We start from the raw sequence: 115343 nt of genomic DNA, 5'->3' as shown, positions 1-115343 counted from the left end.
CTTTAGAAACTATCGAGAAAGTTAAAGAAGGTTTTAATGACGATTACACTCGAGTAAAAGGTAAAACTCAAATTACAGATAGTGAATTGGATCAATGGAAAGCCGTTGCAGATAACATGTATTTTCCATTTTCCGAAGAAAAAAATGTTTACCTACAACAAGATGGTTTCTTAGATAAAGAGTTAATTACGGTTGCAGATTTACCTAAGGCTAGCAGGCCAATTAATCAAAAATGGTCTTGGGATCGTATTTTGCGTTCGCCATACATCAAGCAAGCCGATATTTTACAAGGCATGTACTTTTTTGAAGATGATTTTTCTACGGAAGAGTTAGAGCGTCATTTTGATTTTTACGAACCATTTACAGTTCATGAAAGCTCATTGTCACCTTGTGTACATAGTATTCAAGCTGCAAAATTAGGTCGTATGGAACAAGCCTATGAGTTTTACTTACGTACCTCTAGATTAGATTTAGATGATTATAATCATGAAGTAGAAGAAGGATTACATATCACATCTATGGCAGGAACTTGGATGAGTATTGTAGAAGGTTTTGGTGGTATGCGTGTTACAAATGATATGCTGTCTTTTGAACCCAAAATTCCTAACGAATGGGATTCTTACTCTTTTAAAATCAATTTTAGAAATCAAATTTTGAAAGTTAATGTCACTAAAAACGGAACAAAATTCCAATTAGATGGAGACCATCAAATCGATATTATGGTTAAAGGTGAAAAAGTGACTATTAGTCCAAATAATCTTGTAACCGTTTAATACATATTAATAGCCAACAGGGTTTATTAACCTTGTTGGTGTTCTTAAATTTTAAACTGTTCTAGCCTAAACTATTTAAGAGCTAGACAACTAAAAAACTATTATAATGAAAGGCCTCAGTTATATATTTTTCTCATTTATACTAGTTTTAAGTGTGTCTTGTAATCACAAAACACCAAACAAAACTGCAGAGCAACCCACAACAGCTAAGTTGTTAGATCAAAACGATATAGATCGTATTGAGCCACCAAATTGGTGGACAGGTTTAAAAAACGACCAACTCCAATTATTGGTACATCATAAAAACATTGGCAATTACGAAGCCACTATCAATTATCAAGGAGTGAAAATTGATACAGTCACCAAAGCCGATAAAAGTAATAACTACCTATTTATAGATCTTATTATTTCAAAACAGGCACAAGCAGGTCAATTTAATATCACCTTTAAAAATAGTGAAGGTGATGAGCTTATTGATGTGTATGAGCTTAAAAATCGAATTAAACCAGCTGAAGATTACATAGGTTTTAACAGTAGCGATGCTATATATTTAATCACACCAGATCGTTTTGCTAATGCAAATCCTGATAATGATACCTTCAAAAATTTAAATGAGAAAACAATTGATCGCTCTAACAATTACGCACGTCATGGAGGCGATATTCAAGGAATGACCAATCATTTAGATTATATTCATGATCTAGGTTTTACGGCAATTTGGCCACAACCTTTATTAACTAATAATATGAATCGAGGCTCATATCACGGTTATGCTATTACAGATTTGTATCAAATAGATCCACGTTTTGGGACTCTAGAACAATACAAAGAATTGTCTCAAAAAGCCAAAGATAAAAACATGAAACTTATCATGGATCAAGTGGCTAATCATTGCGGTTTAGAGCATTGGTGGATGCAAGATTTACCTTTTAACGATTGGGTAAATTACCAAGAAAACTATGAAAAAAATATAGAAAATTGGAGTAATGAGTTTACAATAAACTCAAATCACAGGCGAACATCAAATCAAGATATCTATGCATCACAACATGATAAAGATGGTCACGGTCAAGGTTGGTTTGTAGCATCCATGCCAGATTTAAATCAACGTAATCCATTTATGGCGAAATATATTATCCAAAATAGTATTTGGTGGATAGAGACTGCGCAGTTAGATGGTATACGTCAAGACACATATCCTTATCCAGATAAAGATTTTATGAGTGATTGGGCAGGAGCGATTATGACCGAGTATCCAAATTTTAATATTGTAGGTGAGGAGTGGAGTTATAACCCGCTGTTAATAGGCTATTGGCAAGATGGCGCAAATAATAAAGATGGTTACGATTCTAATTTAAAATCTACTATGGATTTTGCTATGCAAGCCAATGTTGTTAATGCACTAAATGAAGAAGAATCTTGGGACAAAGGCCTCGTGAAAATCTATGAAGGGTTGGCAAATGATTTTTATTATGCAAACCCAAAAAGCATTTTGATTTTTGAAGGCAATCATGATATGAGTCGTATTTTTACACAACTTAAAGGAGATATCGATAACACAAAAATGGCAGTGGCAACGTATGCAATGATGCCTAGAATTTTACAAATGTATTATGGTACAGAAATTTTAATGAACGACTTTGATAAGCCAGGAGATCACGGCTTAGTACGAACAGATTATCCAGGAGGATGGAGTGGAGATACCAAAAATGCATTTACAGGTGATGGATTGTCTTCTAATGAGAAAGACATGCAAACCTTTATAAGCAAACTATTAAATTATAGAAAAAATAGTAAAGCTATTCACGATGGTAAAACCATTCATTTTGCACCTTTTATGGGGACCTATTTTATGTTTAGAGAATTTGAAGATGAAACTGTGGTTATGATTTTGAATAAAAATGATGAACCTATCACTCTAGATCTAAAACGTTATGCCGAAATTGGACTTAATGGGAAATCATTGACAAACATTATAACTGGTGAGAATTTACTGTGGAATGATTCCATTAAATTGAATAGAAAAGGAGTTATAATATTAAGCACTAAAATATAATAGCACGTCATTCTAAACTTGTTCCAGAATCACACAACAAACAAAAATGAAATATAATTTATCATACATAGTACTGTTTTTAACAATTTCGCTAACTGCTCAAAATGCAGATAGAGCATACGTTAGTGCCCAAAAAACAGATAACGGAATAGAAATTAAGGTGAGCGATGGTTTATATAATATCAAATTTTTTACTTCGGAAATCGTCGAGACCACATTTATTCCAACTGGAGAAACAGCATTAAGTGATTCTCATGCAGTCATTTTAGAACCAAATTTTTCAAGTTTTAAAATTTCCGAAGAAGAGCAAAGTATAAAACTAAAATCTAATGGTTTAGATGTTCAAATTACTAAAGTTCCATTTCAAATCTCATACCATTATAAAAGTAAGCCTATAATCTCAGAAAAAGCAGGCTACATCAAAAACGATAGTTTAGAAACCATCCAATTTAATCTCGATAAAGACGAGGTTTTATATGGAGGAGGTGCAAGAGCACTAGGAATGAATCGTCGTGGCAACCGTTTGCAGCTGTACAATAGAGCACATTATGGTTATGAGACACGAGCTGAGCTAATGAACTTTACATTACCAATCGTTATGTCGTCAAATCAATACATGGTTCATTTTGATAATGCGCCAATTGGGTTTTTAGATTTAGACAGTCAAGGCGATAATACCTTAAAATATGAAACCATTTCTGGTCGCAAAACCTACCAAGTTATTGTTGGTGATTCATGGTATGATATTGTAGATAATTATACAGATTTAACAGGTAAACAACCACTATTACCACGATGGGCTTTGGGGAATTTTTCGAGTCGTTTTGGTTATCATTCTCAAAAGGAAGTTATTCAAACTATTGACAAATTTAGAGAAGAAGAGATTCCTGTAGATGCTATAATTCTAGATTTATATTGGTTTGGAAAAGAGGTAAAAGGCACGATGGGAAATCTGGAATTTGATCGTGATTCGTTCCCAAATCCTGAGCAAATGATCAAGGGTTTAAAATCTAGAAATGTAGAGACTATATTAATCACAGAGCCTTTTATGTTAACAACTTCAAACCGATGGGATGAGGCTGTACGAGAAAATATTTTAGCAAAAGACTCGTTAGGTAACCCTTTTGTTTATGATTTTTACTTCGGAAATACGGGTTTAATTGACATTTATAGTAATGATGGAAACCTTTGGTTTAAAAACGTATATAAAGACTTATCAAAATTAGGTGTCAATGGGTTTTGGGGAGATTTAGGAGAACCAGAAGTGCATCCAAGTGAATTAATTCATGCTACAGGTACAGCCGACGAAGTTCATAACATTTACGGTCACGATTGGGCAAAATTAGTGTACGACACAAGTTTAGAAACTCATCCTAATAAGCGTCCATTTATTCTCATGAGAGCAGGATATTCTGGGTCGCAGCGTTATGGTTTAGTGCCTTGGTCTGGAGATGTTAATAGAACTTGGGGAGGACTACAAAGCCAACCAGAAATTGCACTTCAAATGGGTATGCAAGGTTTAGGGTATATGCACAGTGATCTTGGTGGTTTTGCAGGAGATAATCTCGATGATGAGTTATATGCAAGATGGTTACAATATGGCGTGTTTCAGCCAATATATCGTCCGCATGCTCAAGAAGGAGTAGCGAGCGAACCCGTTTATAGAAGTGATAAAGCAAAAGCATTGGCAAAAGAAGCCATTGAATTACGTTATAGGTTGTTACCATATAATTATAATTTAATGTTTGAGAACAACCAAACAGGTACACCTTTAATGAGACCATTATTTTTTGAGGAACCAGATAATCCCTATTTATTTAATTACTCTGAAGCTTACCTCTGGGGAAATGATTTCTTAGTAGCACCAGTTTTAAAAGCAGGACAAATTACTAAGGAAGTCTATTTTCCGAAGCACTCCAACTGGTTTGATTTTTATTCTACTAAATCCTTCAAAGGAGGTAGTACAATTAGCTATGAGCTAGAAAAAAATAGCATACCAACTTTTGTAAGAGGTGGTGCTTTTATAACGATGTCAAAGACGGTTAACTCTACTAAAATTTATAATAGTCAAGATTTGGTGCTACATTATATCTATGATGCCTCTGTCAAAGAGAGTCATCAAGAACTTTATAACGATGATGGTGATTCCGTTGATGCTTTTGTAAATGGTAACTATGAGATTTTAGTGTTTGATGCGGAGCTTAAAAAGAGACAAATTGAGATAGAAATAAGTGCTCAAATTGGTGCTAATTATGGTAGTAATACAAAATCAATGATGTTAGTAATTCATAATATGGTAAGTAAACCAAAGCAAATTAAAGTAGATGGAAAAAAGGTAGAAGGCGATTACAGTAGTAAAAAAGAAACTATGAAATTGATGTTAGATTGGAGTACAACCAATAGCAAAACGATTAAAATAAAACTAGAAAAATAATCACTTGTCAGTTCGATTTAGTGACGTATGAGCGACGAGACATCTCATAATATTAAGAACCAATGAAAATAAAATATTACTTTTTAATAGCGCTAGTATTACTAAGCTTCACTGCTTGTAAAAACGATAAAAAAGAAATGGAAGATTCGCTTAAACCTACAATAGAATTAAAGAAAAAAGAAGTCGTATATCAAGTATTTACGAGACTTTTTGGAAATACCAACACCAACAACAAACCTTGGGGAACTTTAGACGACAATGGAGTTGGAAAATTTAGTGATTTCAATGATAAAGCACTTAGAGAAATTAAAGATTTAGGCGTAACACATATTTGGTATACAGGTGTGCCACACCATGATGTAATTACAGATTATACCAAATACGGGATTTCAAATGATGATCCAGATATTGTAAAAGGTCGCGCAGGTTCACCTTACGCTGTAAAAGATTATTATAATGTTAATCCAGATTTGGCAGATAATGTTACGAATCGTTTACAAGAGTTTGAAGCGTTGATTGAACGTTCTCACAACGCAGGACTAAAAGTGATCATTGATATAGTACCAAATCACGTTGCTAGAAATTATCAAAGTTTATCTAACCCTGAAGGTGCTTCAGATTTTGGTGCAGAAGATAATAAAACTGTAGTTTACGATGTGAATAATAACTTCTATTACAATCCAGGTGAGGCCTTCAAAGTTCCACAATGGAAACATGACTACCAACCTTTAGGTGGTGAAAAAAATCCATTAGCAGATAGTAAATTTGAGGAAAATCCAGCAAAATGGACAGGAAATGGATCACGAGCTTCTCAACCAGATATGAATGATTGGTACGAAACTGTAAAAGTAAATTATGGAGTGTCTCCAGATGGTAGAAAAGATTTTAATGAACTACCAGAAGGTTTTGAGAATGAAGATTACAAAAAACACTTTGAGTTTTGGAGTGATAAAAGCGTCCCAAGTTCATGGATAAAATTTAAAGATATCGCTTTGTATTGGACCAAAAAAGGTGTTGATGGTTTTAGATATGACATGGCAGAAATGGTGCCAGTAGAGTTTTGGAGTTACATGAATTCTCATGTTAAAATGCAAAATCCAGACGCCTTTTTGTTAGCTGAGGTATATAACCCTAGCCTATACAGAGCGTATATTAAAAAAGGAAAAATGGACTATCTCTATGATAAAGTTCAACTATATGATACCATTAAAAACGTGATGCAAGGTCGTGGGAGTACAAATCATATTCCGCCAATTCAAGACGATTTGAGAGATATTGAACATCACATGCTTCACTTTTTAGAAAATCATGATGAGCAAAGAATAGCAAGTCCAGATTTTGCAGGGAATGCTCAAAAAGGCAAACCAGCAATGGTCGTATCTACAACAATTAGTACAGCACCTACGATGGTGTATTTCGGGCAAGAATTTGGTGAACCAGGAGCAGAAGATTTAGGCTTTGGAGACCCAACACGAACCTCTATTTTTGACTATGGTAGTGTACCAAGTGTTGTACGATGGGTAAACGACAAGAAATTTGATGGAGGCCAGTCTACTCAAGAAGAAAAAGAACTCAGAGATTTCTATAAGCGTTTATTAAACTTTACAATTAATAGCGCTGCTCTAGGTGGAAATTATGCCGATATTCATGCGTTTAATCATCAACATACAGAGTGGTACAACGATAAAGTATTATCATTTGTGCGTTGGAGTGATGACGAAAAATTAATAATCATATCTAACTTTGATGCCAATGATTCGTTTGGTTTCGAGTTACAATTACCTTCAGAAATCATTAAAACTTGGAGCCTTGAGTCTGGAGCATATCAATTTGAAGATCAGCTTTATAATAATTACAAGGCTACGTTAAAAGTTGATGGAGATAAAGCAGCTATTCGTATTGATATAAAACCTTTAGAGTCTTTTATTTTAAAACTTAAAAACTAGGATGAAACATACTATTTTCATATTGCTCTTAGCCAGTTGTATTTTTTCTTGTGGACAACAACAAAATGATGGCACTAAAACAGCGCAACCAGAAACACCTTTTGTTTGGGAAGGTGCAAACTTTTACTTTTTATTAACCGACCGTTTTAATAATGGCGATACCTCAAATGATATCAATTTCAATCGTATAAAGAAACCAGGAAAATTAAGAGGTTTTCAAGGAGGCGATTTAAAAGGAGTAACTCAAAAAATTGAAGAAGGTTATTTTACAGATCTTGGTGTAAATGCCATTTGGATGACTCCAATTGTAGAGCAAATTCATGATGGTACAGATGAAGGTACAGGATTAAGCTATGCCTTTCACGGTTACTGGGCAAAAGATTGGACAACATTAGACCCAAATTTTGGTACAAAAGCCGATTTAAAAAACTTAGTAGAAGCAGCGCATAAAAAAAACATAAGAGTATTATTAGATGCAGTGGTAAATCATACAGGACCTGTTACAGATGAGGATCCTGTTTGGCCAGAAAGCTGGGTAAGAACAGAGCCACAATGTTCGTATGATACTTATGAAAACACAGTTTCATGTACGCTTGTTGAAAATCTTCCTGATATTAAAACAGAAAGTGATGCTGCTGTAGAATTGCCACCAGCACTCGTTTCGAAATGGAAAGCCGAAGGTCGTTATGACGATGAGGTGGCTGAGTTAGACGTGTTTTTTGAAAAAACAGGATACCCAAGAGCACCACGTTTTTACATCATGAAATGGTTGTCAGACTATATTACAGATTATGGCATAGATGGCTATAGAGTAGATACCGTAAAACATACAGAGGAATATGTATGGCAAGAATTTAAAACCATTTGCGATGATGCCTTTTCAAATTTTAAAACACAAAACCCAGATAAAGTGTTAGATGACAACGACTTTTACCTTGTTGGAGAAGTATATAACTATGGTATAAGTGCAGGGAAAGCATTTGATTTTGGAGATAAAAAAGTTAATTATTTTGATAAAGCTTTTAATAGCCTTATTAATTTTGAACTCAAGTGGAATGTTGCTCAACAAACCAAAGAAGAAGTGTTTAGTCGTTATTCAGATACTTTGAGTACCAACATGAAAGGTTATGGTGTGCTCAATTATTTAAGTTCTCATGATGATGGCCAACCGTTTGATCCAACTCGTCAAAAACCTTATGAAACTGCTAACATGTTATTGTTATCACCTGGAGCCTCTCAAATTTATTATGGTGATGAATCGGCTAGAAGTCTCGTTATAGATGGTACAAAAGGAGATGCAACTTTACGCTCAAACATGAATTGGGATGCCATAAAAAATAATGATAGTACTCAGCGAATTTTGGCGCACTGGCAAAAATTAGGTCAGTTTAGAAACAACCATCCAGCAGTTGGAGCAGGTACGCATCACATGATCACCGAAACTCCATATGTGTTTTCTAGATCTTATACCCACGGAAATTTTAAAGACTTGGTCGTTGTTGCTATGGATTTAAAGGAATATATAAAGACCTTAAGCGTAAAAAACGTTTTTGAAGATGGCACAGTGCTTCATGACGCGTATTCTAATCAAGATGTTACGGTTAAAAATGGTAACATAGAATTAGAATCTGAATTCGATATTGTCCTATTAGAAAAAAAATAAATTATAAATCACTACACGCGTCGTTATGACGTTTTAATAACCCATTTTATGAAAACATACCTATTATTTTTATCTGTATTACTCTTAGTTTCCTGTAGCTCCTCTGAAGAGAAAAGAGTGTTTAATGCAGTATCTCCAAACGGAACAATTGTCGTTGATTTTAATGTTTCCGAAGAAGGGAAACCTTATTATCTCGTTATGAATAATAAAAATGTGATTATTGACACATCGTATCTAGGATTTGAATTGAAAGATGCACCCAATTTTGATAAAAATTTTATTATTAAAAAATCACTCACAGAAACGCATATCGAAACTTGGCATATGCCTTGGGGAGAACAAGATTCGGTTAAAAATAATTATAAAGAGTTAAAGGTGTTTCTTCAAGAAAAGGAAACGCCAAAACGGTTTTTAAATATTGTTTTTAGAGTATATGATGATGGTGTTGGATTTAGATATGAATTTCCAAAACAAGCACGTTTATCTACTGTAGAAATTTTAGAAGAACATACCCAATTTAACCTTACACAAGATTATAATACATTTTGGATTCCTGGTGATTGGGATATTTATGAGCACTTATATTTAACCACTAAAGTTTCAGAAATTGATGCTTTAAAATATGCACGTCATGTAGATTTGGCACAAACTCATATTCCTGAAAATGCAGTAAATACTCCTGTAACTATGGTTGGGAACGATGGTACGCATCTAAGTTTTCATGAAGCTGCTCTTGTGGATTACTCTGGAATGACCTTAAAAGTAGATACAGAAAATTTAAACCTAGAAAGTCACCTTGTAGGATCTAGAAATACAGATTATAAGGTGAAACGAAGTGTGCCTTTTAATACACCTTGGCGAACCATACAAATTGCTAATAATGCGCCAGATTTAATTGCTTCTAATTTGATAGTAAACCTAAACGAGCCTAATAAATTAGGAGATGTATCGTGGTTTAAACCTATGAAATATACAGGTGTTTGGTGGGAAATGCATTTAGGAAAATCATCTTGGGATTATGGTATGGAAATGAAAGATGGTGTATGGACTGATACTGGAAAAGCGCATGGACGACATGGAGCTACAACTGAGAATGTGAAAAACTTTATTGATTTTTCTGCAAAAAACAATATTGGTGGTGTTTTAGTTGAAGGTTGGAATACAGGTTGGGAACGTTGGATTGGTTTTGAAGATCGAGAAGGTGTTTTTGATTTTGTAACCACATATCCTGATTATGATATAGATGAAGTGGTGCGCTACGGAAAAGAGAAGGGTGTTGACATAATTATGCATCATGAAACATCGGCTGCCACAGAAACCTATGAAAAACAGCAAGATACTGCGTATGCATTAATGCAGAAATATGGAATGCATGCCGTGAAATCGGGTTATGTTGGTAAAATCCTTCCTAAGGGAGAATATCACCATGGGCAATATATGGTAAATCAATATAACAATGCCGCTATTAAAGCTGCTACATATGAGGTTGCTGTAAATGCGCATGAACCTATTAAAGCAACTGGATTACGACGCACATATCCAAACATTATTTCTAGAGAAGGTCTTCGCGGACAAGAGTTTAATGCTTGGGCTGCAGATGGAGGGAATCCTCCAGAGCATTTGCCAATTGTAGCATTTACTAGGATGCTTGCAGGACCAATAGATTATACACCTGGAATTTTCAATATAAAATTTGATGAGTATAAAAAGAATAACCAAGTAAATACAACTTTGGCTCAGCAGTTAGCTTTATATGTTGTGATTTATAGCCCAGTGCAAATGGCTGCAGATCTAGTAGAACATTATGAGGCAAATCCAGAACCATTACAGTTTATAAAAGATGTTGGTGTAGATTGGGAACAAACTAAAGTGTTAAATGGAGAAGTTGGTGATTATGTGACTATTGCGAGAAAAGAACGTCAAACAGGGAACTGGTTTTTAGGAAGTATTACAGATGAAAATGCTAGAGAGTTACCAATTAGTTTTGATTTTCTTGATGATAACCAAGCTTATGAAGCTATCATTTATAAAGATGGTGAAAATGCCCACTGGAATGATAATCCGTTAGACTTAGTTAAAGAAAAAATAACAATAACTAAAAATACGAATTTAACTTTAAACCTTGCAGAAGGTGGAGGTTGTGCAATTAGTATAATTAAAAAGTAATGTTATGAAAACCCTCATTTTATTTGTGTTGATGTTGATTTCTGCAGTGTCGTTCTCTCAGGTTGGAATTGGAACCACGACACCACAGAGTACATTAGATATTAATGGAAGCCTATCTGTAAAACATATAGAGCTTCCTGTGCCTCCATCAACATCTACAGCTGCACAAAATATCACTGATGGAGTTTATTTTTCATTAAACCCTAGAGTTCAAGATCAAATATTTAATTTGCCAGATCCAACCATGTATCCAGGTCGAATTTACATTCTTAGAAATATCAATAACACATTAACTGCAAGATTAACGACAACCTCAGGATTATTATTTCCTAAAGGAACCACCTCAGGTGTAACCGATGTTTATATGTATGAAAATAATAGTAGAACAATGCTTATCATTAGTGATGGATCGAACTGGAATTTTATAGATTAGTTACAGCTAATTGATGTAACATTTTACACGTAAGAAAGTCTTATTAGTAACGACTAAGTTATTAATTCGTATTTTTGCATGTTACAAAATAATTCAATGACCGATATTAATGAAAATATTGAGTCACCATTTAAATTAATGGTGAGTTTCGATAAACTTCTCAAGCACTATGAAGAGTTATCTCATAGTGACGATGAGTTTATTGCTGCAAAAGCACGTCGTGTTTTAAAAACAGCTGAAGGATACCCAATCCTTAGAGAGGGTATCACAAATCCGCAGGATTTAGTTACTAGAGAAAAAGAAATAAGCATTATTCTGCAAGATTCTTTTAGTAAAATTTTGACTACAAATGAGATAAAAACAGCTTCGGTACCATTGCATAATCTCATTTTTAATTCATCAGAACGTTTTAAATCTATCATTAAAGCGGCTGGAGATGATTTTGAATTAGAAATTAAGAACATACCAAAAGATGATACGTATATTGTAGCATGTACTATTGTATTAGCTTTTTGTTACGGTTACAACATTAATTTTAAAAGACCATTTTATTACGAAATTCCCGATGCCGATGGTATCATTCAATATTACAAAATCTTGTATAATGCAGATTTTACTGAAATTACTCCAAATAAAGATGCGCCTAAAATAACGCAAGACGACGTTGATGAGTTATTAGATAATTTTGAGAATATAGACCTGTGGAAAAAGAAATTTCCGCCAGGTAGCTATACGTTCAAAGGGTTTGTTATTTCAAATATTTTTAATGTAACTGATGATCAATCTATTTCTAATATAAAATCCAGTTTAATAGGAGAAGAAAAGCGTAAAGATGAAGGTTTTATGAATAATTTTCATGAAATTTTTCAATCTCTTTTAGGTTTAAAAGATATTAAAGTTGGATTTTCTATTTATAATCAAGAGGACGATACTTTTGAGCGTGTTTATGGTGTTGGTATGAATAGTTACCTTCTCAATAATTTAGATTCTAAATCATGCTCTGGTGCTTTATGTGATGTGTCTTATAATACATTATTGAAAGAAAAAAAGTTTTATACGATATCGGATGTCGATAAATTTTATGAGCTCTGTAAAGGGAAGTCACCTCAGTATAAAACACTAAAAGAACAGCATATTAAAAGTGCCATTCTAGCGCCAATAGCTAACGATGAAGGTTTAATGGGAATTCTAGAAATAGTTTCTGAAAAACCTAAAGTATTAAACAGTATCAATGCCAATAAATTGGTAGATGTGATGCCGTTCATCATATCTGCTGTTGAGCGTTCTAAGAGTGAGGAAGAAAATTTAATTGAAGCCGTCATACAACAGGAATGTACATCAATACATCCAAGTGTGAACTGGAGATTTGTAAAAGAGGCTAGAAATTTTATTAAAGATCAATTAAACGGTAATGAGCCTAGTTTTAATAAAATAGCTTTTGATAATATCTATCCTTTATTTGGTCAAATTGACATCAAAGGATCATCAGAGGCGAGAAACGCTGCTACGCAAAAAGATTTGTCTATTCAATTACAATCTATTAAAGCTATTATTGAGCATGCGATAGAACTCGAGAATTTGCCTATTTACGGGCAATTTTTATATCAAATTAATGAATTTTTGGAAGGATTAGATGCTCACTTCCAGGTTGATAGTGAACAGCAAATTTCAGCATTTATAAATCAAGATATTACTCCTTTATTAGACCATTTTAAGGCAGTAGATGAATTACGTGATGAGATCTCGTCTTATTTTGAAAGTATTGATGATAAGGTAGATGTGCTTTACCATCATCGTAAAGATTATGATGATACCATTGCTTTGATTAATAAAGAAATGGCTGCGCTTTTAGATAAAAAGCAAATTGAAGCTCAAGCGATGTATCCTCATTATTTTGAGCGTTTTAAAACCGATGGTGTAGAACACAATATGTACATAGGAGAATCAATCACTAAAGAAGATTCTTTTAATCCAATCTATTTATATAATTTAAGGTTATGGCAACTGCAAGTTATGTGCGAAATGGAAAATTCATTTTATAGTATGCAATCTAGTTTTCCTGTAAAGCTTGATGTAGCTTCTATGATTTTAGTGTTTAATCAGCCATTATCGATTAGTTTTAGAATGGATGAAAAACAATTTGATGTTGATGGTACTTATAATGCAAGATACGAAATTGTAAAAAAGAGAGTTGATAAAGCGTACATTAAAGGTACCACAGAGCGTGTGACTCAAAAAGGAAAAATAAGTATTGTTTACTCTCAGAAGCAAGACGAAATAGAGTACTTAAGATATATCAAATTCTTACAGTCTAAAAAATATTTAGATGATGATGTTGAGATTGTAGAACTTCAAGATTTACAAGCTGTAACTGGTTTAAAAGCAATACGTGTAAGTGTATTGTATCACAAAGATCAAGACGATAAATCGTTTTATACTTATGATGACTTAATGAAAGAAATTAAGGCTTAAACAGTGTAACTTGTCTTGTCACTTTCGTGTTGTTGTATATAGTGTGACTGTGTTTCTTGATCAAAAACTTCTTGTATATTTTCACCTGGATTATTTTTTACAGCAATGCCAAAAGCAATTAGTGATATAATGATACCTATCATGAATACGGTATAGGTAATTCGAAGTAACCTGTATTTGCGTTCTAGAACTTTTCCTAGAAAGTATAAATCTTTGGTTAAGGCTTTGTAAATGTATTCTTTATCGTTTACTAACTCTTTAATTGCCCATTCAAACTCTTCAAGTTTCATTTGGTGGAAATTTCCGAAGAAACTTAAATTCACATTTTGATTTTCTACGTCTTCTTTGGTAAATTGTCCGCTCGTGACATTTGGTCGTGTAGCTATGATAGACATAATCATAGAAATAACACTAAATAAAGTAAAAATGACTGTTGGCCAAGTTAAATAAGGGTTGGTATCAAGTTTAGAAATTAGATTAGCTAATACTACTGAGATGATAATAGCATTTACAGATAATAATATATTGGCTTTAGTATCTGCTATATCACTTAGTTTGATATGATTTCTAAGTGCTGTTCTAAAAAACGTTTGCACACCTCGTTCTGGGCTTTCATTTTTATATTGAGCCTTATACTTGGCTTTCATTTCTTCTTTCTTGAGCTTACTTTTTTGCTTTTTCTTAGCTTTCATAAGTTTCGAAAGATTTTTATCTTTTACAGATTGCCAGTTTTTCAAGGCATAGTCTGTATAGTATTGATGCCTTTTAGAAAGCACTTTAATGTTTTCATTTCTCCATCCGGTTGGAGAGTAGGTTTTTATATCGCGTAATTCTAATTCTTTTCTTAAAAATTCGCTAGCTTCTTCAAAGTAGTCTTTTCCAAAATGAGAAGCATCAGCATCTCTTATAATCTTACCTAATTTTGTTGTTGGAATTTCCTTAAATTTGGTTTCCATAATGCATTGGTTTACTGCATTAATTAGTGATTTATCAGCGTTTTGTTCAGTTAAAAATTTTGTTGCAATTTTTACACTTTTTTCTTCATGATCATCAGCGCCTTGTGTATAACCAGTATCATGAAGTAAAGCGGCTATTTCTAATATTTGTGCTTCTTCTGTTGAAACATTAGTGTTTTCTATAATCTCTCGAGTGCTTTTTAATACACGCTTAGTATGTTTAAAATTGTGATATAAAAAATTTTGATCAAGATCTGTTTTTAGTAAATCAAATACAAATTTTTCAGTTTTTTCAACAAGTTCAGTAGCCATAAATATCAAATATATATTAAAGTAAAATTACAAAAATCATAATTAAAACAATCTGTAATTTACAAACTACAAATTCGACTAAAAATTTTGTACATTCTATCTTTAAATAGAAAAATTGTAATGGAATCCATTAAATAAGTTAAATGCAACTAAAAATCAATCATAATTTTACTGAAAGTTTACCAGCAGATGAGATCATAGAGAATTATAGACGTCAAGTTAAAGCGGCTTGTTTTTCATATGTAACACCAAAACGGACTAAAAATCCTGAAATACTTCACATTTCCGAAGATATGGTGAACACCTTAGGTTTAACGTCTAGCGACTCGCAATCGCAACTGTTTAAAAACGTCTTTACAGGGAATCAAGTGTTAGAAAATACAACACCGTATTCTATGTGTTATGGTGGACATCAATTTGGAAATTGGGCAGGACAATTAGGTGATGGTAGAGCCATTAATTTATTTGAAGTAGAACACCATAATAAACAGTGGCAAGTACAACTTAAAGGTGCAGGAGAAACGCCTTATTCTAGAACTGCAGACGGTTTAGCAGTGTTGCGCTCATCCATTAGAGAATACTTATGTAGCGAAGCTATGTTTTACTTAGGAGTGCCAACAACTAGAGCTTTGTCATTGTCTCTATCTGGTGATGAGGTGATGAGAGATATGCTGTATGATGGAAATCAAGCTTATGAAAAAGGAGCCATTGTGGCTCGTGTAGCGCCTTCTTTTTTACGCTTCGGAAATTTTGAAATCTTCGCAGCTAGGCAAGATCATAATACGCTTAAAACTTTGGTAGACTATACCATTTTGAATCATTTTTCGCATTTAGGATCACCTTCTAAAGATAACTACATCGCCTTTTTTGCTGAAGTATCTCAACGCACACTCGACATGATTATACATTGGCAACGCGTTGGGTTTGTGCATGGTGTTATGAATACAGATAATATGTCAATTCTTGGTTTAACAATAGATTATGGTCCTTATGGTTGGTTAGAAGGGTTTGATTTTGGGTGGACGCCAAATACTACCGATCGTGAGCATAAGCGTTATCGCTTCGGAAATCAGCCCAATATTGGGCTTTGGAATTTATACCAATTAGCTAACGCTTTGTATCCATTAATTGAAGAAACCCAACCTTTAGAAACCATATTAGAAAACTATAAAATTGATTTTGAAAAAAAGTCATTAAACATGATGAAATCAAAATTAGGTTTAGAGCAATTTAATGATGAGGATGCTCAACTCATTCAGAATTTAGAGGATACCTTATTGTTAACAGAAACCGATATGACCATCTTTTTTAGAGCGCTAAGCAACTTCAAAAAAGGAGAGGCTTCAAAAGGATTGGAGCGTGTTAGTGCAGCTTTCTATACACCAAATGAAGTGTCTGATGTTGTAGCGCAACAATGGAGAAATTGGTTTAAAAATTATGACGAACGATTAAAAAAGGAGATGCTTACAGATGCACAACGTAAGTTGAAAATGGATGCTGTAAATCCTAAATACGTACTTAGAAATTACATGGCTCAACTAGCCATTGATGATGCTAATAAAGGAGACTACAAACTTATTGACGAGTTATTTCAATTGTTGAAAAACCCTTATGATGAGCAGCCAAAACAACAAAAATGGTTTGCAAAACGACCAGATTGGGCACGACATAAAGTAGGCTGCTCAATGTTGTCATGTAGTTCTTAAGCAAAATTTTATAAAATAATGACGCGATGTCTTAAATAGTTACATTTCAGAAGATATCATAGCGCAATTTAAAAACCGATTTTACAATATAGTAATTATGAATAATAAGAGATTAAAAATAGAAAACAAAAAAGGTCATAAATTACAAGCGTATTTAGAGCTGCCTGCAAATCAAAAACCAAATAAGTTTGCCATTTTCGCACATTGTTTTACTTGCAGCAGTTCATTATCTGCAGTGAGACATATTAGCAGAGCACTCACAAATCATGGATTTGGTGTTGTGAGATTTGATTTCACAGGTTTAGGACGAAGTGAAGGTGAGTTTTCTGAAAGTTATTTTTCGGCTAATGTTGATGATCTTATTGCAGTAAGTGATTATTTAAAATCGCATTATGAAGCACCTTCTTTAATGGTAGGTCATTCTCTTGGTGGTGCAGCTGTTTTAGTGGCTGCTTCAAAATTAGAACTTGTAAAAGCAGTGGCAACTGTTGGAGCGCCTTCAACTGTTAGCCATGTGAAACACTTGTTTTCTCATGGTATTGACGATATAAAACAAAAAGGAAAAGTAGAAGTTAATATTGGTGGTCGACCTTTTAAAATTGATGAGGAGTTTGTGGCCGATTTTGATAAAACCAATTTACCAGAGATTGTAAAATCATTAAGAAAGCCTCTGCTAATATTGCATTCTCCAATAGATACTATAGTTGGAATTAAAAATGCAGAGCAACTGTACCATAGCGCACATCATCCTAAAAGTTTTGTGAGTCTAGATGCTGCAGATCATCTTTTAAGTAATGCTCAAGACAGTTTGTATGTTGGAGATATGATTGGTAGTTGGGTGAAACGCTATTTTCCGGAACAGAAAAATAAGATGTTAGATACAACTGGCGAACAGTTAGTAGCGCATTTAAATTTAAAAGAGGATAATTTTACTACTACGGTACAAACGGCTAAACATAGTTTTATTGCAGATGAGCCAAACGCAGTGGGAGGAGATGATTTTGGTCCTTCACCTTACGATTTTTTAAGTGCTGGATTAGCAGCTTGTACAGTAATGACTTTAAAAATGTATGCCGAACGCAAACAATGGGATTTACAAGAAGTGTATACTCATATCACCTATTCTAAAAAACATAGTGACGATTTGATGTTAGATTTAGAGAAGCCAACTCGTCTAGATCATTTGTCAAAAAAGCTAACCTTAGTTGGTAATTTAGATGATAAACAACGGCAACGCTTAAAAGAGATTGCAGCAAAATGTCCAGTTCATAAAACCTTACAAAGTGATGTGATTATTGATACAGAGCTTGTATAAATTAAACCGGTATTTGTAACGATTAAAAGTGTAATTGTAATGCACTCAAATTAGGGTAAACATCAATATATTTAGTGATAAAGGCAAAGAGATTTGCAGTTTTTACTTTATTTTGTAAATCTAACAATCTATAAATGACTAAAAATTATAACTATTTTTCAATTCTTATTGTGTTCCTACTTTTTAATGCGTGTGCAACACACAAGGCACAATATAAAGAAGAGGCTTCAAAATTAGCAGAACGACCTAATAAAGAGATTGAGAAGGTCTTTTATTTATTAGGTGATGCAGGGAAATCTCCTCAAGGAGGTATGTCTAAAGCATTAACTGCTTTTAATAATCACATTAAAGATAGAGATACTAAAAATGACTATGCTATTTTTCTTGGGGACAATATTTATCCTTCTGGTTTGCCAGCAAAAGACGAAGAAGGAAGAGCTGAAGCAGAAAATGCACTTGAAGGTCAAATTAAATCGGTAAAAGATTTTAAAGGTGAGGTTTTATTTATTCCAGGTAATCATGATTGGTACACAGATGGTATTAATGGATTAAAACGTCAGGAAAAATATATTGAAGAGGCGCTTGGTAAAAATACATTTCAGCCTGAAAATGGTTGTCCATTAGAAAGTATTGATGTAAGTGAAACCATACAATTAATTGCTATAGATACACAGTGGTATTTAGAAAATTGGAATGAAAATCCAGCTATAAACGATAAATGTGAGATTAAAACAAGAGAACGTTTTTTTGAAGAACTAGAAGGAGAGCTGAAGAAAGCTCAAAATAAAACTATTGTTTTAGCCATGCATCATCCTATGTTTACAAATGGTATTCATGGTGGTTTTTATGCAGCAAGAAAACATTTATATCCAACACAAAGTAAAATTCCTGTACCTGTTTTTGCGTCACTTTTAGCGCAAATTAGAACTCAAGGTGGTGTGTCTATTCAAGATCGTTATAATGAACGTTATAATAAGCTCATGAATCGATTAGAAACACTGGCTTTTGAGTCTGAAAATTTAGTGTTTGTTTCAGGCCATGAACATTCATTACAATATATTGAGCAGGAGCGTATAAAGCAAATTGTATCAGGTTCTGGTGCTAAAGAGTCTGCAGCGCAATTGAGCGATAATGGATTGTTCTCTTACGGTAAACAAGGTTTTGCAGAGCTAACTGTTTATAAAGATGGTAGCAGTTGGGTCACTATTTATGGAGAAGATGATGGGCAACCTATACGTGTTTTTGCTCAAGAGGTCTATGAGCCAACAAAAGATTATGATGTTTCTAATTTGCCAGATACATTTCCGCAGGAAATAGAAACCTCAGTATATACAAAAGAAGAAACCGATAAAACTGGTTTTTTTGAATCGGTTTGGGGTAGTCATTATAGAGATATTTACAGTACTAAAATAACAGCAAAAGTGGCAACACTAGATACGCTTTACGGTGGATTAGAAGTTGTAAGAGCAGGAGGTGGTCACCAAACAAAATCACTACGTTTAAAAACAAAAGATGGTAGGGAGTTAAATATGAGAGCCTTGCGAAAAAGTGCTACACAATATTTACAAGCCGTATTATTTAAAAATACGTATATACAAGATGAGTTTGAAAAAACTGCAGTAGAGGGTTTAATTCAAGATTTTTATACGGCTGCGCATCCTTATGCATTTGCTGTGGTGCCAGACCTGTCTGATGCTGCAAAAATTTATCACACCAATCCCAAGATTTATTACATTCCGAAGCATAAACACTTAGGAAAATATAATAATGATTATGGTGATGAACTATATATGATTGAAGAGCGTCCTGAAGACAATTACACAGGAGAACGTAATTTTGGTTTTGCCGATGATATAGAAAGTACTCATGATATTATTGAAAAAGTTAGAGAAGACGAAAAGTATAAAATTGATGAAAATGCTTACGTAAGAGCACGTTTATTTGATATGCTAATAGGAGATTGGGATAGACACCAAGATCAATGGCGTTGGGCACAATTTGATCAAGACAATGGCGATAAATTGTACCGACCAATTCCTAGGGATAGAGATCAAGTGTTTTCTAATTTTGATGGAGCTTTGCTAGATGTGATGCGCGTAATTTCAGGATCTACTAAACAATTGCAAGTGTATGATGAAAAGTTAGAAGATATTGAATGGATGAATGCTGCAGGTGTTAAATTAGACCGCGTAATGGTGCAGCAAGCGACTAAAGAAAAATGGTTAGAACATGCTAAATTTCTTCAAGATAATATTACAGATGACGTTATAGAATTAGCGTTTTCTAAAGTGCCAAAAGCTGTTCAAGATGAAACATTAGAAGAGATAAAACAAAAATTAAAAGGCAGACGATCAAATCTGCTTGATATAGCCTCTCGCTACTATGAATATTTAAATGAGTTAGTAATACTTACAGGTACCGATAAAGACGATTATATTGAGGTTATACGCATTGGCGATAACCAAACACAAGTAAAGATTTCAAGAATTAAAGATGGCGAAAAAGGCGAGGTTCTTGTAGATAAAGTTTTTAATAAAGAGGTGACTAAAGAACTTTGGATTTATGGATTAGATGATGAAGATGTGTTTGAGGTAACTGGTAAAGCTAATAACTTAATATTTACGAGATTAATTGGTGGCCAAGAAAATGATACCTATATCATAAAATCGGGACGTAGAATTAAAGTGTACGATCATGAGAGTAAACCTAATACCATTAAAGAGAATAATGGTGCGACTATTCGATTAACTGATGTTTACACCCATAATCTTTTTGATTTTCAAAAACACATTGTAAACAATAGCGTAATCACTCCAGCCATTGGTTTTAATCCCGATGATGGCGTGTCTTTAGGTTTGCAATATGTAAGGACTAAAAACGGATTTCAACGTAATCCATTTTCAAATCAACACCGATTTAAAGGAGGATTCTTTTTTGCTACTAGTGGTTTTTCTATAGAGTATGATGGAGAGTTTGCCAATATCATGAACGATTGGAATTTACACGTTGGAGGACGTTTTACCTCTGAAAATTTTACAAATAACTTTTTTGGCTACGGAAATGAAACGGTTAATAATGATGACGAGTTAGATTTAGACTATAACCGTGTTAAAACAAGCATCTACATGGCTAAAGCTGGTATTCTTAAAAAAGGAAATTTTGGTAGTGATTATGGCTTTAGAGTGATTTTAGAAGCCATTGAAGTCGACGATACTGCAGATCGATTTATAACAGATTTTGCTTCAGAATTTACAAGAAGTTTTTATGATAGACGTTATTTTGGAGCTATAGAGGCAGAATTTAAATATGAGAGTTTTGATAGTAAATTAAACCCATCACGTGGAATGAATTTTTTAATTACTGCAGGTGGAAAAACTGAATTTGAAGAGACTAAAAACACATATGGTTATTTAAATTCTAATTTAGGATTTTATAATACGCTAAGTAAAAACCGAAAATTAGTTTTAAAAACAGATGCTAAACTGCAAGTTAGAGTTGGCGATGATCTCATCTTTTATCAAGCTTCTAATATTGGTGGTCAAAATGGTTTAAGAGGTTATAGAACAGAACGTTTTACAGGTAAAAACTCGTTTGTAGGAAGTGCAGATGTTAGATATAGTTTCGATTCATTTAAAACAAAAACATTGCCATTGCAAATAGGCGTCTTTGGAGGTTTTGATGTTGGTCGTGTTTGGTTAGAAGGTGATTATTCTAACAAATGGCATAATGATTATGGTGGCGGATTTTGGGTCACTGCAGCCGAAAGTCTTTCAGGAACATTCAATCTCTTTAATAGTACCGAAGGTTTACGATTCTCATTTGGTTTTGGTTTGAACTTTTAAAAATTAAATGATAGCGTATTTAAGCAACTTCATAAAAAATATTTATCAATTAGAAAGTAAAATTGCTTTCTACCCGTCGCTTTTAAGTGTTTTAGGTCTCGCATTTGCTTTCACAATGTATTATTTTGAAAGCATTGGGATTTCTAAATATTTACTTGAAAATGCTCCTGTGTTGGTCGTTAATGATACCGAAACTGCTAGAAATCTACTTACAACATTCATAGCAGGTTTAATATCAATTATGGTGTTTAGTTTTTCTATGGTAATGATATTGCTTAATCAAGCGTCAAGTAATTTTTCTCCTAGAATATTACCAGGTTTAATTTCTAATAGAAGACATCAAATCATACTTGGTATCTATAATTTTACATTGCTTTATTGCATATTTACATTAGTATCTATTGAGCCAGAAGGAAATAAATACCAACTTCCAGGGTTTTCAGTATTGCTTGCTATTTTTGCAATGACCGTTTGTTTAGGTGCATTTATATATTTTATTCATTCTATATCTCAAGAAATCCAGGTTAATAATATCATGGATCGCATTTTTTATTCAGCTAAAGCAAGACTTCAAAAACTTATTGATTTAGAAAATGATGATGATGTAAACGTTCCACAAACATCAAAATGGTGTCCAATCACATCACATAGGTCTGGTTATTTTCAAGATTTAAATTTAAAAGCTTTAAAAGAAATTGCCCAAGAAAATAATATTCAATTAGAAATAATACCCACAAAAGGCACCTATATATTACCAAAACAACTACTATTTAAATCTAATGTTAAATTAGACGATAAAATTATTGATGAAGTCAATGGTGCATTTCGGTTTTCTAAAAGTGAGCTTATTGAAGATAATTACTTATTAGCCTTTAAGCAAATTACCGAAATCGCAGTAAAAGCCATGTCGCCAGGAATTAACGATCCTGGTACAGCAATTAATGCCATTGATTATTTAACAGAGTTGTTTTCTCTAAGATTGTATAAAAACGATGTCAACATTGTTTATAGCGATAAAAACGAACCAATGTTAAAAATAAATACTATTGATTTTCAAGAGGTTTTATTTCAAGTGATGGCAGCGTTAAGAACCTATTGTAGTCATGATATCATTATAGTTCAAAAATTATTTTATATGTTAAATTATCTAAAAGATAAAGACCATATAAAATTAGAAATATATCATAAAGCCATAAGTTTAGAAATAGAGAATCTCCATGAAGATGCTACCAATAGTTTAAAAAATAAAGCAGATTTAGCAATTGTATCACAACTGTATTCTAACACTTAAAGCTTATTTTAGCTAAAAATAAAAGTATTATGCCTTCCTACCCAACATTAATTTGCATACCAGATATAAGTGGTTTTACTCGTTTTATGAGTGATACTAATATAGAGCTTAGTGCTAAAGTAATACCAGCATTGCTAAACGAAATTATATATACCAACGAAATTGGTTTAAGAGTTTCAGAAATTGAAGGAGATGCTGTGTTGTTTTTTAAAACTGGAGAATTACCGCCTTTTAGTGATCTCATTAATCAATGTAAATTGTTTTTTACTCAGTTTTACAAGCAACTAGATGCGCTAGCAACACAATATACTCAAGAAAAAGGAATTGATAAAATACCGCAACTAGGTTTAAAAATCATTCTACATTATGGAGAATATGTAGAGTCTGTGCAAATAGGTAATCACATTAAACTTATGGGTGAAGATGTGATTATTGCTCACCGACTTTTAAAAAACGATATTAATGAAGATGAATATTTATTAATTTCAGAGCAATTACTAAACCAATATCACGATAAAATCATAGAGTTTAATTTTGGTTGGGGAGAATTACAAGTAGACGAAAAACGATATAAACACATAGGGAATATCAATTATAGCTATATAAAAATGAATAAATTATTAGAGGATTAATAAACACTACTTATGTTAATTAAGGTTCATTGTATACAATTTACCACCCTCGTGTTTTGTCTTTTCATCAGTAATTAATACCATATTATTATCGGTAATATTAATGCCTTCTTTTTGAGAATCGTGATCAAATTCAACAGCTTTAATAGTGCCACTTAAAAAATCATCAGCATCAAAATTAGTGAGTTTCCAAAGCCTGTCATGATTTAATAAAACTACCGTAGAGCCATCACTATTAATATCTGCCGAGGTCACTTTGGTGTTTTTTCCTTTAAGCTCTACTTCGGAAATGTAACGCGCTTCATGATCGCCTATGTCATTTGGAACCCAGTATAACTTTACATGTTTATTGCTTTTACTAAACACATAAAACTTGTTATTATATAAAAAGAATGATTCAAAATCTTGTGACTTTTCTCCCTTTGGCATCGTAAAACTAATCACTTCTGCAGTAGTATTAGAAGACGCTTTTTCAGGAGCGGTTACTTTATAAATTGCAAAACTTTTACGCTTTTTACTATTGTTGCCAAAATCGCCAATATAGATATTTCCGAAGGTATCAGACGTTAAATCTTCCCAATCAATATTTTGAATATTATTAATACTAATATCTTTAAGAACATCTCCTTTGGCATTAAGACCATATAAATTATTTGTGTTTCCAGCATCTTCAATAACCCACAACATGTTAGACGTTGAAGTTTTTTCAATGGCCGAAATTTCTTTTAAGCTAGAAGGTAAATCTGCAGTAGCTGTAAGTTTTCCAGAATCACAAGCGCTAGCAAGCATCAAACTTAGAAAAACAAAATTGAAGTAAATAGGCATATGGTATAGATTTATATGTAAAATAATGAGTTTTTCTTCGGAAACTAAAATCAAAAATCATAAAGCTATTATAAAAAATGAATTGCTGCTTTTTCTTACTTGAAATTAATACTTTTATCTCCTTAGATAAAACATTGAAAATAGAGAATGAAAGCATATGATGTCATCATAGTTGGAGGAGGAGCTGCAGGTTTTTTTGCAGCAATTAACTGCGCTGAGCAAAACCCAAAGTTAAAAATTGCACTTTTAGAACGAGGAAAACAAGGTTTGCAAAAAGTGAAAATTTCGGGAGGAGGACGTTGCAACGTCACACATGCAGAGTTTATTCCTCAAGAATTAGTGCTCAATTATCCAAGAGGTGAAAAAGAATTATTAGGACCTTTTCATCAATTTATGACAGGAGATACCATACAATGGTTTGAAGAACGAGGTGTTGAATTAAAGATTGAAGATGATGGTAGAATGTTTCCAATTACAAATAGCTCGCAAACCATTATAGATTGTTTTCTAAGTGAAGCACAAAAATATAACGTTGATGTGTTGTATAATCATGCTTTGAAATCTGTTATTCATACCGAAACAAATTGGGAATTAGAAACATCGCAAGGTCAATTTTCTTCAAATAAATTATTAATAGCAACAGGTAGCAATCCTAAAATATGGACGCTATTAGAAGGTTTAGGTCATACAATTTCTCAACCTGTACCGTCATTATTTACATTTGATATTAAAGATGAGCGTATTAAAGATATTCCTGGTGTTGTAGCTTTAAACGTAGAGGTTAAAGTGGTAGATACAGAGTTATGGAGTGAGGGTCCATTATTAATCACACACGTTGGGATGAGTGCGCCAGCCATTTTAAAACTCTCTGCTTTTGGAGCTATTGAGTTGGCAAAACGCAACTATGATTTTGAAATTGAAGTCAATTTTATTAAACAATCTTTTAATGATTGTCTAGAACAATTAAAAAATTTAAAACAAGATTTTGCTAAAAAAACAGTCTTTAAGTTAGCTCAATTTGAACTGCCAAAACGATTATGGCATAAATTGGTTTTAGCATCTCAAATTACACAAGAAACCCGTTGGGCAGATCTTAATAAATCGCAATTAGAGGCCTTAACGGCTCAGCTTACGCAAGCCGTTTTTAATGTAACAGGAAAAAGTACATTTAAAGAAGAGTTTGTCACAGCTGGAGGCGTAAATTTAAAAGAAGTAAATTTTAAAACCTTTGAAAGTAGGCTACATGAAAACCTATATTTTGCAGGAGAAATTTTAAATATTGATGCTATTACTGGCGGATTTAATTTTCAAAACGCTTGGTCTGGAGCTTTTATTGCAGCTAAAAACATGTCTCAATGATGAACACATTTATAGTTTTATTAAGAGGTATCAATGTTGGCGGACATAGAAAAGTCCCAATGGCTGAGTTGCGAGAATTACTCACAAAAACAGGCTTTGAAGCGGTAAAAACCTACATACAGAGTGGTAATATTGTTTTAAATGCTGCTCAAGAAAAATCAACGATAGAAACTAATGTAAAGCAAGCTATTGCATCTCATTTTGGATTTGACGTTCCGGTAATTGCAAAAACGAGAGCTGAGTTAAAGCAAATTTTTGATGCTTGTCCGTTTTCCGAAGAAAAAAAAGAAAACAGTTATTTTGTGTTGTTAAGTAAAATTCCTGAATCAGAATTAGTAGATGAGGTGATGCACATCACATATGATAATGAGATATTCCAAATTATTAATGATTGCCTTTATTTTTATTCATCTGTTGGATATGGACGTACGAAATTTAATATGAATGCGTTTGAGAAAAAACTAAACGTAAAAGCGACATCACGAAACTTTAAAACAATGGTAAAACTATTATCTTTGTCTCAGAATTAATACACATGACTGAACAAAATTTCATTCCAAAACCTTTTGCGAAAACTGTAGAGAACGGCAGCTATACGTGGTCGTCGCCTAGCAATATTGCTTTAGTAAAATATTGGGGAAAAAAAGAAGATCAAATTCCTGAAAACCCATCTATAAGTTTCACACTAAATAATTGTAAAACAACCACAACACTCAGTTTTGTAAAAAAGAAGACTACAAATGATTTTTCATTTGATGTGTTTTTAGATGGAGAAAAAAAGGACGATTTTAAACCTAAAATTGCAACATTTTTTAAGCGAATTGAAATCTATTTACCGTTTTTAAAAGATTATCATTTTAAAATTGAAACGTCTAATACGTTTCCGCATAGTTCTGGTATTGCGTCATCGGCTTCTGGTATGAGTGCTTTAGCTTTGTGTTTAATGAGTGTTGAGAAAGAGTTTTTAGAAGATATTTCTGAAGACTATTTTAATCAAAAAGCATCATTTTTAGCACGATTAGGATCTGGGAGCGCTTGCCGAAGTATTGAAGGAGACTTAATTGTTTGGGGAACTCATAAGGAGATTAATAAGAGTTCTAATCTCTTCGGAATTAAATACCCATTCTCAGTTCATGAAAATTTTAAGCATTATCAAGACACAATTTTACTGGTTGATAAAGGAGAAAAACAAGTAAGCAGTACGGTTGGTCATAATTTGATGCATAAGCATCCCTTTGCAGAACGACGTTTTGAACAAGCCCATGAAAACATGTCTAAACTTATTTCAATTTTTGAAACAGGAGATTTAGATGCGTTTATTAAAATTGTTGAAAGTGAAGCATTGACGCTACATGCCATGATGATGACAAGTATGCCATACTTTATTTTAATGAAGCCAAACACTTTAGAGATTATAAATAAAATTTGGACGTATAGAGCTCAAACCAACTCTAAAATTTGTTTTACCTTAGATGCAGGAGCAAATGTTCATGTGTTATATCCAGAAAATGAAAAGGAAAGTGTTGTGGAATTCATTAAAAATGAATTAGTTGCCTTTTGTCAAAATGAACATTATATTAGCGATCAAATTGGCTTTGGCGCAAACCAAATACAATTATAATACGTATATTTGTTAAAGGAATTGCCCAAACTTATGAAAGGACCACTATTTTACTCTAAAATTTTACTCTTTGGTGAATACGGAATCATTAAAGATTCTAAAGGTTTATCTATCCCTTATAATTTTTATAATGGCGCTTTAAAGACAGACGAAAACCCATCACAAGACGCTATTAAATCAAACGAATGTTTAAGTGCGTATGTGTCGTATCTAAAAGATATGGATGCTCAAACTGTGTCATTTGATATTGATGCGTTAGAGCAAGATGTAGAAGGTGGTATGTATTTTGACTCTTCAATTCCTCAAGGTTATGGTGTTGGAAGTAGTGGTGCTTTAGTTGCTGCTATTTATGATAAATATGCACAAGATAAAATCACAGTTTTAGAAAATTTAACCAGAGAGAAATTATTAAAACTCAAAGTTATTTTTTCTGAAATGGAATCCTTTTTCCATGGCAAATCTTCTGGATTAGATCCTTTAAATAGTTATTTAAGTATTCCAATTTTAATCAATTCTAAAGATAATATCGAAACAGCTGGTATTCCTGCACAACAAACCGAAGGTAAAGGTGCTGTGTTTTTATTAGACTCTGGTATTATTGGAGAAACGGCTCCTATGGTTCGCATCTTCATGGAAAACATGAAGCAAGAAGGATTTAGAAGCATGCTTAAAGATCAATTTATAAAACATACAGATGCTTGTGTTGATGATTTCTTAAAAGGAGACGTAAAGTCACTATTTAAAAATACCAAACAATTATCAAAAGTCGTATTGAATCACTTTAAACCTATGATTCCTCATCAATTTCATGAACTTTGGAAAAAAGGTATCGATACTAATGAATACTATCTAAAGCTTTGTGGCTCTGGTGGTGGAGGTTATATTTTAGGGTTTACTGAAGATATAGAAACTGCTAAGCAATCTCTTAAAGATTATAAGTTAGAAGTGGTTTATAACTTCTAAACCTTCACGTATGTTTTCACGTAGACAAAAACATATCTTGCTAAAGTTTTTTAGCATGTTTTCTGTCGTTCGCGGTTACAATATTCTTGTCATTGTAATTGCTCAATACCTAACTTCAATTTATATTTTAGCTCATGATAAGCCTTTAAAAGCAGTACTTTTTGATTTAAATTTATTAGTGCTTGTACTTGCATCTGCTTCAACAATAGCTGCAGGCTACATTATTAATAATTTTTACGATTCTGAAAAAGATTTAATCAACCGTCCAAATAAGTCTAAATTAGATAAATTGATAAGTCAAAATACCAAGTTGTCTTTTTATTTTGTGCTAAATTTCACAGCAGTTGTGATGGCGAGTTACGTGTCGTTTAACGCTGTAGTATTTTTTTCAATTTATATCTTCTTAATTTGGTTTTATTCACATAAACTCAAAAAACTTCCTTTTGTAGGGAATTTAACTTCAGCCATATTAGCCATTTTACCATTTTTTGTCATATTTCTCTATTACAAAAACGTTGAACACGTTATTTTTATACATGCTTTTTTCTTGTTTTTAATAGTTTCAATGCGTGAACTAACTAAAGATTTAGAAAATATAAAAGGCGATTTACTACTTAATTATAAAACCATTCCAATTATATATGGTGAAAAAGCATCAAAAATTATGCTTTCAGTTTTAATTGGTTTAACCAGTATCCCTTTGTATTTGTTACTGTTTCATTATGATGTAGGACACATGTATTTGTTTTTCTACCTATCTGTAATGTTATTAATTGTTTTTCTACTATTACTTTGGAAATCGAAAACTAAAACCCATTATTTAATTCTGCATAATATTTTGAAATTTATCATTGTAGCAGGTGTGTTTAGTATTGTTCTTATTAATATAAATGTAGTGTTAAATCGTATTTAAATGACTGAAAAACTCAAAGTAGCATTAGCTCAAATTTCGCCGGTTTGGTTGAATAAAACTGAAACGTTAAAGAAAGTAGAGCAGTCTATTATAGAAGCTTCCGAAGAAAAAGCAGAACTCATCGTTTTTGGTGAGGGTTTAGTGCCTGGTTATCCATTTTGGTTGGCATTAACAGGAGGAGCAGAATGGAATACTAATGTAAATAAAGAGTTACATGCGCATTACGTTAAAAATGCAATTACCATTGAGAAAGGTGATTTAGATTCCATTTGTAAATTGTCAAAACACTATAAAATGGCAATTTATTTAGGGATTATTGAGCGTCCTTTAGATCGAGGTGGTCACAGTGTTTATGCATCATTAGTGTATATTAATCAAGAAGGTGTAATACAGTCTGTTCATAGAAAACTTCAGCCAACTTATGATGAACGTTTAACATGGTCACCAGGTGATGGTCATGGTTTACAGGTGCATTCTCTTAAAGATTTTACTGTTGGCGGACTTAATTGTTGGGAGAATTGGATGCCATTACCCAGAGCGGCACTTTATGGTTTAGGCGAAAATTTACATATTGCTGTGTGGCCAGGAAGTGATCATAATACAAAAGATATTACACGGTTTATTGCTAGAGAATCTCGCTCTTATGTCATATCGGTTTCTAGTTTGATGTCTGCGGAAGATTTTCCGAAGACCACACCACACTTAGATAAAATACTAGATAAAGCGCCTAAAGTCTTAGCCAATGGTGGTAGCTGTATTGCTGGACCAGATGGAGAGTGGGTTGTAGCACCTGTATTACATAAAGAAGGACTTATTTATCATACCATAGATTTTAATCGAGTACTTGAAGAACGTCAAAATTTTGATCCTGTAGGACACTATTCTAGACCAGACGTAACACTATTATCGGTTAATCGAGAACGTCAATCTACGATCAAAATTGTAGATTAATTCAACTAATAGACTACCTTTGCGCAAAATTCATACATCATGAGCAGACAAGGACGAAACGGAAAATCAAGTAGCAAGCCTAAAAATAAAAGGTCAGGTAAAAGACGCGATGAAGCAAAAAGAGAAAATGTTGTTCGTCAAAAAACTCCTGCTAAGAAAAAAGCTGCTACACCTTCGGCACCAAAAAAAACATCTAATACTGATGATATTAGACTAAACAAATATATAGCAAATTCTGGTGTGTGCTCTCGAAGAGATGCAGATATGCATATTGCTGTTGGTAGTGTCACTGTTAACGGAAAAGTTATCAATGAAATGGGTTACAAAGTAAAACTTGATGATGAAGTTCGTTTTGATGGTGCTCGTATCAACCCAGAGAAAAAAACATATGTGTTGCTAAATAAGCCTAAAGGTTTTGCCACGACTACCAGTGAGAGTAAAGGGAAAACAGTGATGGATTTAGTTGCAAACTCTACAACTGCTCGTATTAAACCCATTGGAAGATTAGGACGAGGATCAACAGGTTTACTACTATTTACTAATGATGATGTGATTGCAAAAAAATTCACGAATTCTAAAACAGGTGTGTCTCGATTATTTGAAATCGAATTGGATAGAGATTTAAAATATGAAGATTTTAAAAAGATCCAAGAAGGAATCAAACCAATGGGTAAGCTAATTGCTGTAGAAGAAGTGAGTTATATTGATGGTGCTCCTAAAACACTAATCGGACTTAAAATTAAAAATACAGGTAATTCTATTTTACATACTATTTTTGATCATCTTAATTATGAGATTGTACGTGTTGATTGCGTGCAAATAGGTCAATTAACCAAAAAAGATTTACCACGAGGTCATTGGAAACATTTGACAACTCAAGAAGTGAATACATTACAAATGTTGTAATTCAATATTCTTATCCTTTAACTTTAAACGTGTAGGTAGATATTAAATCATTTCCTATATAAAGATGCACATCATAGAAACCATTAGATTCAAATTGGTGTTCTATAATGAGTGATTTGTTTTCTATGTTTACAGAATTTGGAGTCGTTTTTTTATTGGTATATCCATTGTCAATTAAAAAACGAACACTTTCTACATCTATATCGTTTTGAAGCTTATATTGAAATTGCACCATTTCATTTTTATGTAATGATTGATGCATAAGTTTTGGATAATCATGCGTTGATAAATAAGTGTAGGCTTGGCCATAAAGTATTGGTGCAGCTAGAAACTCATCAAATGTATGAGATTCGTTTGGCATAAGTGTCCAATGTTCCTCCTGCGGAAAGTGATTAATTATAAACAATTGAGGGTTAGATAAAAAATAACCATTGTTGTAATCAAATTTAAAAATTTTGGTTTCAGGATCAGGAATTCCACTTGCCCAAGTAGGATCACACAGGTACCATTTTTCATTCAATTTTATAGCATTCCAAGAGTGGTTTGGAGGATCAAGTTCATCAATATTTGTCATGCTCGTTCTCCCATAGCCATGAACAATTTCACATTCTAAATTAGCTAATTTAGCAAGCTCTTTTACGATATAAGCGTAACCAGTACAAATGGTTTTATTCTGTTTTAAAAGTTTACGAAAAACATCCTTTTTAAAACGATTATTCCAAGATTTGAGCTTAACACTGTCATTTTGATACTTACTTCGTTTGCGCTTGTTTTTTAAATATAGCGTGTAATCATTAGCAATATTGTGGCAAACCCACATGTAGATGGCTCTAAAACGCTCTACATCTGTATCTAAATTTGATGTGAGATTATAAACCAGATTAGGCATATTATCAAGCCCTTCATTTTTGCAAATAGATGCGTTTAAATCTGCTTTCGAAAAATTAATGTGATCAAAATCAGATATTTGAGCATGAGACTGAAATGCAACTATGAAGAGCAATAAATATCTCATTTTATATAATAACACTTAATATAAACGCTTATTTAGAGCGCTTAGATTTAAAAGGAGTATTGCTATTTGGCGCACCCATTATTTCAACAAGGTCAGATGACATTAACAGGTTTATATAAGTTGATTTAGCATCAATTTTGATGTCTTGTTTTTCATAACCTAAGTAACTAAATACTAATATATCTCCTGAGCTTAATGACTGCGGAAATGTGAATTCTCCATTCTCATCTGTAATAACACCAATTTTACTGTTTTTAAGCACAACGTTGACACCTAATAATGGTCCGTTTTCATCGGTCACCTTTCCTTTAACCGTTAATTCTTGATCTGCAACAGCAGTAGTAGTCGCAATTTTACTTTGTGCATGCATTTTATTTGAAAATAATGCAGTACACATTATTAAACCAAATAGCAGTGTGATTTTTTTAATAGTTTGAGTTTTCATAATTATATGTGTTTGTTTAAATCAAAATTATACACGCTTAAAAGGTTTAACAAGTCATAATGAGGCAACACTGATATTCATCTCGTGAAAACACCTTTTGAATGAGTGTATTATAAAATTAAAGATTAAAAAATAAATAGACTTAAAATTATAGTTAAAAAAATAATTCAAAAAAAATACAAAAATGTGTTGCGTGTCAAAAAATAAATTACATTTGCGTCGCTTTTAGAGAAATTAAATTCTCAAAAGCCAAGCACATAGCTGAACAAATTGAACCATGTTTATACGTTTGGGTTTTTGAACATCAGGAAGTCATATTCAAAAGCAGCTTATAGATTAAGCAACCAAATTTTAGAGCTAACTTCCGCTTACTACATATTTATGAGCCAACATTTGTTTGGGTTCATTCCTACAACTCATCCTCAACTGCAGGTATGATTTTATTATTCTTTTGATTTTTGTTCAAGATTTATCTGGTGTACAATCCTGATCTTGATAATAATATTTTGTTGGTTTAACCTAGCGTTAACCTTCACTATCTATATTTAACTTTTTTAAAAATTACAATGAATACTAAATATATTGATTTGGTAAATCAAACCTTTGATTTTCCTCAAGACGAATTTAAACTTAAAAATAAAACATTAGAATTCCACGATGTCAACCTAATGAAACTGGTTGAAGATTATGGAACACCTTTAAAATTTACGTATTTACCTCAAATATCTAACAATATTAATCGGGCAAAACAATGGTTTGCAGATGCTATTGAAAAATATGATTATAAAGGAAAATATAACTATTGCTACTGTACAAAAAGCTCACATTTTAAACATGTTTTAGATGAAGCGTTATCTAATGATATTCATATTGAAACGTCATCAGCTTTTGATATTGATATTGTTGAACGATTAAAGGCTGAAGGTAAAATTACAAATGAAACATTTGTTATTAGTAATGGGTTCAAACGCGCGCAATACATTACTAATATTGCGAGATTAATTAATAATGGACATAAAAATGCAATTCCCATAATTGATAATTACGAAGAGATTGAGTTGCTTTCCGAAGATATAAAAGGAAAATTTAATGTTGGTATTAGAATCGCTTCGGAAGAAGAACCAAAATTTGAATTCTATACGTCGAGATTAGGTATTGGCTACAAGAATATTGTGCCTTTTTATAAAAATCAAATTCAAAAGAATAAAAAAGTAGAATTAAAAATGCTTCACTTTTTTATCAATACTGGCATTCGTGATAATGCGTATTACTGGAACGAGCTTAACAAATGTTTAAAGGTGTACACAAGTTTAAAAAAGATTTGTCCAACATTAGATAGTTTAAATATAGGAGGAGGTTTTCCTATAAAAAACTCTTTGGCTTTCGATTTTGACTATGCATATATGGTTGATGAAATTGTAAATCAAATTAAATTAGTTTGTGAAGAAGAAGATGTTGATGTACCAAACATTTTTACCGAATTTGGAAGCTTTACAGTTGGAGAAAGTGGAGGAGCAATATATGAGATATTGTATCAAAAGCAACAAAATGATCGTGAGAAATGGAATATGATTAACTCCTCGTTTATCACAACGTTGCCAGATACTTGGGCAATTAATAAACGTTTTATCATGTTGCCAATTAACCGTTGGAATGATAGTTACGAACGTGTGCTTTTAGGAGGTTTAACTTGTGATAGTGATGATTATTATAACAGTGAACAACATATGAATGCCATATATCTTCCAAAATATAATAAAGACAAACCATTATATATAGGCTTTTTTAATACAGGAGCTTATCAAGAAACTATTGGTGGATTTGGGGGTTTACAACACTGTTTAATCCCATCACCAAAACATATTTTAATCCAAAAAGATGCTGATGGAAACCTCACCACAAAATTATTTCGCGAACAACAAAAAAGTGAAGACTTACTTAAAATATTAGGTTACAATGGACAATAAAACTTACGCAGGAATAGAAGAGCAATATGCTAAATTAGACAGTTCTAAAATTGTCTTAATCCCTGTGCCTTATGATGGTACAAGTACGTGGCAAAAAGGATCAGATAAAGGGCCAGAAGCTTTTTTAAATGCTTCGGAAAACATGGAGCTTTACGATATTGAAACTGAAACAGAAGTATATAAGCAAGGCATCTATTTGGCTGATGCAATTACAGAAAATACATCACCAGAAACCATGGTCAATGCGGTTCATCAAATTACAAAAAAGTATATTAAACGTAATAAGTTTGTAACGACTTTTGGAGGCGAACATTCTATTTCAATTGGGACCATTAGAGCATTTAATGAGTGTTTTGACGACTTAACAGTTTTGCAAATTGATGCACATGCAGATTTGCGTAAAGACTATCAAGGCTCAACTTGTAACCATGCTTGTGCTGTTTACGAGGCGAGTCAAACAACTAATTTAATTCAAGTAGGAATTCGTAGTATGGATGTTATGGAAACTACAGTCATGGATAAAGAGAAAACGTATTTTGCTCATGATATGGCTTTAGATGACTCTTGGATGGATGCTGTAATTGATCAAATGACAGATAACGTATATATCACTTTTGATTTAGATGCTTTTGATCCTTCAATTATGCCATCTACAGGAACTCCAGAACCTGGAGGATTGTTATGGTATGAAACTATTGAGTTTTTACGTCAAGTGTTTGAAGAGAAAAATGTGGTAGGTTTTGATATTGTTGAATTATGTCCTAATTCTAAAGAAAAATCATCAGATTTTCTTGCAGCAAAATTATACTATAAAATGCTGACTTATAAATTTTTAAACGAAAACGCAGACGACGAATTCGAAAACACAAACAATGAATCTAAAGGGAACTCAAATAGAGTTTCAAAATTTAACAACGACGATGACAACTAATAAAGGAGAAATTTCAAAATTTTTAGAAACGTATTATTTACACTTTAATGCAGCTGCTTTAGTTGATGCAGCCAAAGGGTATGAAGATCAATTAAACGCTGGTTCAAAAATGTTAGTATCACTAGCTGGTGCTATGAGTACTGCGGAATTAGGTAAGATATTTGCAGAAATGATTCGTCAAGATAAAGTTCATGTCATCTCTTGTACAGGTGCAAACCTTGAAGAAGATATTATGAATTTAGTGGCACATTCGCATTATATACGTGTACCTAATTATCGTGATTTGACTCCTCAAGATGAATGGGATTTACTAGAAAAAGGCTTAAATCGTGTTACAGATACGTGTATTCCTGAAGAGGAAGCTTTTAGAAGAATACAAGAGCATATCGTTAAAATTTGGATGGATGCTGAAGCTAAAGGTGAACGCTATTTGCCACATGAATATATGTATAAATTACTATTGTCTGGAGTTTTAGAAGAGCATTATGAAATCGATTTAAAAGATTCGTGGATGTATGCGGCTGCCGAAAAAAACCTACCTATTGTTTGTCCAGGATGGGAAGATAGTACAATGGGTAATATTTTTGCAAGCTATGTGCTTAAAGGCGAATTGCAAGCTAGTACAATGAAATCTGGTATAGAATATATGACGTTTTTAGCCAATTGGTATACAGATAATTCTAAAAAAGGAATAGGCTTCTTTCAAATTGGAGGAGGTATTGCTGGAGATTTTCCAATTTGCGTAGTGCCAATGTTGTACCAAGATATGGAGCGTACTGATACACCATTTTGGAGTTATTTTTGCCAAATAAGTGATTCTACAACGAGTTATGGTTCATATTCTGGAGCTGTACCAAATGAAAAAATTACATGGGGAAAATTAGATATTAACACACCAAAATTTATTATCGAAAGTGATGCAACCATCGTAGCACCATTAATTTTTGCTTATCTCTTAGATATGTAATGGAAGATCATAAAATTGAAAATATAGAATTAAAGTATCTAACGGTTGACGATTTTGAGGAATTAAAATCGGCAACCTTAGAGTCTTATGGTGGTGTTTTAGATTCATATTGGAAAAAACACCATATTGAACGCTTAACCACAATGTTTCCCGAAGGGCAAGTGGTGATCAAAATTGATGGTAATATTGCAGGTTGCGCATTGTCGCTTATTGTAGATTATGATAATATTGATGATCATCATACCTATGCCGATATTATTACAGGAGATTCGTTTAAAATTCATGATCCTCAAGGTGATGTTCTCTACGGTATTGATGTATTTATAAAACCTGAATATAGAGGGTTGAGATTGGGACGACGTTTATATGATTATAGAAAAGAAGTTTGCGAAAATTTAAACTTAAAAGGTATTGTTTTTGGAGGCAGAATGCCTAATTATCATAAACATAAAGGGCTAATGCCTAAAGAGTATATTGAAAAAGTAAAGCGTAAAGAAATTCATGATCCTGTATTAAATTTTCAAATATCTAACGATTTTCATCCAGTTCGTGTTTTAAAAGGTTATTTAGAAGGTGATACGGCTTCAAATGAATATGCCGTTTTAATGGAGTGGGATAATATTTATTATACCAAAAAAAGCAGAAAAGCAAGTACAGTAAAAACTGTTGTGAGATTAGGGTTGATTCAATGGCAAATGCGTACTTATAATAGCTTAGAAGAATTGATGCAACAAGTTGAGTATTTTGTAGATAGTGTTGCTGCATACAGATCTGATTTTGCCCTGTTTCCAGAGTTTTTTAATGCACCATTAATGGCAAAGTATAACCATATGCACGAGCCAGATGCTATTAGAGAATTAGCCAAATATACTAAGGTTATTGTTGAAAAAATGCAGCAATTATCTATCTCATATAATATCAATATTATTACAGGTAGTATGCCAGAGTTAATTGATGACAAACTATTTAATGTTGGTTATTTATGCCGTAGAGATGGTAGTTTAGAACGTTATGAAAAAATTCATGTTACACCAGATGAAGCTAAGGTTTGGGGAATGCAAAGAGGTCATAAATTACAAACGTTTGAAACCGATGCTGGCAAAATAGGTATTTTAATTTGTTATGATTCTGAATTTCCTGAGTTGTCTAGATTGCTAGCAGATGAAGGTATGGATATTTTATTTATCCCATTTTTAACAGATACTCAAAATGGCTATTCGCGTGTACGTTTATGTGCGCAAGCAAGAGCAATAGAAAACGAATGTTATGTTGCTATTGCAGGTAGCGTTGGTAATTTGCCAAATGTAAATAATATGGATATTCAATACGCTCAATCTGCGGTGTTTACACCATGCGATTTTTCTTTTCCTAGTAATGGTATAAAAGCAGAAGCCACTACAAATACAGAAATGATATTAGTAGCAGATGTAGATATTAGTTTGTTAAGAGAATTACATTCGTTTGGAGCTGTTAAAAATTTGAAAGATCGTAGAAAAGATGTTTACGATGTTATTCGTGTCGAAAAATAAATAGTATATTTACCTTAATTAGTTCCAATTCTTATATTAAAATAATGAGACGTAACGATCAAAACTTAAAACGTGTAATTGTTGACTTCAAAAAGTTAACACCCGAAATTTTAGCCCTTTTAGTGCAAAAGTATCCCGATGGATATGATGATGATAATGTGATCTCATTCAAAAATGCTAAAAATGAAACTGTAGAAGCAGTAGAAGTGATAACGGAAGACACGAAGTATTTAGTCAAAGTGAGTACCAAACTCGAAATGACCATGGAGAATTATGACGAAGATGATTATGAAGATTTTGAAGATGATGATCCAGATGCGGTTACAGACCCTAATCTAGAACCTGGACAAGAAGATCCAGATTTTGATGAGGTGTAAACAGTTTTCAATTTTATACATAACTCAATAAAACTATCTTTTTTTAAACATATTTGATCTAAATAGCTGTATATAACGTATATATGATATTCCACGTGTAATTCATTAAATGAAATTACTAAAAGCGCTCTCGGACTTGTAGTGGCAAATTTCCGAAGAAAATAAATTAATTTTCAACGCTTAAATTTTATTACAATGACAACAAAATCCGTTTTAATTACAGGCTTTTTGAGTATATTTTTATTTGTTTTAACATCTGCAAATACAGATCAAGACACAACAACTTTTATTGGTATTTATGATGGTTATGAAGATTATGGATACAATTTCATTGAAACTAGTGATGATGGAGATGACTATACAATGACACTTCAACACCTAGATAAATCCTTATTAAAATCTTTTGATTTAAATTCTGAAAAATTAATAGGCACTAAATTCTCGGTGACTTATACAACAGAAACAGAAATTGAAAAAGATGAGGATGGCTACGAAGATGAAGTAGAAGTTTACACCATTATAGCCCTAAAAAAACTATAATTTTAGTACCAATTTATGATGAAGCCAGCTCGTTTGAGCTGGTTTTTTTATGCTTCGGAAATCGTCTAGATAAAAACACTTCCCAAATAAATACACCATAAACAATCACATACTCTAACGCGATAATCCATAGGTTTTCAGACTTGTCTGCCTTATTAAGATTGATGTAAGCCAAGTAGCTCAAAATAATTACAAAACTCCAAACCAACGGAAACTTATAATGAGTAAATACACTTAATATTAAAAGCGTTGCAATATACCATGGATGAACCGTTGTGCTTAAAAACAAGTAGATAGTAAAAGCAAAAAGCATATGTGTAATTAGAGTTTTTGTGTCTATTTTTCTTCGGAAAACGGACAATCCAAAAACCGAAAGAAACACCAAAATAGGCAAGATTTTACCAATTACAGCAATTTCATTATAACCAGTAAACCAATAGCCAATTTCGCGAGAAACATAATATACACTTGCATTAAATTCAAAATTATTAAACCATAACGCAACAGTTTGAGAATAGTTGTTTATAAATTCTGAAGAGAAAAAAGGAGCAAACAGTAACAGTGTTGTGACACCTATAATGACATAAAAAGAAATTAACTTTTTAACGTCTAGTCTTGTTGTGTCCTCATTTTGAACTTCTTTTATTATCATATTAGAAGTCTGTTTTAACGGCTCATTAGCAGGAGGTTTCTCAATTGCGCTAAAACTAACGTTGGGCTTTTTAAAATAGAAAAATAACAAAGGCAAAAACAAAAGCGGTATCAACTTTACAGAAATTGACAAAGCAAATACAACTGCAGCCCATTTAAATTTACCAGAATGTAAGAGATATAAACTCCACACTAAAAAGAAAATCATGACACCTTCAAAATGAAGATTGCCAGTTAATTCTATAATTATAAATGGGTTAAGAATGTACCAAAATATGTTATGTTCTGGTAAGTTTAGTTGTTTGAGTAACTTTTTTCCGAAGAAAAAAGTTCCAAAATCGGCTACGATAATCAATAAACGAAACACGATTGCCGAACCTAAAATACTAGCATTAGAAAACAATGCAGCTATTAAAAAACAAAGTTGGTTAATTGGTGGATAGTTGGTGTAATGACTACCGTTTAGTGTTCCCATACCATTATAAAGCGCTTCAGCTTCAGGAATAGGGTAATGTGTGCCAGCTTGTATAAAAGATTCTGGCGTGTAGAGATATGGGTTTAATCCTTCTAGAATCATACGTCCATCCCAAATAAACCTATAAAAGTCCTGAGATAAATTAGGGATTGCTAAAATGAAAATCGCTCTAGATAGAAATGCAATGGTTGATAAAAGCTTGAGGTTGTTTTTGGCGTATTTAAGCAGTAAAATAAACACCAACCAAGCTGCAACATATAGTGTGATGAGTTTAGTATAATCGGTTCGTATTAAATCGTAAGCAAATAGCCAATAGAGTAAAAAGCTAACGCATGCAAGCAGAATAGGAATCTTGTTAAGTTTCCAAAAGGGAATCAAACCTTAGACTTTAAAGATTTAAAAAACACATAGCCAAAACCAATAAATAGCATCAAATGAAAAGGAAATAATCCAAAATCTCCACCTTGATCTCCTACAATAAACGCGCTATATAAACCAAATGCGAAATAGAGCATGAGTATACCTTCAATAACAACATGAGGTGATAGTTTTTTCTTTAAATATTTGTTGCCTTTCCAAGAATCTTTAAGAGTACTAATATTAAATTTTGGTGTACGTACAAATTCACTACGTTTACCTGCATGACCTTCTAAAACAGCAATTGAGTTGTGTAACGAAAAGCCCATAGCAATTGAGAAAAACGTAAAAAACATACCAATATAACCAAAGAATTTTTTAAAACCACTACCGTAAATTTCTTTATACATAAACCAATAGCACACAAAGAAAATGATTGTACTCATTACAAAAAACGACATAAAATAGAAGTAAAATCTCAAGTGCTCATATTCATTTTTGATATAAAGCATTGGGATACTCAACACAGCCACAATAAATACATTTAAAAACATGGTACTATTAAGTAAATGCAGTAAGCCATGAACTTTAGTTTTAGCAGATATGTTTTTAGATTTAATAACTCTAGAACACATTTTTCTAAAGTTCTCTGCGCCACCTTTATTCCATCTAAATTGTTGTGAACGTGCAGCACTAATTACAACGGGTAATTCTGCAGGTGTTTCGACATCTTCTAAATATTTAAACTTCCAATTTTTAAGTTGTGCTCTGTAGCTTAAATCTAGATCTTCAGTAAGTGTATCACCTTCCCAATTTCCTGCGTCAAAAATGCATTCTTTTCGCCATACTCCAGCAGTGCCATTAAAATTTATAAAATGACCTTTACTATTGCGTCCAACTTGTTCTAAAGTAAAGTGTGCGTCTAATGCGAAAGCTTGGATTTTAGTGAGTATAGAGTAGTTTCTATTAATATGTCCCCAACGAGTTTGTACAACACCAATTTGAGGATCTTTAAAATAAAGCACAGTGCGTTTTAACCAGTTTTTCTGCGGAAGAAAATCGGCATCAAATATTGCTATAAACTCGCCTTTAGCTGTTTTAAGTCCTTCTTTAAGCGCTCCAGCTTTAAAACCACTACGATCTGTTCTAGTAATATGTTTTATGTCTAAACCTGTATTTTTGAGTTTTTCTATTTGTAAACGGGTTGTATTTACCGTTTCATCTGTAGAGTCATCTAGTACCTGGATCTCCAATTTATCTTTAGGGTAATCAATAAGCGCGATATTCTCTAATAAGCGCTCCATCACATACATTTCATTAAAAACAGGAAGTTGTATGGTTACTAAAGGGATTTCATCGCTATTAGAAAAATCAAATGTATCACACTCTTTAGTCGCTTTTTTTGACGATAAATAATTAAAGAGTAAATTTAATTGCGCTAATGAATATAAGAATATAAGCACTATAGCAATAGTGTAAATGATGATTATGGTGTATTGTAGATAGATCACTTAAAACTGTATTTAAAAATCCAACCTAAGATTTTTACGCCTGCAAATATAGCACCTTTTACTGTACCTGAAACTTTTGAGACACCTATTCTGTTTCTATAGTTTACAGGCACTTCAGTATAGCTTAGTTTTTTTCGTAATGCCTTGAGCTGCATTTCAACCGTCCAACCATAAGTTTTATCTTCCATTTTTAGGTCTAAAAGCGTCTTGTATTTAATGGCTCTAAAAGGGCCTAAATCGGTAAATTTTGCTCTAAATAAGAGGGTCATTAATGATGTTGAAAGCCAATTTCCAAAAATTTGAGGTATTGTCATAGACCCTTTTTCTCTCAATTCTTTAACGCGAGATCCAATCACAAAATCAATATTGTCATTAATAATTGGAGCTACAATTTTGGTTAATTCTTCTGGATAATCGCTGTAATCACCATCTAAAAACACAATAATATCTGGTTGGTCTTGCTGTTTAGCTATATAACTCATGCCTTTTAAACAGGCATAACCATAACCTCTGTTAGTTTCTTTAAGTACAGTGGCACCAGCTTTTTTTGCATTGATTTCGGTATCATCATTAGAGTTGTTACTTACAACGATAATTTCATCAACTATGTTTGGGATATCCTTAATAACAAGCGCTATAGAATCTGCTTCGTTATAAGCAGGTATGATGACTTTTATTTTGGTCATTTAAACGTTTTAATCTTTTTTTATTGCTCAAAAATCTAAGTTAGCAATATGCATTTTTATATTATGTTACAAGTATGATATCTCAATATTTTTTCTTCGGAAATAGTAATACGGATCATTTTATCTTTTTTAGACTATTTTGAATCGAGCACATTTCCGAAGTAAAACAATATATTAAATGAATTATTTAATTTTGAGTAGGGCTCATATGTGCATACTCTATTTTATTTTTGATTTACCAAATCCATTAAATCCACATCATTACCTAATAGTATGTCAGTTGGATTAATTCGTCCAGTCATACTATCGTTTTCTAATTTTAAAACACCTCTTGGGCAAACAGCAGAGCAAATACCGCAACCTACACAACTTGAGCGCACAATATTTTCTCCTTTTTGAGCATAATGTCTTACATCAATTCCCATTTCGCAACTGTTAGAACAGTTTCCACAAGAAATACACTGACCACCGTTTGTAGTAATTCTAAATTTAGAAAATAAACGTTGTTGAAAACCAAGAATTGCTGCCATTGGGCATCCAAAACGACACCAAGAACGACTACCAAGTATGGGATAAAATCCTGTGCCAATAACACCAGAGAAAATTGAGCCAATATAAATACCGTATGCAGATCGTAGTGCTCCTGCTTTTACATAGAATACATGATCGGTAGTTCCTGTGAAATGCATGGTAACTAATATGAGTATTACTGCAAAAAGACCAATAGCTCCATATTTGGCATCTTTACCAAGTTCATGTCTTTTAAACAACATTACTACTGTAAATACCAAGCTTAAAAAACCAATAACTAAAGCAATAAAAACACCTCTTGTTAACCAGAAATCATTACTGTCATAACCTAAGTAGGTGTAAACCATTGCAGTTGTCATCACAACAGAGAAAACTAATACTAAGTGAATTAACCAGCGTTCAAACTTCCAAGCCGACATTTTTTTAGATGATAAGTGTCTAAATGGATCTCCTGCAGTTTCAGCCAAGCCGCCACAACCACAAACCCAAGAACAATACCAGCGTTTACCGTATTTATAGGTGAGTATTGGTGTAATAACAAAAATGGATATAATCCCAAATAGGAGTAACGCTAAACCAATATTTCCATTAGATAGAAAGCCTTTTACAGACCATTCATCAAAAATATAATAGTTAAGTGGCCAAATACTTTTTAAATCGTAGTACGGTAGATCATTATTCATAACGTACATGAACTCTGGAATTAAAAAGGCGAATCCCAATTGAAAGAACATTACAGATATAGTTCGTATTTGTTGATAGCGATTGTGTCTATATTTGAGTATGAATTTGTAACCAAACGCTAAAATAGCAACTGTATACAATGTACCGTAAACAAACCATTGGCTTGCAGGTCTACCACTTAAAAGTTTGCTTAATGGATCAAATAAACTAATTAAACCTGTGTTTTCTGAGCCATCTGTACCTAAGCCTAAATACTTAGGAAAGAAATATAATACAATATAAAATGTTGTGAGAATAACACCAACAATCCAACCCCAAACACCACGTGATGAAATAGATTTAAACCAGGCTCCATCATTTTTAATGCCTTCTAATTTTGATAAATAAGCATCTCTAGAATACACAATTATACCAGTAATTATCAACCCTAAAGCCAATGTTAAAAAGATGGCTTTATTAGGGAAGTTTGTATTAAACAGTGCTAATGCTAAAATAAGTAAGCCAATAACACCTCCTGCTAATGCTATTTTTTGTGTTGTTGAAATGCCTAAAGCATCAGGTTTTGCAAGAGACATGCTGTGATTTATTTTATTACTCATGATTAAGCGGTTTGTAGTTGGTTATTATAGGCTGTTACTATTTCAGCTTCAAAGTGTTTGTAAAATTCTGGATCAAAATTAGCTTCAGAGAGATGATTTATAACATAGTCTATCGTTCGTTTTTCGGTGAGCCATGTATCAAATGTTTCATGACGCATTCGTATTCCGAAGGTATTTATGCCCAAAAACTCATTTGTATTTTTATGATAAGCGACTGTAATACATTTGGTATCGTCTTCATGTTTCCAATGAAAATGTTGTTCATAATCTGGTCGTCCTTTTCTGCGAAATACCCAACCATAGGTTTGATATTCAATGTCTAAAAACTTAGCTGAGTTAAACCAATGGCCTGGTTTATAGGCGAGACGATTTCCGCAGATTGTTTGCGCCAAAGTTTCTCCCATCATACGTCCTGTATACCAAACTGCTTCAATAGGTCTTCGATTTCCTATGGCTTCATGTTGCTCTGCACAATCACCAATAGCATATACATCTGGAATATTTGTTTCTAAAAAGCGGTTCACTTTTACACCACGACCCAGCTCTATTTTTGAGGATTTAATGAAATCAATATTAGGTGTGACACCTGCTGTTAATCCAACAACATTACAAGGGATTTCTTCACCAGTTTCTTCAATAATAACTGATTTTACGCGACCATTGTCATCACTTTTTATCTCTTTTAAATTAGTTGAAAGTCGTAAATCTATATGGTGATTTTTAATATGATTATTAATCATTTGGCTTTCGCCTTCAGGTAAAACTCCGTTCCAAAAACTATTTTCTCTAACTAAAAAAGTGACAGGAATACTTCTAGAGTTTAACATTTCGGCTAATTCAATACCAATGAGTCCACCTCCAACTATGACAGCACGATTGCAAACTTCTTTATTGGGCGCATAGGTTTCGAGTTTCTCTAAATCTTGCTTGTGATACATGCCCATTACGCCTTCTAAATCCTGTCCTGGCCATCCAAATTTGTTGGGTTTACTTCCTGTTGCGATAACGAGTTTGTCGTAATTGAGGTTGCCACCATCTTCAAAATGGAGTTGTTTAGCGTCGGTATCAATATTTTTAACATAGGCTTTAAGCAGCTCTATTCTATTTTTTTTCCAAAACCAATTTTCATAAGGTTGGGTGTGTTCAAACTTCATGTGACCCATATAAATGTACATGAGAGCTGTTCTTGAAAAGAAATATTCTGTTTCAGCAGATATGATTGTAATTTTTTTGTCTGATAGTTTTCTAATATGTCTTGCGAGCGTAACTCCAGAAATTCCGTTTCCGATAATAACGATATGTTCCATAAATTTTGGTTTGGTATTTTTACTCAGTCGAAGGTTTTGTTAAAACCTTAACCAACTATTGACTTTTTGTTTAAATTTAAACATTAAATCTTAAGTATGAGATTATTTTTTGTTGTGTGTATAGGGATATTGCTTCATAATTGTGCAATGTCAAAAAAACCATTAGAAAAAGTTAATGGTGTAAGTTTTGTTGCGTCTCGTGATATTGTTAACGAAACGCATACAAATCCCGTAGTTGATGTTGGTGCAAATTATGCTGCTATCATGCCTTTTGGGTTTCTTAAAAGCGCAGATCATCCAGAAATTATTCATAATACAGATCGACAATGGTTTGGAGAAACAAGAGCAGGAGGTAAACAGTACATAGATGAATTGAGAAAAAAGAACATTAAAATCATGATAAAACCTCAAATTTGGGTTCGTCATGGGACATTTACGGGCCATATAAAAATGAGTGATGAAAAACAATGGAAAGCTCTTGAGACATCCTATGCTAGTTTTATTTTAGAATATGCCGAATTAGCCCAAGAAACCAACGCCGAAATTTTATGTATTGGCACAGAGTTAGAAAATTTTGTAAACGAGCGTCCTGAGTATTGGCATGATTTAATTGCGAAAATAAAATCGGTTTATACAGGAAAACTGACCTATGCAGCCAATTGGGATGAATTTAAACGAACACCTTTTTGGGATGAGTTAGATTTTATAGGTATTGATGCTTATTTTCCTGTGAGTGATATGCAAACACCTACTATTGAAGACTGTATAGCAGGTTGGCAGAAACACAAACCAATCATTCAAACTTTATCAGAAACCTATAATAGACCTGTTTTATTCACAGAATTTGGGTATCGTAGTATGGATTATACAGGGTTAGAACCTTGGAATAGCGATCATACATTAAAATCGCTAAACTTTGAAGGTCAATCTAATGCCATGCAAGCTTTATTTGAAACCTTTTGGAACGAAGATTGGTTTGCTGGTGGCTTTGTTTGGAAATGGTTTCATGCACATGATAGAGTAGGAGGCGATGAATGCAACCAATTTACACCACAAAATAAACCTGTAGAAACTGTGATTCAATCTTTTTACACAGTTAATTAAATTTTATAGTAACGTAAGGCTTAGTGATGTGTACGACCAAAGAGTCAAATATCCATCTCATGAAAATCCTTATCACATGTTTTTTTCTAATAACCAGTTTTGCTATTGCTCAACAGGCAACTGTAGCAGAATTTAATATTATTGGGCATAAAAAGTTAAGAGCTTCTTTTGTAAAAAAAATATCTAATATAAAAGCAGGAGTCGTACTAGATTCTACAATGATTAAAGCAGATATTAAACTTTTAAAACGTTTACCATCTATTGCAAATGCTAGTTATGAGGTTTTGTCTTCAGGGAATAATACCTATACTGTCATTTATACTGTTGAAGAGAATTTTACTATCATACCATCTGCCAATGTATATACTACAAATGACGACGAATTTGCGTATCGGTTGGGATTGTTTGAGTTTAATCTCTTCGGAAGAAATATGACCTTTGGAGGTTTTTATCAACAAGATATTTATAGGTCATATGCCTTGAATTTTAGAGCACCTTACTTGTTCTCTAAACAATTTGGTTTGGCCATTAATTACCAAGATTTAACCACCCAAGAACCTGTTTTTTTTGATAATACCACATCAAATTATAAGTATAATAATGAATCTTTTGAAGTCTTAGGCTTATATCAATTAAACTATAATAATCGTTTTGAATTAGGTATCAATGTCTTTACAGAAGATTATGAGTATAAATTTGGAGCAACAAATCCAAATGTGCCACAAGACTTACAAGTGAACAAGCTCCTTTATAAATTAATTTATGAGTACAATAATTTAGATTTTAATTTTCAATATGTAGAAGGGTTTAGTAGTGTTTTAAATGTTCAGCATGTGACTTCAAAAAGTGAAGACTTACTGCCAACTTTTACAATTGGGTGGAATGATTTTTTATACTTTAAGCGCTATGGTAGTAAAGGTAATTGGGCTAGTAGATTACGATTAGGACTGTCTACAAATAACGATACACCTTTTGCACCTTTTTCGGTAGATAATAATTTAAACATTAGAGGTGTTGGTAATTCTATTGATCGTGGGACTGCAGCAGTAGTTCTGAATACCGAATATCGTCACACCCTCTACGAAAAAGGATGGTTTGCGTTACAAGGTAATGCATTTGTAGATGCAGGTAGCTGGAGGCAACCTGGAGGTCATTTAGATGAGATTACAAAATTTAATAGTCTTAGAGTTTATCCTGGTGTTGGTTTGCGGTTCATTCACAAAAAAATATTCAATGCTATTTTTAGAATCGATTATGGCATTGGCGTCTCAAATAATTCTACTCAAGGGTTAGTATTTGGAATAGGTCAATATTTTTAACCTAAATTTATTTTTCTATTTAAGGGTTGCTAAAGGAATACATTAGATTTATAAAAAAAACTATATAATGCGAACACTAGCTATTGGAGATATTCACGGTGCATTTAAAGCTTTAAAACAATTGGTTCAAAAACTTCAAATTAAAACCGATGATCAGCTTATATTTTTAGGTGATTATGTTGATGGATGGAGTGAATCTGCTCAAGTGATACAGTATGTCATGGCATTATCCAAAACCAATAATTGCGTAATTATTAAAGGCAATCATGATGTTTGGTGTGAGCAATGGTTAAGAACTGGAAATATAAATAGTGTGTGGTTTAAGCATGGTGGTAAAGAGACTATAGAAAGTTACAAGACGTTTTCCGAAGAAGATAAAAAGCAACATTTATATTTTTTTGAAAGCATGCAACTTTATCATATTGATGAGCTTAATAGGCTGTTTTTGCATGCAGGTTTTACATCTATGCATGGTGTAGAACGTGAGTTGCATAAAGAAAATTTTTATTTTGATCGTACGCTTTTAGAAATGGCTATAACTATGGATAAACGTATAGAAAAAGATTCTAGACTATACCCAAACCGTCTCAAATTATACCATGAAATTTATATTGGTCATACACCAACAACTAATTTTAATCAAGACCAACCCTTACAGGCTATTAACGTTTGGGACGTAGATACAGGAGCAGCTTTTAAAGGGAAACTATCAGCTATAGATTTAGATACAAAAGAGGTATTTCAAAGTGATCCTGTGTACCAATTATATCCAAATGAGATTGGTAGAAACAAAACATAATTAACAAATATGTTTTTTATAATACGTAAGCATGTCATTGGCAGAAGCTCCAAACCATTTTTTAATATAAATGATACAAAAATGATATTGTAATGTCCAAACACCATGCTTTTGGTAGCGACGAGCAGAGGTCTTTAATTTTTTATTAATAACAACAAATTCGTTTCTCGCGTAGAGTTCATTAATTAACATATTGTCTTCATAGATGATATAATTTTCATCATAACCACCAATATCATCAAATAGAGCACGAGTAATAAACTGACTTTGATCACCACCACGACTAGCTCTCCAAGAAAATTGAGTGAACCAACTCATTAAACGTAACCACCAATGATTGCTTTCAAATTGCATTCTAAAGCAACCAGCATTATTGCCTTTTTTTACTTCGGAAATGATCAAATCATCAAAATGTAACGGTGGAAAAGAATCTGCATGCAAGAAATACAAAATACTACCTGTCGCATGTTTTGCGCCAAGATTCATTTGCTTAGCTCTTCCCTTTGGTGATGAAACAAGCTTGATTTTTAAATCTAATCGTTTAATAATATCTAGAGAGCCATCTGTACTGCCACCATCAACAATTATAATTTCTGAAATGTGCTCCAACGACGAATGGTCTATTAAATGAAAAAGGAGCTTTTCAATAGTTTTAGCTTCGTTTAAAATAGGGATGATGATACTGATCATATAACTACTTACGCAAAAATATGATGTCTAGTTTTGTTCATTTAAATTCCAATTATAATCGATGTAATTGACCTTTGCATTTGCTGAAATCTTAATAGTTGCATATTGATTAATATAGTCAATCACTGAGCCATTGTCTTTAAAATCACCTTTATACCATTTGAATATTTCAGATAATTTCGGGTTGTTTGCCGACAGGTTATTTTTTTCCGTATTATTAATAAATTCTTTGGTTGCACGTTCCATTAAATCTTGAACATTATCTGCAGTATACGCTGTATTTAATAATTTAGGACAAGAGAAAGAGGCACAATTGATCGCAAAATGTATTCTTGGCTCGTTCATTTTTCGAAGAATACCATTTTCAATATCTGCTAATGAATAGTCTTTATCTCCAATTTTTAATCGATTTTTTCCCCAAGGATTTTTAATGTCTTTAATACTTTTTGTAGGATAATTATCGATAATTAGCTTAATTGTATTTGCATTATAAACATTGATAAAGTAAGCGAGTTGTTCGTTTATACTCCAGTTTTTGGCAGGAACTTTAGATGATAAATAATTAATATAGTCATTAAGTTTTTGACTGTCATTTTTAAAACCTTTATAATCTACATCACCATTATTTGCCACATATTTTTTTAATAAATCATCCCATGGTTTGTGATTAAGGATGGGATTTAAAGTGACATAATCAGTTTGTACATCATCATTAATATTAGAGTTTGTATCTAATGTAGCATCTGGCTTTTCTTGTTTTGTTGATATATTAGTATTTTCTTTAGCCATTTTTATAGGAAGACCTTTAGCCGAGAAACAGCTAAATAAAAATGCAGATACGACAATAACTATGATAACATTTAATTTTTTCATTTTTAAGGGTTTTATGTCATAAACACTTGAACTAATTTTTAGTTTTAAGTGGATATAACTCTTGGTGTAAAAAATCTTTTGGAAACCGTTCATCACCATCAAAACCTAATTCTATATCTCTTCCATCGTGCGGAATATAGTTGGTTTTAAAGATGTAATCCCAAATACTTAATGTTAGTCCGTAATTAACACCAAACCTAACACCTTCAGGTAATTCTTTTGCGTGATGCCAAATGTGCATCTTCGGATTATTTAGTATATATTTTAATTTTCCGTAGTCCCAACCCAAATTAGCATGATTGAGGTGACCAATAGCAATAGCGAAAAAATAAACAATAGCAACATCTTGAGAACTGTAATTTGCAATGATGGCTAACGGAATATATCTAATAGAATTATAAACTACAGGCTCCATCCAATGGTAGCGTAAATGTGCTGCAAATCCCATTTCTTTCACGCTGTGATGTACTTTATGGAAATTCCATAAAAACGGAAACCGATGTAATAAACGATGAGTGTTCCACTGTACAAAGTCATTAACTAAAAAGAAAATAAATAGACCTAACCATTTTGGCAAGTCGGTAGAATCAAAAAGTTGAAAACTTGAGAGTGAAAGTCCAACCCATGCTAAGCCATCATTTAAAAACTCTGCAACCGTATTTGATAATGCGATAAGTACAATTAAATTGAGAAGAAAAAAATTAAAGAACATATAAAAGGTGTCTAACCAAAAATCTTTTCTAAACAAACCTTGTTGTTTTCGCCAAGGAAATAGGGCTTCTAGCAACCAAACCACTAGAGATATAGCGATGAGTCCATAAAAATAGTTATCCCAATTATTTTGAAGTAGAATTTCGTTCTTTAGATAATTCCAGTAACCAGAATACGAGTTTTTTATGAGGTCTAAATATTTTTCCAAACTATAAATTAGTTATCAATTCTTTAAAAAGTGTAATCATATGCGGTTCTGCTTTTCCTGCCATTGCTATGATTTCACTAATATCTACAGGTTTTAGATTGTTTGGGTCGCATTCATCAGTTAAAACTGACACTGCTGCTACTTTTAAATTTAAGTGATTAGCCACTATAATTTCAGGAACAGTGCTCATACCTACAGCATCTGCACCAATAATTTTAAGCATTCTGTATTCTGCACGAGTTTCTAATTGCGGACCAACAACACTCGCATACACACCTTCGTGTAATTTAATATCATGCGCTTTTGCAATAGCTTTAAACTTAGTATTTAAGTCTAAGTTGTAAGGTGCGCTCATATCTGTAAACCGTTCGCCTAATTCTTCAACACCTCTAAAAGCTAGAGGAGAACTTCCTTGGAGATTAATATGATCATCTATCAACATTAATTCTCCTTTTTTGAAATCTAAATTTATGGCACCAGAAGCATTTGACACCAACAAAGTTTCAATACCTAATTGTTTCATTACACGAACAGGATAGGTGACATCTTGTAAAGAATAACCTTCATACACATGAAAGCGTCCTTGCATAACAATAACTTTTTTGCCAGATAAAAGTCCATAAATTAATTTGCCTTTGTGGAACTCAACCGTAGCTGTTGGGAAGTTTGGAATATGATTATAGCTAACTTCTGAAAGAATTTCGACCTCGTCAATTAATTTGCCTAAACCTGTACCTAAAATGATACCAATTTCTGGTTTGTCGAAACCTTTGGTTTTTAAATAGTCTGCCGTTTCTGTTATAAATTTAATCATGTGTGTCGTAAAATTGTTTGAGTTGGTTATAATGTTTCATATCGTCAAACGTATCGATATCGTTTAGCGGTTGTAACAAAGATACATCCTTGTTTTTTAAATCTGCAATGGTATCTTCTCTAACAGTTTCGGTTCCCCAAGCTTTATTGATAAAAATGGCTGGATGTAATTCTTTCATTCCTAAAAGATAATAACCACCATCTTCAGCAGGACCAATAACAACATCGTTTTTATGTAATCTATCTATGGCATTTTCGATAATGTCCTTATTTAAATCTAGCAAATCACTACCCAAAATAATAACTTTTTCATAACCCAAATGAAACAAGTCATCAAAGGCATTATGCATACGTTCTCCTAAATTTTTTCCTTTTTGTAGTTTTTTTCTGAAATGTGCTGCACCCCAAATATCATCAATTATTAAGGCTTCAGAATAAAACACAAAACGATCTGCATTGACTTTTTTAGCAACGTTAGCAGTATGTTGTAATAGATATTTATAAATATCTAAAGCAGCTTGGTCTCCTATCGTTTTTGCTAAACGGGTTTTGCATTTACCCAATTCTGGATTTCTCGTAAAAATTATTAATGCGGTTTTCAATTCTAGTTATTTTTTTTGTTTCGGGATATACTTTGATGCCTTTTAAAAGCCATTTACTCCAAGCTTTTGAAAAGACATGAACACTATCAGTTTTTATGTTTTTAGCCTTATAAACTTCAAAATCATTATTTCGCCATTCAAATATACCACCATACAAGTTTCTCACATTTGTATAACCCGCTTTTTTTAATTGATTTGCGATGGTTTCAGATCTAATTCCTAATGAACAATACACAACGATAGCTTGATCTTTAGTTTTAATATTTTGTAAAGTATGATTCAGGTTAAAATCATTATATCCAACATATAGAGCGTCTTTAAGATGACTCACATTATATTCCGATAGTTCTCTAGCATCAAATAGGGTAACATCAGTTTTTGGCATTGCTAACTCTTGAACCGAAATATAAGGAATATTGTTCGTGTTATGCTTGCTCAATAATCGCGACAGTGTTTCTTGGCTATTTACCGAAAAACCTGAGCATACTATTACTAAAAAAAAGAGTTTATGCATACGTGTTTGGTCTTTATAATAAGGTCGAACTTACAGTTGTATAGGTTGCCCTTGTTGTTTCTTTTCTGTTTCTGGTAATATGTCCATGTTGTCCCAAATGCCAGAAAGTATCGTTTTGGCGTAAGCTTCGGGTAATGGCGCATTAATCATTAATGTGTGTGTTAATTTATGATTATAATCTAATTTACGAAATTGAATATCAATAGGTTTTATAGAGTCGTCTATGACAGTAAACCAAACCTTAGAATTTCCATCATTAGCAGGCATACCAATTACTCCTGGATTTATCCAATAGTTGTTGTCTACCTTATTATAAAAAGGAAGCCCAGAATGACCAGCTATAATAATATCACTTTGAGTTATTTCAAAATTTGGACGCTTTTTCTCCCATGGTGTTGATTTAAATATAAATTCGGAAATATTAAAATACGAGCCATGTAAAACTGTTACCTTTTGCTGTCCTAAGGTGAATGTGATATAATCAGGAATAGAGTTTAGGTAACTAAGTGAATCTTTAGAAAGTTTGCTTTTCGCATAAGGATACCATTGTTGTGATAAATTATCACATTGTGAACCTGCTTTGAAATCACAGCCACAATGGTCTTGGTCATCTCGTAATTGTATTTCTACATTGCCAAGAATACTTTTAGCATTCCAATTTTTAAAAGTTTGAATGGTTTCTTCTGGTTGTGCGCAATACCCAACAATATCACCTGTACAAATACAGTTTTCTGGAGGAATGCCTTCTTTTACAGCATATGCGATTAATGCTTCTAAGGCTTGAAGATTACTGTAAACACCACCAAATAGTAGTACTTTGCCTGTTATGGAGCCTAAGTTTAAAGCTTTTATTTTTTTATCCATTTCGGTATGAAGTATATAAGATTACAAGTTAATATTCCCCAAACATTAACCCAAAGCAAGTCTGCATATTTACCATTGGTAAATATTAAAGCTTTAGGAAATACATTAAAAAGCAAAACAAAGCCAAACAATAATCCAGTAATCACACTAAGATAAAAACTGATTTTTGGTACTTTAATTTGCCAAAAAAGAAATAAAGGAGTTAGTCCAATCACCATGGTTCCAGATATTGTGGTAGCCGATAATATTTCGGCATCTAGAAATACAGGTAAAGTTCCAAGAATAGCAATGACTGCCATTGAAACTCTACCAAAAGTGATATCTTTTACAACGCCTAAATCTATAGAAAGCAATTTTGAAAACGATGAAAATGTAGAGTCTAGAGTAGACGCTGCAGAAGTTATCATTATAAAATTTATAACCAATAAAATGATAACGCCAAAGGCCTTGCCAACCTCAACTGCAGCTTGACCTTTCATTCCTTGGGTTTGAGCATAAACACCAATTATACTAAAAAGTATAATGCAAATAGCACCTAATACACTTGCCCATAAAAAACTTTGCCGTGTAACTTTTGGAGAACTTATAAATGCTCTATCGGTTAACACAGGATCATGAAAAGGATAACTAAACGATTGAATAATGGCTGCAAAAAAGAGGTTTAAACCCAGTTCAAAACTCCATGTTCCTGAGGTTGCAATTTCTATGGTCGAGACATTTTCCGAAGAAAAAATAGTGCCTAAAATAACCACTAATAATACAGAGAATAATACCATTTGTATCACATCTGTAAAAATAGAACTACTCAATCCGCCTTTTATAGCATAGGCTAGCGTTAATAACGTAAATACAATGATGGCTAAATAATAAGGTTGACTTCCTGCGCTACCAAAGTAACTACCAATAACCATAGTATTACTCCATACCTCATTAAAAAGTCTAATAGCAATTAAAACAGAAAATAGGAGCATGGCACCTTTTCCAAATTTAGAGGTTAAAAATTGATGTATACTTTTAAAACCACCTTTGGTACGCATTTGGTAAATTAAAACACCAGCAACTGCAAATGATACATAATAACCAGCATATGCAACACCTCCAACAATACCAAAGTTTAAGCCTAAATTAGCAGCGTTGGTAATGCTTTTAGCAAAAATCCATGAGATAATTAAGCTACCAGTTAGGACCAAAGTATTTGGAGCCTTACGTTTACTCACCGCTTTAAAAAATTGATCTTTTGTTTTTGCTATAGGTGACAAGAAAAATAGTATCAAACTTGATACGATAATTAATGTCCATTGCCATTGTATTGTTTCCATATTATTTACTCATTCCACCACACAGGAACATTAATACTATTATCATTAGTTGTTGCGGCAGCAGCTGTATAATTTTCATTATTTAAGGCTTCTTCTTCTGCAGGATAAGGCATACGAACAGGAATGATATCATTATTAAAACTTGCCGAAATAGTTTGAAATTCTGGAAATCCAGTTCTTCTAAATTCTACCCAACCTTCGTAACCATTAATGACATTGGCAATCCATTTTTGTGTAATTATTTGTTGTGTTGGTGTGGTTCCTGGAGCATTATATGCTGCGTTTCCAGAGAGGTAATTTGCCGGTAAATCTGTATTCCAATACTCAAAAGCTAATGTGATTCCTGTTTCATACAAGTTTTGAGCGTCGGCTGTGATGAGGTTATTTGCTGCAGCTTCGGCTAGTGCAAAATGAACTTCCCAAGCAGTTATAAAATTAGCATCTAGGGTAGAGGTGTCTTCTCTAAAAGCCGTTCCTGCCAAGGAGTAATCGGCCAATGCAACAGATGTTTCCGAAGGGTCAATACCATTTATTAACCCATTGAATTCTCCAGTAGTTGAGTTTGAAAATGGCCTAAATAAAGTTTCGATTCTCGTATCATTTAAATTGGTTAGAATGTCATCCATCGTTTCAGACATGACAAAATTATTAAAATCACCAACACGCAATTGTGCGAGTCTAAAACTGTTTGGATCTGTGTTTGTAAAATTAAAAACAGCATTTTGAGCATTAAAGCTAATATAATTCCCTTCATTAAATATGTTTTGTAATGCTGCGGAAACATCAACTTGACCAGAAATGCGGAGCAAATGTTTAATTTTCAGGGAATTTGCAAAACGTACCCAAGCGTCTAGATCGCCATTAAATAAGATGTCTCCTTCTAAGGGAATGACATCACTATATGCATTAATAGCAGCAATGCCTTTATCAAGGTTGTCTAAAATTCCGTTTTCATTTAAGTAAATGTCTTCTTGTAAATCGTAACCAGGTGTTACTGTGCCGTTGACACCATTAAAAGCCTCAAAATAAGGCACGTCTCCAAACAAATCGGTTAAACCTGCAGCCATATATGCTTTTAAAATTAGTGCAGGACCTTCGTAAACTCTAAATGTCTCTATGGTTTTTGATTGGTTTAAAATAATTTCATTATCCCTTAGGTTGGTGTAAAAAATTGGCCAAGGATTTCCTCCTAATTGTGGTGATTTTAACGCATGACGATCAAAAAGATTAAAGTCTAAAGCAGTTCTATGTTGTGATAATAGATCTCCAGCCACAAAACCTTCGTAACTCATGTTCTCTCCAAAATCGTAAATAACTTGGCGTAATAATAAACTAGGTTGAACGCTACTTGGTGCATTAGGGTTAGTGTTGATCTCTTCAAAATCTTTAGTGCAACTTACCGTTGCTAAAAGACCAACTATTGTAAATATGTATATAATGTTTTTCATTGTTTTTATTTTATCCTGCAAGGTTTCTAAACCTTGTAGGTATGTAAATTTTCCTACTCGTTGTTTTAAAACCTGCAAGGAACCCTCATTCTTTGCAGGTTAAGCTAGAAATTAAATCCAGCTTTAAAGCCAATACTACGTGTTGTAGCATAGCTCATGTCTTCAATACCACTTACAAAACCATTGCCTTGCACTGCGAGTTGTTCTGGATCAAAATGCGGATTTTCGGTAATTACAAATAAGTTGTTTCCTATTATGGATAGACTTAAATCGGCACCTTCCTTTAAGCCAAGAAACCCATTTTTTAATTGAAAATCATAACCAATAGAAAATTGACGAAGTTTTAAAAATGATGCATCATAAATATTATTCTCTTCATGGTTTCTATCATAGAATTGTCTGTAATAGCTTTCTGCAGAAACAGCTACCGTATTTGGTAAGCCTGTATTTACATTTACACCTTGAGCAACGATACCGTCTTCTGGTCTGTATCCAGTTTCTGCTAATTGACCACCAACATTACCTAGAGCTCTGGTTCTTGATACAACTTCACCACCTTGTCTCCAGTCAAATAAGAAACTTAAATTCCAGTTTTTGTAGCTAAAATTATTGTTCCAGCCTAAGGTGAAATCTGGGTTGTAATTTCCTAGTTTTTGGAGTGTATTATTTGCAATAAATCTACCGTTGTCATCAATAAGAAATTCTCCGTCAGGACTGCGAGAATATCCTGTACCATAAATATCACCAATGCGTCCACCTTCTTCTACTTGAAACCAAACTGTTTGGTTGGCGCTGTCATAAATTCTACTGTAGGCTAGAGTTAATCTGCCATCTGCTTGAGGTAATTCTTTAATTGTTGAACGACTTGATGCAAAATTAAAAAGTGTATTCCATCTAAAATCTTGTGTTTTAATTGGTGTTATACCTAATATAAGCTCTACGCCTTGCGTATTTACTTTACCACCATTTACAACTTGCTGGTTGTAACCAGATGATACTGCAATGGGTAAAGAAATAATTTGATCTTTGGTAGTTGCGTTATAATAAGTGGCATCAATTTTTAAACGGTCTTTAAAGAAACGTAAATCTGTACCAACTTCAAAAGAGGTGGTTTGCTCTGGTTTTAAATTTGAGTTTGGTATAAAATTTTGATCGCTAAATGTTGGCTGACCATTAAATGGTGTTTGAGATACAAATGCGCCAGAGGTTTGGTAGGCTCCAGTATCATTACCAACCTGAGCAACACTTGCTCGTAGTTTAGCAAATGAAAAAACCTCTGGCAACTCCGTTACATTAGATAGTATAAAACTTGTAGAAACCGATGGGTAGAAAAACGAAGTCCCATTAACAGAAAAAGGTGTCGCTAATGCGCTAGACCAATCGTTACGACCTGTGATATCTAAATAGAGATAATTTTTGTACCCAAATTTTGCAATACCGTAGAGCGAATTAATTCGTTTTCTGCTTTCAAATTGAAATGCCTCAATTGGCGATGCTGCATTGTTTAAGTTAAAAATACCAGGCTGCGCAAGGTTAACGGTTTGCAATTGTTTGGTTGCTGCATTTTGATCTAGACGATTTCCGCCGAGAGACACATCAAAAGAGAATTCTCCAAATTGATTATTGTAATTTACTAAAAAATCGGTGTTCACTTCTCTAAAACTAACATCATGCTCTGCATAACCTCCATTTTGAAAACGATTGCTGCTAAAATTTCTACGTAGTTCTCTAGTTTCACTGCTATAATCCATTCCTGTTCTAAAAGCAATGCTTAGATTATCTGTGATATGGTGTTGTACTCTAATGTTTCCGAAGATACGATCGCGCTCAAATGAGTTTCTGTTTTCTTCAAGAATAAAAAATGGGTTGTCAAAAAATGTGTAGTTAAAAGAGTATTGCTGTAGACCTTCTAATCCTGGTTGCCAATAATTTCTTAAACTATTAATGTTTAAGGATCGTGGTCCCCAAGCTACAAGTGAATAATTAGCGTTTTCACTGCCATAACCATTAGATGGTCTATTATCACTGCTAGAATTAATATAGCTTATTGAGGTGTTAATTTCAGTCTTGTCACTTGGGTTGAAATTCAATTTTGTAGCAATGGTTTGCCTATCGAGATTAACACCTGGTATAATTGATTCGCTTCGTAAATCTGTAAATGACAGGCGATAATTGCCTGTATCAAAACCGTTAGAAATAGATAAATTATTAATTGTGGTTACACCTGTTTCATAAAAATCCTTAAGATTGTTTGGGTTAGACCTAAACTCTGTAGCTGTAATAGGTATTCCTGAATACAATGAGGTATCACCACCTCTTACAAATACGCCATTCCCTAAATCGACAGGGCTATCAAATTGCGGAATTAAAATCCCTGCATCTAAACGTGGTCCCCAAGAATACGTGATATTATCGCTAATACCACCTCCAAGACCGTCAACATACTCAAATAATCCAGCTTGACCTTGACCATATTGATTTTGAAAATCTGGTAAACGAAAAGCAGAATCGACAAATAAAGAGGTATTAAAACTAATGCCTAATCCTTTTTTGTTACGACCATCTTTTGTTTTTATCACAATAACACCATTAGAGGCGCGAGTTCCATAAAGTGCAGCAGCATTGGCTCCTTTTAATACAGTGACAGATTCAATATCATCTGGATTAACCTCCATGGCACCATTACCAAAGTCTATTTCTTGAAAACCTGCAGCAGCTTCATTTGTGAAATTAAAAACAGTTTCATTATTAATAGGCGTGCCATCAACAATAAATAAAGGGTTGTTGTTAGAAAACGAAGACTCACCACGAATCGTGATTTTTGATGATGAACCAACACCAGTTGCCCCTTGAGATATGGTTACACCAGCTAGTTTACCAGAGATGTTATCTAGAAAGTTTACCGTTTTAACTTCGGTTAAGTTTTTTGAGTTAAGTTCTTGTACAACATAACCCAATTCTTTAGTTTCTCTTTCTAAACCTAAGGCGGTAATGACTACTTCATTTAGAGAAGAGGTGTCTTCAGTTAATTTAATATTAATAACGGTTTGGTTTCCAACACTAATAATAGAGGTGTTGTAGCCCAAATAAGAAAATCGTAGTTGATCTTGGGTAGAGGTTACATCTATGGAGTATATTCCATTTTCGTTAGTAATTGTTCCGTTGCCAGAAGTCGATGTAATATTAACGTAGGCTAATGGTTGGTTGTCTATATCACTAGTAACTGTACCTGTAATTGTAATTTGTGCATAGCTGTAGCTAGATAGCAACAACATAATGCAAATGTAAATTTGCTTCATTTAATTGAATTAGTAACGTGAAATTGATTATCTGATTATTATCAGAATTTTAAGAGCTCTATAAATGAAGATGTAAAGGAGAGCCCTTATTAAATGAAAGCTTTAGTAAAAAAGAATCTATAGCATTAATTTGAGATGTGAGAATTTCTTTTTCTACGGAAATGTAACCTTGTAGGTGTTTTTTTAACGTTGTAGAAATAGATTTAAAACTATCAATAATAGCATTAACATCTGAAATAGTATCAATATCTGATAAGATCTCTAAAAATGATAATTTGATATTTTTGGACCTCAATATATTAGAAATACTTCTACTTAAAATTGAAGTTTGCCAAGGTAATTTTATAAATGTTTCTGGATTAAAATGAGCCTTTTTTAATCCCATTAAATAAAAGCCACCATCCTTTGAAGGTCCTAAGACCACATTTTGTTCTTGTAATTGAGTGACTGCTTTTAAAATGTGCTTAGTTTGTAGATGAGGTGTGTCGTTACCAATAGTTACAACATTTTCAAAACCTTTATCATAAATAGATTGTATGGCATTGGTAAAACGTGTACCAAAGGTAGATCCTGTTTGGTTTTTTTCCGAACATAAAAAATACGGCAGTCCAGTTTTTGAAACAACTTTTATGGTTTGCTTATTTAATGCGTCAAACAATGGCTTAGACGATTGAAACGGTTTTTGAGACGCTTCAAACTCTGCTGAGTTTGCAAATATTAGTATGGCCGTTTTGTTGTTCATCTTAAACCTCCACAAGAGTGGAAATCACATTTTTTATTATTTGTTACAAAGTTTAAAGCTTTGCAAGTGTTATTATTTTTTATTAAAAAGGATATGAGCTATGCAGGCTATTACGCAACAACACCTTGACAACTACTTCCTGCTCCAGCAGTACAACCATAGCAATGTTGTGAAATGACAATATTTCGTCCTTCTAAAAGTTCTTCGTTAAATTTTGATATATGCTTAGACTTACTATTTACTGGTAATTCTAGCATTTGATTAAAATCACAATCAAACAAGTATCCATCCCAACTAATAGACAATGTGTTGGTACACATAACATTTGTTACCGCAGACGGGTTATAGGCTTCTACCAATTGATACATGTAGTCTTCATAATTTTCTGAAGCGATTAAAAAATCTAAAAAACGTGCAATTGGTAAATTGGTAATCGCAAATAAATTGTGAAATTCGATACCAAAATCTTCCATTAGTGCTTTTTTGAAATCTTTCTCCATAGCAGCCTGATCTCCTGGTAAAAAAGCACCAGATGGATTATAAACCAAATCTAATTTTAAAGCACTACCTGGCATTCCGTAGCCAACTGCGTTAAGTTCTTGTAGCGCTTTTATAGATTTAGCAAAAACACCATCACCTCTTTGTTTATCAGTTTTTCCTTTTGTCCAGTGTGGCATTGAGCTCACGACATGCACATTGTGTTTTTTGAAAAATTCGGGTAAATCGTAATATTTTTTGTTGGCACGAATAATTGTTAAGTTAGAACGAACAATAAAATCTTTAATCCCAACTTTGGCAGCTTCTTCAACAAACCATCTAAAATCTGGATTCATCTCAGGAGCGCCTCCTGTTAAATCTAAAGTATGCGCACCAGAATTTTTAATAACGTCTAAACATTGTCTCATGGTTTCACGCGTCATGATTTCTTTTCGGTCTGGACCTGCATCTACATGACAATGATCACACACTTGGTTACACATGTAACCCACGTTTATTTGAAGTATTTCAAGTTTTTTTGCTTTAAGCGGAAATTGGCTAGTCTCCGAAATTTTATCTTTAAAAGTAGGTAATTCTCCGCTTTTGAAAATTCCGTTTGATAAGATTTCTAGCTGTCTATTGCTTTGTGCTAAATCGCTTCCTTTTTTTTGTAGGGATTGTGTCTTTACTTTCGTCATATTCATTTTTAAGACTGAGGTTTCTTTTTAAGGCTAACTGCGTTAGGGATGGAGGCTTTGTTGGAGCTCCTCAAAGAGAGCGACTGCCGAGAGCCTGACCCTTGTGGTAACGCCAAAATTTTAACCGTCTAATTTATTTACTTTATTCATCATTTGTACACCATGAACCAAGGTTGCACCACTTTTTATTGCAGCACCAACATGAATGGCTTCCATCATTTCTTCTTTAGTAACGCCTTTTTGTAAACCATCTTTTGTATAAGCATCAATGCAGTAAGGACATTGCTCTGTATGAGCAACAGCTAAGGCTATGAGTGATTTTTCGCGAGCTGTGAGTGCGCCTTCTTCAAAAACTTTCCCGTAATATTCAAAGAATTTATTTCCTAATTCTTCATTCCATTCTGTGATGTTTCCAAACTTTCTAAGGTCTGCTGGATCATAATATGTTTTTGACATGTTTAAAGTTTTCTATGGTTGCATTATCTACGTAAAAAGTAGATGTTAAGTTTTAAGTCGGTATCAAGTATCAAACTTAACAGAAAATTTAGCCGAATGCTAATTTATTTTATATCACTTAAATGAAATATGGTTTACACTAAAAAAGCCTTACATTTAAATTCTCTTTTTGGAAAGAATGATGAATTGGATTGAAGTATTATCAAATTTTAAAATCAAGCAACAACCTGTAGCACTCGTTACAGTGACAAAATGCTTTGGGTCAACACCTTGTGTGCTTGGCTCTAGAATGGTTATAACTGAAGCTAAAGAGCTCTTTGGGACTATTGGAGGAGGTAAGTTAGAGTTTTTAGCGATTGAGCAAGCTATGATTGCTTTAAATGAAAACAGAATTATTGAATCTGGATATACTCTAGGACCTGAGTTTGAACAATGCTGTGGAGGAAAAGTAGAATTTATTATAGAACCTATGAATCAATCACCAGAATTATTTTTATTTGGAGCAGGCCACATCGGACAAGAAATCGTGAAGCTACTCATCGATACACCATTTAAAGTCAATCTTATAGACTCTAGACCACAATGGTTTGATGAAAAAAATGTAGATGAAAGTGTTAACCAATGTGAGGTGAGTGAAATAGATTTTAAAACCTTTAGAGATGCTGTGCGTTGGGGACGACAGTGTTATGTTTTGGTTATGACTCATAATCATGCCATAGATTTTGATATCATTTCAATGGCACTAAAAGAAGAGACTAAATTTTTAGGTTTAATAGGAAGTAAAACTAAAAAGGTGCGTTTTAACAATATGCTCATTAATGAGATGAATATTGAAGAAGGTATGACTAATGTAGTGTGCCCAATTGGATTGCCTATTGGAGGCGATACACCAAAAGAAATTGCAATAAGCGTGGTTGCACAATTGCTACAGGTTCATTATAATAAATAAAGTTATCATTCAGAGTGAAGCGAACAATCTCTTTCAAATAAAATTATAAATAAGTTTCCTATTTTCACGGGAAATACTATGAAAAATAATAAATCCATAATAGATAAATTAACGGCACTTTGGGCTTTAAATGAGTCTGGTCTTGGTGGTTTTTTACATGTTTTTAATACGCCTTTTACAGGTTTGATTGTTGGCGGAATTTCTATTTTACTCATTAGCTTAATTGCTTTTTATGCCGAAAACAAATGGCAAGCTATATTAAAAGCTTTACTCATTGTTTTAATTATAAAAATGGCTGTGAGTCCATACTCTCCTTTTGGAGCTTATGTTGCAGTGAGTTTTCAAGCACTTTTTGGAGCTTTATTGTTTTCTAATTTCTCTTGGAAAGGTGCCACATTAATGATGTTAGGTATGGTTACCTTTCTAGAGTCTGCATTGCAAAAATTATTAATTCTTACCATTGTTTACGGCACCGAACTATGGGAAGCTATTAATATTTATGGTGCTTGGGTGCAAAAAAAATTAGAGTTTGTTTCAGAGACATCAACATCATCACTTTTGGTGACCATTTACCTCTTAGTTTATGGAGTGTGCGGTATTTTGGCAGGTTTTTTTATTAAAAGCTTAATTAAAATAATTTCAAGTAGCCCAAAAGCAGATTTCTATCTAGAGCCAGATGATATAGCGGTGAAAATCAAAACCTCAAAAGTATCTATTAAAACAAAAATTATATGGGTTTGGTTAATCACTGTTGCCATCATTGTTTTGGCATTTACGGTATTTGGAGGCCATTTATTTGGATGGCAAAAAGGTATTTATATCATGTTGCGTAGCTTTTTAATTTTAATGCTTTGGTATTTGGTTATTGGACCCTTGCTTTTAAAACTCGTAAAAAAATACTTGCATAAAAAAGAATCTCAATACAAGGACGATATTACAAATGCAATGGACTTGTTTCCGTATTTCAGGCAGATAATTTCATATACTTGGAAAGAGACAAAGCACTTAAAAGGCTATACAAGATTTAAACATTTTATGGCAAATAGTATCTCAAATTGCATTCATTTTAAAATGCCTACTTGATGATTTATATACTCACAGGACCTATTCGATCAGGTAAAACTACAACTTTGTTAAAATGGGCTAAATCCAAAACAATGGCAGACGGATTGCTATGTCCCGATGGAGAGGATGGAACACGTTTTTTTCTGAAAGTTGAATCTCAAGAACCATTTGAACTTGAAGTTGAAATGGAATCTGAAGAAACCCTATCAATTGGACCTTTTAAATTCTTAAAATCTGCATTTAAAAAAGCCAATGATTTTTTAATGTCTTTTGCTTCGGAAAACGAAAAGCGATACCTCATTATAGATGAATTAGGAAAATTAGAACTTAAAAGCCAAGGTTTGCATCAATCTGCTGAAATTTTAATTCCTCAATATATATCACATGTGAATGCACATTTAATCTTGGTGGTTCGTGATTATTTATTAGATGACATTGTTATGCATTATAATATTTCAGATTATAAACTATTAAGTAAAGAGAATTTGAGGGTACTTATGTAGGGATAAACGGTAGCATTTTGCTGAATATGTTGATGTAACGATAAGATCTTTTCTCATTGAGATTCCTCCTCATACTTCGTTCGGAATGAAAAAAAACGATTAATCAACTAAAAATGGTCTCACTCAACGCGTAATAAATTGCCATCAAGGCCGAAAAAACAGCACTTCCCAAAAAGCGCCATTTAAGTTTAAATCTATTTTGTATGATATAATTGGCAATAAATGATATTGGTATATTAACTAAAAATGACCAAAAAGCTATTTCGATCAAATTGAATCCAATCGCTTCAAACTGCCCTGAAAAGAGTTTGATAAATAGTAAATGTCTGGCAATCCACAACGGATTGAAATACCCAATCGCTAAAACAGTTTTAGTTAATGTGGCTTTGATACCTTTTAAAAACTGAGTTTTTTTTACAATCCAATCAAAATAATTAGGGATTTCAAAAGCATAAAATGTAGCACCAATGAGCATCATGCCTAATAAGCGATACCACGAAAATTCATGGAGTAAAATTGCAGCAATAGTATCACCAGCACTGTAAATGAGTGCGCCTTTTAAAATGTTTGATTTTGTATAATGTAGTGCGATGGTACTCTTTTTATACTGCAAGTTTTTTAGAACGTTGCAGGTGCTTGATTGATGTTAGTTGATACCTAAAAGTTTTAAAAACCTTGTATGATAATTTAACAGTTTGAACTTTGTTTAAACCTGTATTTCGACGTCTCTCAATGTTACAGGCAGCAATAATAAATGTTTTAGTTAGTTTTCATACAATCCCATTAAAACTTTTTCTGGAGTCATTGGTGCATGAAATTTCATGTCATATTTTGAGTTAAAGGCTTTAATTGCATTTTGGAGTGCAAAATAAGCACCAATACCATACATTAAAGGTGGTTCTCCAACGGCTTTAGATTTTAAAATTGCCATTTCATTACCATCTGTTTCAACAGGAATAACTTCTACACGTTTTGGAACCGAAAATATATCAGGAACCTTATAAGTTGATAACGCGTTAGATAATAGTCGTCCATCTTTATTGTAGGCAATCTCTTCCATAGTCATCCAACCAATACCTTGAATTAATGCACCTTCTACTTGGCCTAAATCAATACCCTTACTCATGCTTTTTCCGTAGTCATGAACAATTTTAACGCTATCAAATTCATAAGTACCACGCGTACAATCTACAGTTGTAGTTGTAATTGCAGTTCCATAAACATGGTATGCAAAAGGATGTCCTTTTTCTTTGGTTTTATCAAAGTGAATTTCTGGTGTCGCATAATGAGCATTTTCGGTAAGCGCAACGCGTCTTAACATGGCTGCACTAATAAGTTCTGTCCAAGTTAAATCTGATTTTTTATCATTAATGTAAACAGATTCATCTTTTAATTTTAGATCATTTTCTTGAGCATTTAAAATTTCCGAAGCCACAATTTTTAAACGTTCCACCAAACTATTGCAAGCCATTAGTGTTGCTTTTCCGTTTAAATCTGCCGTAGAGCTCGCAGCAGAAGGCGAGGTGTTGGCAACACGTGTTGTATTGGTGGTTTCAATTTTAATATGTTCTATAGGTATCGAAAACACATTTGCAGCAATTTGCATCATTTTAGTGTTCACGCCTTGACCCATTTCTACAGCTGCAGTGCTAATACCAACACTACCATCTAGATAAATATGTACCAATGCGCGCGCATGATTCATTGGTGTATTTGTAAATGAAATCCCGAACGTAATTGGCATAAATGACAGTCCTTTTTTAAAGGCGCTGTTGTTATTATTAAATTCTGAAATGTCTCGCTCCAAAGCCTCTATGTTGTATACACTTTTGGCAGTGCTCCATGTGTTTTTAGCTTCTACTTTCTTGGCTATTTGTCCGTATGAAAACGTATCATTTTCATCTAGTAAGTTTGCTTCTTGAATGTCTCTTGGTGGCACACCAATGTGATGCGCAGCTTTCGCAATAGCAGATTCTATAACAAACATACCTTGTGGTCCACCAAAGCCTCTAAATGCAGTATTTGGTGGTAAATTGGTTTTACAGCTTAGTACTTTTGTGGTTACGTTAGGTACATAATAACTATTAGTAGCATGAAATAATGTACGCTCTGCAATGGCAGGAGATAAATCTGCAGCAGCACCAGAATTTTGTAAAAACTCACATTGGTAAGCTAGAATTTTTAAGTCTTTGGTTAGTCCAATTTTATAGGTGCTTTCATAAGGATGACGTTTTCCTGTCATACGTAAATCGTCGTGACGATTTAATATTAATTTAACCGATTGGTTTAAATGAAACGTCGCTAAAGCAGCCATAACAGCCCAAGGTGTTGCTTGATCTTCTTTGCCGCCAAATCCTCCACCAAGACGCGTAACATCCACTTCAATTTTATGCATTGCAACATCTAAAACTTGAGCCACTGTTTTTTGTACCGCAGTTGGTCCTTGTGTTGATGAGGTGATTTTTATATTACCATTTTCTAAAGGTTCAGCGTAAGCGCCTTGTGCTTCTATGTACAGGTGCTCTTGCCCATTAGAAAAGGTTTCGCCTTCAAAAATATAGTCACACTTGTTAAATGCTTTATCACTATCACCTAAACTAAAAGATCTAGGTGCATTTATAAAACTTCCTTTAGCTTTAGCTTCTTTTGCAGTTATAATTACTGGAAGTTCTTCTATATCAATCTCAATTAATGCTCTAGCTTTTCTGGCAATAAATTCGGTTTCTGCGACAATTAAAGCAATTGGCATTCCCCAAAAATGAACCTCGTTTTCTGCAAATAAAGGTTCATCTGCAATAATACCACCAATTTCATTTTTACCAGGCACATCTTTGTAAGTAAAAATGCGTTCTACACCTTCTAAGGCTCTTGCTTTTGAGTAGTCTATGTTTTTGATGATTCCGTGTCCTTTTGGTGAATCAAAAACCACTGCATGAAATGTGCCTTGTCTAATATTAACATCATCTACGTACAATGATTCTCCGCGAACATGCGTGTACGAATCTAAGTTTTTAATACTCTTTTTTATAGACTTTGAGACCGCATTTAATTTGGTGTCTAAGATTTTATTGTTGGTGTTGTTATGCATGTTGAATAAAATCGTTTAAGGTGAATTGCTCTGGAAATATCTCAGTAAAATGAGCAAAAAACAATTGTCTAGCTAATACTCTTTTATAATCATTCGTGCCACGAACATCGCTAATGGGTGAAATCTCGTTTTGAAGAATCTCATTAGCATCTAATATCGTATTTGAATTGAGCGTTTTTCCTGTTAAAAAGGTCGAAGTCTCGTGCAGGTATTTTGGAATTGCCGCAACACCTCCAATGGAAACATGAGCCTCGCTAATGGTGTTGTTTTCTACGGAAATGTGAATGGCAGAGTTAACGCTTGCTATATCCAAGTGCGTACGTTTACAAACTTTCTCGAAATTAAAAAACGACTGTTTTGATGGTAAATTAAAACTTATAGATTTTAAGAGTTCTCCATCGTTTAAATCAAAGGTTTTGTAATCTTGGTAAAAGTCTTTAAGTGCTTTTTTACGTTCGGTTTCGTTGTTATTAGTGATAGTGAGCGTGCTGTTTAGTGCAAGAAAAAATATAGTCATATCACCAATTGGCGAGGCATTAACGAGGTTTCCGCCAAAGGAAGCCATATTCCTAATTTGCTCAGATGATACTAATTTTAAATGCTTTTTTAAATTAGGGAAATAGTTGTTAATTTCACTGTGGTTCCATAAGTCTGAAACGGTTGTATTGGTTCCAATGGTACAAATTCCGTTTTTAATGATTATGCCTTTTAAATAGTCTTTTTCGGTAATAAGATGCACATCGCTATCTGTTAAATGATCGGCTTGTTGTACATACAAATCGGTGCCACCAGATACGTGTTTTCCTTTTGGTTGATGTAAGTTTTTTGTTTCTAAATCTTGTAATCGTTCAGGTATTGTGGCAAAATATTTAGGAATAAAATCGTTTTCAATAAGCCAATTTAAGGATTGATGATTTTCTTTATTTTTTAAGTGTGTTACAACTTGATGCGCTGCCTTTTCTATGGATTTGTATCCTGTGCATCTACAAATATTTCCGCTAATGGCATCAAGTGCATTATTGTAATTGTTTTCAGAATTTGATAAAGCAAAACCAGTTAATGATACCACGAAACCTGGTGTGCAAAATCCGCATTGTGTTGCGTAGTTTGCTTTCATGGCTTCCTGCTGTGCAGTGAGTTTGTTTTTGAGATTTGTGCCTTCAACGGTTACAATGTGCTTGCCATGCGCATTTCCGAGGGGAGAAATACAAGAGGTGATGCTTTGGTAGTTGATGCTGTCATTTTGCAATGTGCCAACGAGAACTGTGCATGCACCACAATCGCCTTCGCGACAACCAATTTTGGTGCCTGTGAGACGTTGCTCGTAGCGCACAAAATCCAATAAAGTCATCCCAGAGTTTGCTGGTGTTTTAATGGTTTTGTTGTTTAGTATGAAGGTGATCAATGGTTTTTTTTGTTTTTAGTATTAAAATATCAAGATAATAAATAAAGAGAATTTAGGTGTTATGTTTATTTCCATCCAGGACCTATTTTTTCTATATATTCATCTTTCGTTATTAGAAAATCATTATCCTCTTCTAGAAATTTCAGTTCAATAGGATTGGTTTTGTGCATATAAAAAAGTGAGAAAATACGTTCCTTTTTCAAGTGTGAGTACGCTTTTCCTAATTCAGCAATTTTTTCTACTCCTTGTTCAATTCCCTTCCAAAACAACTCTCTGTTTAATTTTGTTAGTCCTCTTAAGTCTAAATTTCGAGATTCACCTGGGTAACTAGGTAACATTGTTTGTAACCAACTTGAAAATTCAATTCCATCCTCTATTTTAGATGTTTCACGAATTGCTATTTCAATAATCATTTCATATCCTGTCCATCTCGTAAGGAAAACTTCTCCATGCTCAAGTGTTATAAATCCATTCGCCAAATTTCGAGATTTACATTAATACTCAGTTTTATCTACTTTTTTAGTCCATTCTTGAAACGGCTCTAAAGCAATCTCGCGAGCTAATTGCTCAAATGGGATGCTTCGTTTTTCGTAAGGTAATGGGATTTCTTTGTAAATAAATTCATCATCAAAACCTATGTTTGCTGCATCTACTTGATTGCTTCCGTAGTAAACCTTATCAGGTCTAGCCCAATAAATAGCACCTAAGCACATTGGACAAGGTTCACAAGAGGTGTAAATTTCGCAACCCTCTAATTGAAAAGAGTCTAAATTTTTACAAGCATCTCTAATGGCTGTAACTTCGGCATGTGCTGTTGGATCGTTTGTTGAGGTCACTTTATTATTACCTCGACCTACAATTTTCCCGTCTTTTACGATGACGCAACCAAATGGTCCACCTTCGTTATTATTCATTCCTTTAAGCGCAGCATTTACTGCTTCTTTCATGAATTTGTCTTTATCTGTCATGTATATGTGTTGAAATTTTGTTTGTAATTAATTACAAGATATTAAATTCAAATCTAATAATGTGATTTAATATGTTGTGTTTAAAGTTTGAGACTAAGGTAGAGTAGTTACGCAACCTTTCTCGTGAGTATAGGCGTTATTTTTTAATTTGGTTTAAAGTAATATTGTTTAAAATGAATATCCAATAGCAAAATTTAGCACTGGCTCGTCAAGTCTAAAATCAAAACGTTCTTCTTTGGGTAATGATGGATCATGAAAAGGTGCTGCTAAATCAAAACGAATAACAAAGCCTTGTAGGTCAACTCGCAAGCCAAAGCCAGTTCCCATGCCTAGTTCATTGATGAAGTTAGATGAGAATTTGTCTTCTCCGTTAAATGTTGGGTTGGATTCAGAGTTCCATACATTTCCTGCATCTATGAAAAGAGCGCCTTTAAAAAATGAAAAGATAGGAAAACGGTATTCAATATTGGCTTCTAGTCTTATGTTTCCTGTTTGATCAAAAAAGGTACTATCGCTATTTGCATCATTGTCGGCATTGTAGGTTCCTGGTCCTATTGAGCGCGTTCTAAATGCACGAACGCTATATGGTCCTCCAGAGAAATATTGTTTTACATATGGTACTACATCTGAGTTTCCGTATGCTAATCCGTAGCCTGCAAAAATTCTTGTAGCAATGGTTTGTTGTTTATCTTTTCCGAAGTTATAATGAAAACGAGCATCAATATCGGCTTTTGCATATTGGGCATACTCTAATCCTAAAAATGTTTTGGCAGCACCAGCAGTTTCTTCTTTAGCTAATAAGCTGATAGAATTTCCTGCCACATCTAAAGTTCCATTTAAAAAGGATTGAATGTTTTTTGAACTTTTACCGATCTCATTATAAGTGAATGAAAATGTGAGTCCAGAAATAAATTGTTGTTCAAAACTGAGCTCTAAAAACGGATTGTCTTCTAAAATTGCTTCAAATTCGTCACTCGTACTGCCTAAGCTGGTATAATTTACAGAAATAGGATTTATTTCATATGAGATATAACGATTGGCATTCCAGGTGTAACCAAACAAAGCGCTACCTGTGATTAAGGTGTATAATTGGCTTCGTTTTAAATAACTTATACCTAAACTCGTTTTTGTTTTTGGAATAGAATACTCAAAAAAATCGTCATTAATAGTAAAAGGTGAGATCACTCTCGGGAAAATTACTTCTCCTTTTACACCATATTCCAAACTACTTAATCCAGCAGATTGACCACTAGAAAACTGTGTTTCGTAACCAATATTTGCACTTAAATTTAAGGTTTCACCGCCTTTAAATAAGTTTCTGTTACTGTAAGTAAATGCTAAATTGGGTCCTGTAAAATTACTAGATTTTGTGACGGCTTGCAGCTCGGCTCTAAAGGCTCTTTTGGTTAAAGGTGATAAAAATATATTGGCTTCTAAGGTGCCAAGACTATCGGATAATAAAGAGTCTATTTCTTTATATTGAATATTTATGTATTTGTATGCGCCAATTGTAGATAACCGTCTGGATGTGTTTTTTGAGGTTTGCGGATTGTAATAATCACCTTCTTTTATTGTGATAAACTTGTCTAAATGTTTGAGTTTGAAAAACAACGAATCTTGATGATAACTCTTTTCATTATAGCGCTCTACTGTAGCGGTTAGTGTGTCTTTTAAATTGTAATTTGGATACACATTGACTCGCTTTATTTGATACGGTACCGTTGATTTCTTCGGAACCTGTGCCTTGAGCTTTAAGAATAAATCGAAACGTTTGTTATTGTACTGATTGGTATCTGCTTCAAAAATGAAAAATTCAGAATTGATATTATAATACCCTTTGTTTTTTAATTCAGAATCTATTCTCAGGCGTTCTAGCTTTAAGTTAGATAAATCAAAACGCATATCTTTTGAAAGTGGCGAATTGGTTGTAGCTATTTTTACATCTTCATATAAAGGCGAAGGCATTGAGTCTAATTGAAAACTTTCCATTTTATATGGAGAAGGAACATTTAGATTGTACGTTGCAAAGGCTTCTAGTTCTTTTTCTTCAAAAGATGATGAGGCGCTACTGTAGAAAAAGCCATTGTTTTCTAGTCTATTGCGTAAAATTTCTTGAACTTCAAAAGTTTCAACATTTGATTGGTATACTGGTTTTTCTCCAATTTGCTTATAGAGCCATCGATTTAAAAATCCAGGATGTTCTTTTTGGTTTTTATAGTAATAATATAAACCAGGTCGCATTCCTAAAAATTTAGAGTTGGGAGTTGGTCTCAAAACTGTTTCTAGCTCTAGTTTTAAATCATCAATATTTTTAACCGTTGTGTCAGATTTAATTTCGATTTTAGCACCTGTATATAACCGTTCTCCCTCTGGTATGTACTTTTTGATACTGCATGACTGCAATATAATTCCGAAGAAAAAAATATAGATACTATGTTTATAGGTCGTGTTCAAAATCTAGTTCTTTTTTTGTTCTATACTTTTATTGGTTGCTTCTTCTTTTGCTTTTAGTTTGTCTTCTGCCGCTTTTTGTTGGGCTTCTAATTTTGCTTTCTTTTCGCTTTGTGATTTAAAAATAGCATCCCAAAGTTCGTCAAACTCATTAAACTCTTGTGTGAAAATTAAGGCAATTCCGCTCACTATTGTTTGACCGTCAATGACATTTTCAAATTCACTTTTTCTAAAGCCTTTGAGACGATATCTACCATCTTCTGAGACAATATATTCTAGGCTTACATTACCAATAAGTGGTGTTGATTCTCCATTAGAATTACTACCTTGGATATCAACTTCGCTACCAACACTAACTATTAAACGATCATCAAATAATTTTTTTTGTGCTGCGACATCGAGTTGGGTTCTTTCGGTAGCGCTTTCGCCTTGATAATCTGTGTAGCTATTAAGGCCAAAATCTAACTCAATCCCAGAGTTGCCTAGTAATTTATCTGAAAATGCATTAAGTTGCCCAGAAACTGCGTCATTAAGATTATCTCTAGCAATGGTTGCAAATCCACCTGAGCTACCATCGCTCCCAGAGTCTGGATAAAAACGATTAAGCACCAACAGTGAGAATACTTGTTTGTTAAGTTCTGCTTCTTGAGCATTTACTTCTTGTACACGAGAATATACTTGTCCGTTAATTGCACCTTGTTCCTCTTCTGGCATATCTAAGGCAAATGATATTTTAGGTGATAACAATTCGCCATCAATATTAAGGTACACATTAAAAGGCAGCACTTGTTTGTAGGTGTTTTGTACAGATGTATCAGCTCCAGAAATTTGAGAAGCCATTAAAGACGATGCTGAGGTTTCTAGGTTGTAAATTGCACTTACATCTAAATTGGCATCAAAAGGATCTCCAGACCAACTTACACGACTGCCAGGCGCAATTAAAAATTTTCTATTGACAAGGTTATATAGGTTGAGTTCATAATGTCCATCTATAATTTCATAAGCTCCGGTTAGTGATATTCTGCCGTTTGGCACCATGTTAAATATGAGTTCTCCTTCACCTGAAGCTCTAAAATTATCTCCTGTTTCTTTATCTATAATTACGGTCACAGCAGCTTCTTTACCAATTTTTATAAGTGTAGAAATATCAAACCCTTTAATGGTTGCGGTTTGTTCTTCGGTTTGGGTGAGGATTGCATCAGGATTTTCTCTGTTTACAAACGCTACAACTCCATCTCGTTCTTCAATATTAGCATAGGTGGTTGGCATGACGTAAGTGATATCTGTTTGAGAACCTAAAGTTAACTCGGCATCTAATTTAGGAATTTGTAAATCTCCTGTTAATTTCGCATTGGCGTTAAACGTTGCTTTTCCGTAGAAATCCTCATTATCTTCTTGGGTAGCATTGAGTATTTGGAAGTTGTCTGCTTTTAAATCTAGGTTAAATGTTGGGTTAATAAAACTCTCGGTTCCAACCTCTCCAGATAATACTAAAGCGTTATTGTTTTCATCTAAAACTGTAAAATTAGACATTGATAAGCCTTCGTTATTAACGTTTAGAGTTTCGTTTTGCATAGTAAACTTCGTGTTAAGTTTGCTAGCATTTATACTTGCATCAACAAAATTTAAGTAACCATCGTAAATAGGATTGGTTGTTGTGCCTGTGACTTTAAATTTGCCATTAAAACTACCAGTGCCATCTTTAATTTCTCCTAGAGCCAATGTATTTAAGGCTTCCATTTTAAATGTGTTGATGTTTAAATTTAAATCTAGATTTGCTGCAGTGGTTGTTGCCGTGTAATCTCCAATGAGGTCTAGATCTATATCGCCTCCTTTTAATCCAGCGTTAAAGGCGTAATTATTATTAGAAAGTGAATGTCCTTGAAGGCTTAAAACGCCTAAATCTGTTTTTAAAATGGTGAATTTTTCTATGCTCAAATCTGCAATGAGACCTGTTTGAGCAAAGGGTTGTTCTAATACAAAATCACCATTAAGTTCTCCAGTGGCTAGTTGAGCATCTGGATTTAAATAGTTGAAAATTTCGCTAATTTTAAAGTTGTTAAAATCAATTGCAATATGTGATTTTGTAATATTAGCGAGCTTGTCGGTAATTTCAATAGATTGGTTGTTTTTTGAAATTTTAAAATCTTGAAACTCTAGATTATTAGCTGTTAAGATGGCATTGTTGGTTGTTGGGATGGTCCATTTTTCTTTGTTTAATATTAAACTATCTGGATTTACAGTAAACTCTAAACGCTCTCGATTACCAGTGATTTTGGTATTCACATTCATTAGTTGTTCATTGTCGTGAAACCCTAAGAAATTAAGAGATAACTCGTTGTTGGTTTGAGTTCCTGTTATGATTGTTTGAGGTACATCTAGTGGTCCAGTAGTTATATTTTTAAAGCCTAGGTTAAAATTAAAATTCTCTTTATCTGTGTTCATTGAAAATGCCAAACTATCTAACTCGCTTCCGCTATAATTGATGTGAGGTGCTGCAATATTTGCTTTTAATTGGCGCTCAGCTTCATTAAAATTAACCGCAATATCAATAGTATCTAAGTCTTTTACGTTAACTAAAAAGACATCGTTTAATAAAGGGGATTGAGTAATTTTACCTTCTAGTTTTAGATTTACCGGATTCGTGATGGTGTCTGATATTTTCTCATCTCGATAAAAATAACTGAAAACATGACGTTGTAGAGCCTTGCTAAAGGTTTGCGGATCGGCATTAGATTTCAAATTAAGATTTATAATTTTATTTTTTACAGATATAGAGGTTGTGTCTTGTTCTACATGAGCTAATGCATTAAAATTACCAAGCAAATATGTTTTATTATCATAAACAATTACACCATCATCAATAATTGCTGTTGCATCATAACGTTCTCCATTACCTTTAAAATCTGCGAAGATCTTCATTCCTGTTTTAACGTTACGTTGCATTAAACCAAGCGCTTGTAAATTAGCGCCAATCACATCGAGTTCTACTGTGGCTTCGGGAGCAATAGAGTCTAAAACAACAAAAGCATCTAGATTAATATTTAGATTTTCGTCTTTATAATTTGAGAGGATATTACCTGTGCCATTCTTGATTTTTCCGTTGATATTGAGATTTTTAATTTTATAATTGTTTAATCCGAATTTAGAAATTGTTGCATCTAAAGAGACGTTGAGTGTGTTGATTGCTGTTCCGTTACCTTCAGTTTTTATATTTAAACTAAGAGATCCAAACTGAGGGTTATTAAGTAATTCGTTTACTTTATAGTCTTTAATTTCTATGGCTGCATCATAAGCGATAGTATTTGAGTTTCTAAAACTACCCTTTAGCGTTGCAATACCTTGTGTGGTTGATAATGTCGCTTTCGCGGAAATATCTTGTGCATTTCCATTAAGTTGACCTGTGAGAGTTACAGCAACTGGCAAACGAACACCTAAATTTTCTTCGTTTATAAATTGAATAATATCTGAACGTTTTGTCACTGCAGAAAACTGTGAAATATCAAACCCAAGCGTCTCAGGATTAGTCACATTTTTAAGTTGACCCTTTGCAGAAATTTGCGTTGTATTTCCCCAATTTATGTTTGCTTCTCGTAAGTTAATTTGAGCTAAATTACCAATTGCGTTGAGGTTTCCAGTGAGTTGCCTTTTGCTTAAAGTATTGAGGTAAGGGTTGTTTTTTAAATCGGGTTGAAATTTAGAAAGTTCATTTAAAGAGATGCTAAATGATGGTAAATTAGTATCAACTTTTGTATACTCTGGAGCATCAATTAATTGAGCTATCGATTTGTAATCTAAGTGTGCGTAACCAGAAATGGCATTGTTATTAAGTTTAAAATCTAAATCATCTAGCATCATTTTTTGATCTGTAACCTCAATATCTAAAGCTAATTGTTTGAGATTAAGACCTGATGTTTCATTAAATTTAAATGCATTTAATCGCAATCCTGCTCGTTTGTCTTTTAAAACAATGTTTTGAGCTTTTATTGTTAGGTTTTTCAGTGCAATCGCATTTGGATTAAAAAGATTTTTTTTAGGTAATGCATTGCCAACACGATAATCAATTAGGTTGTTTTCTATGTCAATTTCAGCAATATTAATTTTTATTTGCGGCCAATCGAATGTTTGGGTCTCAGTTTGAGCAGTTTCTTTTGTGTCTACTATTTTTTGAGTTAACCCATTAATTTTAGCATCAGTGATGAGTTTTATCTTAGAGTTTTTGAGTGAGATGCGTTGTAGCTTTAAGTTGTTTTCGGTTAGGTTTACTGTTGGTGTTTCTATCGAAAATTCATTGAGTGTAAGATCTGCGATGATTCTATCTGGTTGAGATTCGTAATAAGCTACAACGTTTTGAAGTGTTAAGCTTTCCGAAGAAAATTGAGGTAAAGCCACGTTTGATGTTGTGGTATCAATGGCTATAGGTTTTTGAATGAATTTAATATTAGAGTTATTGAGTTCAATTTCCGAAGCATCAAAAACCATGTTTTCAATGTTTGTGGTATTCATGCTGGCTTTTAATTGACCAATTTTAAACCGACTATCAATACCAGCAACGGCATCATCAAACACGATATCAATATTGTTTAGGTTTAAATTGCCAATAACCAAATTTAAAGGCGTTGCAGTTGTGTCTACTGCAACAGTTGTGGTATCTGTTGTGGCAAAAGCATCTATTAAAAATTGAAAATTATAACCAGAAACGGTATCTTTTCTAATCACATTGGCTCTCAAACCATCCCAATCTAGAGCATCAACACCAACGGCTTCTCCATTAATCATCTTCCATAGTGGAATGTTGGCTTCCAAAGATTTAGAGTACACTAATGTGTCTCCAGTTTTGTCTTCTAAATACAAGCCATCTAGCTGTAAATCGCCATCAAAAGTGATGAATAACTTGTCTATAGCAACTTTAGTATTGGTTTTGTTTGAGACATAATTTACCGCTTTGCTAACAATAATATTTTGTCCCCAAGGACTTCTCACAAAGACTATCGTTAAAAATAAAAAAAGTAACATACCTAAGAGCACTCGCAAGGTTCTGCGCAACCAGCGATATGGCCTTTTTTTAGGAGATGAAGTCTCTATGGTTTCAGGGTTTTCCAAGCATCAAATATAACGATGCAAAGATATTATAATTGTCACTATTACAATTTTTATTAACGCTCATGGTATTAAAAATTAACGCATTTGATTACATGTCTTATTTAAAATTTTGTTTTAAAAAGGTGTCAGCATTTATAAATAATACGCGATCTATAATGTTTTCTGCGGAAATTTGATTTTGTTGAAGCAATTGCGATTTATGTTCATTGAGATAATCGTTGGCTTTTTCAATTAAATAGGGTTTGATGTCTTTGACGTTTTCTGCGGTCCAAAGGCCTTTAATTGGGTTGACGATGCCATCAAAATCTGAACCTATAGCTACGGTTTCCCATGCTGGCAATCCGTTTTTGTTTAATAATTCACCAATATGACGAATTTGCCTCCATATTAAATCAGATTTGTTTTTATAGCGTCTCTTTTTACTTGGCCAATAAATACGTGATGCATTTATCGCTTTTTGATTCGCAATACGACGCTCATCTAATTGTAAACCAAAAATGCCGTTTGATTTTGCAATACGTATGATTTCATCATCATAGAAATTGATGTCGTCTTCTCTAAAGTACTGACTTTGTTCGCCATCTGCAATAGTAGGTTCAGCGATAGATCGTTTGCCATTTGCTGCGCCATGACTTACTATTATTGGAATATTTTCATGTTGATACGTCGTTTCTAATAATGTGTAATATGTTGTTCTAGACGCTCTACTCATATGTTTAACGTCTATGAGAATGCGTTTGCCTTCGGTATTGTCTAGTAATTTATCAATGACTTTTAGGCCTAAGTCTGTAATGTCTGTATCAAGACCGCGATTTTGATTCTCCTTAATTAAACCAATACTTATGCTTCGTGCATGACCGCAAATTTCATTGTAAAAGTGGTGCGCAAGTGTTAAAAAAAAAGGTTTGTGTTCCCAGTTTTTTACAGTTTCTAAATTATGTAATACAGTGGTTTCATCGGCTGTGTTTTCATCTTTTTTTAAACCTGTTTCAAAGGCATGGCCACCTTCAATAGATGGTACAAGACTTATTATTTTGCGTGTAGCAGTTGAGGTGCTTATATTGGTTGATATTTCCGTGTAATTATTAACTAAACGGTAGGTGAACGTTATACCATCAATAACTTGAGCGAAATTGTGCAGCTGCTTGTAATAATCATATTCATCATTTAAATCTTGAAAATAACTATTGTGACTTCTTAAATTATCTATGCGTTTGTGGCTAACTCCTGCTGCTAAATTGACTAATAAATCTGGAATAAATTTAACACCTAGCATTTGGTCTTTAAGAAAATGCTTTTCAAAAGGATACAGTGAAATGACAACGATATTACATTCGGCTTTGGCAAGCGCAGTTAAATCTGTTTGCGTAAATTTTGTAAGTGTTAATATTTTATTGAATTGTCGCTCTAAGAAATTTGGCGGACTATAATGCCAAATAGAGTTTTTTCGTCCGCTATTGAGATTATTTTGCTTTGTAGGTTCGTACTTAAAACTCTTACCGTAAGGTTTTAAGGATGGATGACAATGGATGTCGATGTATGATTTATTCATTTTTTAAGTTGGTAGAGTTCGCATTTAAAGATATTCATTTTTATGAAATTTAAAGTTAATATCATTGAAAATCATTAGATTAGACATCTCAAATTTCTAACCATCAATTAATGTTATATAACCTAATTTTTATTGCACTTTTTTGTTTTGTTATTTATGTATTTTACAAAATGTATTCAAAAAAGGTGAAAGTTTTTCCACCACATTGGCATACTATTTTACTTAAAGAGGTTGCTTTTTATAAAAAGTTAGAACCTAGTGAACAAAAACGTTTTCAAGATAGAATGATGCAGTTTTTAGGAGAAGTTTACATTGATAGTGTTGATTTTAAAATTGAAGAACTAGATGAAATTTTAATCGCTTCGAGTGCTGTAATTCCTGTGTTTTCGTTTAAAGAATGGCATTATCCAACCGTAACAGGTATACTTGTGTATCCTAACAATTTTAACGAAGATTTTGAATTTGCAGACCAAAGTAAAACCAAACGAATTGCAGGTGTTGTAGGTTCAGGTCGCTTAGAGGGTAAAATGATTTTATCTAGAAAAGCCTTGTATCATGGCTTTAATAATAAAACCGACAAAAGCAATACTGCTATTCATGAATTTGTGCATCTCATTGATAAAATGGACGATAATATTGATGGTATTCCAGAGGTGTTGATGCAAAACATGAATGCCATCCCTTGGTTAAAATTAGTGCATGATAAAATGGAAGCTATAAATAATGATGCCTCAGATATTAGAGCCTATGGTGGCACAAAACAAGCTGAGTTTTTTGCCGTAGCTTCAGAGTATTTTTTTGAGCGACCAAAACTAATGAAGCGCAAGCATCCTGAATTATTCAAGATGATGGCTGAGTGTTTTAGGGTGAAATTTTAGTGCTTCGGAAATTTTAAACCTTCAAGCCTGCATCATGTTTAATTAAAAATTTAGCAAACGGTTGTTTTGTTAATATTTGACCTGTTGCGGCTTTTATAGCATTTGCTAAAGCGCCTCCAGCAGGAGGTAATCCTGGTTCTCCCAAACCGGTTGGCGATAAATCATTCTCTACAAAAAAGGTATTAACAATTGGAGTTTCTTTCATTCTAATTAAACGATAGGTGTTGAAGTTGACATCTTGAGGTGTTCCATTTTTAAATGAAAAATCTCCATACATCGCATGACCAATACCATCAATAACACCACCTTCAATTTGATTTTTAGCGCCTGTTGGGTTAACTACGATGCCGCAATCTACAGCAACAGTCACTTTTTCAACCATTGGTAACCCGTTTTTTAAGGTGATATCAATAACTTCTGCAACGTGAGTATTGTGACTATAATAGGCCGAAAATCCTTGATATACTCCATCTTTTGTGTTTCCCCAATTACTTTTTTCAACAGCCAGTTTTATCGTGTCTGTCATTCGCTTTGCGGAATATTGTATATTAGAATCTTCGCCATCTTTCACATTTTTAAGCAAGTCTAATCGTAATTGCACAGTATCTATGTCTAGTACACCTGCCAATTCATCAAAAAAACTTTGTTCTGCAAACGCTAAAAAATTAGTGTATGGTGCTCGCCAAGCTCCTGTTGTAATATTACTTTGGTAGTTTCCAGATTCTACTTTGTAATTTTTAATCGCTCCTGCAGGAAAGAAATGTGGTATCAAGCCATACATATTAGAGTTAATCGCAGCTTCCTTTAGGCTATAACCAGTAACTTTTCCATCTTTAATAGATGCGGCAATTCTGTATGTAATTGCTGGACGATACACACCCAATGACATGTCGTCTTCTCTTGTAGAAATCAATTTAATAGGTTGTTTCATCTTATCTGCAATTTCTGCAGCTTCGTAAACAAAATCACCATAAAGACGCCTTCCAAATCCTCCACCCATTCGTGTCATATCTACATGTACGTCTTCAAGATTTCTACTTAATAATGAAGCCACAACTTTAGCTGCTGCTTCTGGAGTTTGTACAGGACCAACTAGGTGTACTTTCTCATTAGTAACATTAGCGAAAAAATTCATGGGTTCCATACAATTATGAGGTAAAAAAGGGGACTCGTAGGTGCGCTCTAAAATGTTGTCAGCTTCAGCAAATGCTTTGTCAATATTGCCATCTTCACGTCTAGTCTCTAGGTTTTTACCATCTAGAATTTTTAGGAGTTCGTTATCATGTAGTGCAGTGCTTTCAACCAAAGAATCTTCTTTCCATGTCGCTTTTATCGCTTTTTTACCTTTTATTACATCCCATGTGGTTTTTCCAATCACAACCACTTTATCTGTGTTGCTTAAGCGTACACTCCAATGCGCAGAAGGGTCAAGCTTATCTTGACTTAAATAGCGTCTTGCCTTTTCTCCAATCGTAATAACGTCAATAACGCCAGGTAGAGCTTTAGCTTTAGAGGCATCATAAGATGTTAAAATTTGACCAAAAGCAGGAGGTCTCAGCACAGAGGCATATAACATACCGTCTTCCTTGTAGTCTAAGCCAAATAAGGGTTTGCCAGTGATAATTTTGTCAATATCAACATTGATAGCGTCTTTACCAATAATTTTATAGTCTTTGGTTTCTTTTAAGTTGACATTTTCTGGAACCTCGAGATGTGCAGCTTCGTTAACAACATCGCCATAGCCTAGTGTATCTCCATTTGTGTTTTTAATAATTCCTTCGGAAGCTGAGCAAGTTGCTGCATCTACATTCCATTTAATAGCTGCTGCATTAATAAGCATTTGTTTTGCCGTAGCTCCTGTTTGACGAAGTGCATCCCAACCAAAACGTATGGACTGACTTCCGCCAGCCACTTGCCTGCTAAAATTTTTTGTATCTAAGGCACCTTGAGACACAGAAACATGCGTCCATGGTACATCTAATTCTTCAGCAATAATCATTGGCATTGCCGTTTTTACACCTTGACCAATTTCTGGATTTGGCGAGAAAATGGTAACGTAGCCGTTTTCGGCAATCTTAATAAAAGCATTAAAATCTTTGAAGTTTAATTTTGAAATATCAACAGGAGGAACAATAGCTTCTTCACAAGATGTTAGAAAATTAAACCCAATTAAAAGTCCGCCAGAGGCAAGAGCAGAAGTGCGTAGAAAATTACGTCTGCTAAAAGTGATTTTGTTTTTATGTTCCATGATTTCTTAGCTTAAGACATTTTTTTAGCAGCGAGAGCCACTGCTTTTTCTATTCTGTTATAACTAGCGCATCTGCACAAATTTCCATTCATGGCATTTCTAATGTCTTTGTGATTAGGGTTTGGATTTTGGCTCAAAAATGACGTTGCTGTCATAATTTGGCCAGCTTGACAATAGCCACATTGAGGTACGTCTAATTCTTTCCAAGCTTCTTGTACGGGATTTAGTTTTTCATCGGCAAGTCCTTCAATAGTTGTGATATTTGCACCTTCCATACTAGAAATTGGGATGGAGCAACTTCTAATTGCTGTGCCATCAAGATGTACTGTACAAGCACCACATTGTGCAATTCCGCATCCAAATTTGGTGCCTACTAAATTGAGTTCGTCACGAAGTACCCAAAGTAAAGGCGTGTCTTCTTCTACGTTTACAGAAACTGTTTTTCCGTTAATTTTTAAATTATAACTTGCCATAGTTAAAAAAATATTTAGCTAAAGTTAACCATTAATTGTATTAAATAGGTTGTGTGTTAGCTTTTTATAGCGAATTCAAAAAATTAAGATAATCGTCCTGCGTGTCAATATCAATTAATTTATCACTTTCTATGGCAATGGCTTGTGTTCTTTGAGTATTTAAAAAGTTTTTTGCGCCTTTATCGCCTTTTAGTTGTAGTAATTGGTTGAAGTATGACTTCGGAAAAATAGCTGGTACACCAAGCGTCTTATTGTATTGAGATGCTATAATTTGAGTTGGGCAATTTTCCGAAGAAAGAATTAAGGCGTTAATATAATTTGAGTCTACTTTAGGTTGGTCGCCAAGAAGTATCAATACGGAATCGAAATTTTTGTCTTTTAAATAGGTGATACCTGCAATAATACTAGAGCTTAATCCATCATTAAAATGGGGATTTATTATAATGTTGACATCATAATGCGATATTGATTTTTGAATGACGTCAGCTTGTGATCCTAATACACAAAATACGCGATTAGCTTTAGAGTGGATTGCATTTTCAATGCTTAAACCTAAAAGGGTTTTGTTGCCAATTGGGAGTAGTTGTTTTGGCGTGCCCATTCTTGTCGAGTGTCCTGCGCATAGCATTAATATGGCAACATTCATCAATTTAGGTAGTTTGGTTTTCTAAATATTTAGTTTGAATGATGTTATCAACAGGTGTATTGCTAATTTTACTTTCTAACCAAGAAATGATATCGAGATATAAAAATGCACGCCTTTCAAACGGATGGTTTTCAAAAGTTTTAAGTGTGGCATGTAATTCTTTAAACGCATTTTTAAGATCATGCGGATAAATATCTTGTAAACCTCTAATAAATTTGATCATTTCTTTTTGCACTTCGTGAAGATCATTCATTTTAATTAAGAACTTGTATGTGCTACGAAGTAAGGTGTCTAAATGGTAGTCTAATCCTGCTTCATAATGTGCTACAAGGTTTAGTACTCTAGAAAAGCACAGTAAATCTTCACGCATAGATAACGATTTGTTAGATATGATTTTATCTAAGTATTTTATACATGCTTTGTTGTTTCCAGTGCCAAAATGTAAACTTGCAAACTTATAATAGAATACCATTTTATGATGATCGTCTATTTTGTTGTCAAAGCGTTTTAGGCTTTTTTCTATCTTCGGAATTAACTCTAATCCTTCTTTGAAACTTCCATCAATAAAGTGCTTATTTATATCATGAAAGTTAGAGTATAAAAATGTTAATGTTTGTACGTTTTCATCCTTTGGAAACGATTTGTCTTCAACTTTTAATTTGAGATTAGAGAGTATCTCTACAAATTTTGGTTTGTTTCTAATAAAGAAAATAGACTCTAGTAAATAATTTGTGCCTTTTAAGAAGAAAACGGGATTTAATTGAATCATATTTGGGTATTCTTCAAATAAATCAACCCATTTTGAAGCATATTTGTAGCAATTTTTAAAATCCTGAAGTAAAAAACTATACCATAAATAAGCATTATACAGCCAGAGTTTTTCTCTAAAACCTAGATTTTGAATTTTGTATTTGGGAAGTCTTGCTTTAAAGTAAGCGGTTACTTGTTTACTTTCATCTTCGCTTTTTACATAACCTGTTTTTAAAATTATACTGTAGAGTTGTAAGGATAAGTTAGATAATTTGCTTGCAATTACATTTTGAGCACTGAGCTCTTTGGCTTGTATGGTGAGTTCGTCTGCTCTAGTGCTTATACTTCTTGTAATGTATTGAGCTTCAATTATTTTTTCGAGTTCAACAATTTCAAAAGCTAGATTTTTTTCTTCATTTTGAATGGCGACATCTTTGGCTTTATCTAAAATTCTTAAACTTTGTTTGTATAAACCCTTATGGTATAAAATGGAAGCGAAATCGAGTTGTTCTCTAATTTGTGAGCGTATGTTTTGGTGTGAAGGGTTAAGTTTTAAGCTAATTAAAATTTGTTTGTAAAGATGTGCTTTTACATTAGCTAATTGTTGTTTTTTAACAATGCCGCTTTTTAAAATAACAGATTCGTCATACACATTAGTCTTATCTAGTAAGTTAAAAAGATTTAAAAATTTAGAATCAGAATTAACATCAAGACGTCCAACATACAGTTTAAATTGTCGTTTTTCAGATTTTGTTAAAGACTTAACTAATAGAAATAAATTATCTTTTTGACCCTTCGTCATCAATAGGTTTTTAATGTAACTAATTGTTAATCAGTGTTTAATGTGTTGTTTTGTCTTTTGAACATCGTAAAACATAGATTATCGTAGCGTGAATTTACAAATTGAAAATATACATTCGTTAGACAATACGAAAATATATTTTGATAAATGTCAGATAATAACATACAAATCTTCGATACAACGTTGCGTGATGGAGAACAAGTTCCAGGATGTAAATTAAACACAGAACAAAAAGTTATCATTGCTGAGCGGCTAGATATTTTAGGTGTTGATGTGATAGAAGCTGGTTTTCCGGTGTCTAGTCCTGGAGATTTTAAATCTGTTCAAGCTATTTCAAAAATCGTTAAAAATGCTACGGTTTGCGGATTAACACGAGCTGTAGAAAACGACATAAAAGTAGCGGCTGAAGCATTAAAGTATGCTGCTAAACCAAGAATTCATACAGGAATAGGTACTTCTGACTCTCATATTCTTCATAAATTTAAAAGTGATAGAAATACAATCATACAACGCGCTTTTGATGCTGTAAAATACGCAAAGTCATTTGTTGAAGATGTTGAGTTTTATGCTGAAGATGCTGGTAGAACAGATAACGACTATTTAGCTAGAGTATGTGAAGCAGCAATTAGAGCAGGAGCAACCGTTTTAAATATTCCTGATACTACAGGGTATTGTTTGCCTAGCGAATATGGCGCTAAAATTAAATATTTAAAAGAAAATGTAAAGGGTATAGAGAACGCTATTTTATCATGTCATTGTCATAATGATTTAGGATTGGCAACTGCAAATTCTATTGAAGGTGTTATTAATGGTGCACGACAAATTGAGTGTACAATTAATGGTATTGGCGAACGTGCAGGTAACACGGCTTTAGAAGAGGTCGTGATGGTGTTGAAGCAACATCCATATCTTAATTTGGATACAAATGTGAATACATCAATGCTTTTTGGAATGAGCCAATTAGTGAGTGATAGTATGGGAATCTATACACAGCCCAATAAAGCCATTGTTGGTGCAAATGCATTTGCTCATAGCTCTGGGATTCACCAAGATGGTGTGATTAAAAATCGTGAAACTTATGAAATAATTAATCCTAAAGATGTTGGTGTAACAGAGTCTGCGATTGTGTTGACAGCAAGAAGTGGAAGAGCAGCTTTAGCTTATAGAGCCAAAAATGTAGGTTATGAATTAACAAAACTACAGTTAGATGATGTGTATGCTAACTTTTTGAGTTTTGCAGATAAAAAGAAAGAGATTAATGATAACGATATTCATCAAATCATTGAAACTAGTAAAGCTTTCAGTCAGATAATTTCAGCATAAATATAAGATTACCGCTTTCGCGGAAAAGAAAATAAAATTTTTAATGGGAAAAACATTATTTGATAAAGTCTGGGATTCACATGTGGTCAATACGATAGAAAATGGTCCGCAGATTTTATATATAGATAAGCATTTGATTCATGAGGTAACAAGTCCGCAAGCTTTTAATGAGTTGGAAGATCGCGGAATTCCGATTTTAAGACCAGATCAAATTGTTGCAACTGCAGATCATAATACGCCAACCCAAGATCAAGATCAGCCCATTAAGGATGAGTTATCGAGAAAACAGTTGGCTCAACTTTCAGAAAATTGTAAAAAAAATAATATTACATTATACGAGTTAGGTCACCAATATAATGGAATAGTCCATGTAATGGCTCCAGAGTTGGGTGTTACACAGCCAGGTATGACCATGGTTTGTGGAGATAGTCACACCTCAACACATGGAGCGTTCGGAGCCATTGCATTTGGTATAGGAACAAGTCAAGTGGCTCAGGTTTTTGCGAGTCAATGTTTGTTGCTTAAAAAACCAAAAAGTTTAAGGGTTACGGTTAATGGCAATCTTAATTATGGTGTCCTACCAAAGGATGTCATTCTTTATATTATTTCTAAACTCGGCACAAACTCAGGTACAGGTTATTTTTGTGAATACGCAGGTAATGTGTTTGAAGAGATGAGTATGGAAGGTCGTATGACGGTTTGTAATATGAGTATTGAAATGGGAGCAAGAGGAGGAATGATTGCACCAGATCAAACCACATTTGATTATGTAGAAGGAAGAGAATTTGCGCCTAAAGGGGATGCTTTTGATGAAAAAGTAGCTTATTGGAAAACCTTACCTACCGATGCCGACGCTCAATTTGATAAAGAATACCATTTTGATGCTCAAGATATTGAACCAATGGTTACCTATGGAACCAATCCAGGAATGGGAATTAAAATTTCAGAATATATACCAGAAGTTAGTGATGCTTCTTTTGAGAAATCATTAAAGTACATGAACTTCAAAAAAGGAGAATCCCTTATTAATAAACCTATCAATTTTGTGTTTATTGGGAGTTGTACCAATTCTAGAATTGAAGATTTTAGAGTCGCAGCAAATTATATAAAAGGAAAGAAAAAAGCCGATAATGTTACAGCTTGGTTGGTGCCAGGAAGTAAACAGGTGGAAGCTCAAATAATACAAGAAGGTTTAAAAACTGTTTTTGAAGATGCAGGTTTTGAATTGCGTCAACCTGGATGCTCAGCGTGTTTAGCTATGAATGATGATAAAATTCCGCAAGGTGAATATTGTGTGTCCACTTCTAATAGAAATTTTGAAGGTAGACAAGGTCAAGGCTCTAGAACTATTTTAGCAAGTCCTTTAGTTGCTGCGGCAACAGCAGTTGAAGGCAAGATAATTGATATTGCTAAGCAATTGGCTTCTGCAAGTTCGGCCTTAATAAATTAATATAAAAAAAATGGAAAAGTTTACAACATTACAATCTAGAGCCATTCCGTTACATATAGAGAATGTAGACACAGACCAAATTATACCTGCTCGATTTTTAAAAGCTACAGATCGAAAAGGCTTTGGTGATAATGTGTTTAGGGATTGGAGATATCATAAAGATGGTACCATAAACCATGATTTTGTTTTAAATGATCCAAAATTTACAGGTAGTATATTGGTTGCTGGAGATAATTTTGGTTGCGGATCAAGTAGAGAGCATGCAGCTTGGGCGATAACTGATTTTGGATTTAAAGTAGTTGTGTCTAGTTTTTTTGCAGATATTTTTAAAGGTAATGCGTTAAATAATGGGTTGTTACCTATACAGGTTACTGAAACTTTTTTAGAAACGCTATTAACTCAAATTGAAAAACATCCAGAAACGATAATTGAGGTGAATCTAGAAAATCAAACTATTGAGGCTAAAGATTTAGGTTTATCATCACATTTCGAAATAGATCCTTACAAAAAAACATGTTTGATTAATGGTTATGATGATATTGATTATCTTGTAAATAATATTAAACTAATTGAAGCTTTTGAGTCTCAAAAAACATATTAATAACTAATTTATATTTCCGTTTCTACGGAAATGAAAACATATTCGATGAAATTACAAATTGCAGTATTGCCAGGAGATGGCATTGGTCCAGAAGTTACAGATCAGGCTATAAAAGTGTTGAAAGCTATTGCTTCGGAGTTTGACCATTCATTTAAATTTAAAACAGCAGATGTTGGAGCTGTTGCTATAGATAATCACAACGATCCCTTGCCAGAAGCAACATTAAATTTATGTAAATCAAGTGATGCTATTTTGTTTGGAGCTATTGGTCATCCTAAATATGATAATGATCCTTCGGCTAAAGTTCGTCCTGAGCAAGGTTTGCTTAAATTGAGAAAAGAACTTGGGTTATTTGCTAATATCAGACCTGTAAAAGCGTATGATTCACTTTTGGAGCAATCGCCTTTAAAACAACATATTATAGAAGGTGTAGATATTAGCATTTATAGAGAATTAACTGGTGGTTCTTACTTCGGAAAAAAGGAATTGAGTGAAGATGGTAACAGAGCATCAGATTTATGCGAATATTCACGAGAAGAAATAGAGCGCATCGCTCATTTGGCATTTGATGCAGCTCAAAACAGAAACCATAAGGTCACTTTGGTAGATAAGGCTAATGTGCTTGAAACATCAAGACTTTGGCGAAGCGTTGTGACAGAAGTTGCTAAACAATATAGTGATGTAGAATTAGATTTTTTGTTTGTTGATAATGCAGCAATGCAAATGATTTTAAATCCAAAACAGTTTGATGTGATTTTAACTGAGAATATGTTTGGAGATATTATAAGTGATGAAGCTAGCGTTATTGGAGGTTCTATTGGTTTGTTAGCTTCGGCTTCGGTAGGGAAAAAACATGCCATGTTTGAACCTATTCATGGCTCATTTCCGCAGGCAACTAATAAAGGAATTGCAAACCCAGTAGCTTCAATTTTGTCTGCAGCTATGTTGTTAGAGCATTTTGAATTATTTAATGAAGCTCAAATGATTAGGATAGCGGTTGATAAATCATTGAAATTAAATATTTCAACTCCAGATATCAATACAAAATACGATGCTATTACCACTTCTAAAGTGGGAGATTTTATTGAAGATTTTATTAATAATCCAGGTGATACTAATATGAATTTTACAAATATACATTTAGGTCAATCAACAATAATATAAAATATGCCTACACAGCCTAAGCTTACCAGGTTTAATCAAAACGTACTGTCTAAATATCAAATTTATAACAGTATTTTCATGACATTGCCTTTTGATACGATTACAAAAACAGGAGCGCTTTTACCTTTGTTTCACGAAACGTGTAGTAAGGGGTTTGCTGCAGGAAACAATCCTACAACTATTGTAGAATCCTTCTTTAAAAAGTATCAAGCAAGACGTTCGGTAAAAAGTCAAACAGATTTATTATTTCGTTTTATTCAATATATTGAGCGGCAAGTTGTTTTGTTCGATGCGGTTGAAGACGCAGCTTTTCCTGTTGTTAATAATATGGATGGGATTGGTACATTGCGTAGTTTAAAAGAAGCGGTAACTGCCGAAAACAAACTAGAAACACTTAAAAAATATTTAGAAGAATTTAAAGTGCGAATTGTGCTTACTGCACATCCAACTCAATTTTATCCAGGTTCTGTTTTGGGTATTATAACAGATTTAACTGAGGCTGTAAGAGAAAATGATTTGTTAAGAATTAACGACCTGTTGGCTCAACTTGGTAAAACACCATTTTTTAAGCATAAAAAACCAACGCCTTATGATGAAGCAGTTAGTTTAATTTGGTATTTGGAAAATGTGTTTTATAAATCCTTCGGAACTATTTATGATTATATCCAACAAAATATTTTTGACGGCCAACATATCAATAATGACATTATTAATATTGGTTTTTGGCCAGGAGGTGATCGAGATGGGAACCCTTTTGTAACTCCAGAAATCACACTTAAAGTGGCCAATAGATTACGAGAAACTGTAATAAAAAATTATTACAGAGATGTACGACGTTTAAGGCGAAAGCTAACCTTTGAAGGTGTAGAGCAGCGAATAGTTGCTTTAGAAGCAGAGCTTTATAAAATAATTACTCACGAAAAGTCATCATTAACTTTAGAGTTTTTGACATCAGAGTTAAAAGATATAAAACAAATAATAATAGATAAACATCAATCGCTTTACGTGACTGAAGTTAATAGTCTATTAAACAAAATACATTTGTTTGGTTTCCATTTTGCCAATCTAGATATTCGTCAAGATAGTAGAAAACATGCGCAATATTTTAACGATATGGTTAATGTATGTATTGAAAGTGGTAGTGAGATATTTCCGAAGAATTATCATGAATTGTCAGAAATAGAGCAAATTCAAATCTTGTCTAAAGTTCAAGGCGAAGTTGATTTGTCTTTAATTAAAGATGAAGAAACCTTAAAGGCTTTAAAAACCATGAAAGCCATAAAAACGATTCAAACTACAAACGGAGAAGTTGCAGCAAATCGTTATATCATAAGTAATAACCAAACAACATTGCACGTCATGCAGTTGTTTGCTATGCTTAAGTTGGTTGCGTTTCAGGATAAATTATCGGTTGATATTGGGCCTTTATTTGAAACAATTACAGATCTAGAAAATGCTCCACAAGTGATGGAGGATTTATATACAAACCCTGAATACATCGCACATTTAAAATCTAGAGGGAATAAGCAAACCATTATGCTAGGTTTTAGTGATGGCACTAAAGATGGTGGTTATTTAATGGCAAATTGGGCAATTTATAACGCTAAAGAGCGCTTAACTGCTGTGTCGCGAAAATATGGTATTACTGTTATTTTCTTTGATGGACGTGGAGGTCCACCAGCAAGAGGAGGAGGGAAAACGCATAATTTTTATGCGTCTTTAGGCCCAACGATTGAAGATAAAGAAGTGCAACTAACAATACAAGGTCAAACCATTTCATCAAATTTTGGTACGTTAGATTCGTCACAATATAACTTAGAACAGTTAATTAGTTCTGGGATTTACAATAGTTTAAGTGATAAAGATTTAAGCATGCATCCAGATAATAGAGCTGTAATGGATGACTTGTCTAAATTAAGTTATGAAGCTTATAAAAACTTTAAAGCGCATCCTAAATTCATTTCGTATTTAGAACATATGAGTACCTTAAAGTATTATGCTAAAACAAATATTGGAAGTCGACCGTCAAAAAGAGGAAAGTCAGAAGGTTTGATTTTTGAAGACTTGAGAGCGATACCATTTGTAGGGTCATGGAGTCAATTAAAGCAAAATGTCCCAGGGTTTTTTGGAGTAGGAACAGCCTTAAAGCATTATGAAGATACTAATCAATTTGAAAAAGCGCAATTGCTGTTTCAAACATCAGATTTCTTTAAAACACTCATTCAAAATAGTATGATGTCTTTATCCAAATCATTTTTTGATCTCACAAAATATATGAGTGAAGATCCAGAATATGGCGCTTTTTGGAATCTGATTTTTGAAGAATATCAAACCTCAAAACGATTGCTTTTAAAGCTTACAGGTTATAAGGAATTAATGGAAGAGGAGCCAGCAGGTAAGGCGTCTGTTGCTGTTAGGGAATCGATAGTTTTGCCACTGTTGACCATTCAGCAATATGCTTTGAAAAAAATCCAGGAGTTAGAAAAAAATGGAGTAACTGAAGGAGAAGAGATTGAGGTTTATCAAAAAATGGTAACACGTTCTCTCTTCGGAAATATTAATGCAAGTAGAAATTCTGCTTAAAACAAATTGTTAATTACGAGATGATCTGGATATGTTAGTCTTGATGTTAACTTATCAATTGTAGATATATCCTGAAGTTAGATGCTTCAGGATATTTTTTTTTGGTTGAAAGCTAGAGGTGTTTTTAATTTCAGATGAGATTATAAAACACAAAAATCCCGAAGCTATGAGTCTTCGGGATTTTTTTAAGATAACTAAACTAATCAATCAAAAATTAATGCTCATTTAATCTAAAGTCTGGATATGCATCCATACCATGTTCATGCGCATCAAGGCCTTCTAATTCTTCTTTTTCAGAAACTCTAATCCCTACTGTTTTCTTCATAATATAAATGATTAAGAATGAAGAAATAATACAGATAACCGCATATGAAGCGACACCTATAAGCTGACTTATAAATTGTGCTACACTAGCTAAATTTCCGAAGATACCAACAGCTAAAGTTCCCCAAATACCACAGGCTAAATGAACAGCAATGGCACCAACTGGGTCATCTAATTTTATTTTGTCGATAAGAGATACCGCAAATACAATAATTGCACCTGCAATTGCTCCAATTAAAATGGCATCAGTAGGACTCATTTGGTCGGCTCCAGCGGTGATGCCAACGAGGCCTCCTAAAATACCGTTAAGAAACATTGTTAAATCTAAATTTTTATATCGAATTGTAGATACTAGGGCTGCAACAACTCCACCGGCTGCAGCAGCTAAACAGGTTGTTACAAGTGTTAACGATGTTAATCCTGGGTCTGCAGATAAAACTGAACCTCCATTAAAACCAAACCAGCCTAACCATAAAATTAATACACCAGCAGTAGCTATTGGTATGTTGTGTCCAGGTATTGCTCTAGGTTTACCATCTTTAAATTTGCCAATTCTAGATCCTAAAAGAAATACGGCTACCAAGGCAGCCCATCCGCCAACAGAATGTACTAATGTGGAGCCTGCAAAATCATAGAACGGTGTTTCTAGGGTTTGTAAGAATCCGCCACCCCATTTCCAAGAACCAGCAATTGGGTAAATTAAGCCAACATAAAATATTGTAAACACCATAAATGGTCCAATTTTCATACGTTCAGCTACGGCTCCTGATACAATGGTTGCTGCGGTTGCGGCAAACATACCTTGAAATAAGAAGTCGGTCCAGTAAGTGTAACCTTCGTTATAGGTAAGGTCTAAGGCGCCTTCAACCATTGGTGCATCTAAACCTAGTCCTGCAAATCCAATAAATCCATTAAAATCTCCAGGATACATGAGGTTAAAGCCAACTAGGCAATAAAGAAGTAGTCCAACAGTGATTATAAAAATGTTTTTAAATAAAATATTAAGCGTATTTTTTTGTCGAGTTAATCCAATTTCTAAAAATGCAAATCCTAAGTGCATAAAGAAAACAAGTGCTGTACAGATCATCATCCATACATTATTTATTGTAAGTAATTCCATGTGTGTTATTTTAAAGTTTGTTCTCCTTTTTCTCTTGTTCTTATTCTGTAGCATTCTTCGATATTAGAAACGAAGATTTTGCCATCACCAACATCTCCTGTTGAAGCTGCTTCAAGAATGGCTTTTATGGTAACTTCTTCGTAGTCGTCATTTACAACAATGGATAGGTATCGTCGTTGGATATCGCTCGTGCTATAAGAAACACCTCTGTAGACATGGCCTTCTTTTTCGTTGCCAAGTCCTGTGACATCCCAATAAGAGAAAAAATTCACACCTACTTCATGGAGTGCCTTTTTTACTATAGAAAATTTGGATTTTCTAATTATTGCTTCGATTTTTTTCATAAAAACTGGTTTTTTATTTTCCACGAAAGTGGAAATCTTAATTAATGTTTAGTAGGTAAATTTTAAAATGTGTAGATCGCTGCTATTGTAAATGCTGCAAGGCTACTAGAGTCTTCACCATCTGCATCAAAGAAAGCGGCATCATTGTTGCTCCAAGAGTCTAGTCTTATTTCTGGCTTTATAATTAAGTTGCTATCTACAATATAGCTTCCCGTTAGCGTTGCTCCTATTACACTTGGTAAATCTTCACCGTCTTCCGCGTGATAGCCAAAATACTCACCTCTTAAACCAATTGATAATTCATCTGATAATGTATATTGAGGATATAGAGCAATACCGTAAAATCCATTAGAGAAATCATCGGTTAATTCTACGCCATCCTCATCGTATAGATAGGAACTTGTTTCGTAAGCTGCATTTATTCCTAAGAAGAATTCATTAGAAATATCAAAACCACCTGTGTAATCAACTTCAAAACCTAGGCCGTTATTGGCGCCACTGTCATAGTATAAGTTTAAGAATTGTCCTTTATACCCTAATTGAGCACCAAAAGAATATTCACCAGTTGTAGAAGTGTCATTTGTGTCCCATGGATTCATGACGGCAAGCATTAAGCTAAAATCATCAGATAATGCGAAATCAGCTTTTAATCCAACATGCGAAAATGGTCCGCTAGAGAATAGATAAGATGTACTGTAATTAAAATTAGAGGCAGGTGCTATAACTTCATATCCTAAAAATGTATTAAAACGACCAAATGTTAATGTGGTACTTTCAGAAATATTCCAGTAAGCGTAAGCTTGGTTAACTATGCCGTCAACGATATCATCGCTAAACGTGGCACCTGCTCCTCTTGGTCCTGTGACTAAGTCAAGAACAGCACCAACTTTGCCATTTTCGTAACTGGCAATAATGTTACCCATGCCTAAGGCAAAACCTGTTTGGTTAGCGAAAGCGGTTCCAAAAGATTGCCCTGAATCGTCAGAGGCTGTTAGATAGGTTTGGTAGTAAGTGTCAATGCTACCACTTAATGTGAATTTTTTATTTGTGGCTACTTCGGTAGAATCTTGAGCAGTCAAAACTATTGATGTTAATAGAAATGTTAGAGTATAGATTTTCTTCATGATTATGAAATTTAAAATATATTGGTTCTAGTCAAATCTATATAAACTTTGGTTGTAACCTATTAAAAAAGGGGGTTTAAAGTTAATTTTTATGAATATTTAATTTTAAACCCTATAATTTTTAGGGTTAAAATTAATTTAACCTATTTTTTTACTGTATCAATAATCTTAAATTCTTAATTTTTCATAAAAAAAGCTTATTTAGTAATATATTTTTAATATTTAGTAGTTTTCGAAAATGTTTTCGCAAATATTAGTCATATTTATTGGTGATTTAATATTGTCTTTTCGGCAGTATAAATCATTATTTTTGCAAAATTTTCATTCAAAAAGCACTATACTATCGATATGAGAAAAATTTTCAACTATTTTTTTTTATCTATTTTTTGAATCTATATTAGAGGAGTAATAAGGTGTGAAATACCTTTAAATATTTTATTTATGTTTAAAAAACAAGGACTCTATTTGCCAGAATTTGAACACGAAAATTGTGGAGCAGGATTTATCTGTAATCTAAAGGGAGAAAAGACAAACCAAATTATACATGATGCACTAGAAATATTAGTGAAATTAGAGCATCGAGGAGGTGTAAGTGCTGATGGGAAAACGGGTGATGGAGCAGGTTTGTTAATAGATATTCCACATGCCTATTTTAAGCGTGTTTGTGGTTTTAAAGTTCCTGTTAAAGGGAAGTATGCTGTAGGTATGGTGTTCTTGCCAAAAAATAGAAATCAATACAAGTTTTGTAAGGATCATTTTGAGAAAGAAATTCTCGCTCAAGGTCTAACGGTTATAGGTTGGAGAGAGGTGCCTGTAGATTCTACGCAACTAGGAGAAATCGCTTTGGCTTCAGAGCCAAATATTGAACAACTATTCGTTGGTAAATCAAATGAAGTTTCCGAAGAAGACTTTAAAGCAAAACTCTATGCTGCACGTAAAATTACTGAGCATATTGTACGACAATCAAAAATGTCGCAAAGTACTTATTTCTATGTGTCTAGTTTATCAATCAATACACTTATATATAAAGGTATCATTATGCCAGAAGATATAGGTTCTTATTATAAAGATTTACAAGAAGATGATTTGGTAACAAGATTAGCTTTGGTGCACCAACGTTTTTCTACCAATACAATGCCAACTTGGGAGTTAGCGCAACCATTTCGATTTATGTGTCAGAATGGAGAAATTAACACCCTTCGTGGAAACGTGAGTAGAATGCGTGTTCGTGAAGAAATCATGAAAAGTGATGTCTTCGGTCCGCAAATCGATAAATTATTCCCAATCATTTTGCCAGGAAAGTCAGATTCGGCATCTATGGATATGGTGGTAGAATTGCTAACGCATACCGGAAGATCTCTACCAGAAGTCATGATGATGATGATTCCTGAAGCATGGGAAAAACATAAAACCATGTCGCCAGAGCGTAAAGCGTTTTACGATTACAACGCATGTATTATGGAGCCTTGGGATGGTCCAGCTTCTGTACCATTTACAGATGGTAATTATATAGGTGCACTTTTAGATAGAAATGGTTTAAGGCCATCGCGTTATACGGTTACCAAAAGTGGTAAACTAATAATGTCTTCGGAAATTGGAGTTGTTGATATCGATCCTGAAGATGTACAAAGTCATGGTCGTTTAGAGCCAGGTAAAATGTTTTTAGTAGACATGAACCAAGGTCGTATTATTAATGACGAAGAAATAAAAAGTAAAATCGTTAAGGAGAGACCATATCAAGAGTGGTTAGATAAGACGAGATTGCATTTAAAAGATATTCCATACACAGGCGAAACTTGTCCTGTAGAGTTGTTAGATATTAAAACAAGACAACGTCTGTTTAATTATACGTACGAAGATATTCAAGAGGTCATCACACCAATGGCGCAAAAAGCCAAAGAAGCTTTAGGTTCCATGGGAATCGATACGCCTTTAGCTGTGTTATCAAACAAACCACAGTTAATTTCAAACTACTTTAAGCAATTATTCGCGCAAGTAACTAATCCGCCTTTAGACGGAATTAGAGAAGAAATTGTAACAGATATTAGTCTCTCTTTAGGAAAGGATAGAAATATTTTCAGCATTACAGAAAGACAATGTCGAAAGTTGAAAATTCAGAATCCAGTAATATCAAATGACGATTTAGCAAAAATTAGAAATATTCAAGTGGAAGGTTTTAAAGCTGAAACAGTGGAATTACTTTATCAAAAAGATAAAGGACTTAACGGGTTGGAAGATGCTTTAGATAATATTATTATTCAAATTGAAAAAGCGCTGACTCGAAAAACCAATATCATCATTTTATCAGATAGAGGCGTAAGTAAGGTCATGGCGCCAATTCCTTCGCTGTTAGCGTGTTCCTATGTGAGTCATCAAATGAACCGTTTACGTAAGCGTTCCTATTTCGATATTATAATCGAATCTGCAGAACCACGTGAGCCACATCATTTCGCAACCTTATTTGGTTATGGCGCATCTGCTGTAAATCCCTATATGGTTAACGAAATTATCAGAATGCAAGTGACAGATGGTTTCATAACGAATATGGACGAGCAGAAAGCAGTTGATAATTTCAATAAAGCCATCGGAAAAGGAATTCTGAAAGTAATGAACAAAATTGGAATTTCGACGTTACGTTCGTATAGAGGTTCTCAAATTTTCGAAATCGTTGGTTTTAATTCACAATTTGTAGAAAAATATTTCCCATATACAGCATCAAGAATTGAAGGTATTGGGTTGTATGAAATCGAAAAAGAAATTGATAAACGATACAAACATGCGTATCCAAGTAATGTTTTAGATAAACGTTTAGGGTTAAATATTGGTGGCGATTACCGATGGAGACGAAATGGAGAAAAACATTTATTTAATCCAACAACGGTTGCCAAATTACAACAAGCGGTTCGTTTAAGCGATCAAGCGAGTTATGATGTGTATGCAAAAAACATCAATGAGCAATCAAAAAATTTAATGACCATTCGAGGCTTATTCGAATTTAATAATATCGATCCTATTCCAATTGAAGAAGTAGAGCCTTGGACAGAAATTGTAAAACGTTTCAAAACAGGAGCCATGTCTTATGGTTCAATTTCTCGTGAAGCACATGAGAATTTAGCCATTGCCATGAATAGAATTGGAGGAAAATCTAATTCTGGAGAAGGTGGAGAAGACAGAAGACGTTTTCAGCCAGATGTGAATGGAGATAGCAGAAACTCTGCAATTAAGCAAGTAGCTTCTGGTCGTTTTGGTGTAACGTCGCATTATTTAACCAATGCGAAAGAGATTCAAATTAAAATGGCTCAAGGTGCAAAACCTGGAGAAGGCGGTCAGTTGCCAGGCGAAAAGGTACTACCTTGGATTGCTGCGGCTCGTAACTCAACACCATTCGTGGGATTAATTTCGCCACCACCACATCACGATATTTATTCTATTGAAGATTTAGCACAATTAATTTACGATCTTAAAAATGCAAATCGAGATGCTAGAATTAATGTAAAATTAGTCTCTGAGGTTGGTGTTGGTACCATCGCAGCTGGTGTTGCAAAAGCAAAAGCAGATGTTGTACTCATCGCAGGTTACGATGGTGGAACAGGAGCATCACCTTTAACATCGTTAAAGCATGCTGGTTTACCATGGGAACTTGGTTTAGCAGAAGCGCAACAAACTTTAGTACTTAATAATTTAAGAAGTAGAATTGTTGTAGAGTGTGACGGACAATTAAAAACTGGTCGTGATGTTGCTATTGCAGCTTTATTAGGAGCTGAGGAATTTGGTTTCGCCACGGCACCTTTGGTCGCTTCAGGTTGTATTATGATGCGTAAATGTCATTTAAATACCTGTCCTGTTGGTATCGCAACACAAGACAAAGAATTGCGTAAAAACTTTAAAGGCACACCAGAGCACGTTATTAATTTCTTCTATTATATCGCAGAAGAATTAAGAGCAATTATGGCAGAACTTGGATTTAGATCAATGGCAGAAATGGTTGGTCAAACGCATAAAATTAATGCCAATAAAGCCATCAAGCATTACAAAGCTAAAGGCCTAGATTTATCTTCAATTTTACACAGACCAGAAGTCTATAAGCAAATGACGGTTAAAAATACTGAGAAGCAAGAACACAACTTAGATAGTGTTTTAGATTTCAGAATTTTGAAAGATTCACATCGTGCTTTATACCGAAAAGAGCAAATGACATTATCGTATCCTATTAAGAATACTAATAGAACTGTTGGAGCAATTGTAAGTAACGAAATTTCGAAAATATATGGTCATTTAGGATTACCTGAAGATACCTTAAATATCCATTTTGAAGGTTCAGCCGGACAAAGTTTCGGAGCTTTTGGAGCTCACGGATTAACATTTAACCTTCAAGGAAATACCAATGATTATTTAGGTAAAGGTTTGTCTGGAGCCAAATTAATTGTAAAGAAACCTGAAAAGGCAGATTTCAAAGCAGAGAACAATATCATTATTGGTAATGTGTGCTTGTTTGGAGCTGTTGAGGGTCAGGCTTACATTAACGGAATTGCAGGCGAGCGTTTTGCAGTAAGAAACTCTGGTGCAACTGCGGTTGTAGAAGGTGTAGGAGATCACTGTTGTGAGTACATGACTGGTGGAAAAGTAGTAGTTCTTGGTAAAACAGGACGAAACTTTGCTGCAGGTATGAGTGGGGGAATCGCTTATGTATACGATCCAGAAAACAAGTTTAAAAATGGTTTGTGTAATACCGAAACTATAGAGTTTGAAAAGATTCTGAAGAAAGATGCGAACGATTTAAAAGCAATGATAGAGAAGCACGTAAAATATACAAACAGTGATTTAGGAAAATCGCTATTAGATGATTGGGAAACAAGCTTGAAGCATTTTGTACGCGTCATGCCTACGGAATACAAACGTGCATTGAAGCGTTTAGAGACAGAAGAACAAATGGTTGAAGAATTAGAAATAGCATAGTCATAGTGTTACGCTGTTTTGAAGAGTTAAAGAATAGGAATTTAAATTTAGAAAGTATGGAAGAGATTCCTGCTTTCGCAGGAATAAAATGGGAAAAGTAACAGGTTTTAAAGAATTCGAAAGAAAAGATGAGTCATACAAACCCGTAAAGGATCGTGTAAAACATTATAATGAATTTACGGTTCCTTTAAAGGATAAAGAGATGACCGAACAAGGGTCGCGTTGTATGGATTGTGGAATTCCATTTTGTCATAGTGGGTGTCCACTTGGAAATCTCATTCCAGATTTTAACCACATGGTGCATCAAGGTGAGTGGCAAAAAGCCTCTTGGATTTTGCATTCTACAAATAATTTCCCTGAATTTACAGGTCGTTTGTGTTCTGCACCTTGTGAGCAAGCATGCGTTTTAGGAATTATTGAAGATCCAGTATCAATAGAAAATATCGAGAAAAATATAGTTGAACGCGCTTTTAAAGAAGGTTGGATTAAACCACAACCACCAAAAGTAAGAACAGGAAAAACGATTGCAGTAGTTGGTTCTGGTCCTGCAGGATTAGCAGCTGCACAACAATTAAATAGAGCTGGTCACACCGTAACTGTTTTTGAACGTGATGATGCTATTGGTGGATTATTACGCTACGGAATTCCGAATTTTAAAATGGAAAAAGGCATCATAGATCGTCGTTTAGCGATTCTTGAAGCAGAAGGCATTGTATTTAAAACCAATGTAAATGTTGGTGTGAATTACGATGTTGAAGAGTTGAAAAAGTTTGATGCTGTAGTACTTTGTGGAGGAGCAACTGAAAGACGAAGTCTACCAACGCCAGGTATCGATGCAGATGACGTAGTGCAAGCTATGGACTTTTTAACGCAGCAGACAAAAACTGTTTTCGGACAGAAAATAAAAGATCAAGTTTTAGCAACTGGTAAAAATGTGATTGTCATTGGAGGTGGTGATACAGGATCTGATTGTATTGGGACATCAAATCGTCAAGGTGCAAAATCGGTAGTAAATTTTGAAATTATGCCAAAGCCACCAGGACATCGTTCGTCATCAACTCCTTGGCCGTATTGGCCATTACAATTAAAAACATCGTCGTCTCATAAAGAAGGAGTAGAGCGTAACTGGTTAATCAATACTAAAGAGTTTGTTACTAATGCTAAAGGAAAATTAACAGCCTTAAAAACTGTAAATGTAGAATGGGAAATGGTGCCTGGCGAGCGTCCAAAATTAATTGAAATTCCTGGTACAGAGAAAACTTGGAAGTGTGATTTAGCATTGTTGGCACTTGGTTTCACTGGTCCGGAATCTACAATAGCAGATAAGCTAGGTTTAGATAGAGATGCACGTTCTAACTACAAAGCGAGTTATGGAAAATACCAAACTAACATACCAAATATATTCACAGCAGGCGATATGCGAAGAGGGCAATCTTTAATCGTTTGGGCAATTTCTGAAGGTAGAGAAGCAGCCAGACAAGTTGATATTTACTTAATGGGTAAATCAGATTTGGCTACTAAAAATGAAGAAGGCGATTTGGTAGGACTATAATTTTGAAACTAATTTATGTTTAAAAAGCATCTGGTAAGAGATGCTTTTTTTTTTTTTTTTTACTTCGGAAACTTAGCTCGAATATCATCCAAACATAAATTATGAATACTTCCAATATGTGAATGTTCTTTGCCTAAATCGGGTTGATATGTTCCGGTTTGTACTTGATTTCCAATTTTTTGATAGGCGTCTCTAAAACTCATGCCATCAACTACCAAATTGTTTATGCTGTCAACCGTAAATAAGTATTGATATTTTTCATCGTTGAGGTCAATATCTTTCACAATGATTTGTTGGATGGAATAATTAAAAATATCTAAAATATCTTTAACATCTTCAAAAGCATTGATAATATTCTCTTTCAATAATTGAAAATCTCTATGGTAACCACTTGGTAAATTGTTGGTGATGAGTAACATTTCAGAATGTAAAGCTTGAATTTTATTACACTTGCCTCTAATTAATTCAAACACATCAGGATTCTTTTTGTGTGGCATAATACTACTTCCGGTTGTTAATTCGTCAGGAAACGTAATAAATGCAAAATTCTGACTCATATATAAGCAAATATCCATCGCAAAACGTGCCATGGTATTACATAAGCCGCCTAATGCACTTGCAATTGCACGTTCACTTTTTCCTCTACTCAATTGAGCAGCAACTACATTGTATTTTAAAGTCGAGAAGCCTAATTCTTTAGTCGTAATAGCTCTATCAATAGGAAATGAGCTTCCGTAACCAGCAGCCGAACCTAAAACATTTTGGTCTGTGATTTTTGATACAGCATTTAATACATAAACATCATCAATTAATAATTCGGCATAGGCAGAAAACCATAATCCGAAGGATGATGGCATAGCAACTTGTAAATGTGTGTAACCAGGTAGAAGTTTGCTTTTGTGAGTTTCAGAAAGACCTAAAAGTGTATCAAAAAACGTCTTCGTTTTGTCGTTTATGATTTGAAGGTTCTCTTTATAGTAAAGTTGAAGTGCCACTAAAACTTGGTCATTTCTAGAACGTGCCGTGTGGATTTTCTTTCCAACGTCACCTAGAGTTTTTGTAAGCTCGTGTTCAATTTTAGAATGTACATCTTCAAAAGTATCTTCAATTATAAATGTTCTAGCTTCTATAGATTCTGCTAAAATTTTTAATCCTGATTTTAGTTGAGTTAATTCTTCCGAAGAAATAATACCAATTGACTCTAGCATTATAGCATGTGCTAAAGACGCTTGTACGTCATGTTTTGCGATATGCATGTCTATTTCTCTGTCGTTACCAACGGTAAATAATTCTATTTTTTTATCTATTGAAAACCCTTTGTCCCATAATTTCATAGTTCCAAATTTTAATTTTTATGTATAGAGAATAGAAATAAGACCGCTTCGCTGATAGAAAATAGACTGCTTTCTCATACATAAGCATTTAAGTCTTGATTCTTAGCTTTTGTGTCTTTATTCTATAATCTTTTCTCTGTTTTTATCTTTTTAACAATACCTTCTCTAGTAACTTAATATACAAATCAACACCTTCCTCAATTTCAGCTAAATAAATAAACTCATCTGCTGTATGCGAACGCGTGCTATCTCCAGGTCCTAATTTTAACGACTGACAAGTTAGAACAGATTGGTCTGAAAGTGTTGGCGATCCGTAAGTTTCTCTTCCTAATTCAATTCCTGCCTTTACGAGTTCATGATTATTAGAAATTGACGATGAATTTAATCGTAGGCTACGAGCTGTAATACTAGTGCAATGTGATTTTTTTGTTAGTATTTCTGAAATTTCCTGATTTGAATATTTGTCATTTACACGTACATCAATCACTAAATCTACTTCTGCAGGAACAGCATTGTGTTGTCTGCCTGCATTAATTTGCGTAACCGTCATTTTTACATCGCCTAAAACTGGTGACTTCCTTTCAAATTTATACTCTTGAAACCATTTTAAAACATCAATAGTGTTATAGATTGAATTGTCATTATTTGGATGTGCAGCGTGACTAGCTGTTCCTTTTACTTTGGCATCAAAAACGACTAAGCCTTTTTCGGCAACTGCTAAATTCATTAAAGTTGGTTCGCCAACAATAGCAACATCAATTTTTGGGATGATTGGTAACATGCTATTTAATCCGTTTGGCCCACTGCTTTCTTCTTCGGCAGACGCAACAATCACTAAGTTGTAGTTGAGGTCTTTTTTGTTATAAAAATACGTGAACGTAGCAATCAAAGAGACTAAACAGCCACCAGCATCATTACTGCCTAATCCGTATAATTTTCCATCTTCAACTATGGCTTTAAATGGGTCTTTGGTGTAGCCATTATTTGGTTTCACTGTATCGTGATGTGAGTTTAAGAGTAGTGTTGGCCTACTCTCGTCAAAATATTTGTTGGTTGCCCAAATGTTGTGATTATTCCTCTTAAATGGCACATGGTGTGTTGTAAACCAATCTTCAATAAGCAATGCTGTATTGTTTTCTTCTGAAGAAAATGACTGTGTTTCTATGAGTTGCTTTAGTAAAGCAATCGCTTCTGTTGTGAGTTTTTTAATCATTTTGTAATGGTTGTATGTTTATTATTGAAGTTGAAAAGCATATCTGATTTGCCAATACAAACTTTTTGAACGTTTTTATTTATAGCATGAAAACAGTTGTTTAGTTTAGGTAGCATACCTTCGAATATAATGTTGTTTTCCTTTAGTGTTTTATAGCTTTTAGTGTTGATGTTTTCAATTACTGAATCTTCATACTCTATATCTTTGAGCACACCATTTTTTTCGAAGCAATAATATAATTCTGTGTTGAAAATTGATGATAACCCAATGGCTAATTCCGAAGCAATAGTATCTGCATTTGTGTTTAGTAATTGTCCGTTTGTATCATGAGTAATGGCGCAAAATACAGGTGTGATGGTATTATTTAATAAAACCTCTAAAGCTTTTGTATTTACTTTTTTTACATCACCAGCAAAACCGTAATCGATGGTTTTAATAGGTCTTTTTATCGAAACAATAGTATTTCCGTCTGCTCCAGAAAATCCAATTGCATTGCAATTATTAGCTTGTAATTGCGCTACAATATTTTTATTGATTTTGCCTGCATAAACCATAGTGATAATGTCTAGAGTCTCGGCATCTGTGATGCGTCTGCCCTCATTCATTTTTACAGGAATATTCATCTGTTTAGCTAATTTAGAGGCTAATTTTCCGCCTCCATGAACCAAAACTTTTGGGCCTGATATAGTTGCAAAACTTTTTAGAAATGTAGCTAAGACCTCTTTGTTATCGATGATGTTTCCACCTATTTTTATGACTTTTATTGTTTTCATCTTATTGTTTTTTCATTGGCATCGAGGAATCTCATTTTAAAAAGATGCTTCGCTATGCTCTAAATGACATTATAAGTTATAAATCTTCCAAAATCTGCTTCAACACAATCTGAGCTGCATAAGTTCTATTATTTGCTTGTTGTATCACCACAGATTGGTCGCTATCTAAAACAGTATCTTCTACAACTACATTTCTTCTTACTGGTAAACAATGCATAAATTTTGCATGTCCTAATTTAGCTTTTGTAACCATCCAGCTATTATCTTGACTAAGCACTTTTCCGTAGTTATTATAGCTACTCCAGTTTTTGGTGTACACAAAATCGGCATCTTTTAAGGCTTCTTCTTGGTTGTAATTAATTGGTGTGTTTTTAGTGATTGCTTCACTTAACTCATAACCTTCAGGATGTGTGATTGTTAAATCAACATCCATATTTTGAATCATTTCTATAAACGAATTTGCAACCGCTTGTGGCAATGCTTTAGGATGTGGTGCCCAGGACAATACGACTTTTGGTTTTGCTTTCTCAGTGAGTTCAGTTATTGTAATCGCATCAGCTAAGGCTTGTAAAGGATGCGCTGTTGCGCTTTCCATGTTTACAATTGGCACTGTTGCATGTTTTTTTAAGTTATTGAGAATGTATTCCGATTCGTCTTTAGCTTTATCTTGTAACGTTGGAAAAGCTCTTACAGCAATAATATCTGCATATTGAGAAATCACTTGTGCGGCTTCTTTGATGTGTTCAGATTTGTCCATATTCATAATGGTGCCATCTTCAAACTCTAGATTCCAAGCGTCGTTGATGTTTAAAATCATGACTTCCATACCTAAGTTTTTTGCTGCTTTTTCGGTACTTAAACGGGTTCTTAAACTCGAATTAAAAAAGAGCATCACTAAGGTTTTGTGTTTTCCTAAATCTTGAAATTCAAAAGGATTCATTTTTAATAAAATGGCGTCTTTAATCGTTTCTGGTAGATTGATAATATCCTTTATTTTGGTGTAATTTTTCATGTTCACTTCCCACGAAAGTGGGTAACTGTTTAATTAAACTAATTCTATTTCTAACGCCTCAAAAAATAAATCAATGTGCTTTTTTTGAATCGTTAATGGTGGAAGAATTCTTAATAAATTAGGATTCTTTGCGCTTCCTGTAAATATGTGATGGTCAAAAATCAACTTTTTCCGTAAGTCTGAGATTGGGAAATCAAACTCTAAGCCTAGCATTAAACCGCGACCTTTTATAGATTTTAAATTTGGTAAAGACTTTGCTTTGTCTTGAAAGTAGGCTGACATAGTTTTAGCGTTTTCCATTAGCTGTTCTTCTTCTAAAACTTCTAAAACAGAAAGTGTGGCAGCACATGCTAAATGATTGCCGCCAAAAGTTGTTCCTAATAATCCAAAAGACGCTTTAATTGAAGGATGAATTAAAATGCCTCCAACCGGAAATCCATTTCCCATGCCTTTAGCAATAGAAATAATATCTGGTGTGATATTGTGTTTTTGAAAAGCGAAAAAGTCACCAGTTCTTCCAAATCCCGATTGTACTTCATCAGCAATTAAAGCAGTGTTGTGTTGTTTGCAAAGCTTGCCTAGTCCTTGATAGAATTCCGTTGTGCTTTGGTCTAAACCACCAACACCTTGAATGAATTCAATAATGATAGCACAAGTTTCGCCTTGTTTTAAAATGATTTCAACCGCTTCTAAATCACCTAATTCTAAAAAATCAACGTCTTGTTGTGTGTTTATTGGTGCAACAATTTTAGGATTGTCGGTTACTGCAACAGCAGCAGACGTTCTACCATGAAATGAATTTTTAAATGATAAAACTTTGGTTTTGCCATTATGAAATGATGCTAGTTTTAAAGCATTCTCATTGGCTTCTGCACCAGAATTACATAAAAATAATTGATAATCTTTACAGCCAGAAAGTGTTTCTAATTTATCTGCTAATTCAACTTGCAACGGATTTTGAATCGCGTTGCTATAGAAGCCTAGTTTTTCAACTTGATTAGAAATCGCACTCACATATTTTGGATGCGAATGTCCAATAGATATTACGGCGTGTCCACCATATAAATCTAGATATTCAACATTATTATCATCGTAAACGTGAATGCCTTTTGCGCTTACTGGCGTAATGTCGAAGAGTGGATAAACATTAAATAAACTCATGTTATTTGTTTTTGTTTTCTGTTACTCAGAGGGAAGAATGACCGAAGAGTCTCAATCTGAAATAGATTCTTCGCTTCGCTCTGAATGATATTTTAAATTTGCTCTTTTTTAATGTTATTAATCTTATTGAAAGAAGCCACCATTCCTTGAATTAAAGACGAACTCAATCCTTTGTGTTCCATTTCATTTAAACCTTCAATAGTGCAACCTTTTGGTGTGGTTACTCTATCGATTTCTTCTTCTGGATGGTTGCCGTTTGTAATTAATAAACTCGCAGCACCTTCACTTGTATACATCGCTAATTCTTGTGCTTCATTAGCATCAAAACCTAACTGAATTGCAGCTTGTGTTGTTGCACGAATCAGTCGCATCCAAAATGCAATTCCGCTAGCACAAACCACCGTTGCAGCTTGCATTTGCGATTCTGGTATGACTAATGTGTGTCCTAATCTATTGAAAATGGCTTCTGCGATTTTTAGGCGTTTTGCACCTTGTGCGTTGCTACACATGCAAGTCATGGATTTACCGACTGCGATTGCAGTGTTTGGCATTGCTCTAATGATGAATTGATTAGATCCAACGATTTCTTCAATCTTCGGAATTAAAAAGCCAGTAATTGTGCTAATTAAAACATGATTTTCTGTTAGTAAAGGGTTTATGTCATTTAAAATTTGCTCAAATTGTCTTGGTTGAATAGCAAATATTAAAATATCTGAATTTTTAACTGCTACGGCATTATCGGTTGTTAAATGCACATTTTTATAACCTTCTAAATCTTGAATGTCGTCCAAATTCCGTTTGGTTAAGTATAATGTGGTTATAGCGTTGTTAGTGATGAGTCCTTTTGCGATGGACTTTCCTAAATTTCCTGTTCCTATGATTGCTATTTTCATGCTTTATAGTCGTTAGTTTTTAGATGTTAGTAATTAGTGATTTCTGTTGTCTAAAAAAGTTTGTCTTTATTATTTCTCCTGAGGGATATTAAAAGTAATTCGCCTTTAATTTTAACCCTTCGGTTTCTTCAAACTCATGCATTAAATTCATGTTTTGAATCGCTTGACCTGATGCTCCTTTTAGTAAATTATCAATGATACTTGTTACTAGTAATTTATCTTCGTGTTTGTGTAAATGAAGAATGCATTTGTTAGTGTTTACCACTTGTTTTAAATGAATGTCTTCGTCTGAAACAAACGTAAATGCTGCATCTTTATAATAATTGTGATACAATATTTTTGCTTCTTCAATTGTGCCGTCAAATTTGGTGTAAAGTGTTGCGAAAATTCCTCTTGAAAAATTACCGCGATTTGGCATAAAGTTGATGTCTGATTTAAAAGAAGACTGCAACTGATTTACAGTCTGATTAATTTCTCCTAAATGCTGATGTGTAAAAGCTTTATAATGCGAAAAGTTATTATCTCTCCAAGTAAAATGCGTCGTTTTAGATAATGATGTTCCTGCTCCAGTTGCACCAGTTACAGCATTAATATGAACATCGTTTTGTAAAACTTTTGCATTTGCTAATGGCAATAATGCGAGTTGTATTGCTGTAGCAAAACAACCTGGATTAGCGATGTGATTTGCGTTTTTAATCGGAGTCTTGTTTAGTTCTGGTAAGCCGTAAATAAAATCTTTTTCATTAAAATTCTTGTCGGCAACTAATCTAAAGTCGTTACTTAAGTCAATGATTTTAGTAGCGTTTGAAAATGTGTTTTTTTCTAAAAAAGCAGTTGAATTTCCATGGCCTAAGCATAGAAATAATACATCTACATCTGAATTAATGTCATTAGTAAAGTCTAAATCCGTAGAGCCTATTAAATCTTTATGTATGTTATGTATTTTGTTGCCTGCATTAGATGTGCTGAATACAAAATTCAAGTTTGCTTTTGGGTGATTTAGCAGCAATCTAATTAACTCTCCTGCTGTATAGCCTGCTCCTCCAATGATTCCTATTTCTAATTTTTTCATATCTATTTCCCACGGAAGTAGGAATCGTTTTTAATTCAACCTAACTTTTAGTTTATGCTTACCAGGTTATTGAAACCTTGCAGGATGAAAATGTATTAACTATTTACTTGTTGATAAATCTTATTCTGATTACCAACTATTTTAATAAATCCTTTAGCTTCGTCTGCTGTCCAGCCTTTGTTGTCTTCGCCATAGCTGCCAAATTTTGTGCTCATTAAATCGTGTTTAGAAGAAATGCCATCTAAATTGAAATGATAAGGTTTCAAGGTTACAAATACGTCACCCGAAACCTTGCTCTGACTACTTTGTAAAAAAGCTTCCATATCTCGCATCACTGGATCTAAATATTGACCTTCATGCAAATGCATACCATAGAAATTAGACATATAATCCTTGTGTTGCAATTGCCATTTTGTAAGTGTGTGCTTTTCTAAAAGATGGTGTGCTTTTATGATGATTAAAGCTGCTGCAGCTTCAAAACCAACGCGACCTTTTATGCCAACAATAGTATCTCCAACGTGAGAGTCTCTTCCGATAGCATAAGCACATGCTAGGTTATTTAATAATTCTATGTTTTTTTCTGAAACATCTTCTTTACCATTCACGGCAACTAGTTCTCCTTTATCAAATGTTAAAATGACTTTTTCTTCTCCTTTGTTTTTAAGTTGAGAGGGGTATGCAGATTCAGGTAAAGGTTTTTCTGAAGTTAATGTTTCTTCACCACCAACACTAGTTCCCCAAAGTCCTTTGTTTACAGAATACTTTGCTTTTTCCCAAGACATATTGATTCCGTTTTCTTTTAAGTAATCGATTTCTTGTTGCCTGCTCAGGCTTCCGTCTCTAATTGGTGTAATAATCTTGATGTTTGGTGCTAAGGTTTGAAAAATCATATCGAAACGCACTTGGTCATTTCCTGCTCCAGTACTTCCGTGAGCTATATATTCGGCATCGATACTTTTTGCATATTCAATAATCTCAATGGCTTGAATAATTCGTTCTGCACTTACAGATAAAGGGTAGGTGTTGTTTTTAAGCACATTTCCGAAGATTAAATACTTAATCACTTTGTCGTAATACGATGCAATGGCATCAATATTTTTATATGTTGAAACGCCCATTTTGTAAGCATTGTCTTCTATGGTTTTAATTTCGTCATCAGAAAAACCACCAGTGTTCACACTTACAGCATGTACATCGTAACTAGCTTTACTTAAACTTACTGCGCAGTATGATGTGTCTAAACCACCACTGTATGCTATGACTAATTTTTTATTCATTTTTCTCTGTTATTATTTTCATTTGTAAAATGTGTTCGCATTTAAGTGCTCGGTCCATCTTTTTTGTCCTTTTTTAGGAACATAGTTTGTTTTAGGTTTTTCAATCTGGTCCATGCTTTTTTGTCGTAATTGTGTTCTTTTGGCTTTAAGTTTTCTTTTTTATTAGGATCGTATAACATGCCAGTGCATAAGCACATTTTTTGTTCTGTTCTTGTTAAGACATCAAAGTTTTTACAGGTTTGACAACCGTTCCAAAAGGATTGATCATCGGTTAATTCTGAAAACGTAACAGGTTTGTAGCCTAAATCGCTATTCATTTTCATAACGGCTAAACCTGTTGTGATACTGAATACTTTAGCGTTAGGGAATTTGCTTCTAGAATGTTTAAAAATGACCTTCTTGATTTTTTTTGCTAGTCCTAAATTTCTAAAATCTGGATGGACGATTAGACCAGAATTAGCAACAAATTTGCCGTGACTCCATTGTTCGATGTAGCAAAATCCAGCAAACTTGTCATCATCTAGTGCAATAACCGCATTGCCATTTTCCATCTTAGAAATGATATATCCAGGTTTACGCTTTGCAATACCAGTACCTCTTACCTGTGCGGCATCTGCAATGGTGTTGCATATGGTTTCTGCGTATATGCTATGTGATTTATTAGCAATGACAATTTTCATTGTTATTGAGTTTTAGTATTAACTATGTAATGATTTGTATTTGAGTTTCCCGTATTTATAGGAATTTGGTTTTGAAGGTAGAACTGGACTCACCTTAGTTCTATAAAGAGATATACACCCTAAGGGCGACGGCGAAAATTGGGACGTACTAAAACAGTGTTATTAGTTTTAATAACTCTATTTAATAAGAAAAATGTTTGTGGTAAAAAATTCATGATTGTAAAATAAAAACGGATTAACTAAATAGCTTTTCAAGTAGTAGCATTAGCGACGTCGTCTGCGTACAGGCAAACTTGCGGGTCTTTCGTTTTTATTTGTTATTATAATCATGCTGTGAAATTATAAATTATTTTATTACTTGAGTCTATTTTGTTTAATTTTCGACTAATTTTTATGAATTTAATAAAAATTAGCCTTTATAATGTGTTTATAATCAGTTTGGAATCTGTTTTTTATCATGAGAATTGATTTTAAACTAAGAATTGAAATAAATCAGGCTTGTTATTTAAATAATCTCCATAGAATTTATGAAGTTTCATTTTGGTAATTAAGGGTTCTAGGTCGTCTGGTGATTTTAATTGTAAGCCAACTACAGCCACATCATTTTCTCGATTTGCTTTTTTTGTATATTCAAAATGTGTGATATCATCTGTTGGGCCTAAAATGTCTACAACAAAATCCCTTAAAGCGCCAGATCGTTGAGGGAATTTAACTATAAAATAGTGTTTTAGATTGGCATGAAGTAGGGCGCGTTCTTTGATTTCTGCCATTCTAGTGATGTCGTTATTGCTTCCGCTGATTACACATACAACATTTTTACCTTTTATTTCATCTTTAAATTGTTCTAAAGCGCAAAGACTTAAAGCGCCTGCTGGCTCTACTACGATTGCATCTTTATTGTATAAACTTAAAATGGTTTGACAAATTTTACCTTCATCTACTGTAACTACGCGATGTAATGTTTCTTTGCAGATAGAAAATGTTAAATCTCCAACACGTTTTACAGCGGCTCCATCTACAAAATTATCAATGGATTCTAGTTCGGTATTTTTATTAGCTCTAATGGAAGTGAGCATTGCTGGCGCACCTTTTGGCTCTACACTAATAATTTTTGTTTGCGGTGACAAAAGCTTAAACACAGATGATAAACCAGCTGCGAGTCCGCCACCTCCAACAGGAACAAAAACATAATCTATAGGATGTTCTTGAGCCTGGTCTATAATTTCTAAACCTACCGTTGCTTGTCCTTCAATAACTTTTTCGTCATTAAAAGGATGTACAAACGTTTTGTTGAGCTCATTACTTTGTTGCATTGCTGCGTGGTAAGCATCATCAAAACTATCGCCAATTAATACTACATCTATATACTCTTCGCCAAACATTTTTACCTGTTCAATTTTTTGATTGGGTGTTGGTGAGGGCATAAAAATGGTGCCTTTTATTTTTAGAAGTTTGCAAGAAATCGCTACTCCTTGTGCGTGATTTCCTGCACTTGCACATACAATTCCATTTGTAATGTGATCATTATCTAGAGATGAGATTTTATTGTAAGCACCTCTAATTTTGTACGAGCGCACTACTTGTAAATCTTCTCTTTTAAAATATATGTTTGCGCCAAACTTTTTAGAATACCTAGCATTTTTTACTAAAGGTGTTACCGAAGCAATCCCTCTAAGTTTTTCTGCAGCAGCTTCTATAGCTTCTAATGTTGGTCTATATGTGGTTTTCGTATTTTTCATCTTCAGTTCCCGTTAAAAAGGGAATCTATTATATTATTCTGTCTGATTAAGCGTCGTTGAGACCAGATTTGCATCTGGGTATCGTGTAAATTGCTTTTGGTAAAATGTATTTTATCTCAATCAATTCGCATAGTGACAGTAGTTTATTTATGCTAGAACTGAATCTTCAGTTGTTACATCAGATTTTATAATTTTCATTGCTGTCATTGCCGCTCGTAAGCGTTTTCCAACGGCTTCAATTGGATGGTTTCTAATCGCGTCATTTACTGCAATTAACTCAATATTGTCTACTCCATTTTCCGAAGAAAAAGAAGTGCCAATGATATCAGTGTTCACCGTTTTCATAAAGTCGGTTAATAAAGGTTTGCAGGCATGGTCAAATAAATAGCAACCGTATTCTGCGGTATCAGATATAACTCTGTTCATTTCAAATAATTTTTTTCTAGCAATAGTGTTTGCTATTAATGGTAACTCATGTAAGGATTCATAGTATGCTGAATCTTCAATAATACCTGCGCTAATCATAGATTCAAAAGCTAATTCTACTCCAGATTTTACAAAAGCAACTAATAATAGGCCATGGTCAAAATAATCTTGTTCTGAAATATGCTCTGAAGTTAGTTCTGTTTTTTCAAAGGCTGTTTCTCCTGTTGCTTCTCTCCATTTTAATAGGTTTACGTCGTCGTTTGCCCAATCTTCCATCATGGTTTTTGAGAAATGGCCAGAAATAATATCATCCATATGTTTTTCAAATAATGGACGCATAATTGTTTTTAATTCTTCGGAAATGTTAAACGCTTTAATTTTTGCCAGATTAGATAAGCGATCCATCATGTTGGTAATTCCGCCATGTTTTAAGGCTTCGGTAATGGTTTCCCAGCCAAACTGAATTAATTTAGCAGCATAGCCTGGATTGATGTCTTTTTCTACCATTTTATCAAAACTTAAGATGGCTCCTGTTTGAAGTAATCCGCACAATATGGTTTGTTCTCCCATCAAATCACTTTTTACTTCAGCAATAAAAGACGATTCTAAAACACCAGCTTTATGACCTCCAGTTGCAACAGCATAAGCTTTTGCTTGAGCCCAGCCTTTGCCTTCGGGATCGTTTTCTGGATGTACAGCTGTAAGTGTTGGTACGCCAAAGCCACGTTTGTATTCTTCTCGAACTTCTGTTCCTGGACATTTTGGAGCAACCATAATAACAGTTAGATCTTCTCTAATTTTAGTGCCTTCTTCAACAATATTGAAACCGTGAGAATAACTTAATGTGGCTCCTTTTTTCATTAAAGGCATGACTGCTTTAACAACGTTAGTGTGCTGTTTATCTGGTGTTAAGTTTAATACTAGATCTGCTGTAGGAATTAATTCTTGATAGGTGCCAACAGTAAATCCGTTAGACGTCGCGTTTTTGTAAGAATCACGTTTTTGATCTATAGCTACCTGACGTAATGCGTAAGAAATATCTAACCCAGAATCTCTCATATTTAAACCTTGATTTAAACCTTGAGCACCACAACCTACGATTACGATTTTTTTACCTTTTAATGCTGTAACGCCATCTTCAAATTCTGAAGCATCCATAAAACGGCATTTTCCTAGTTGCTCTAATTGTTCTCTTAATGGTAATGTGTTAAAATAATTTGACATTGTTTCTAGTTGTTTTTTCTGTTTTAGATAAGAAAAGATAGGTGAGTTATAGTGAGCTCAATTTTCTTCTCTAC

General features: G+C 33.6%; 88 protein-coding genes (1 of these 88 running past the window's edge). 40 read left to right on the top strand and 48 right to left on the bottom strand.

The window, feature by feature from the left end; translation table 11 throughout:
* The 8 genes from TD29_RS09285 to TD29_RS09250 all read left to right on the top strand — a co-directional run.
* Window positions 1–773, top strand: the end of a protein-coding gene (locus TD29_RS09285; RefSeq protein WP_040280276.1) for a glycoside hydrolase family 65 protein. Its footprint begins 1534 nt before the window's first position; only the last 773 of its 2307 coding nucleotides appear in the window; its start codon lies beyond the left edge, outside the window; it ends in the stop codon at window positions 771–773.
* A 106-nt stretch (window positions 774–879) separates the two neighbouring features.
* A complete protein-coding gene (locus TD29_RS09280; protein WP_040280274.1) occupies window positions 880–2829 on the top strand; it encodes a glycoside hydrolase family 13 protein in 1950 nt (649 codons plus the stop codon).
* Between the two features lie 46 nt (window positions 2830–2875).
* Window positions 2876–5263, top strand: coding sequence for a TIM-barrel domain-containing protein (locus TD29_RS09275; protein ID WP_040280272.1), 2388 nt, complete (start codon window positions 2876–2878; stop codon window positions 5261–5263).
* A 62-nt stretch (window positions 5264–5325) separates the two neighbouring features.
* Entirely contained in the window at window positions 5326–7209 is a 1884-nt protein-coding gene (locus TD29_RS09270; RefSeq protein WP_040280271.1) for an alpha-amylase family glycosyl hydrolase, read from the top strand.
* A 1-nt stretch (window position 7210) separates the two neighbouring features.
* Window positions 7211–8872, top strand: a complete 1662-nt coding sequence (locus TD29_RS09265) for an alpha-amylase family glycosyl hydrolase (protein ID WP_040280270.1) — start codon at window positions 7211–7213, stop codon at window positions 8870–8872.
* A 48-nt stretch (window positions 8873–8920) separates the two neighbouring features.
* Complete coding sequence (locus TD29_RS09260) at window positions 8921–11038, top strand: glycoside hydrolase family 97 protein (protein ID WP_040280269.1); 2118 nt, start codon at window positions 8921–8923, stop codon at window positions 11036–11038.
* A 4-nt stretch (window positions 11039–11042) separates the two neighbouring features.
* Window positions 11043–11471, top strand: a complete 429-nt coding sequence (locus TD29_RS09255) for a hypothetical protein (protein WP_040280268.1) — start codon at window positions 11043–11045, stop codon at window positions 11469–11471.
* A 96-nt stretch (window positions 11472–11567) separates the two neighbouring features.
* Window positions 11568–13943 carry a GAF domain-containing protein gene (locus TD29_RS09250; RefSeq protein ID WP_040280267.1) on the top strand — a complete coding sequence of 792 codons (2376 nt, stop codon included), beginning with the start codon at window positions 11568–11570 and terminating at the stop codon, window positions 13941–13943.
* On the opposite strand, the gene TD29_RS09245 is transcribed toward TD29_RS09250, so the two are convergent.
* Entirely contained in the window at window positions 13940–15211 is a 1272-nt protein-coding gene (locus tag TD29_RS09245; RefSeq protein ID WP_040280266.1) for a Pycsar system effector family protein, read from the bottom strand. The genes TD29_RS09250 and TD29_RS09245 overlap by 4 nt on opposite strands.
* Window positions 15212–15354: 143 nt before the next feature.
* Here TD29_RS09245 and TD29_RS09240 point away from each other — a divergent pair, with 143 nt between their 5' ends.
* From TD29_RS09240 to TD29_RS09220, 5 genes are all read left to right on the top strand, one after another.
* Entirely contained in the window at window positions 15355–16917 is a 1563-nt protein-coding gene (locus tag TD29_RS09240) for a protein adenylyltransferase SelO (protein ID WP_040280264.1), read from the top strand.
* Window positions 16918–17014: 97 nt separating this feature from the next.
* Window positions 17015–18232, top strand: coding sequence for a bifunctional alpha/beta hydrolase/OsmC family protein (locus tag TD29_RS09235; protein ID WP_040280262.1), 1218 nt, complete (start codon window positions 17015–17017; stop codon window positions 18230–18232).
* 134 nt (window positions 18233–18366) lie between these two features.
* On the top strand, window positions 18367–22074 hold the full coding sequence (locus TD29_RS09230) for a metallophosphoesterase (RefSeq protein ID WP_040280260.1): 3708 nt from the start codon (window positions 18367–18369) through the stop codon (window positions 22072–22074).
* Between the two features lie 7 nt (window positions 22075–22081).
* Window positions 22082–23365, top strand: a complete 1284-nt coding sequence (locus TD29_RS09225) for a DUF2254 domain-containing protein (protein WP_040280259.1) — start codon at window positions 22082–22084, stop codon at window positions 23363–23365.
* A 29-nt stretch (window positions 23366–23394) separates the two neighbouring features.
* Window positions 23395–23997 (top strand): DUF2652 domain-containing protein, encoded by a 603-nt coding sequence (locus tag TD29_RS09220; RefSeq protein WP_040280258.1) that lies wholly within the window; start codon window positions 23395–23397, stop codon window positions 23995–23997.
* Between the two features lie 15 nt (window positions 23998–24012).
* Here the strand turns inward: TD29_RS09220 and TD29_RS09215 are convergent, their stop codons facing one another.
* Window positions 24013–24822 (bottom strand): hypothetical protein, encoded by an 810-nt coding sequence (locus tag TD29_RS09215; protein WP_040280257.1) that lies wholly within the window; start codon window positions 24820–24822, stop codon window positions 24013–24015.
* 147 nt (window positions 24823–24969) lie between these two features.
* Here TD29_RS09215 and TD29_RS09210 point away from each other — a divergent pair, with 147 nt between their 5' ends.
* Genes TD29_RS09210 through TD29_RS09180 form a run of 7 tightly spaced genes read left to right on the top strand, consistent with a single transcriptional unit; the run spans window position 24970 to window position 31535 of the window.
* The gene (locus TD29_RS09210) at window positions 24970–26181 is read left to right on the top strand and encodes a BaiN/RdsA family NAD(P)/FAD-dependent oxidoreductase (protein WP_040280256.1); all 1212 of its coding nucleotides are present in this window, start codon (window positions 24970–24972) and stop codon (window positions 26179–26181) included.
* The gene (locus TD29_RS09205; protein ID WP_241485264.1) at window positions 26178–26711 is read left to right on the top strand and encodes a DUF1697 domain-containing protein; all 534 of its coding nucleotides are present in this window, start codon (window positions 26178–26180) and stop codon (window positions 26709–26711) included. The genes TD29_RS09210 and TD29_RS09205 overlap by 4 nt, the downstream gene beginning before the upstream one ends.
* Window positions 26712–26716: 5 nt before the next feature.
* A complete protein-coding gene (locus TD29_RS09200; protein WP_040280254.1) occupies window positions 26717–27802 on the top strand; it encodes a diphosphomevalonate/mevalonate 3,5-bisphosphate decarboxylase family protein in 1086 nt (361 codons plus the stop codon).
* 33 nt (window positions 27803–27835) lie between these two features.
* Window positions 27836–28765, top strand: a complete 930-nt coding sequence (locus TD29_RS09195) for a mevalonate kinase family protein (protein WP_040280253.1) — start codon at window positions 27836–27838, stop codon at window positions 28763–28765.
* A gap of 10 nt (window positions 28766–28775) precedes the next feature.
* Window positions 28776–29678, top strand: a complete 903-nt coding sequence (locus TD29_RS09190; protein ID WP_040280251.1) for a geranylgeranylglycerol-phosphate geranylgeranyltransferase — start codon at window positions 28776–28778, stop codon at window positions 29676–29678.
* Window positions 29679–30629: a carbon-nitrogen hydrolase family protein gene (locus TD29_RS09185; RefSeq protein WP_040280249.1), complete on the top strand. Its 951-nt coding sequence runs from the start codon at window positions 29679–29681 to the stop codon at window positions 30627–30629. It abuts the gene before it with no gap.
* A 39-nt stretch (window positions 30630–30668) separates the two neighbouring features.
* The gene (locus tag TD29_RS09180; RefSeq protein WP_040280247.1) at window positions 30669–31535 is read left to right on the top strand and encodes a pseudouridine synthase; all 867 of its coding nucleotides are present in this window, start codon (window positions 30669–30671) and stop codon (window positions 31533–31535) included.
* 10 nt (window positions 31536–31545) lie between these two features.
* Here TD29_RS09180 and TD29_RS09175 read toward each other — a convergent pair whose 3' ends face one another.
* On the bottom strand, window positions 31546–32550 hold the full coding sequence (locus TD29_RS09175; protein WP_040280246.1) for a transglutaminase domain-containing protein: 1005 nt from the start codon (window positions 32548–32550) through the stop codon (window positions 31546–31548).
* Window positions 32551–32578: 28 nt separating this feature from the next.
* Complete coding sequence (locus tag TD29_RS09170) at window positions 32579–32995, bottom strand: carboxypeptidase-like regulatory domain-containing protein (protein WP_040280245.1); 417 nt, start codon at window positions 32993–32995, stop codon at window positions 32579–32581.
* A 566-nt stretch (window positions 32996–33561) separates the two neighbouring features.
* On the opposite strand from TD29_RS09170, the gene TD29_RS09165 reads away from it, so the two are divergent.
* The 6 genes from TD29_RS09165 to TD29_RS09140 all read left to right on the top strand — a co-directional run bounded on the left by TD29_RS09165 (window position 33562) and on the right by TD29_RS09140 (window position 39306).
* Window positions 33562–34962: an arginine decarboxylase gene (locus tag TD29_RS09165; RefSeq protein WP_040280244.1), complete on the top strand. Its 1401-nt coding sequence runs from the start codon at window positions 33562–33564 to the stop codon at window positions 34960–34962.
* Window positions 34952–35893: an agmatinase gene (speB, locus tag TD29_RS09160; protein ID WP_040280243.1), complete on the top strand. Its 942-nt coding sequence runs from the start codon at window positions 34952–34954 to the stop codon at window positions 35891–35893. Before TD29_RS09165 ends, speB begins: the two co-directional genes overlap by 11 nt.
* Window positions 35883–36860, top strand: a complete 978-nt coding sequence (locus TD29_RS09155; protein WP_040280242.1) for a deoxyhypusine synthase family protein — start codon at window positions 35883–35885, stop codon at window positions 36858–36860. The genes speB and TD29_RS09155 overlap by 11 nt, the downstream gene beginning before the upstream one ends.
* A complete protein-coding gene (locus TD29_RS09150) occupies window positions 36860–38389 on the top strand; it encodes a bifunctional GNAT family N-acetyltransferase/carbon-nitrogen hydrolase family protein (RefSeq protein WP_040280240.1) in 1530 nt (509 codons plus the stop codon). The genes TD29_RS09155 and TD29_RS09150 overlap by 1 nt, the downstream gene beginning before the upstream one ends.
* Window positions 38390–38433: 44 nt before the next feature.
* Window positions 38434–38766, top strand: coding sequence for a hypothetical protein (locus tag TD29_RS09145; RefSeq protein WP_040280238.1), 333 nt, complete (start codon window positions 38434–38436; stop codon window positions 38764–38766).
* A gap of 195 nt (window positions 38767–38961) precedes the next feature.
* A complete protein-coding gene (locus TD29_RS09140; protein ID WP_040280237.1) occupies window positions 38962–39306 on the top strand; it encodes a hypothetical protein in 345 nt (114 codons plus the stop codon).
* 13 nt (window positions 39307–39319) lie between these two features.
* Here the strand turns inward: TD29_RS09140 and TD29_RS09135 are convergent, their stop codons facing one another.
* From TD29_RS09135 to TD29_RS09115, 5 genes are all read right to left on the bottom strand, one after another.
* The gene (locus TD29_RS09135; protein WP_040280688.1) at window positions 39320–40807 is read right to left on the bottom strand and encodes a hypothetical protein; all 1488 of its coding nucleotides are present in this window, start codon (window positions 40805–40807) and stop codon (window positions 39320–39322) included.
* Window positions 40807–42297 (bottom strand): cellulose synthase family protein, encoded by a 1491-nt coding sequence (locus TD29_RS09130; protein WP_040280686.1) that lies wholly within the window; start codon window positions 42295–42297, stop codon window positions 40807–40809. Before TD29_RS09130 ends, TD29_RS09135 begins: the two co-directional genes overlap by 1 nt.
* Entirely contained in the window at window positions 42297–42986 is a 690-nt protein-coding gene (locus TD29_RS09125; RefSeq protein WP_040280236.1) for a glycosyltransferase family 2 protein, read from the bottom strand. The genes TD29_RS09130 and TD29_RS09125 overlap by 1 nt, the downstream gene beginning before the upstream one ends.
* 224 nt (window positions 42987–43210) lie before the next feature.
* Window positions 43211–44800, bottom strand: coding sequence for a 4Fe-4S binding protein (locus tag TD29_RS09120; RefSeq protein WP_040280235.1), 1590 nt, complete (start codon window positions 44798–44800; stop codon window positions 43211–43213).
* 2 nt (window positions 44801–44802) lie between these two features.
* A complete protein-coding gene (locus tag TD29_RS09115; RefSeq protein ID WP_040280234.1) occupies window positions 44803–46107 on the bottom strand; it encodes an NAD(P)/FAD-dependent oxidoreductase in 1305 nt (434 codons plus the stop codon).
* Window positions 46108–46254: 147 nt separating this feature from the next.
* On the opposite strand from TD29_RS09115, the gene TD29_RS09110 reads away from it, so the two are divergent.
* The 3 genes from TD29_RS09110 (at window position 46255) to TD29_RS09100 (ending at window position 49329) form a co-directional block, all read left to right on the top strand.
* Entirely contained in the window at window positions 46255–47211 is a 957-nt protein-coding gene (locus tag TD29_RS09110; RefSeq protein WP_152611502.1) for a glycoside hydrolase family 113, read from the top strand.
* A gap of 59 nt (window positions 47212–47270) precedes the next feature.
* A complete protein-coding gene (locus tag TD29_RS09105) occupies window positions 47271–48530 on the top strand; it encodes a BamA/TamA family outer membrane protein (protein ID WP_040280232.1) in 1260 nt (419 codons plus the stop codon).
* 67 nt (window positions 48531–48597) lie between these two features.
* On the top strand, window positions 48598–49329 hold the full coding sequence (locus tag TD29_RS09100) for a metallophosphoesterase family protein (protein ID WP_174435343.1): 732 nt from the start codon (window positions 48598–48600) through the stop codon (window positions 49327–49329).
* On the opposite strand, the gene TD29_RS09095 is transcribed toward TD29_RS09100, so the two are convergent.
* The 13 genes from TD29_RS09095 to TD29_RS09035 all read right to left on the bottom strand — a co-directional run bounded on the left by TD29_RS09095 (window position 49330) and on the right by TD29_RS09035 (window position 63043).
* Entirely contained in the window at window positions 49330–50019 is a 690-nt protein-coding gene (locus TD29_RS09095; protein ID WP_040280229.1) for a TIGR04283 family arsenosugar biosynthesis glycosyltransferase, read from the bottom strand. It lies immediately after the preceding gene.
* A 27-nt stretch (window positions 50020–50046) separates the two neighbouring features.
* On the bottom strand, window positions 50047–50892 hold the full coding sequence (locus tag TD29_RS09090; protein ID WP_040280228.1) for a DUF547 domain-containing protein: 846 nt from the start codon (window positions 50890–50892) through the stop codon (window positions 50047–50049).
* A 31-nt stretch (window positions 50893–50923) separates the two neighbouring features.
* Window positions 50924–51811: a sterol desaturase family protein gene (locus tag TD29_RS09085; RefSeq protein ID WP_040280227.1), complete on the bottom strand. Its 888-nt coding sequence runs from the start codon at window positions 51809–51811 to the stop codon at window positions 50924–50926.
* 1 nt (window position 51812) lies between these two features.
* Window positions 51813–52625 carry a purine-nucleoside phosphorylase gene (locus TD29_RS09080; protein ID WP_040280225.1) on the bottom strand — a complete coding sequence of 271 codons (813 nt, stop codon included), beginning with the start codon at window positions 52623–52625 and terminating at the stop codon, window positions 51813–51815.
* On the bottom strand, window positions 52618–53226 hold the full coding sequence (locus tag TD29_RS09075; RefSeq protein WP_040280224.1) for a TIGR04282 family arsenosugar biosynthesis glycosyltransferase: 609 nt from the start codon (window positions 53224–53226) through the stop codon (window positions 52618–52620). The genes TD29_RS09080 and TD29_RS09075 overlap by 8 nt, the downstream gene beginning before the upstream one ends.
* Entirely contained in the window at window positions 53180–53740 is a 561-nt protein-coding gene (locus TD29_RS09070) for a rhodanese-like domain-containing protein (RefSeq protein WP_052467051.1), read from the bottom strand. The genes TD29_RS09075 and TD29_RS09070 overlap by 47 nt, the downstream gene beginning before the upstream one ends.
* Window positions 53741–53770: 30 nt before the next feature.
* Window positions 53771–54604 carry a metallophosphoesterase family protein gene (locus TD29_RS09065; RefSeq protein WP_040280223.1) on the bottom strand — a complete coding sequence of 278 codons (834 nt, stop codon included), beginning with the start codon at window positions 54602–54604 and terminating at the stop codon, window positions 53771–53773.
* On the bottom strand, window positions 54589–55923 hold the full coding sequence (locus TD29_RS09060) for a sodium:solute symporter family transporter (RefSeq protein WP_040280222.1): 1335 nt from the start codon (window positions 55921–55923) through the stop codon (window positions 54589–54591). Before TD29_RS09060 ends, TD29_RS09065 begins: the two co-directional genes overlap by 16 nt.
* Before the next feature lie 5 nt (window positions 55924–55928).
* Window positions 55929–57371 (bottom strand): SusD/RagB family nutrient-binding outer membrane lipoprotein, encoded by a 1443-nt coding sequence (locus tag TD29_RS09055; protein ID WP_040280684.1) that lies wholly within the window; start codon window positions 57369–57371, stop codon window positions 55929–55931.
* A 104-nt stretch (window positions 57372–57475) separates the two neighbouring features.
* On the bottom strand, window positions 57476–60670 hold the full coding sequence (locus TD29_RS09050; RefSeq protein WP_040280221.1) for a SusC/RagA family TonB-linked outer membrane protein: 3195 nt from the start codon (window positions 60668–60670) through the stop codon (window positions 57476–57478).
* A gap of 58 nt (window positions 60671–60728) precedes the next feature.
* Window positions 60729–61412, bottom strand: a complete 684-nt coding sequence (locus TD29_RS09045; protein ID WP_040280219.1) for a DUF2064 domain-containing protein — start codon at window positions 61410–61412, stop codon at window positions 60729–60731.
* A gap of 110 nt (window positions 61413–61522) precedes the next feature.
* Window positions 61523–62587 carry an arsenosugar biosynthesis radical SAM (seleno)protein ArsS gene (arsS, locus tag TD29_RS09040; RefSeq protein WP_040280217.1) on the bottom strand — a complete coding sequence of 355 codons (1065 nt, stop codon included), beginning with the start codon at window positions 62585–62587 and terminating at the stop codon, window positions 61523–61525.
* Window positions 62588–62707: 120 nt separating this feature from the next.
* Entirely contained in the window at window positions 62708–63043 is a 336-nt protein-coding gene (locus TD29_RS09035; protein WP_040280216.1) for an arsenosugar biosynthesis-associated peroxidase-like protein, read from the bottom strand.
* Window positions 63044–63221: 178 nt separating this feature from the next.
* Here TD29_RS09035 and xdhC point away from each other — a divergent pair, with 178 nt between their 5' ends.
* The 3 genes from xdhC (at window position 63222) to TD29_RS09020 (ending at window position 65560) form a co-directional block, all read left to right on the top strand.
* Window positions 63222–63992: a xanthine dehydrogenase accessory protein XdhC gene (xdhC, locus tag TD29_RS09030; protein ID WP_084203427.1), complete on the top strand. Its 771-nt coding sequence runs from the start codon at window positions 63222–63224 to the stop codon at window positions 63990–63992.
* A gap of 78 nt (window positions 63993–64070) precedes the next feature.
* The gene (locus tag TD29_RS09025) at window positions 64071–65075 is read left to right on the top strand and encodes a hypothetical protein (protein ID WP_040280214.1); all 1005 of its coding nucleotides are present in this window, start codon (window positions 64071–64073) and stop codon (window positions 65073–65075) included.
* On the top strand, window positions 65075–65560 hold the full coding sequence (locus TD29_RS09020) for a nucleoside-triphosphatase (protein ID WP_040280213.1): 486 nt from the start codon (window positions 65075–65077) through the stop codon (window positions 65558–65560). Before TD29_RS09025 ends, TD29_RS09020 begins: the two co-directional genes overlap by 1 nt.
* Window positions 65561–65663: 103 nt before the next feature.
* Here the strand turns inward: TD29_RS09020 and TD29_RS09015 are convergent, their stop codons facing one another.
* From TD29_RS09015 to TD29_RS08980, 8 genes are all read right to left on the bottom strand, one after another.
* The gene (locus TD29_RS09015; RefSeq protein WP_206539796.1) at window positions 65664–66173 is read right to left on the bottom strand and encodes a hypothetical protein; all 510 of its coding nucleotides are present in this window, start codon (window positions 66171–66173) and stop codon (window positions 65664–65666) included.
* A gap of 150 nt (window positions 66174–66323) precedes the next feature.
* Window positions 66324–68648: a xanthine dehydrogenase molybdopterin binding subunit gene (locus TD29_RS09010; protein WP_084203426.1), complete on the bottom strand. Its 2325-nt coding sequence runs from the start codon at window positions 68646–68648 to the stop codon at window positions 66324–66326.
* Window positions 68641–70053: an FAD binding domain-containing protein gene (locus TD29_RS09005; RefSeq protein ID WP_040280212.1), complete on the bottom strand. Its 1413-nt coding sequence runs from the start codon at window positions 70051–70053 to the stop codon at window positions 68641–68643. The genes TD29_RS09010 and TD29_RS09005 overlap by 8 nt, the downstream gene beginning before the upstream one ends.
* A gap of 65 nt (window positions 70054–70118) precedes the next feature.
* Complete coding sequence (locus TD29_RS09000; RefSeq protein WP_152611493.1) at window positions 70119–70532, bottom strand: hypothetical protein; 414 nt, start codon at window positions 70530–70532, stop codon at window positions 70119–70121.
* 15 nt (window positions 70533–70547) lie between these two features.
* Window positions 70548–71021 (bottom strand): nucleoside deaminase, encoded by a 474-nt coding sequence (locus TD29_RS08995; protein WP_040280210.1) that lies wholly within the window; start codon window positions 71019–71021, stop codon window positions 70548–70550.
* 168 nt (window positions 71022–71189) lie between these two features.
* The gene (tamL, locus tag TD29_RS08990; protein WP_241485263.1) at window positions 71190–73475 is read right to left on the bottom strand and encodes a translocation and assembly module lipoprotein TamL; all 2286 of its coding nucleotides are present in this window, start codon (window positions 73473–73475) and stop codon (window positions 71190–71192) included.
* A 3-nt stretch (window positions 73476–73478) separates the two neighbouring features.
* Window positions 73479–78455, bottom strand: a complete 4977-nt coding sequence (locus TD29_RS08985; RefSeq protein ID WP_316931853.1) for a translocation/assembly module TamB domain-containing protein — start codon at window positions 78453–78455, stop codon at window positions 73479–73481.
* Between the two features lie 217 nt (window positions 78456–78672).
* Window positions 78673–80127 (bottom strand): membrane dipeptidase, encoded by a 1455-nt coding sequence (locus tag TD29_RS08980; RefSeq protein ID WP_040280208.1) that lies wholly within the window; start codon window positions 80125–80127, stop codon window positions 78673–78675.
* A 110-nt stretch (window positions 80128–80237) separates the two neighbouring features.
* On the opposite strand from TD29_RS08980, the gene TD29_RS08975 reads away from it, so the two are divergent.
* On the top strand, window positions 80238–81005 hold the full coding sequence (locus TD29_RS08975) for a M90 family metallopeptidase (protein WP_040280206.1): 768 nt from the start codon (window positions 80238–80240) through the stop codon (window positions 81003–81005).
* A 13-nt stretch (window positions 81006–81018) separates the two neighbouring features.
* On the opposite strand, the gene TD29_RS08970 is transcribed toward TD29_RS08975, so the two are convergent.
* The 4 genes from TD29_RS08970 to TD29_RS08955 form a co-directional block, all read right to left on the bottom strand.
* Window positions 81019–83253, bottom strand: coding sequence for a xanthine dehydrogenase family protein molybdopterin-binding subunit (locus TD29_RS08970; RefSeq protein WP_040280205.1), 2235 nt, complete (start codon window positions 83251–83253; stop codon window positions 81019–81021).
* Between the two features lie 11 nt (window positions 83254–83264).
* Window positions 83265–83726, bottom strand: a complete 462-nt coding sequence (locus tag TD29_RS08965) for a (2Fe-2S)-binding protein (protein ID WP_040280203.1) — start codon at window positions 83724–83726, stop codon at window positions 83265–83267.
* A gap of 64 nt (window positions 83727–83790) precedes the next feature.
* Entirely contained in the window at window positions 83791–84372 is a 582-nt protein-coding gene (locus tag TD29_RS08960; protein ID WP_052467049.1) for a nucleotidyltransferase family protein, read from the bottom strand.
* A gap of 4 nt (window positions 84373–84376) precedes the next feature.
* Window positions 84377–85924 carry a hypothetical protein gene (locus TD29_RS08955; RefSeq protein WP_040280201.1) on the bottom strand — a complete coding sequence of 516 codons (1548 nt, stop codon included), beginning with the start codon at window positions 85922–85924 and terminating at the stop codon, window positions 84377–84379.
* A gap of 147 nt (window positions 85925–86071) precedes the next feature.
* Here TD29_RS08955 and TD29_RS08950 point away from each other — a divergent pair, with 147 nt between their 5' ends.
* From TD29_RS08950 to TD29_RS08930, 5 genes are read left to right on the top strand one after another with little or no spacing between them, the layout of a single operon-like run.
* Window positions 86072–87247 carry a 2-isopropylmalate synthase gene (locus TD29_RS08950; protein WP_052467048.1) on the top strand — a complete coding sequence of 392 codons (1176 nt, stop codon included), beginning with the start codon at window positions 86072–86074 and terminating at the stop codon, window positions 87245–87247.
* A 43-nt stretch (window positions 87248–87290) separates the two neighbouring features.
* Window positions 87291–88697 carry a 3-isopropylmalate dehydratase large subunit gene (gene leuC / locus TD29_RS08945; protein WP_040280199.1) on the top strand — a complete coding sequence of 469 codons (1407 nt, stop codon included), beginning with the start codon at window positions 87291–87293 and terminating at the stop codon, window positions 88695–88697.
* Between the two features lie 10 nt (window positions 88698–88707).
* Window positions 88708–89298, top strand: a complete 591-nt coding sequence (gene leuD, locus TD29_RS08940) for a 3-isopropylmalate dehydratase small subunit (protein WP_040280198.1) — start codon at window positions 88708–88710, stop codon at window positions 89296–89298.
* A 45-nt stretch (window positions 89299–89343) separates the two neighbouring features.
* A complete protein-coding gene (leuB, locus tag TD29_RS08935; RefSeq protein WP_040280197.1) occupies window positions 89344–90462 on the top strand; it encodes a 3-isopropylmalate dehydrogenase in 1119 nt (372 codons plus the stop codon).
* A gap of 3 nt (window positions 90463–90465) precedes the next feature.
* Entirely contained in the window at window positions 90466–93045 is a 2580-nt protein-coding gene (locus TD29_RS08930) for a phosphoenolpyruvate carboxylase (protein WP_040280196.1), read from the top strand.
* Window positions 93046–93259: 214 nt separating this feature from the next.
* On the opposite strand, the gene TD29_RS08925 is transcribed toward TD29_RS08930, so the two are convergent.
* From TD29_RS08925 to TD29_RS08915, 3 genes are all read right to left on the bottom strand, one after another.
* Complete coding sequence (locus TD29_RS08925; RefSeq protein WP_040280195.1) at window positions 93260–94489, bottom strand: ammonium transporter; 1230 nt, start codon at window positions 94487–94489, stop codon at window positions 93260–93262.
* A 5-nt stretch (window positions 94490–94494) separates the two neighbouring features.
* On the bottom strand, window positions 94495–94833 hold the full coding sequence (locus TD29_RS08920) for a P-II family nitrogen regulator (RefSeq protein WP_040280677.1): 339 nt from the start codon (window positions 94831–94833) through the stop codon (window positions 94495–94497).
* 62 nt (window positions 94834–94895) lie between these two features.
* Complete coding sequence (locus TD29_RS08915) at window positions 94896–95957, bottom strand: outer membrane beta-barrel protein (RefSeq protein ID WP_040280194.1); 1062 nt, start codon at window positions 95955–95957, stop codon at window positions 94896–94898.
* Between the two features lie 441 nt (window positions 95958–96398).
* Here TD29_RS08915 and gltB point away from each other — a divergent pair, with 441 nt between their 5' ends.
* On the top strand, window positions 96399–100913 hold the full coding sequence (gene gltB / locus TD29_RS08910; RefSeq protein WP_040280193.1) for a glutamate synthase large subunit: 4515 nt from the start codon (window positions 96399–96401) through the stop codon (window positions 100911–100913).
* An 88-nt stretch (window positions 100914–101001) separates the two neighbouring features.
* Entirely contained in the window at window positions 101002–102465 is a 1464-nt protein-coding gene (locus TD29_RS08905; RefSeq protein WP_040280192.1) for a glutamate synthase subunit beta, read from the top strand.
* Between the two features lie 59 nt (window positions 102466–102524).
* On the opposite strand, the gene argH is transcribed toward TD29_RS08905, so the two are convergent.
* The 11 genes from argH to ilvC form a co-directional block, all read right to left on the bottom strand.
* Entirely contained in the window at window positions 102525–103799 is a 1275-nt protein-coding gene (gene argH / locus TD29_RS08900) for an argininosuccinate lyase (protein WP_040280191.1), read from the bottom strand.
* Window positions 103800–103941: 142 nt separating this feature from the next.
* On the bottom strand, window positions 103942–105012 hold the full coding sequence (locus TD29_RS08895) for a M20 family metallo-hydrolase (RefSeq protein ID WP_040280190.1): 1071 nt from the start codon (window positions 105010–105012) through the stop codon (window positions 103942–103944).
* Window positions 105009–105785 (bottom strand): acetylglutamate kinase, encoded by a 777-nt coding sequence (argB, locus tag TD29_RS08890; RefSeq protein WP_040280189.1) that lies wholly within the window; start codon window positions 105783–105785, stop codon window positions 105009–105011. Before argB ends, TD29_RS08895 begins: the two co-directional genes overlap by 4 nt.
* 76 nt (window positions 105786–105861) lie before the next feature.
* Window positions 105862–106797: a Rossmann-fold NAD(P)-binding domain-containing protein gene (locus tag TD29_RS08885; RefSeq protein ID WP_040280188.1), complete on the bottom strand. Its 936-nt coding sequence runs from the start codon at window positions 106795–106797 to the stop codon at window positions 105862–105864.
* 33 nt (window positions 106798–106830) lie between these two features.
* Entirely contained in the window at window positions 106831–107958 is a 1128-nt protein-coding gene (locus TD29_RS08880) for an aspartate aminotransferase family protein (RefSeq protein ID WP_040280186.1), read from the bottom strand.
* 92 nt (window positions 107959–108050) lie between these two features.
* Window positions 108051–108851 carry a pyrroline-5-carboxylate reductase gene (gene proC / locus TD29_RS08875; RefSeq protein ID WP_040280184.1) on the bottom strand — a complete coding sequence of 267 codons (801 nt, stop codon included), beginning with the start codon at window positions 108849–108851 and terminating at the stop codon, window positions 108051–108053.
* 88 nt (window positions 108852–108939) lie between these two features.
* Window positions 108940–109923 carry an N-acetyl-gamma-glutamyl-phosphate reductase gene (gene argC / locus TD29_RS08870; RefSeq protein WP_040280182.1) on the bottom strand — a complete coding sequence of 328 codons (984 nt, stop codon included), beginning with the start codon at window positions 109921–109923 and terminating at the stop codon, window positions 108940–108942.
* 95 nt (window positions 109924–110018) lie between these two features.
* Window positions 110019–111200 carry an argininosuccinate synthase gene (locus TD29_RS08865; RefSeq protein WP_040280181.1) on the bottom strand — a complete coding sequence of 394 codons (1182 nt, stop codon included), beginning with the start codon at window positions 111198–111200 and terminating at the stop codon, window positions 110019–110021.
* Window positions 111201–111241: 41 nt separating this feature from the next.
* Entirely contained in the window at window positions 111242–111880 is a 639-nt protein-coding gene (locus tag TD29_RS08860) for a GNAT family N-acetyltransferase (RefSeq protein ID WP_040280180.1), read from the bottom strand.
* A 470-nt stretch (window positions 111881–112350) separates the two neighbouring features.
* Window positions 112351–113619 carry a threonine ammonia-lyase IlvA gene (ilvA, locus tag TD29_RS08855; RefSeq protein ID WP_040280178.1) on the bottom strand — a complete coding sequence of 423 codons (1269 nt, stop codon included), beginning with the start codon at window positions 113617–113619 and terminating at the stop codon, window positions 112351–112353.
* 147 nt (window positions 113620–113766) lie between these two features.
* A complete protein-coding gene (ilvC, locus tag TD29_RS08850; RefSeq protein WP_040280177.1) occupies window positions 113767–115269 on the bottom strand; it encodes a ketol-acid reductoisomerase in 1503 nt (500 codons plus the stop codon).
* Between the last annotated feature and the right edge of the window lie 74 nt (window positions 115270–115343).

The sequence above is a fragment of the Psychroserpens damuponensis genome (genome assembly GCF_000826655.1).
GTDB lineage: Bacteria > Bacteroidota > Bacteroidia > Flavobacteriales > Flavobacteriaceae > Psychroserpens > Psychroserpens damuponensis.
Note: the sequence above shows the minus strand (reverse complement) of the source record. Positions and strands in the feature narration are given on the sequence as shown.

Excerpts from the sequence above, each read along its gene's own strand:
- TD29_RS09150 (WP_040280240.1), top strand. The coding sequence starts at position 36,860 with ATGGAAGATCATAAAATTGAAAATATAGAATTAAAGTATCTAACGGTT.
- TD29_RS09115 (WP_040280234.1), bottom strand. The coding sequence starts at position 46,107 with ATGGAACATATCGTTATTATCGGAAACGGAATTTCTGGAGTTACGCTC.
- TD29_RS08995 (WP_040280210.1), bottom strand. The coding sequence starts at position 71,021 with ATGACAGATAAAGACAAATTCATGAAAGAAGCAGTAAATGCTGCGCTT.
- TD29_RS09105 (WP_040280232.1), top strand. The coding sequence starts at position 47,271 with ATGAAAATCCTTATCACATGTTTTTTTCTAATAACCAGTTTTGCTATT.
- TD29_RS09080 (WP_040280225.1), bottom strand. The coding sequence starts at position 52,625 with ATGATTAAATTTATAACAGAAACGGCAGACTATTTAAAAACCAAAGGT.
- TD29_RS09275 (WP_040280272.1), top strand. The coding sequence starts at position 2,876 with ATGAAATATAATTTATCATACATAGTACTGTTTTTAACAATTTCGCTA.
- TD29_RS09200 (WP_040280254.1), top strand. The coding sequence starts at position 26,717 with ATGACTGAACAAAATTTCATTCCAAAACCTTTTGCGAAAACTGTAGAG.
- TD29_RS09170 (WP_040280245.1), bottom strand. The coding sequence starts at position 32,995 with ATGAAAACTCAAACTATTAAAAAAATCACACTGCTATTTGGTTTAATA.
- TD29_RS09070 (WP_052467051.1), bottom strand. The coding sequence starts at position 53,740 with ATGCATAAACTCTTTTTTTTAGTAATAGTATGCTCAGGTTTTTCGGTA.
- TD29_RS09020 (WP_040280213.1), top strand. The coding sequence starts at position 65,075 with ATGATTTATATACTCACAGGACCTATTCGATCAGGTAAAACTACAACT.
- TD29_RS08920 (WP_040280677.1), bottom strand. The coding sequence starts at position 94,833 with ATGAAAAAAATCGAAGCAATAATTAGAAAATCCAAATTTTCTATAGTA.
- speB (WP_040280243.1), top strand. The coding sequence starts at position 34,952 with ATGGACAATAAAACTTACGCAGGAATAGAAGAGCAATATGCTAAATTA.
- TD29_RS09165 (WP_040280244.1), top strand. The coding sequence starts at position 33,562 with ATGAATACTAAATATATTGATTTGGTAAATCAAACCTTTGATTTTCCT.
- TD29_RS09265 (WP_040280270.1), top strand. The coding sequence starts at position 7,211 with ATGAAACATACTATTTTCATATTGCTCTTAGCCAGTTGTATTTTTTCT.
- TD29_RS09220 (WP_040280258.1), top strand. The coding sequence starts at position 23,395 with ATGCCTTCCTACCCAACATTAATTTGCATACCAGATATAAGTGGTTTT.
- TD29_RS09060 (WP_040280222.1), bottom strand. The coding sequence starts at position 55,923 with ATGGAAACAATACAATGGCAATGGACATTAATTATCGTATCAAGTTTG.
- TD29_RS09145 (WP_040280238.1), top strand. The coding sequence starts at position 38,434 with ATGAGACGTAACGATCAAAACTTAAAACGTGTAATTGTTGACTTCAAA.
- leuB (WP_040280197.1), top strand. The coding sequence starts at position 89,344 with ATGAAATTACAAATTGCAGTATTGCCAGGAGATGGCATTGGTCCAGAA.
- TD29_RS09050 (WP_040280221.1), bottom strand. The coding sequence starts at position 60,670 with ATGAAGCAAATTTACATTTGCATTATGTTGTTGCTATCTAGCTACAGC.
- TD29_RS09090 (WP_040280228.1), bottom strand. The coding sequence starts at position 50,892 with ATGAAAAAATTAAATGTTATCATAGTTATTGTCGTATCTGCATTTTTA.
- TD29_RS09065 (WP_040280223.1), bottom strand. The coding sequence starts at position 54,604 with ATGGATAAAAAAATAAAAGCTTTAAACTTAGGCTCCATAACAGGCAAA.
- TD29_RS09125 (WP_040280236.1), bottom strand. The coding sequence starts at position 42,986 with ATGACCAAAATAAAAGTCATCATACCTGCTTATAACGAAGCAGATTCT.
- TD29_RS08895 (WP_040280190.1), bottom strand. The coding sequence starts at position 105,012 with ATGATTAAAAAACTCACAACAGAAGCGATTGCTTTACTAAAGCAACTC.
- leuD (WP_040280198.1), top strand. The coding sequence starts at position 88,708 with ATGGAAAAGTTTACAACATTACAATCTAGAGCCATTCCGTTACATATA.
- TD29_RS09270 (WP_040280271.1), top strand. The coding sequence starts at position 5,326 with ATGAAAATAAAATATTACTTTTTAATAGCGCTAGTATTACTAAGCTTC.
- TD29_RS08860 (WP_040280180.1), bottom strand. The coding sequence starts at position 111,880 with ATGAAAATTGTCATTGCTAATAAATCACATAGCATATACGCAGAAACC.
- TD29_RS08905 (WP_040280192.1), top strand. The coding sequence starts at position 101,002 with ATGGGAAAAGTAACAGGTTTTAAAGAATTCGAAAGAAAAGATGAGTCA.
- TD29_RS09250 (WP_040280267.1), top strand. The coding sequence starts at position 11,568 with ATGACCGATATTAATGAAAATATTGAGTCACCATTTAAATTAATGGTG.
- TD29_RS09230 (WP_040280260.1), top strand. The coding sequence starts at position 18,367 with ATGACTAAAAATTATAACTATTTTTCAATTCTTATTGTGTTCCTACTT.
- TD29_RS08970 (WP_040280205.1), bottom strand. The coding sequence starts at position 83,253 with ATGGAACATAAAAACAAAATCACTTTTAGCAGACGTAATTTTCTACGC.
- TD29_RS09100 (WP_174435343.1), top strand. The coding sequence starts at position 48,598 with ATGCGAACACTAGCTATTGGAGATATTCACGGTGCATTTAAAGCTTTA.
- TD29_RS08960 (WP_052467049.1), bottom strand. The coding sequence starts at position 84,372 with ATGAATGTTGCCATATTAATGCTATGCGCAGGACACTCGACAAGAATG.
- TD29_RS09110 (WP_152611502.1), top strand. The coding sequence starts at position 46,255 with ATGTCAAAAAAACCATTAGAAAAAGTTAATGGTGTAAGTTTTGTTGCG.
- TD29_RS09215 (WP_040280257.1), bottom strand. The coding sequence starts at position 24,822 with ATGCCTATTTACTTCAATTTTGTTTTTCTAAGTTTGATGCTTGCTAGC.
- TD29_RS09210 (WP_040280256.1), top strand. The coding sequence starts at position 24,970 with ATGAAAGCATATGATGTCATCATAGTTGGAGGAGGAGCTGCAGGTTTT.
- TD29_RS09235 (WP_040280262.1), top strand. The coding sequence starts at position 17,015 with ATGAATAATAAGAGATTAAAAATAGAAAACAAAAAAGGTCATAAATTA.
- TD29_RS09140 (WP_040280237.1), top strand. The coding sequence starts at position 38,962 with ATGACAACAAAATCCGTTTTAATTACAGGCTTTTTGAGTATATTTTTA.
- TD29_RS09280 (WP_040280274.1), top strand. The coding sequence starts at position 880 with ATGAAAGGCCTCAGTTATATATTTTTCTCATTTATACTAGTTTTAAGT.
- TD29_RS09190 (WP_040280251.1), top strand. The coding sequence starts at position 28,776 with ATGTTTTCACGTAGACAAAAACATATCTTGCTAAAGTTTTTTAGCATG.
- gltB (WP_040280193.1), top strand. The coding sequence starts at position 96,399 with ATGTTTAAAAAACAAGGACTCTATTTGCCAGAATTTGAACACGAAAAT.
- TD29_RS08915 (WP_040280194.1), bottom strand. The coding sequence starts at position 95,957 with ATGAAGAAAATCTATACTCTAACATTTCTATTAACATCAATAGTTTTG.
- TD29_RS09180 (WP_040280247.1), top strand. The coding sequence starts at position 30,669 with ATGAGCAGACAAGGACGAAACGGAAAATCAAGTAGCAAGCCTAAAAAT.
- TD29_RS08930 (WP_040280196.1), top strand. The coding sequence starts at position 90,466 with ATGCCTACACAGCCTAAGCTTACCAGGTTTAATCAAAACGTACTGTCT.
- argH (WP_040280191.1), bottom strand. The coding sequence starts at position 103,799 with ATGAAATTATGGGACAAAGGGTTTTCAATAGATAAAAAAATAGAATTA.
- ilvA (WP_040280178.1), bottom strand. The coding sequence starts at position 113,619 with ATGAAAAATACGAAAACCACATATAGACCAACATTAGAAGCTATAGAA.
- TD29_RS09045 (WP_040280219.1), bottom strand. The coding sequence starts at position 61,412 with ATGAACAACAAAACGGCCATACTAATATTTGCAAACTCAGCAGAGTTT.
- TD29_RS09240 (WP_040280264.1), top strand. The coding sequence starts at position 15,355 with ATGCAACTAAAAATCAATCATAATTTTACTGAAAGTTTACCAGCAGAT.
- TD29_RS09095 (WP_040280229.1), bottom strand. The coding sequence starts at position 50,019 with ATGATCAGTATCATCATCCCTATTTTAAACGAAGCTAAAACTATTGAA.
- TD29_RS09255 (WP_040280268.1), top strand. The coding sequence starts at position 11,043 with ATGAAAACCCTCATTTTATTTGTGTTGATGTTGATTTCTGCAGTGTCG.
- TD29_RS09205 (WP_241485264.1), top strand. The coding sequence starts at position 26,178 with ATGATGAACACATTTATAGTTTTATTAAGAGGTATCAATGTTGGCGGA.
- TD29_RS08865 (WP_040280181.1), bottom strand. The coding sequence starts at position 111,200 with ATGAATAAAAAATTAGTCATAGCATACAGTGGTGGTTTAGACACATCA.
- TD29_RS09035 (WP_040280216.1), bottom strand. The coding sequence starts at position 63,043 with ATGTCAAAAACATATTATGATCCAGCAGACCTTAGAAAGTTTGGAAAC.
- TD29_RS09010 (WP_084203426.1), bottom strand. The coding sequence starts at position 68,648 with ATGCATAACAACACCAACAATAAAATCTTAGACACCAAATTAAATGCG.
- ilvC (WP_040280177.1), bottom strand. The coding sequence starts at position 115,269 with ATGTCAAATTATTTTAACACATTACCATTAAGAGAACAATTAGAGCAA.
- argB (WP_040280189.1), bottom strand. The coding sequence starts at position 105,785 with ATGAAAACAATAAAAGTCATAAAAATAGGTGGAAACATCATCGATAAC.
- arsS (WP_040280217.1), bottom strand. The coding sequence starts at position 62,587 with ATGACGAAAGTAAAGACACAATCCCTACAAAAAAAAGGAAGCGATTTA.
- TD29_RS08975 (WP_040280206.1), top strand. The coding sequence starts at position 80,238 with ATGTTATATAACCTAATTTTTATTGCACTTTTTTGTTTTGTTATTTAT.
- TD29_RS09245 (WP_040280266.1), bottom strand. The coding sequence starts at position 15,211 with ATGGCTACTGAACTTGTTGAAAAAACTGAAAAATTTGTATTTGATTTA.
- xdhC (WP_084203427.1), top strand. The coding sequence starts at position 63,222 with ATGATGAATTGGATTGAAGTATTATCAAATTTTAAAATCAAGCAACAA.
- proC (WP_040280184.1), bottom strand. The coding sequence starts at position 108,851 with ATGAAAATAGCAATCATAGGAACAGGAAATTTAGGAAAGTCCATCGCA.
- TD29_RS09175 (WP_040280246.1), bottom strand. The coding sequence starts at position 32,550 with ATGAGATATTTATTGCTCTTCATAGTTGCATTTCAGTCTCATGCTCAA.
- TD29_RS09120 (WP_040280235.1), bottom strand. The coding sequence starts at position 44,800 with ATGAGTAATAAAATAAATCACAGCATGTCTCTTGCAAAACCTGATGCT.
- TD29_RS08965 (WP_040280203.1), bottom strand. The coding sequence starts at position 83,726 with ATGGCAAGTTATAATTTAAAAATTAACGGAAAAACAGTTTCTGTAAAC.
- TD29_RS09260 (WP_040280269.1), top strand. The coding sequence starts at position 8,921 with ATGAAAACATACCTATTATTTTTATCTGTATTACTCTTAGTTTCCTGT.
- TD29_RS09025 (WP_040280214.1), top strand. The coding sequence starts at position 64,071 with ATGAAAAATAATAAATCCATAATAGATAAATTAACGGCACTTTGGGCT.
- TD29_RS08880 (WP_040280186.1), bottom strand. The coding sequence starts at position 107,958 with ATGAGTTTATTTAATGTTTATCCACTCTTCGACATTACGCCAGTAAGC.
- TD29_RS09195 (WP_040280253.1), top strand. The coding sequence starts at position 27,836 with ATGAAAGGACCACTATTTTACTCTAAAATTTTACTCTTTGGTGAATAC.
- TD29_RS09155 (WP_040280242.1), top strand. The coding sequence starts at position 35,883 with ATGACAACTAATAAAGGAGAAATTTCAAAATTTTTAGAAACGTATTAT.
- TD29_RS09185 (WP_040280249.1), top strand. The coding sequence starts at position 29,679 with ATGACTGAAAAACTCAAAGTAGCATTAGCTCAAATTTCGCCGGTTTGG.
- TD29_RS08925 (WP_040280195.1), bottom strand. The coding sequence starts at position 94,489 with ATGGAATTACTTACAATAAATAATGTATGGATGATGATCTGTACAGCA.
- TD29_RS08980 (WP_040280208.1), bottom strand. The coding sequence starts at position 80,127 with ATGAATAAATCATACATCGACATCCATTGTCATCCATCCTTAAAACCT.
- leuC (WP_040280199.1), top strand. The coding sequence starts at position 87,291 with ATGGGAAAAACATTATTTGATAAAGTCTGGGATTCACATGTGGTCAAT.
- TD29_RS08885 (WP_040280188.1), bottom strand. The coding sequence starts at position 106,797 with ATGAAAAATTACACCAAAATAAAGGATATTATCAATCTACCAGAAACG.
- argC (WP_040280182.1), bottom strand. The coding sequence starts at position 109,923 with ATGAAAAAATTAGAAATAGGAATCATTGGAGGAGCAGGCTATACAGCA.
- TD29_RS09225 (WP_040280259.1), top strand. The coding sequence starts at position 22,082 with ATGATAGCGTATTTAAGCAACTTCATAAAAAATATTTATCAATTAGAA.
- TD29_RS09055 (WP_040280684.1), bottom strand. The coding sequence starts at position 57,371 with ATGAAAAACATTATATACATATTTACAATAGTTGGTCTTTTAGCAACG.
- TD29_RS08955 (WP_040280201.1), bottom strand. The coding sequence starts at position 85,924 with ATGACGAAGGGTCAAAAAGATAATTTATTTCTATTAGTTAAGTCTTTA.
- TD29_RS08950 (WP_052467048.1), top strand. The coding sequence starts at position 86,072 with ATGTCAGATAATAACATACAAATCTTCGATACAACGTTGCGTGATGGA.